Annotated in this window: 111 protein-coding genes, 4 tRNA genes and 1 pseudogene; 53 read left to right on the plus strand and 63 right to left on the minus strand. The window is 40.0% G+C overall.

Features of this window, described 5'->3' with window-relative positions:
* Positions 1 to 140 precede the first annotated feature (140 nt).
* From MMP72_RS05080 to MMP72_RS05095, 4 genes are all read right to left on the minus strand, one after another.
* A tRNA-Trp gene (locus tag MMP72_RS05080) sits at positions 141 to 214 on the minus strand.
* 68 nt (positions 215 to 282) lie between these two features.
* Positions 283 to 367 (minus strand) — tRNA-Leu (locus tag MMP72_RS05085).
* A 94-nt stretch (positions 368 to 461) separates the two neighbouring features.
* Positions 462 to 1,292 (minus strand): protein kinase, encoded by an 831-nt coding sequence (locus MMP72_RS05090; protein ID WP_241315170.1) that lies wholly within the window; start codon positions 1,290 to 1,292, stop codon positions 462 to 464.
* Positions 1,267 to 2,775, minus strand: a complete 1,509-nt coding sequence (locus MMP72_RS05095) for a DUF3336 domain-containing protein (protein WP_241315172.1) — start codon at positions 2,773 to 2,775, stop codon at positions 1,267 to 1,269. The genes MMP72_RS05090 and MMP72_RS05095 overlap by 26 nt, the downstream gene beginning before the upstream one ends.
* 178 nt (positions 2,776 to 2,953) lie before the next feature.
* Here MMP72_RS05095 and MMP72_RS05100 point away from each other — a divergent pair, with 178 nt between their 5' ends.
* Both MMP72_RS05100 and MMP72_RS05105 read left to right on the plus strand, forming a co-directional pair.
* Entirely contained in the window at positions 2,954 to 3,844 is an 891-nt protein-coding gene (locus MMP72_RS05100; protein WP_241315174.1) for an ATP-binding protein, read from the plus strand.
* A gap of 99 nt (positions 3,845 to 3,943) precedes the next feature.
* Positions 3,944 to 5,044: a DUF6670 family protein gene (locus tag MMP72_RS05105; protein ID WP_241315176.1), complete on the plus strand. Its 1,101-nt coding sequence runs from the start codon at positions 3,944 to 3,946 to the stop codon at positions 5,042 to 5,044.
* Positions 5,045 to 5,180: 136 nt separating this feature from the next.
* Here the strand turns inward: MMP72_RS05105 and MMP72_RS05110 are convergent.
* Positions 5,181 to 5,285 (minus strand): annotated as a pseudogene (locus MMP72_RS05110) (TetR/AcrR family transcriptional regulator); the annotation flags it as partial.
* 97 nt (positions 5,286 to 5,382) lie between these two features.
* Here MMP72_RS05110 and MMP72_RS05115 point away from each other — a divergent pair.
* Positions 5,383 to 5,961, plus strand: coding sequence for a TetR/AcrR family transcriptional regulator (locus MMP72_RS05115; protein WP_241315178.1), 579 nt, complete (start codon positions 5,383 to 5,385; stop codon positions 5,959 to 5,961).
* Positions 5,958 to 6,872, plus strand: a complete 915-nt coding sequence (locus MMP72_RS05120) for an EamA family transporter (protein WP_241315179.1) — start codon at positions 5,958 to 5,960, stop codon at positions 6,870 to 6,872. Before MMP72_RS05115 ends, MMP72_RS05120 begins: the two co-directional genes overlap by 4 nt.
* A gap of 150 nt (positions 6,873 to 7,022) precedes the next feature.
* On the opposite strand, the gene MMP72_RS05125 is transcribed toward MMP72_RS05120, so the two are convergent.
* Complete coding sequence (locus MMP72_RS05125) at positions 7,023 to 7,526, minus strand: hypothetical protein (protein ID WP_241315181.1); 504 nt, start codon at positions 7,524 to 7,526, stop codon at positions 7,023 to 7,025.
* A 272-nt stretch (positions 7,527 to 7,798) separates the two neighbouring features.
* Complete coding sequence (gene tsaD, locus MMP72_RS05130; RefSeq protein ID WP_241315183.1) at positions 7,799 to 8,806, minus strand: tRNA (adenosine(37)-N6)-threonylcarbamoyltransferase complex transferase subunit TsaD; 1,008 nt, start codon at positions 8,804 to 8,806, stop codon at positions 7,799 to 7,801.
* Positions 8,807 to 8,951: 145 nt separating this feature from the next.
* On the opposite strand from tsaD, the gene rpsU reads away from it, so the two are divergent.
* A complete protein-coding gene (gene rpsU / locus MMP72_RS05135) occupies positions 8,952 to 9,167 on the plus strand; it encodes a 30S ribosomal protein S21 (RefSeq protein ID WP_004652785.1) in 216 nt (71 codons plus the stop codon).
* Positions 9,168 to 9,196: 29 nt separating this feature from the next.
* Positions 9,197 to 9,643: a GatB/YqeY domain-containing protein gene (locus MMP72_RS05140; RefSeq protein WP_004671955.1), complete on the plus strand. Its 447-nt coding sequence runs from the start codon at positions 9,197 to 9,199 to the stop codon at positions 9,641 to 9,643.
* A gap of 80 nt (positions 9,644 to 9,723) precedes the next feature.
* Here MMP72_RS05140 and MMP72_RS05145 read toward each other — a convergent pair whose 3' ends face one another.
* From MMP72_RS05145 to MMP72_RS05175, 7 genes are all read right to left on the minus strand, one after another.
* Positions 9,724 to 10,083 (minus strand): hypothetical protein, encoded by a 360-nt coding sequence (locus MMP72_RS05145; protein ID WP_241315185.1) that lies wholly within the window; start codon positions 10,081 to 10,083, stop codon positions 9,724 to 9,726.
* Positions 10,084 to 10,119: 36 nt separating this feature from the next.
* Positions 10,120 to 10,485, minus strand: a complete 366-nt coding sequence (locus MMP72_RS05150) for a GFA family protein (RefSeq protein WP_241315187.1) — start codon at positions 10,483 to 10,485, stop codon at positions 10,120 to 10,122.
* Positions 10,486 to 10,560: 75 nt separating this feature from the next.
* Positions 10,561 to 11,046, minus strand: coding sequence for a GNAT family N-acetyltransferase (locus MMP72_RS05155; protein ID WP_241315189.1), 486 nt, complete (start codon positions 11,044 to 11,046; stop codon positions 10,561 to 10,563).
* Positions 11,047 to 11,107: 61 nt separating this feature from the next.
* Entirely contained in the window at positions 11,108 to 12,505 is a 1,398-nt protein-coding gene (locus MMP72_RS05160) for a M48 family metalloprotease (protein WP_241315624.1), read from the minus strand.
* A gap of 170 nt (positions 12,506 to 12,675) precedes the next feature.
* Complete coding sequence (locus MMP72_RS05165; protein ID WP_241315191.1) at positions 12,676 to 13,263, minus strand: 1-acyl-sn-glycerol-3-phosphate acyltransferase; 588 nt, start codon at positions 13,261 to 13,263, stop codon at positions 12,676 to 12,678.
* A gap of 114 nt (positions 13,264 to 13,377) precedes the next feature.
* Positions 13,378 to 14,343, minus strand: coding sequence for a D-glycerate dehydrogenase (locus MMP72_RS05170; protein WP_241315193.1), 966 nt, complete (start codon positions 14,341 to 14,343; stop codon positions 13,378 to 13,380).
* Positions 14,344 to 14,359: 16 nt separating this feature from the next.
* The gene (locus MMP72_RS05175) at positions 14,360 to 15,007 is read right to left on the minus strand and encodes a hypothetical protein (RefSeq protein WP_241315195.1); all 648 of its coding nucleotides are present in this window, start codon (positions 15,005 to 15,007) and stop codon (positions 14,360 to 14,362) included.
* Positions 15,008 to 15,289: 282 nt separating this feature from the next.
* Between MMP72_RS05175 and MMP72_RS05180 the strand changes: the two genes are divergently transcribed.
* A complete protein-coding gene (locus tag MMP72_RS05180) occupies positions 15,290 to 16,390 on the plus strand; it encodes an MBL fold metallo-hydrolase (protein ID WP_241315197.1) in 1,101 nt (366 codons plus the stop codon).
* Positions 16,391 to 16,468: 78 nt separating this feature from the next.
* On the opposite strand, the gene MMP72_RS05185 is transcribed toward MMP72_RS05180, so the two are convergent.
* Positions 16,469 to 17,410: a LysR family transcriptional regulator gene (locus tag MMP72_RS05185; protein ID WP_241315199.1), complete on the minus strand. Its 942-nt coding sequence runs from the start codon at positions 17,408 to 17,410 to the stop codon at positions 16,469 to 16,471.
* A 111-nt stretch (positions 17,411 to 17,521) separates the two neighbouring features.
* Here MMP72_RS05185 and MMP72_RS05190 point away from each other — a divergent pair, with 111 nt between their 5' ends.
* From MMP72_RS05190 to MMP72_RS05255, 14 genes are all read left to right on the plus strand, one after another.
* Positions 17,522 to 18,637, plus strand: coding sequence for a muconate/chloromuconate family cycloisomerase (locus MMP72_RS05190; protein WP_241315201.1), 1,116 nt, complete (start codon positions 17,522 to 17,524; stop codon positions 18,635 to 18,637).
* Positions 18,638 to 18,648: 11 nt separating this feature from the next.
* Positions 18,649 to 18,939 (plus strand): muconolactone Delta-isomerase, encoded by a 291-nt coding sequence (gene catC, locus MMP72_RS05195; protein WP_241315626.1) that lies wholly within the window; start codon positions 18,649 to 18,651, stop codon positions 18,937 to 18,939.
* Positions 18,940 to 19,090: 151 nt separating this feature from the next.
* Entirely contained in the window at positions 19,091 to 20,011 is a 921-nt protein-coding gene (gene catA / locus MMP72_RS05200; protein WP_241315203.1) for a catechol 1,2-dioxygenase, read from the plus strand.
* An 82-nt stretch (positions 20,012 to 20,093) separates the two neighbouring features.
* Positions 20,094 to 21,470, plus strand: a complete 1,377-nt coding sequence (benA, locus tag MMP72_RS05205) for a benzoate 1,2-dioxygenase large subunit (RefSeq protein ID WP_241315205.1) — start codon at positions 20,094 to 20,096, stop codon at positions 21,468 to 21,470.
* Between the two features lie 11 nt (positions 21,471 to 21,481).
* The gene (benB, locus tag MMP72_RS05210) at positions 21,482 to 21,985 is read left to right on the plus strand and encodes a benzoate 1,2-dioxygenase small subunit (protein ID WP_241315207.1); all 504 of its coding nucleotides are present in this window, start codon (positions 21,482 to 21,484) and stop codon (positions 21,983 to 21,985) included.
* Positions 21,986 to 22,054: 69 nt separating this feature from the next.
* Positions 22,055 to 23,071, plus strand: a complete 1,017-nt coding sequence (benC, locus tag MMP72_RS05215; RefSeq protein WP_241315209.1) for a benzoate 1,2-dioxygenase electron transfer component BenC — start codon at positions 22,055 to 22,057, stop codon at positions 23,069 to 23,071.
* Between the two features lie 17 nt (positions 23,072 to 23,088).
* The gene (locus MMP72_RS05220; protein ID WP_241315211.1) at positions 23,089 to 23,874 is read left to right on the plus strand and encodes a 1,6-dihydroxycyclohexa-2,4-diene-1-carboxylate dehydrogenase; all 786 of its coding nucleotides are present in this window, start codon (positions 23,089 to 23,091) and stop codon (positions 23,872 to 23,874) included.
* Between the two features lie 40 nt (positions 23,875 to 23,914).
* Positions 23,915 to 25,108: a benzoate/H(+) symporter BenE gene (gene benE / locus MMP72_RS05225; RefSeq protein WP_241315213.1), complete on the plus strand. Its 1,194-nt coding sequence runs from the start codon at positions 23,915 to 23,917 to the stop codon at positions 25,106 to 25,108.
* 12 nt (positions 25,109 to 25,120) lie between these two features.
* On the plus strand, positions 25,121 to 25,807 hold the full coding sequence (locus MMP72_RS05230; protein ID WP_241315215.1) for a 3-oxoacid CoA-transferase subunit A: 687 nt from the start codon (positions 25,121 to 25,123) through the stop codon (positions 25,805 to 25,807).
* A 10-nt stretch (positions 25,808 to 25,817) separates the two neighbouring features.
* Entirely contained in the window at positions 25,818 to 26,471 is a 654-nt protein-coding gene (locus MMP72_RS05235; protein WP_241315217.1) for a 3-oxoacid CoA-transferase subunit B, read from the plus strand.
* A gap of 95 nt (positions 26,472 to 26,566) precedes the next feature.
* Positions 26,567 to 27,781, plus strand: a complete 1,215-nt coding sequence (gene pcaF / locus MMP72_RS05240; RefSeq protein WP_241315219.1) for a 3-oxoadipyl-CoA thiolase — start codon at positions 26,567 to 26,569, stop codon at positions 27,779 to 27,781.
* 10 nt (positions 27,782 to 27,791) lie between these two features.
* The gene (pcaD, locus tag MMP72_RS05245) at positions 27,792 to 28,565 is read left to right on the plus strand and encodes a 3-oxoadipate enol-lactonase (RefSeq protein ID WP_241315221.1); all 774 of its coding nucleotides are present in this window, start codon (positions 27,792 to 27,794) and stop codon (positions 28,563 to 28,565) included.
* 190 nt (positions 28,566 to 28,755) lie between these two features.
* A complete protein-coding gene (locus MMP72_RS05250; protein WP_241315223.1) occupies positions 28,756 to 30,114 on the plus strand; it encodes an aromatic acid/H+ symport family MFS transporter in 1,359 nt (452 codons plus the stop codon).
* A gap of 103 nt (positions 30,115 to 30,217) precedes the next feature.
* Positions 30,218 to 31,423: an OprD family outer membrane porin gene (locus MMP72_RS05255; RefSeq protein ID WP_241315629.1), complete on the plus strand. Its 1,206-nt coding sequence runs from the start codon at positions 30,218 to 30,220 to the stop codon at positions 31,421 to 31,423.
* An 83-nt stretch (positions 31,424 to 31,506) separates the two neighbouring features.
* On the opposite strand, the gene MMP72_RS05260 is transcribed toward MMP72_RS05255, so the two are convergent.
* Positions 31,507 to 32,805 carry a Y-family DNA polymerase gene (locus tag MMP72_RS05260; protein WP_241315225.1) on the minus strand — a complete coding sequence of 433 codons (1,299 nt, stop codon included), beginning with the start codon at positions 32,803 to 32,805 and terminating at the stop codon, positions 31,507 to 31,509.
* 3 nt (positions 32,806 to 32,808) lie between these two features.
* Positions 32,809 to 33,420, minus strand: coding sequence for a translesion error-prone DNA polymerase V autoproteolytic subunit (gene umuD / locus MMP72_RS05265; RefSeq protein WP_241315227.1), 612 nt, complete (start codon positions 33,418 to 33,420; stop codon positions 32,809 to 32,811).
* Positions 33,421 to 33,714: 294 nt separating this feature from the next.
* Here umuD and MMP72_RS05270 point away from each other — a divergent pair, with 294 nt between their 5' ends.
* Positions 33,715 to 33,945 (plus strand): hypothetical protein, encoded by a 231-nt coding sequence (locus MMP72_RS05270; protein ID WP_241315229.1) that lies wholly within the window; start codon positions 33,715 to 33,717, stop codon positions 33,943 to 33,945.
* Between the two features lie 242 nt (positions 33,946 to 34,187).
* Here the strand turns inward: MMP72_RS05270 and MMP72_RS05275 are convergent, their stop codons facing one another.
* Entirely contained in the window at positions 34,188 to 34,415 is a 228-nt protein-coding gene (locus MMP72_RS05275) for a hypothetical protein (RefSeq protein ID WP_241315231.1), read from the minus strand.
* 867 nt (positions 34,416 to 35,282) lie between these two features.
* Between MMP72_RS05275 and mutS the strand changes: the two genes are divergently transcribed.
* The 4 genes from mutS (at position 35,283) to MMP72_RS05295 (ending at position 40,120) form a co-directional block, all read left to right on the plus strand.
* Positions 35,283 to 37,940, plus strand: a complete 2,658-nt coding sequence (mutS, locus tag MMP72_RS05280; protein WP_241315233.1) for a DNA mismatch repair protein MutS — start codon at positions 35,283 to 35,285, stop codon at positions 37,938 to 37,940.
* 230 nt (positions 37,941 to 38,170) lie between these two features.
* Positions 38,171 to 38,500 (plus strand): ferredoxin FdxA, encoded by a 330-nt coding sequence (fdxA, locus tag MMP72_RS05285; protein WP_241315235.1) that lies wholly within the window; start codon positions 38,171 to 38,173, stop codon positions 38,498 to 38,500.
* 124 nt (positions 38,501 to 38,624) lie between these two features.
* Complete coding sequence (locus MMP72_RS05290; RefSeq protein WP_241315236.1) at positions 38,625 to 39,332, plus strand: D-Ala-D-Ala carboxypeptidase family metallohydrolase; 708 nt, start codon at positions 38,625 to 38,627, stop codon at positions 39,330 to 39,332.
* 119 nt (positions 39,333 to 39,451) lie between these two features.
* Positions 39,452 to 40,120 (plus strand): O-methyltransferase, encoded by a 669-nt coding sequence (locus MMP72_RS05295; RefSeq protein ID WP_241315239.1) that lies wholly within the window; start codon positions 39,452 to 39,454, stop codon positions 40,118 to 40,120.
* A gap of 119 nt (positions 40,121 to 40,239) precedes the next feature.
* On the opposite strand, the gene MMP72_RS05300 is transcribed toward MMP72_RS05295, so the two are convergent.
* From MMP72_RS05300 to MMP72_RS05350, 11 genes are all read right to left on the minus strand, one after another.
* Positions 40,240 to 41,082 carry a universal stress protein gene (locus tag MMP72_RS05300; protein ID WP_241315241.1) on the minus strand — a complete coding sequence of 281 codons (843 nt, stop codon included), beginning with the start codon at positions 41,080 to 41,082 and terminating at the stop codon, positions 40,240 to 40,242.
* Positions 41,083 to 41,189: 107 nt separating this feature from the next.
* The gene (locus MMP72_RS05305; protein ID WP_241315242.1) at positions 41,190 to 41,807 is read right to left on the minus strand and encodes an acyltransferase; all 618 of its coding nucleotides are present in this window, start codon (positions 41,805 to 41,807) and stop codon (positions 41,190 to 41,192) included.
* 85 nt (positions 41,808 to 41,892) lie between these two features.
* Positions 41,893 to 42,480 carry a YigZ family protein gene (locus MMP72_RS05310; RefSeq protein ID WP_241315243.1) on the minus strand — a complete coding sequence of 196 codons (588 nt, stop codon included), beginning with the start codon at positions 42,478 to 42,480 and terminating at the stop codon, positions 41,893 to 41,895.
* Positions 42,481 to 42,625: 145 nt separating this feature from the next.
* Positions 42,626 to 43,816, minus strand: coding sequence for an HlyD family efflux transporter periplasmic adaptor subunit (locus MMP72_RS05315; protein WP_241315246.1), 1,191 nt, complete (start codon positions 43,814 to 43,816; stop codon positions 42,626 to 42,628).
* A gap of 19 nt (positions 43,817 to 43,835) precedes the next feature.
* Positions 43,836 to 45,959: a type I secretion system permease/ATPase gene (locus tag MMP72_RS05320; RefSeq protein WP_241315248.1), complete on the minus strand. Its 2,124-nt coding sequence runs from the start codon at positions 45,957 to 45,959 to the stop codon at positions 43,836 to 43,838.
* Positions 45,956 to 47,494, minus strand: coding sequence for a TolC family protein (locus tag MMP72_RS05325; RefSeq protein WP_241315250.1), 1,539 nt, complete (start codon positions 47,492 to 47,494; stop codon positions 45,956 to 45,958). The genes MMP72_RS05320 and MMP72_RS05325 overlap by 4 nt, the downstream gene beginning before the upstream one ends.
* Positions 47,495 to 47,800: 306 nt before the next feature.
* A complete protein-coding gene (gene lptB, locus MMP72_RS05330; RefSeq protein WP_241315253.1) occupies positions 47,801 to 48,547 on the minus strand; it encodes an LPS export ABC transporter ATP-binding protein in 747 nt (248 codons plus the stop codon).
* A complete protein-coding gene (lptA, locus tag MMP72_RS05335) occupies positions 48,547 to 49,095 on the minus strand; it encodes a lipopolysaccharide transport periplasmic protein LptA (RefSeq protein ID WP_241315255.1) in 549 nt (182 codons plus the stop codon). Before lptA ends, lptB begins: the two co-directional genes overlap by 1 nt.
* The gene (gene lptC / locus MMP72_RS05340) at positions 49,079 to 49,627 is read right to left on the minus strand and encodes an LPS export ABC transporter periplasmic protein LptC (protein ID WP_241315257.1); all 549 of its coding nucleotides are present in this window, start codon (positions 49,625 to 49,627) and stop codon (positions 49,079 to 49,081) included. Before lptC ends, lptA begins: the two co-directional genes overlap by 17 nt.
* 45 nt (positions 49,628 to 49,672) lie before the next feature.
* The gene (locus MMP72_RS05345; protein ID WP_241315258.1) at positions 49,673 to 50,212 is read right to left on the minus strand and encodes an HAD-IIIA family hydrolase; all 540 of its coding nucleotides are present in this window, start codon (positions 50,210 to 50,212) and stop codon (positions 49,673 to 49,675) included.
* A 3-nt stretch (positions 50,213 to 50,215) separates the two neighbouring features.
* On the minus strand, positions 50,216 to 51,193 hold the full coding sequence (locus MMP72_RS05350) for a KpsF/GutQ family sugar-phosphate isomerase (protein WP_241315261.1): 978 nt from the start codon (positions 51,191 to 51,193) through the stop codon (positions 50,216 to 50,218).
* A 264-nt stretch (positions 51,194 to 51,457) separates the two neighbouring features.
* On the opposite strand from MMP72_RS05350, the gene cysS reads away from it, so the two are divergent.
* The 3 genes from cysS (at position 51,458) to MMP72_RS05365 (ending at position 53,719) form a co-directional block, all read left to right on the plus strand.
* Positions 51,458 to 52,879, plus strand: coding sequence for a cysteine--tRNA ligase (gene cysS / locus MMP72_RS05355; RefSeq protein WP_241315263.1), 1,422 nt, complete (start codon positions 51,458 to 51,460; stop codon positions 52,877 to 52,879).
* Positions 52,880 to 52,954: 75 nt separating this feature from the next.
* A tRNA-Gly gene (locus MMP72_RS05360) sits at positions 52,955 to 53,030 on the plus strand.
* A 185-nt stretch (positions 53,031 to 53,215) separates the two neighbouring features.
* On the plus strand, positions 53,216 to 53,719 hold the full coding sequence (locus MMP72_RS05365; RefSeq protein ID WP_241315265.1) for a copper resistance protein NlpE: 504 nt from the start codon (positions 53,216 to 53,218) through the stop codon (positions 53,717 to 53,719).
* Between the two features lie 75 nt (positions 53,720 to 53,794).
* On the opposite strand, the gene MMP72_RS05370 is transcribed toward MMP72_RS05365, so the two are convergent.
* A complete protein-coding gene (locus MMP72_RS05370) occupies positions 53,795 to 55,396 on the minus strand; it encodes an isocitrate lyase (RefSeq protein WP_241315268.1) in 1,602 nt (533 codons plus the stop codon).
* 525 nt (positions 55,397 to 55,921) lie between these two features.
* Between MMP72_RS05370 and MMP72_RS05375 the strand changes: the two genes are divergently transcribed.
* The gene (locus MMP72_RS05375) at positions 55,922 to 56,911 is read left to right on the plus strand and encodes a LysR family transcriptional regulator (protein ID WP_004668785.1); all 990 of its coding nucleotides are present in this window, start codon (positions 55,922 to 55,924) and stop codon (positions 56,909 to 56,911) included.
* 115 nt (positions 56,912 to 57,026) lie between these two features.
* Positions 57,027 to 58,355 carry a hemolysin family protein gene (locus MMP72_RS05380; RefSeq protein ID WP_241315270.1) on the plus strand — a complete coding sequence of 443 codons (1,329 nt, stop codon included), beginning with the start codon at positions 57,027 to 57,029 and terminating at the stop codon, positions 58,353 to 58,355.
* 40 nt (positions 58,356 to 58,395) lie between these two features.
* Here MMP72_RS05380 and MMP72_RS05385 read toward each other — a convergent pair whose 3' ends face one another.
* The 5 genes from MMP72_RS05385 to MMP72_RS05405 all read right to left on the minus strand — a co-directional run bounded on the left by MMP72_RS05385 (position 58,396) and on the right by MMP72_RS05405 (position 63,841).
* Positions 58,396 to 58,659, minus strand: coding sequence for a ribosomal protein L7/L12 (locus MMP72_RS05385; protein ID WP_241315272.1), 264 nt, complete (start codon positions 58,657 to 58,659; stop codon positions 58,396 to 58,398).
* Between the two features lie 64 nt (positions 58,660 to 58,723).
* Positions 58,724 to 59,239, minus strand: coding sequence for a hypothetical protein (locus MMP72_RS05390; RefSeq protein WP_241315274.1), 516 nt, complete (start codon positions 59,237 to 59,239; stop codon positions 58,724 to 58,726).
* A gap of 185 nt (positions 59,240 to 59,424) precedes the next feature.
* Entirely contained in the window at positions 59,425 to 61,038 is a 1,614-nt protein-coding gene (gene cysN, locus MMP72_RS05395) for a sulfate adenylyltransferase subunit CysN (protein WP_241315276.1), read from the minus strand.
* A 127-nt stretch (positions 61,039 to 61,165) separates the two neighbouring features.
* Positions 61,166 to 62,074 carry a sulfate adenylyltransferase subunit CysD gene (gene cysD / locus MMP72_RS05400; RefSeq protein ID WP_241315278.1) on the minus strand — a complete coding sequence of 303 codons (909 nt, stop codon included), beginning with the start codon at positions 62,072 to 62,074 and terminating at the stop codon, positions 61,166 to 61,168.
* 321 nt (positions 62,075 to 62,395) lie between these two features.
* A complete protein-coding gene (locus MMP72_RS05405) occupies positions 62,396 to 63,841 on the minus strand; it encodes a capsule assembly Wzi family protein (RefSeq protein WP_241315280.1) in 1,446 nt (481 codons plus the stop codon).
* Between the two features lie 165 nt (positions 63,842 to 64,006).
* Here MMP72_RS05405 and MMP72_RS05410 point away from each other — a divergent pair, with 165 nt between their 5' ends.
* The gene (locus MMP72_RS05410) at positions 64,007 to 64,507 is read left to right on the plus strand and encodes a DUF2059 domain-containing protein (protein WP_241315282.1); all 501 of its coding nucleotides are present in this window, start codon (positions 64,007 to 64,009) and stop codon (positions 64,505 to 64,507) included.
* Between the two features lie 64 nt (positions 64,508 to 64,571).
* Here MMP72_RS05410 and lysS read toward each other — a convergent pair whose 3' ends face one another.
* Together lysS and MMP72_RS05420 are read right to left on the minus strand one after the other, a co-directional pair.
* Positions 64,572 to 66,098, minus strand: coding sequence for a lysine--tRNA ligase (gene lysS / locus MMP72_RS05415; RefSeq protein WP_241315285.1), 1,527 nt, complete (start codon positions 66,096 to 66,098; stop codon positions 64,572 to 64,574).
* 162 nt (positions 66,099 to 66,260) lie between these two features.
* Positions 66,261 to 66,698 carry an SRPBCC domain-containing protein gene (locus MMP72_RS05420; protein ID WP_241315287.1) on the minus strand — a complete coding sequence of 146 codons (438 nt, stop codon included), beginning with the start codon at positions 66,696 to 66,698 and terminating at the stop codon, positions 66,261 to 66,263.
* A gap of 347 nt (positions 66,699 to 67,045) precedes the next feature.
* Between MMP72_RS05420 and rubA the strand changes: the two genes are divergently transcribed.
* From rubA to oxyR, 4 genes are all read left to right on the plus strand, one after another.
* Positions 67,046 to 67,210, plus strand: a complete 165-nt coding sequence (gene rubA / locus MMP72_RS05425) for a rubredoxin RubA (protein ID WP_000760495.1) — start codon at positions 67,046 to 67,048, stop codon at positions 67,208 to 67,210.
* Between the two features lie 76 nt (positions 67,211 to 67,286).
* Positions 67,287 to 68,468, plus strand: coding sequence for a rubredoxin reductase RubB (rubB, locus tag MMP72_RS05430; protein WP_241315289.1), 1,182 nt, complete (start codon positions 67,287 to 67,289; stop codon positions 68,466 to 68,468).
* An 82-nt stretch (positions 68,469 to 68,550) separates the two neighbouring features.
* Entirely contained in the window at positions 68,551 to 69,495 is a 945-nt protein-coding gene (locus tag MMP72_RS05435) for an alpha/beta hydrolase (RefSeq protein WP_241315290.1), read from the plus strand.
* A gap of 6 nt (positions 69,496 to 69,501) precedes the next feature.
* Positions 69,502 to 70,407, plus strand: a complete 906-nt coding sequence (oxyR, locus tag MMP72_RS05440; protein WP_241315291.1) for a LysR family transcriptional regulator OxyR — start codon at positions 69,502 to 69,504, stop codon at positions 70,405 to 70,407.
* Positions 70,408 to 70,469: 62 nt separating this feature from the next.
* Here oxyR and dusB read toward each other — a convergent pair whose 3' ends face one another.
* Positions 70,470 to 71,495, minus strand: a complete 1,026-nt coding sequence (dusB, locus tag MMP72_RS05445) for a tRNA dihydrouridine synthase DusB (protein WP_241315292.1) — start codon at positions 71,493 to 71,495, stop codon at positions 70,470 to 70,472.
* Positions 71,496 to 71,577: 82 nt separating this feature from the next.
* Here dusB and MMP72_RS05450 point away from each other — a divergent pair, with 82 nt between their 5' ends.
* Positions 71,578 to 72,786, plus strand: a complete 1,209-nt coding sequence (locus MMP72_RS05450; RefSeq protein ID WP_241315293.1) for a DUF1615 family protein — start codon at positions 71,578 to 71,580, stop codon at positions 72,784 to 72,786.
* Positions 72,753 to 73,433 (plus strand): HAD-IB family hydrolase, encoded by a 681-nt coding sequence (locus MMP72_RS05455; protein ID WP_241315294.1) that lies wholly within the window; start codon positions 72,753 to 72,755, stop codon positions 73,431 to 73,433. The genes MMP72_RS05450 and MMP72_RS05455 overlap by 34 nt, the downstream gene beginning before the upstream one ends.
* 43 nt (positions 73,434 to 73,476) lie before the next feature.
* Here MMP72_RS05455 and MMP72_RS05460 read toward each other — a convergent pair whose 3' ends face one another.
* On the minus strand, positions 73,477 to 75,801 hold the full coding sequence (locus MMP72_RS05460) for a TonB-dependent siderophore receptor (RefSeq protein ID WP_241315295.1): 2,325 nt from the start codon (positions 75,799 to 75,801) through the stop codon (positions 73,477 to 73,479).
* Between the two features lie 208 nt (positions 75,802 to 76,009).
* On the opposite strand from MMP72_RS05460, the gene MMP72_RS05465 reads away from it, so the two are divergent.
* The 5 genes from MMP72_RS05465 to MMP72_RS05485 all read left to right on the plus strand — a co-directional run bounded on the left by MMP72_RS05465 (position 76,010) and on the right by MMP72_RS05485 (position 81,855).
* The gene (locus MMP72_RS05465) at positions 76,010 to 76,690 is read left to right on the plus strand and encodes a Fe2+-dependent dioxygenase (RefSeq protein ID WP_241315296.1); all 681 of its coding nucleotides are present in this window, start codon (positions 76,010 to 76,012) and stop codon (positions 76,688 to 76,690) included.
* Positions 76,687 to 77,796, plus strand: a complete 1,110-nt coding sequence (locus MMP72_RS05470) for an alpha-hydroxy acid oxidase (protein ID WP_241315298.1) — start codon at positions 76,687 to 76,689, stop codon at positions 77,794 to 77,796. Before MMP72_RS05465 ends, MMP72_RS05470 begins: the two co-directional genes overlap by 4 nt.
* Positions 77,797 to 77,964: 168 nt before the next feature.
* Complete coding sequence (locus MMP72_RS05475; RefSeq protein WP_241315299.1) at positions 77,965 to 79,086, plus strand: ABC transporter ATP-binding protein; 1,122 nt, start codon at positions 77,965 to 77,967, stop codon at positions 79,084 to 79,086.
* A 25-nt stretch (positions 79,087 to 79,111) separates the two neighbouring features.
* On the plus strand, positions 79,112 to 80,128 hold the full coding sequence (locus MMP72_RS05480; RefSeq protein WP_241315301.1) for an extracellular solute-binding protein: 1,017 nt from the start codon (positions 79,112 to 79,114) through the stop codon (positions 80,126 to 80,128).
* 89 nt (positions 80,129 to 80,217) lie between these two features.
* Entirely contained in the window at positions 80,218 to 81,855 is a 1,638-nt protein-coding gene (locus MMP72_RS05485; RefSeq protein ID WP_241315303.1) for an iron ABC transporter permease, read from the plus strand.
* An 80-nt stretch (positions 81,856 to 81,935) separates the two neighbouring features.
* Here the strand turns inward: MMP72_RS05485 and proB are convergent, their stop codons facing one another.
* The 8 genes from proB to uvrB all read right to left on the minus strand — a co-directional run bounded on the left by proB (position 81,936) and on the right by uvrB (position 91,553).
* Positions 81,936 to 83,069: a glutamate 5-kinase gene (proB, locus tag MMP72_RS05490; protein ID WP_241315305.1), complete on the minus strand. Its 1,134-nt coding sequence runs from the start codon at positions 83,067 to 83,069 to the stop codon at positions 81,936 to 81,938.
* A gap of 79 nt (positions 83,070 to 83,148) precedes the next feature.
* Entirely contained in the window at positions 83,149 to 84,366 is a 1,218-nt protein-coding gene (gene cgtA, locus MMP72_RS05495; RefSeq protein WP_241315307.1) for an Obg family GTPase CgtA, read from the minus strand.
* 115 nt (positions 84,367 to 84,481) lie between these two features.
* Positions 84,482 to 85,162, minus strand: coding sequence for a hypothetical protein (locus tag MMP72_RS05500; protein ID WP_241315309.1), 681 nt, complete (start codon positions 85,160 to 85,162; stop codon positions 84,482 to 84,484).
* On the minus strand, positions 85,162 to 85,905 hold the full coding sequence (locus tag MMP72_RS05505) for an MFS transporter (RefSeq protein ID WP_241315311.1): 744 nt from the start codon (positions 85,903 to 85,905) through the stop codon (positions 85,162 to 85,164). Before MMP72_RS05505 ends, MMP72_RS05500 begins: the two co-directional genes overlap by 1 nt.
* A 133-nt stretch (positions 85,906 to 86,038) precedes the next feature.
* Positions 86,039 to 87,496, minus strand: a complete 1,458-nt coding sequence (locus MMP72_RS05510) for a glyceraldehyde-3-phosphate dehydrogenase (protein WP_241315313.1) — start codon at positions 87,494 to 87,496, stop codon at positions 86,039 to 86,041.
* A gap of 278 nt (positions 87,497 to 87,774) precedes the next feature.
* Positions 87,775 to 88,710, minus strand: a complete 936-nt coding sequence (gene rarD / locus MMP72_RS05515) for an EamA family transporter RarD (RefSeq protein ID WP_241315315.1) — start codon at positions 88,708 to 88,710, stop codon at positions 87,775 to 87,777.
* 112 nt (positions 88,711 to 88,822) lie between these two features.
* Positions 88,823 to 89,407, minus strand: coding sequence for a lipocalin family protein (locus MMP72_RS05520; RefSeq protein ID WP_241315317.1), 585 nt, complete (start codon positions 89,405 to 89,407; stop codon positions 88,823 to 88,825).
* A gap of 121 nt (positions 89,408 to 89,528) precedes the next feature.
* Positions 89,529 to 91,553, minus strand: a complete 2,025-nt coding sequence (gene uvrB / locus MMP72_RS05525) for an excinuclease ABC subunit UvrB (RefSeq protein ID WP_241315319.1) — start codon at positions 91,551 to 91,553, stop codon at positions 89,529 to 89,531.
* A 176-nt stretch (positions 91,554 to 91,729) separates the two neighbouring features.
* Between uvrB and MMP72_RS05530 the strand changes: the two genes are divergently transcribed.
* Positions 91,730 to 92,527, plus strand: a complete 798-nt coding sequence (locus tag MMP72_RS05530; RefSeq protein ID WP_241315321.1) for a hypothetical protein — start codon at positions 91,730 to 91,732, stop codon at positions 92,525 to 92,527.
* A gap of 106 nt (positions 92,528 to 92,633) precedes the next feature.
* Here MMP72_RS05530 and MMP72_RS05535 read toward each other — a convergent pair whose 3' ends face one another.
* The gene (locus MMP72_RS05535) at positions 92,634 to 92,813 is read right to left on the minus strand and encodes a hypothetical protein (protein WP_130161147.1); all 180 of its coding nucleotides are present in this window, start codon (positions 92,811 to 92,813) and stop codon (positions 92,634 to 92,636) included.
* Positions 92,814 to 93,026: 213 nt separating this feature from the next.
* Between MMP72_RS05535 and MMP72_RS05540 the strand changes: the two genes are divergently transcribed.
* Positions 93,027 to 94,262 (plus strand): pyridoxal phosphate-dependent aminotransferase, encoded by a 1,236-nt coding sequence (locus MMP72_RS05540; protein WP_241315323.1) that lies wholly within the window; start codon positions 93,027 to 93,029, stop codon positions 94,260 to 94,262.
* Between the two features lie 111 nt (positions 94,263 to 94,373).
* On the opposite strand, the gene MMP72_RS05545 is transcribed toward MMP72_RS05540, so the two are convergent.
* Positions 94,374 to 94,805 (minus strand): hypothetical protein, encoded by a 432-nt coding sequence (locus MMP72_RS05545; protein WP_241315631.1) that lies wholly within the window; start codon positions 94,803 to 94,805, stop codon positions 94,374 to 94,376.
* 236 nt (positions 94,806 to 95,041) lie between these two features.
* Between MMP72_RS05545 and MMP72_RS05550 the strand changes: the two genes are divergently transcribed.
* Positions 95,042 to 95,117 (plus strand) — tRNA-Asn (locus MMP72_RS05550).
* Between the two features lie 105 nt (positions 95,118 to 95,222).
* On the opposite strand, the gene MMP72_RS05555 is transcribed toward MMP72_RS05550, so the two are convergent.
* From MMP72_RS05555 to MMP72_RS05605, 11 genes are all read right to left on the minus strand, one after another.
* Positions 95,223 to 95,879 carry a tRNA-(ms[2]io[6]A)-hydroxylase gene (locus MMP72_RS05555; RefSeq protein ID WP_241315324.1) on the minus strand — a complete coding sequence of 219 codons (657 nt, stop codon included), beginning with the start codon at positions 95,877 to 95,879 and terminating at the stop codon, positions 95,223 to 95,225.
* Positions 95,880 to 95,883: 4 nt separating this feature from the next.
* Positions 95,884 to 96,612, minus strand: a complete 729-nt coding sequence (gene pdxJ / locus MMP72_RS05560; RefSeq protein WP_241315326.1) for a pyridoxine 5'-phosphate synthase — start codon at positions 96,610 to 96,612, stop codon at positions 95,884 to 95,886.
* A 56-nt stretch (positions 96,613 to 96,668) separates the two neighbouring features.
* Positions 96,669 to 97,382: a DNA repair protein RecO gene (gene recO / locus MMP72_RS05565; RefSeq protein WP_241315328.1), complete on the minus strand. Its 714-nt coding sequence runs from the start codon at positions 97,380 to 97,382 to the stop codon at positions 96,669 to 96,671.
* A gap of 15 nt (positions 97,383 to 97,397) precedes the next feature.
* A complete protein-coding gene (locus MMP72_RS05570) occupies positions 97,398 to 97,592 on the minus strand; it encodes an NF038104 family lipoprotein (protein WP_241315330.1) in 195 nt (64 codons plus the stop codon).
* A 29-nt stretch (positions 97,593 to 97,621) separates the two neighbouring features.
* Positions 97,622 to 98,647: a GTPase Era gene (gene era, locus MMP72_RS05575; RefSeq protein WP_241315332.1), complete on the minus strand. Its 1,026-nt coding sequence runs from the start codon at positions 98,645 to 98,647 to the stop codon at positions 97,622 to 97,624.
* Positions 98,648 to 98,651: 4 nt separating this feature from the next.
* The gene (gene rnc, locus MMP72_RS05580) at positions 98,652 to 99,347 is read right to left on the minus strand and encodes a ribonuclease III (RefSeq protein WP_130161137.1); all 696 of its coding nucleotides are present in this window, start codon (positions 99,345 to 99,347) and stop codon (positions 98,652 to 98,654) included.
* Complete coding sequence (locus MMP72_RS05585; protein WP_241315334.1) at positions 99,316 to 99,693, minus strand: DUF4845 domain-containing protein; 378 nt, start codon at positions 99,691 to 99,693, stop codon at positions 99,316 to 99,318. Before MMP72_RS05585 ends, rnc begins: the two co-directional genes overlap by 32 nt.
* A 28-nt stretch (positions 99,694 to 99,721) precedes the next feature.
* Positions 99,722 to 100,585: a signal peptidase I gene (lepB, locus tag MMP72_RS05590; protein ID WP_241315336.1), complete on the minus strand. Its 864-nt coding sequence runs from the start codon at positions 100,583 to 100,585 to the stop codon at positions 99,722 to 99,724.
* Positions 100,586 to 100,661: 76 nt separating this feature from the next.
* Positions 100,662 to 102,479, minus strand: coding sequence for a translation elongation factor 4 (gene lepA, locus MMP72_RS05595; protein ID WP_241315340.1), 1,818 nt, complete (start codon positions 102,477 to 102,479; stop codon positions 100,662 to 100,664).
* A 155-nt stretch (positions 102,480 to 102,634) separates the two neighbouring features.
* Positions 102,635 to 103,099, minus strand: a complete 465-nt coding sequence (locus tag MMP72_RS05600; RefSeq protein ID WP_241315342.1) for a thioesterase family protein — start codon at positions 103,097 to 103,099, stop codon at positions 102,635 to 102,637.
* Between the two features lie 119 nt (positions 103,100 to 103,218).
* Positions 103,219 to 104,595, minus strand: coding sequence for a Do family serine endopeptidase (locus MMP72_RS05605; protein ID WP_241315344.1), 1,377 nt, complete (start codon positions 104,593 to 104,595; stop codon positions 103,219 to 103,221).
* 348 nt (positions 104,596 to 104,943) lie between these two features.
* Between MMP72_RS05605 and nadB the strand changes: the two genes are divergently transcribed.
* Positions 104,944 to 106,581: an L-aspartate oxidase gene (nadB, locus tag MMP72_RS05610; RefSeq protein WP_241315633.1), complete on the plus strand. Its 1,638-nt coding sequence runs from the start codon at positions 104,944 to 104,946 to the stop codon at positions 106,579 to 106,581.
* A 259-nt stretch (positions 106,582 to 106,840) separates the two neighbouring features.
* On the opposite strand, the gene tmk is transcribed toward nadB, so the two are convergent.
* From tmk to pabC, 3 genes are read right to left on the minus strand one after another with little or no spacing between them, the layout of a single operon-like run.
* Positions 106,841 to 107,449, minus strand: coding sequence for a dTMP kinase (gene tmk, locus MMP72_RS05615; RefSeq protein ID WP_241315346.1), 609 nt, complete (start codon positions 107,447 to 107,449; stop codon positions 106,841 to 106,843).
* Positions 107,450 to 108,526, minus strand: coding sequence for an endolytic transglycosylase MltG (gene mltG / locus MMP72_RS05620; RefSeq protein WP_241315347.1), 1,077 nt, complete (start codon positions 108,524 to 108,526; stop codon positions 107,450 to 107,452).
* 2 nt (positions 108,527 to 108,528) lie between these two features.
* Positions 108,529 to 109,341, minus strand: coding sequence for an aminodeoxychorismate lyase (pabC, locus tag MMP72_RS05625; RefSeq protein WP_241315349.1), 813 nt, complete (start codon positions 109,339 to 109,341; stop codon positions 108,529 to 108,531).
* Between the two features lie 345 nt (positions 109,342 to 109,686).
* Between pabC and MMP72_RS05630 the strand changes: the two genes are divergently transcribed.
* From MMP72_RS05630 to MMP72_RS05655, 6 genes are all read left to right on the plus strand, one after another.
* A complete protein-coding gene (locus tag MMP72_RS05630; protein ID WP_241315351.1) occupies positions 109,687 to 110,691 on the plus strand; it encodes a sulfate ABC transporter substrate-binding protein in 1,005 nt (334 codons plus the stop codon).
* Between the two features lie 36 nt (positions 110,692 to 110,727).
* Entirely contained in the window at positions 110,728 to 111,330 is a 603-nt protein-coding gene (locus tag MMP72_RS05635; RefSeq protein WP_241315353.1) for an alpha/beta hydrolase, read from the plus strand.
* Positions 111,331 to 111,418: 88 nt separating this feature from the next.
* Entirely contained in the window at positions 111,419 to 112,252 is an 834-nt protein-coding gene (gene cysT, locus MMP72_RS05640; protein ID WP_241315355.1) for a sulfate ABC transporter permease subunit CysT, read from the plus strand.
* Positions 112,249 to 113,133 (plus strand): sulfate ABC transporter permease subunit CysW, encoded by an 885-nt coding sequence (cysW, locus tag MMP72_RS05645; RefSeq protein WP_241315357.1) that lies wholly within the window; start codon positions 112,249 to 112,251, stop codon positions 113,131 to 113,133. The genes cysT and cysW overlap by 4 nt, the downstream gene beginning before the upstream one ends.
* 11 nt (positions 113,134 to 113,144) lie before the next feature.
* On the plus strand, positions 113,145 to 114,215 hold the full coding sequence (locus MMP72_RS05650; RefSeq protein ID WP_241315359.1) for a TOBE-like domain-containing protein: 1,071 nt from the start codon (positions 113,145 to 113,147) through the stop codon (positions 114,213 to 114,215).
* Between the two features lie 157 nt (positions 114,216 to 114,372).
* Positions 114,373 to 115,296 (plus strand): CysB family HTH-type transcriptional regulator, encoded by a 924-nt coding sequence (locus MMP72_RS05655; protein WP_241315361.1) that lies wholly within the window; start codon positions 114,373 to 114,375, stop codon positions 115,294 to 115,296.
* Positions 115,297 to 115,343: the final 47 nt, after the last annotated feature.

Raw genomic sequence — 115,343 nt, forward strand, 5'->3', positions numbered from 1 at the left:
GCTATAATCTCGTTGAGTGCGCTTAACTCGTTGTTCTCTTTCGTGTTCCATAAAATAAGTCTCTTAATGTGTAAACTTATTTCAGGACAGGACAACCACAGAAATAAAAAAAGGACTTTAAATAAGTCCTTTTTCAAATTTGGCAGAGGATCAAGGACTCGAACCTTGACGAACGGTTTTGGAGACCGTCATGCTACCATTACACCAATCCTCTATAACAGCTTGATTAAATCATATCAGACCTAACCATAAAAAAAGCAAGACATGCTTGCTTTTTTAATTTGGTGGGGGCGAAGAGACTCGAACTCTTACACCTTGCGGCGCTGGAACCTAAATCCAGTGCGTCTACCAATTTCGCCACGCCCCCGATGGCTATGCATATTAGTGAGAAACACGAATTCTGACAAGTCTTTCTGATAAAAAAACCAGTCAAATGAACATATAATATTCAAATCAAGGATTTATGTTCGCAATAAGCCAATCGTGTTTAGACAATCTTTTGCATCAGCAACCGACTTAAACCGTAGTTCAATATGCTTTTGCATTAAACCATTTAAGAATGGAAACAAGCATGTAAAGTCTTGAGGTAACTGAATTTGTAATTGTTGACAATGAAGTACAGCCCAATCATGGTAAGTTTTGGCTTGTAATTTTGTTTGGGTCAGCCATTCATACACAATCATACCCAATGCATATAAATCACTTTGAATACTTTTGGCTTCACCGTGAAAAAGCTCAGGCGCCATATAATGAGGGGTCGCATTCATTATCGGAATCGAGCAGTGTGATTGAAAACTTTGTTCAAAATCGATCAACCGACAAGACCCTTCATATAAACGAAAATGCTCAACCTTTAGATCACCATGAATCCAACCTATTTGATGCATGTGATCAAGTGCATCTAAAGCATGCCCTATTTTTTGTTGAATGCTCGCAATATTTTTGCTGAGTAAAACATCCGTGAAGAAATTCTCTGCATCTAACAGGATTAAGCCACTCCCCTTAGTCTCAAGATTAAGACACTGCGGTGTCTGTTCCATTTGAATGATGTGATACGGCAATAAAAAATGCTGAGACTTTTTTGATGCAAGCTGATAAAAATCCAATTCACATTGAAAAGCACACTCTATCACTGGATCTGTATCGGCAACATGAAATTTGAGCCAATACTTTTTCTTTTCAACCTGAAAAGTATATAAGCGCCGTCCAAAATCATAACTTCGCTTTTTCGTATCTAAAGTCAAATTGTTCCAGTGAACATTTGGATCAGAGATCCACGTAGTAAAACTCATTCTGCTGCTTTTCTTCCTGCTTCCGCAATAATGCTAAACAATGTTCAATGGTTTTACCAATACGGGCATGTGTTTCAATCGAGGCGATTTTAGACCACGTTGCGCGTTCACCTTCTTGCTGTAAGCTTTTAAATAATTTTGGCTGGGGATTTTGAAGCATATAGCTGTAATGCCTTAAACCATATTTAGCAATGATATTTACATCACCATAATAACGTTGCCCTAAAATCCCATAACCATGATCTAACGCACGTCGAATCGGGAAAAAACTGCCCATTGAATTACGGATTAAATCCATGACATCCATTGCAATCGCTTTACCTTGATGACGTATAACTCGTTCAGGCCAACTCAATACATCGCGACGGAATCGCTCATTATCACTTTGCATAAATGGCACGATATGCGGATTCACCTGACTGGCAATGGTGTAATTAATATTATACAGCCTTGCCATTTTTTCCTGAGGAAAATCACTCCGCATACTGCCATCAACCCATTTTGTATTCGCCAGATACGGCGTATGCTGACCATCATAACGTTTACTGGTTAAATGTACGGGCGGAAATAACACGGGGACAGCACAAGAAGCCAGCACTGCGCTCCAAACCAAAACATTTGGCGCAGTTAAAGCATTTAAAACTCGAGGATTCTGTGCCGTATTATAGGGTGCAACTGCGATATTAATATGCAACCCCGAACGTTGATATGCTTCTGCAAAAGTGACATCCCCCATATTACGGATCAAGAATTTTTTGAGATACATCACATCAGCAATACCACCATTCCCCTTGATCAATTCTATGATACGTCTAAAACGGAATGCTTCATGAAAAAAGTGTTCTCCTGAGAGCAATGCAGGAATCTGATCAGCAGACGAAACACCTAGCATTCCTGTCATGATTGCACCAGCACTCGAACCAGAGATTACCTTGGGTAATAGATCATGTTCCAACAATGCCTTACAAACCCCAGTATGAAACAAACCCAATGTTGCACCACCCGACAACATTAAAGCAGGCTGTCCATAAGCTTTTTGGCATTCTTCAAAAAATTTTATTTTATCTTCCAACTGAAAGGTAATACATTCACTGGATGCCAAATAACCAAAACATTCACTGACCTCTTCAACATAATTCTCTATAATTTTTTTGGTACCGCAATAAGTCTCGGCAAATAGCATGGGATGGCCAATATTGGCAAAATCATAAGACAAACCTTCTCTTAATACATAGATCAAATCAAGAGTTCGATGTTGTGTACGATATTTTTTTAATAGATTATGTCGTTTAGATAAAATTTCAGCATCAAAATAAGGCGAATTATTGTCATATTTCCATGCTTCGGTACCCGCTTCTTGGTCTAGTTTTAGTGCAATGGACTTCCATTCCACATACGAATTTGCATGGCGTAAGCGCTCTTGTAACACACCAACCCTATATGTCTGATATGTATTCTTTTTCTCATGAAGTCTATTTGACATTCGTGTTTCCAGTTTTGATGGTATTTTTCTCATTCTGCACCTATACAATGCAAAAAGTGCCTGCAACAATCAAGGATAAAATCCACTTATTACAATCTTTTTTAATGAGATATTTTTTATTTCAACAACAGCAATGATAATATCCCTATTCATTGATCACTGTGTTTGGTTTGTATTTATGGCTCTCCTTGATTTACCTGAATCTATTCTCCAATCTTTATCCAGTGTTTTGACACAATTACAGCAAGTTCTTCCTGCACTCAAACAACCCACCGATTTTTCAGCCATCGCTTTTCGATGGGAAAATCAACAACTGGTCGCCATACAACAACCTAAAAAAATGCATTTGGAAGACCTGAAAGGTATTGAACGTCAAAAAAACAAAATTATTCAAAATACCTTACAGTTCTTAAATGGCTTACCTGCCAATGATGTTTTGCTTACTGGCTCACGTGGTACAGGAAAATCATCCATTGTCCGTGCCCTGCTTAGTGAATACTCAGCACAAGGTTTACGTCTCATCGAAATCGAACGTGATGATTTATCTGATCTACCCAAAATTCAAAAGATAATTGAAAACCGTCCTGAGAAATTTATTGTTTATTGTGATGATTTGGCCTTTAACGCTGAAGATGAAAATTATCGTAGTTTAAAAAGTGTTTTAGATGGCTCGCTGCAATCAGGTTCAAGTAATTTCATTATTTATGCCACCAGTAACCGTCGTCATTTATTACCTGAATTTATGCATGAAAATATCCCTGTGCGTAAAGTCGATGTTCCGCAATATACCGAGCTACATCCCCAAGAAGCCATTGAAGAAAAAATTTCATTGTCTGATCGTTTTGGTCTATGGCTCTCGTTCTACCCAATGGATCAGCAGCTTTATTTAGAGATTGTTGAGCATTATATTCAAAAAGCAGATATTGAATTTAATGATGAGGTTCGCGCTGAAAGTTTAAGATGGTGTCAAGCGCGTGGTCAACGTTCTGGTCGCGCAGCCTATCAATTCTCAAAACACTGGATTGGTTCGCAAAACCTAGAAAAATTGTCGGACGGCGGAAAAGGATAAATGTCCTCAAAAGCCGTGGCTTTGTCCTTATTTCCGCTTAGCATGAGCAGTTGTTTTTCTTAATCTAAGGTCCAGCATAGACTGAGTTTAGGAAAAGAGATGAAAAAACAACTGCCACCGACTTCCCTGACAAGCAAAATTTTGGGTAAAAGCTTATTGCTTGCTCAAGGCACATTAGATCAAGCCGTAAAATATTCAACCATTCCATTTTCTGAACCAGAGATCATTCGCCCAAGAACAACAGAAAAGTTTTATACGTGGACACATTATGGAATCTTCTTTCCATTGCTACCTGAACCACATCGTTATTTAAACATTATGATTTTATTAGGTACACCTGGTGCGCTTGCATTTGATCATGATGACATTACGCTAGGCGACCCAAGAAATACCGCAACGTTTTTCTCTAGCACAGCCGCTGTAGACGAACACTTATTAAAAGCCTACATCATTCCAGAAGATACCAATATTCAGGAAAATGGAACACAAATCGAATTAGGTGAAGAAGTTGCAATTACAGGTACTTTGCCCAATATTCATCTAAAAGGCGCTTATCATGGCTTAAATTTCGAGTTTGATTTAAATGTGACTGATCAAATCTCATGGTTTATCAAAACCCCGATCTATGATCATTTCAGTCTCTTGGCAACGTTCAAAGGCCAGCTCGAATATCAAGGCAATACAACACAAGCTGAAGGTTTGTGTACCTATGAATATGCACGTGCAACAGGTGCGCATGGTGTGGTTAAAAAACTCCTGCCCGAACCTTATAAATTACCGCTTGATTTCTTCACCTATCAAATTATTAACCTCACTGAAACAACCCAACTTTTGTTAACCAAAGCCGATATTTTAGGTCAATCCGCTGCTTATTCTTTGCATGTGCGTCATACAGATAAACCTGCTGAGATCTATACCAATGTTGAGTTCAAGGTCATTGCACATCAAGTTGACGATTATGTTTCACCAAGCGGCAAGAAAATGCGTTTACCGCAGTTATTTTCTTGGACAGTAAAAGATGGTACTGATCATAAAATCTTAGAAATCTTTGCTAAAATTGATAGTCCATTCCGCTATGGTCATGGTATTGGTTATGCCAGTGCTTATACCTTTACAGGTGAGTATTTGAAGAATGAAGTCCAAGGACGCGGTTATATTGAATATATCGATGTAGAAAGTCAGAAAGCTTTTGAAGATTAAACCCTATTCACTTCACCACTGAGATCAAAGCATTTTTTATTTATTCTGATCAAGCCGAAGCCGTTGAAATATTTTCAACGGCTTAATTCTTTGGAACCTATCGTCATCTCCCTTAAACATTTAATAAAGCTTATAACTAGATTTCAACCATACGATTTATCGATTTTTTGATCTCATCTGCAACATTTGCATCATACCCTTCTACCAAAAAGCGGCTAATTAATCCTTCAATCAAGGTATAAAACTTAAGATCAATGAATAAAACTACTTTCCCTATTGCATATTTTCTAACCCCACCCTAAAATTAGGTAGATCAGTATACCTATTTTAAAATCATTATGAGCACTAAATCAGCAAAACAAAGAATTTTAGCAACAGCTTCAACGCTGTTCTATCAAGACGGAATTAATAGCACAGGGATCAACAGCATCATTGATCAAGCCAATGTGGCAAAAATGTCTTTATACAATAACTTTCGGACTAAATCAGAGTTAGTCTCCTGTTATATCGAAGCGCGTCATCAAGAATGGTTAGATTTATACGAGAAAAGAAAAGCTCAAATCCAAACACCTACCGAGGGGGTTTTGGCTGTTTTCGATGCCTATCAAGATCATGCTGAGTTTGCCTACGAAAATGGTTTTCGCGGTTGCGGACTGCTCAATGCAGCGGCAGAATTTCCAGCGCATAGTCCAGAACGTTTAGCGGTAAAAAAACATAAAGATGAAGTTGAAAATATTTTAGCGGGTCACTTAAAGCAACTGATTGATGAACCTGAGAAAGTTGCACAACTCGCCTTGCTACTCTCTTTTATTTTGGAAGGTTCTATCGTTCGAGCTGGTTTAGAAAGTTCGAGTGCCAAAGTTTTTGCAGCCAGAAAAATGGCTCAGTCCTTATTAGAACAAGAGATTAGAAATTGAATAATGCGATCAAACTCAGCCCGCACTATGGGTTTATTGCGGTTTTAGTTGCTTCTGTTCTTTGGGGTACGACGGGTACTGCGGCCTCTTATGCACCCAATTTAAGTCCATTAGCCATAGGTGCAATTGCGATGGGTGGCGGTGGACTTTTACAAGCGTTACTCGCTCATAAAAACATCCTCAGTCATTTACCGCAGATTCGCTCATATTTCCCACTACTGTTGGTTGGAATGATTTCTGTAGCGATTTATCCGCTTGCCTTCTACTCATCTATGCGAATGGCAGGTATCACCATAGGTACTGTGGTTTCGATTGGTTCTGCGCCACTATTTACCGCACTACTTGAAAAGTTTTTTGATCAAAAAGCATTATCACTAAAATGGTTGATTAGTTTTATTTTTGGTGTTGCTGGGGTCTTACTTTTATCAATCGGTGAATCGCATTCTCAAGGTTCATCATCAGCAATCAGTGCTGATCAAAAAAGCATAGGGATTATTCTTGGACTTATTGCAGCCTTAACCTATTCGTTATATTCATGGGCTGCCAAGAAAATGATTGATCAAGGTGTAAACTCTAGAGCCTCAATGGGTTTGATTTTTGGATTCGGCGCTTTAATTTTATTACCGACTTTATTTTTTACAGGCTCAAACTTATTTGATGAGCCCGTAAACCTATATGTTGTTGGCTATATGATGCTGATTCCAATGTTTCTTGGTTATCTGTTGTTTGGTTATGCCCTGAAAACTATTTCAGCGAGCACAGCAACGACCTTAACTTTATTTGAACCACTGGTTGCTGCACTTTTTGCTGTATTACTGGTTGGTGAACGACTAGCACCGATAGGTTGGATAGGTATGGTTTTGATTTTTATGTGCTTGGCGGTACTGTCCAAAGCGGATAAACCAACTTAAGTTTTGAAGCTAAAATGGATTTGAATATGCTACATCACGAGCGAAAATGATCATCAACACATTGCTTATCCTAAAAAATAAAAAAATTGGAATCGATGCAGAAAACAAAGTCTCTCTGCATCGCTTTCTCTCTTCTATAGCGCTTTAATATCAATACTCTCTTGCTAATTTTTCCAATGTCGATAGCATTTTTTTCACCACACTTCTTTTATGATTTAACATATTCTTAATGTTGGTTGGATTAAAACCCGTCAGTTTAGCAATACCTCGACTGGTCATATATTCACCAGTCTTTTCAAAATGCTTTTGACTCAACAGTGTTTTAGCATCAGAGAATCTAATGGCTAACTTATAGTCACTAAACTCAGACCATGCACCAGTCTTATATTCATCCAAATCAAATTTATTTTGATGAGGCGGTTTATCTCGAAGAATGTTATTCAAGCGATTAATGACGATTTTTTCCTCACTCTTTTCTATCAATTGATAAAGTTCAGTTTCCTCAAAAGACCGCCCTAAAGAGATATCCTTTCTGAATTGTTCAATTATTTTTTTATCTTCTGATGTGTCATGCTCTTCACCCTGCTGGGTGAGATTTAGAATCTTAAATAAAGACTCTAATCTGCCACATGTAAAAACATAAGAAATTTTCAACGTCTGTACTCCGCTATGAGTTTTAGCTCATCACAATAAATAATTTATCCGACACTTTAACACGATAGCGTTGACTCCAACCCCTCATCATGCATATAAATGAATCGTTTGATTTTTAAATAAAATAAGAGACCACTTTCATCATTATTTAGCCTCTTTGTATTTCTCCCATCGGGAGAATGAGGAACGATTGAAGTTCCGCAAGGGGATTTATGAAAGAAGTCTTCGATTTAACTGAAGCTTAGCATCCCATAAAAATGATTAGTTTCATTTTAGGTCGGTTTCAGCTCTGTCATTGGCCATCTTGGTGTTGTGGTCACTGCCAAACCATCTTGCTGCCCAGCTTTTAAACGCTGATAACCTGCAAATGCAATCATGGCACCATTATCGGTACATAAAGCAGGTTCGGCATAATAGACTTGCGCATTAATCTTTTTGAGTGATGCCTCTAATTGCTCACGTAAGCGAAGATTGGCACTAACGCCACCAGCAATAACCAAGCGCTTTAAACCTGTTTGTTTTAAGGCTTTCACTGATTTTTTAGCTAAGGTATCGACCACTGCTTCTTGGAAAGATGCTGCAACATCGGCATCACGATTTTCTTCACCCAATTTTTTCAACTGAACAGAAACCGCTGTTTTCAAACCACTAAATGAAAAATCTAAGCCCTGATGCAAGATTGGACGTGGAAATGCAAAGGCTTGAGCGTCACCTTGTAACGCCAATTTTGCGATATTCGGCCCACCAGGATAAGGTAATTTCATCATTTTTGCGACTTTATCAAACGCCTCCCCCGCCGCATCATCAATTGACTCACCCAGTAACTCATATTGACCAATACCATAGGCGGCCATCAGTTGCGTATGTCCACCTGATACCAATAAAGCGACAAACGGAAATTCAGGTGGAGTCTCCGAAAGTAATGGTGCAAGCATATGACCTTCCATATGATGCACACCAATCGCAGGTTTATTGAATGCAAATGCCAAGGTGCGACCAAATAATGCACCCGTCATCAATGCACCCATCAAGCCCGGACCGCGTGTATAAGCAACCGCATCAATTTCGTGTTTTTTAACGCCACTTTGTTCAAGCAATTGATTAATCAAAGGAATCATTTTTCGAACATGATCACGTGAAGCCAGTTCAGGTACAACACCACCATATTCTGCATGTAGTTTGATCTGGCTATATAAAACCTGTCCACGTAAGCCGAGCTCGCTATCATAGAGTGCTAACCCAGTTTCATCACACGAAGTTTCTAAGCCCAAAACAATCATTAAACTGCCTTTACAACGATCAAAAATAGTATCAGCGCTATTATAGACTTGTGATCTGAGTTGTAAATGAGTAAAATACTGACCTTCACTTGCGATCTAGTGCAATCGTGCGTTAGATCATATCCATCATCTTAGAGGATTTTACATGCCACAAGTTAAGTTGAAAGAAGGCGAACCAGTAGACGTAGCTATCCGCCGTTTCAAACGTTCATGCGAAAAAGCTGGTGTTTTAGCTGACGTTCGTAAACGCGAATTCTATGAGAAACCAACTCAAGAACGTAAGCGTAAAAAAGCTGCAGCAGTTAAGCGTTATCAAAAGAAATTGACTCGCGAATCTGTACGTACTACTCGCCTTTACTAATTAATTTGTGATTGACTGCTGAAAAGACTATGACGACTTTAAAAAACCAAATTACTGACGTGTTAAAAAATTCTATGCGTGCCAAAGAAATGGCAACAGTAACGGTTATTCGCGGTCTACAGGCAGCAATTAAGCAAATCGAAATTGATGAACGCATTGAGCTTGACGATGCTCAGGTTCTTGCGGTCATTGAAAAGCAAATTAAACAACGTAAAGAATCGATCAAGGCCTTTTCAGGTGCTGGTCGAGAAGATTTAGCTAGTAAAGAACAAGCCGAAGTTGAGGTTATTTCTCAATTTCTACCAGCCGCTATGACTGAGGAAGAACTTGATTCTCTCATTGAGCAAACGATTTCTGCTCAAGGAGCTACTAGCATGAAAGATATGGGTAAGGTGATGAATTCTCTACGTCCGATCATAGCCGGGCGTGCCGATCCTGCACAAGTTTCTTCTAAAATTAAAGCAAAATTAAGCTAATTAGCCCAGTTCGACTTTATATCTCTCTTTTATATTTGATAGATTGGATTCATTTCAACAAATGAACCCACGCACCCTATTTATTTAAAATCACACTGAATATTATATTTAGTTAGCATTTGCATTTCTTTTGACGCAGTCACTTGATGAATTACATCTTGCTTGGTCATCGTGGCATATTGCCCTGTTAAATGTGATCTATTCTTTTCAATAGCGCCATAAGAGTCCTGCACATATTGATTCACAATAGCGCAATATTTTGCCTGCTGCTCAGGTGTGAAATGTGAAAGTTGTGGATCTAAACTACGTAAAAAATTCCGCATGTCTTGCGCATAAGTCGCTGTTATTTTTTCTACAGAACGCACATATTGCTCAACCGACGCTGCCGAACTCGCCCCTACAAAACCAATCGCAAAAATAAAACCAATAATTTTCTTCATCAATTTTTAACTTCGTTACTACTCAAGCCAGCCATCTTATCTTAATTCAATAAATTTTGGTTTATGCTCGGTAAAAAATTCTTCTTTGGGTGCAGGAATCTGTCCTTCAATCACTGTACCCAAACGCAAGCGAATGATATTTGGCAAATCAGTACGATAAGAATAAATGGGACTTGCACAGTTTTGACAAAATACCCGCGCTTTATTCGGGGTATGAAAATATTCGTTCAGTCGATCTTGCCCTGAGATAAATTCAAACTTTGTTTGATCGAGTGGACTATTCCAACCCGCGATTGCACCTTGTGCCTGCTGACAGTGTTGGCAATAACATAAGATACTACTCTCGATTTTACCGTGATATTGGTATTGCACTGCCCCGCACAAACATTGCCCCTTGATCATAATCCCCCCTTTTAATTAATTTTTTATTTATACTACAACAATTATACTCACTCTTTTTATGATTGATTACTCAAATCAATTTTTTAATTCAAGTATTTCACCTGCCAATCCATCATAGTCTTTAAATGCTTTATGCCTAAAACCCTGACGCGTTAGAATCTTGCGTGAGGCAAGATTTTTAGGATCAATAATCGCAAATATTTGATCAATTGAATTCTCTTTTTTTGAAATATCAAGTAAATGTTGACTGACTCTACTCGCAATACCTCTACCCCAATAATTTGGCAAGAGCATATAACCTAATTCAAGCGCGTCAGCATCTATTTCTTTGATTTCTAGCTTCGCCAAACCAATAAATTCATTCGTATCAGCATCCAGAATTTTAAAATTACCAAAATTTTCATGTAATTGATTATTTATTACAAGTTGCTGAAAATCATGTTCCGCTTTGTCTCGAGGAACAGCGCTTTCTGTAATCATAGCCATTACTTCTATATTACTAACCAATTGAAAATAGTAGTGAAAGTCTTGTATGTTAAATTTTTCTAATTTAATTTCCATATAATCCTCCTCATTATTATCCTCAAATTTCAGCAAGCCCATTTTCCTATCAAATTAAGAATTAGATTTTTCTACGGCGATCATCTTGCATTTGTTTTAAACGAGCATCAATTTTCGCCGACATTGCCATATTCCCTTTCGCAAGTCGCTGAGCATGTAACATCGATTTAATCGCATTTTCCTCATAGCCCGACCAATACTCAACTTCTGCACGATAACATAAGACATTCACCGCTTGTAATGGCAAGCTTTTGTCTGCGTTTGCTGCTTGTTGCAAGAGTTGCCATCCCCGAATATCTCGTTGATTTTTATGAATGAATCGCTGTACCAATGTTTGAGCTTGTGTGACTTGCCCTCGTCGAATCAATACTTCTGCGAATTTATAAGATAAGGCACGATTCTCAGGCATCGTTCTTTGAATTGGCGCAATGGTATTCTCTGCCTGCTCAAGTTTATTTTGTCCCAAATAAATATCTGTTTGAATGAGCGGAACCAATATATGAGATTTTAATCGTACTTTCACCAAATCAAGATTTGATTGTGCTTGAGCATAATCCCCTTGTTCTAAATAAAACTTACTGAGTGCCAGTTGTGCCGCAACATTTTTCTGTGCAGCAAGGGATTGTATTTGAATTTCTGTCGCTTGATTTGAAGTGACGTAGGTATACCATTTCAATATGTCAAAATTGAGATCATAAATCTCTGACTTTACTTTAGGCAGTTGATTGGCACGTAACCGTGCTTCACTCATACGTTCAGTCGTTAAGGGATGAGTGAGCCAAAAATCTGGCAAGAAACTAATTCGACTGGTCGCTCGATGCATGGTTTCAAAATAGTCCGCCATACTTTGCGGATTGTATCCTGCCGCATACATAAATTGCATGCCGATACGATCCGCTTCACGCTCTTGATTACGACTATAACTGAGCTGTTTATCCATTAAAGCGGCTTGTGTCCCCAGCATTACGGCTGAGCCAACATCACCATCTGCCTGTGAAGCAATCGCAGCACCGACTAGAATCCCAGCCAAGGCCAGTAATCCTTGTCCCTTAAATGCTTCTTGTGATCGGCTATAATGTCGTTGCGTTACATGGGCAATTTCATGTGCCATGACGCCAGCGATTTCATCCAAATTTTTAGCAGAAGTAATCAAACCAGTATTGATTGCAAACAAACCACCAGGTACGGCAAAGGCATTAATTTGTGGATCTTTGATCACCACCAAACCAATCGGTTGCCCAAGTTGGGTTTGGCTTAGAATGCCTGAGAAAACCTGTAAAAATTGATCTTGTAGCCAAGCATCTTGCACCGTAGGCATTTGTCGATGAACTTGACGATATACCTTTTCACCGATGAATTTTTCTTTTTGTTGGTCGAGCAAACCTATACCACTGCCAATTTCAGGGACTTCAGTTGCTCCCATCACCTGTGTAGGCAAAAGGACTTGAGTATGACTCAGTTGGGTCGTGGCAAATAAGCCACATGCAAGCAGCAGCGGTCTCAAGGGGTTTCTCTATGATTCTAATGGAGAAATTTAATATAGCACTGAAAATGAGAGGAATTTGCAACAAAGTGTTATAGAAGACAGCTTTTACTGTCTTCTTTTATATTTTTTAAACTCAACAAACACTATTTTTCAGTGATATAGCGCTGATCTACGCTAAATTTTTCAGGAAATTTTGCGTGAATATTTTCATAAAAAGCCATGATTTCCGTCATGTCTTTTTCATAATCACCTGTAGGATAAATGATTTTTCCAACACCGGTTTTTTTCTTGGCATAGTCCATATAAGCTAACGCAATTGGAACACCCGCTGCTATAGCGATATGATAAAAGCCCGTTTTCCATTGTTCTTGTTTCGCTCGTGTACCTTCTGGTGTCACCAACATCACCAATTTTGGATGCGTTTTAAAAAGATCACTCATCAGTTGAACCATACTTGGTCTTTCCTGACCCTCTTGTTTGGCTCTACGATCGATACCGATACCGCCCATTGCCCGCACAAAAGGACCAAAAGGAAGTTTCATATAGCTATCTTTAATGGTAAGACGAACATGTACCCCCAACGCCTTCAAAGCCAAACGGGCATATAATGCATCCCAATTACTGGTATGTGGTGCGGCGATCATCACACATTGGTCAATATCTAAATCCCAATGATTATCGATTTCCCACCCCATTAAGCCCAAACTTTGCTCAGCTAATTTCTCGAACACAAATACCCCAGATGAAATATCAAAGGGCGCAAGTGTAGCAATATTAATCAACGTAAAAAGATGGACTAGCGCAATTATTCAGCAATCAAGTTGTAAGCAATTATTCAGTCGCAATTAATCAAATGTTGGATTAACTAAATAACGAGGAATTCGCTCTTCTAGCGCATCAATCAAATTTTGATAAGCGAGATTGGCCATTTTATTGCGTGTTTCAGTGGTTGCCGAACCAATATGAGGGGCAGTCACGACATTAGGTAGTTCGAATAAAGGAGAACTTTGCAAAGGTTCTTTGGCATACACATCCAAACCTGCCGCAAAGATTTTATTTTGTTGTAATGCTGCAATGAGTGCATTTTCATCGACCACAGAACCACGTGCAATATTGATAAAGACCGCATGTTTCTGCATCAATGCAAATTGAGCTTCGCCAATGAGTGCTTTTGACTGACTATTTAAATCAACTGCAACCACAATAAAGTCGGATTGCTGCAATAACTGATCTAGATCACGATATTGTGCATTAAATGCTTGAGCCACTTCTATTTTTTCACGGCGATTATGGTACAAGATATTCATATTGAAGCCATAAAAACCTCGACGAGCGATTGCTGCGCCAATATGACCTAGACCAATAATACCTAATGTTTTACCAAACACATCTACGCCAAACTGCTCACTCGAAACTGTTCGTTTCCACTGACCTTGTTTAGTCCAAGCATCCAATTGTGGGATTTTTCGTGCTGCACTCAGCAATAAACTAAAAGCTAAATCAGCGGTGGTTTCTGTTAATACATGCGGTGTGTTCGCGAGCCAAATTTTTCTTTGATTGAGATAATCGACATCATAGTTATCATAACCAACTGACACCGTAGAAATGATTTTAAGTTTTTGTGCCGGCGCTAAATTGCTTTCATTGAGTAACCGCCCAGCACCAATCATGGCGTCAGCATCGACTACTTCAGTTCGGATTTGTTGATTAATGTCACCCAACTTTGGGTTGAGTACCACCACCTGATAATCTTGCTGTAACCGTGCTAAAACATCTTGATTAATTTGACTAAATACAACAACTTTCTTCATGATGAAATTTCCACTCTTATTGCATCAATTGCCATAACCGTCTTTTTAATAACGGTTGAGCAATCATTTCTTCTAAACTGGCTAAATGCAATATATTAGAATGCTGGATAAAATCTAGATGACCTAGGCATAAAATCTTTTTATTTGTGGCTGTCGCATCCAAGAAACCTTGAATATATGAAGATAATCCGCGCCCTTCCTGAAACCCAGCCAATGGGAACGGCCATTTCAACTCAGCATATTGCCCTAGTCTTGCTTTCTGAATATTCTGCCACAATTTTCTTTGATCATCGCTAAGCTGGCTACCTTCCAGCAAAATTGCACAACGATCCAAAACGTACATTTGCAACTCAAAAGTTTGCACTTGTGTTGTTATAACGATTTGCTCTTTTTCAACAACGACTTCTTTAACAACTGGCTTTGCGACAATTTCAGTTTGTTGAGGAGTTTCAATGTCTATGATCTGTGGGATTTGTACGGGTTCGGCTTGGATATCTTGAGAAATCGGAGTTGTCTCAAATGTAAGCGCAGGAGATTGTTCGATATCTTCTACAACTTGATCTCGCCATAAACTAGGTGCAGTATTTTTTTGACATAGAACTTCTCTAGGAACCCAAACATCTATTCCTAAAGTTGCTAATATGTTTCTCTGCTGCCCAATCATTTTAGATACTCGTTCCGTTATCTCACAGCCATTTTCAATACTGTAATTTCAGATATTCTAACATAAACCAACCTCCCCTAAATGGCTTCCTTTTGCTCAATCACATCAATACAAATTTAACTGAATCCTAAGAAATCAACTTCTCGGTAATGTAGGCAAAAACTCAATAAGAGTAGGTAATTGTTCATTCATCGACTTTTAGGCAATTTTTCATCATTTTGTCGCTTTAACTTTTTATTAATGTTGACTATCGAATGCTCAAATAAAAAGGGAATGCGATTTATGCTTATTGTTTCTGCTCTCGCTCTCATCCTACTTCTCTCCATCTGCTTTTTATATCTTCACCACCCTCTTTTTGGCAAAAGTCCCTCAGGGGAACGGCTGCAACGTATCAAAAGCTCTCCCAACTATCAACAAGGTCAATTTCGCAATCTAACTGAACGATTGGGCATGACAGATTGCTCCCATACTTTCCTTGAACTTTATAGAACATTTATCAAAACCATTCCTCATCGTAGACCTAAAGATATTATCCCTTCGATTAAAACCCATCTAAAAACACTTGATCCACAGCAGGATGTGATGATCTGGTTCGGACATTCTTCCGTATTTATGCAACTACATGGCAAAAAAATCTTAATTGATCCCGTGATGAGTGGCAAAGCATCCCCCTTACCTTGGGGAACTCGTGCTTATCGAGGAACGGATATTTATACGGTAGAAGAACTTCCAGATATTGATTATTTACTGATTTCACACGACCACTATGATCATTTGGACTATGAGACCATTCTTAAGTTAAAAGACAAAGTAAAATATGTGATCACAGGTTTAGGTGTTGGCGAACATTTTGAATATTGGGGCTATCCCAAAGACATGTTGATTGAAAAAGATTGGGGTGACTGTATTGAGTTTGATGATGGTATAACCATTATTACCGAGACCACTCACCATGATTCACGGCGTGCTTTCGATGGCGGTAAAAACCTGTGGATTTCATTCATTATTCAATCACCAAACAAAAAGATTTTTTATACAGGTGATGGTGGTTATAACAAGCATTTTATTGAGATTGGCCAAAAATACGGACCATTTGATTGGGCACTGATGGAAAATGGTCAATATGACACTGCTTGGCATGCAGTACATTGTCATCCTAATGAAGTTGCACAAGCCACTGAAGAATTGAATGCACGTAATATGCTTCCTGTACATCATTCCAAATTTAGTTTAGCCAAACATGCTTGGTATGAACCCATTACTCGGATTGTAGAATATTCAAAAACGAGAAAATACCGTCTTGTAACACCCATGATCGGTGAACTGGTTGAACTAGATAATGATCGTCAAAGCTTTAAAGCTTGGTGGGAAAATATTCAATAAACACAGTAAATCTGAAGGAACTGAACGCCCAATAAAAACTAAAAACCGGACAATCACTCTATGCTTGTCCGATTATTCCTAATCATACTCTGTATCATTATCGAGTATAAAAACAGTTCGTTGATAAGGGATGCCCTCTAAATCATAAACATGATAAATACAATCAAACAACGACTGTAGATCTCCACTTTTATCCATAGCCCTTGCAGTAATAAAAATAGGGCTAACCGCATCACTATCTAAAATAGGAATATAAACTAAGTGTGGAAAACGTATGGTATCCGCACTTGCTGGAATAATGCATAAGCCTTCGCCAGCAGCAACCAGACCTAAAGCAAGTTGTATTTCCCGTAATTCACGAACATGCTTAGGCACTAAACTATGCTCTGCAAAAATATTTAAAAGCTGACTGGAAAAATTAGGTTTAGGCGTATTCGGGTACAAAAAAAGTTTTTCTTCCACCAAATCTGCTAAATAGACTCCCTCTATTCTCTGCGCAATGGGATGGCTAGAATGTGCGGCAACCACGAGGCGCTCTTTTCGCAATAAAACACGCTTCACTGCTGGATCACTAATTCTTAAACGTCCAAAACCCACATCAATTTTCCCCTCTTTCAAAGCTTGAATCTGCTCAGTTGTACTTAATTCAACTAATTGAATATTGAGATTGGGATGTTGTTGTCGATACAGATAAATAATTCGGGGTAATAAACCAAAAAGCAATGAACCCACAAATCCAATCGTTAAGGTTCTTTCGATCAAACCAATCCGCTTGGTCATGCTTTTTACTTCTTCAGCATTAGACAAAAGTTTTAATGCATGTTGATACAAAAACTGCCCTGCTGTTGTCGTTTGTAAAGGTCGGCTCCCTCTTTCAAAAAGTTGCACACCGAGTTCATTTTCAAGGTTTTGAATCTGTCGGCTTAAGGGGGGCTGGGCAATAAAAAGCCTTTCCGCGGCTTTGGTAAAACTTTGTTCTTCCACCACTGCGACAAAATAACGTAGATATCTGAGTTCCATTCTTTATCTCCATACCTAATAGGTATAAAAAAATACATATTCAGTCTTAGACACAGTTTAATCATTCTTTTAAGGTATAGGAAGGATATAAAGAACCAGTGATGGTGTGAAATGTATAAATCTGTCGAAACCATATTAGTTGATATTCCAACCATTCGTCCACACAAGCTTTCTGTGACCACCATGCAAACACAAACCTTGGTATTGGTTAAAGTAACAGCAGCAAATGGCGTGATTGGTTGGGGGGAAGCGACCACCATTGGTGGACTTAATTATGGTGAAGAAAGCCCTGAAAGTGTCAAAGCAAATATCGAAACCTATTTCGCACCTTTGCTACTTTCGATCAAACAACCGTTGAATGTTGCGCAAACGTTGAAACTCATCAATAAAAGTATTAACGGAAATCGGTTCGCCAAGTGTGCCATTCAAACCGCTTTGTTAGATATTCAGGCGAAACAACTCGACCTTCCTTTAAGTGAAGTGCTTGGCGGACGTTTACGTGATCGTTTCCCTGTACTTTGGACACTTGCTTCTGGGGATACCGATAAAGATATTGCTGAAGCAAAAAAGATGATCGCGTTAAAACGACACAATATCTTTAAGCTAAAAATTGGTTCAAATCCTGTACAACATGATGTCGATCATGTGATTGCCATTAAAAAAGCACTTGGGCCTGAAATCAGTATTCGTGTGGATGTCAATCGTGCTTGGTCTGAATTGGAATGCGTCAGTGGTATCCAGCAATTGCAAGATGGTGGCATCGATTTAATCGAACAACCTTGTGCAATTGAACAAACGCAAGTACTTGCTCGTTTAACGGATCGCTTTGATGTTGCAATCATGGCAGATGAAGCGCTTACAGGTCCTGCTAGTGCATATCGTTTAGCAAAACAACATGCAGCGGATGTATTTGCAGTCAAGGTTGAGCAATCAGGCGGTTTAATTGAAGCCTGTGAGGTCGCAAAAATTGCCAAACTGGCAGGGATTGACCTTTATGGTGGAACAATGCTGGAAGGTCCAGTTGGAACAATTGCTTCTGCTCATGCATTTAGTACCTTCGATAGCCTTGCCTTTGGTACCGAACTGTTTGGCCCATTGCTCCTGACTGAAGAAATCTTAAAAACACCTTTGCAATATGAAAATTTTGAATTGGTTGTACCTCAAGCAGTTGGCTTAGGTATTGAGATTGATGAAGACAAAATCGAGCAATTGCGACGCAAAGCATAGGGAGAAAAATGATGTTATTTCAAGTTCGCATGGACGTGCACCTTCCACTAGATATGCCTGTTGAGCAAGCCAATCAAATCAAGGCTGTCGAAAAAGCATATTCGCAAGACTTACAGCGCCAAGGTAAATGGCGTCATATCTGGCGTATCACTGGACAGTATTCAAATATCAGTATTTTTGATGTGGACAGCAACGAAGAACTCCACAACATTTTGCAAGGTCTACCGTTGTATCCATATATGGATATTGAAGTGATGGCCTTGAATCGTCATCCCTCTTCTATTCGTGATGATGATCGTTAACTCACACAACAACCAATACCTGACTCTGACGAGTGACAAGATTCTCAGGGTCTTCTGAAAACAAGGAATGTGGCAAGGCATAAAACTAGCAAAACATAGATCGCTGGTGAACCCGCCACAAAAGCGCTAAGCATACTTAAGGAGAAATAGTATGAACCGTCAGGAAATCGATGCTCTAGTTAAACAAATGAATGTTGACACTGCTACTGGCTCTGTTGATCAACGTGTTCAATCCATCGTTGTTCGTCTTTTAGGTGATTTATTTCAAGCCATTGAAGATTTGGATATTCAACCATCAGAAGTTTGGAAAGGTCTCGAATATTTTACTGATGCAGGTCAAGCCAATGAACTAGGGCTACTGGCTGCGGGCTTGGGTCTGGAACATTATTTAGATTTACGTGCTGATGAAGCAGATGCCAAGGCAGGTGTTACTGGCGGTACTCCACGTACCATCGAAGGGCCACTCTATGTTGCTGGTGCACCCGAATCTGTCGGTTTTGCGCGTATGGATGATGGATCAGAATCGGACAAGATTGATACTTTAATTATCGAAGGTACTGTAACCGATACTGAAGGCAATATCATCGAAGGGGCCAAAGTTGAAGTTTGGCATGCAAATAGTTTGGGAAATTATTCTTTCTTTGATAAATCGCAATCAGATTTTAATTTACGTCGCACCATTCTTTCAGATGCAAATGGCAAATATGTTGCTTTAACCACCATGCCTGTTGGTTATGGCTGCCCACCTGAAGGTACAACACAATTTGTACTCAACAAACTAGGTCGTCATGGTAATCGCCCTTCTCATGTGCATTATTTCGTCTCTGCGCCTGATTTCCGCAAACTCACGACTCAATTCAATATTGAGGGTGATGAGTATTTATGGGATGACTTTGCTTTTGCAACACGTGATGGCTTAGTCGCAACCACTGTAGAGATTACAGATGAAGCTGAAATTCAGCGTCGTGGTTTGGATAAACCGTTCCAACACATCACCTTCAATATTGAATTGGTGAAAGACGCTGCTTCCGCACCTTCTACTGAGGTTGATCGTCGTCGCGCAAGCGCTTAACTAAAAACATATTTAGAAACTGAGCGATCAAGCAAATCTTGCTAGCTCAGGACTTCCTCCTTTGGAGAGTCGGAGAACGGACATGCCACGAATTCCTGTAATCAATACCAGCCACCTTGACCGAATTGATGAATTACTCGTCGACAATGAAGAAACAGGTGAATACAAACTTCATCGCTCAGTCTTTACTGACCAAGCGTTGTTTGACCTTGAAATGAAATATATTTTTGAAGGTAATTGGGTTTACTTAGCACATGAAAGTCAGATTCCAAAGAACAACGATTACTACACCACCCACATTGGTCGTCAGCCCATCATCATTGCCCGTAATCGCGCTGGTGAATTGAATGCCATGATCAATGCATGTTCACATCGAGGTGCACAACTTTGCCGTCATAAACGCGGTAATAAAGCCACCTATACCTGCCCTTTCCATGGTTGGACATTCAACAACTCAGGTAAATTACTCAAAGTTAAAGATCCAGCAGATGCAGGATATTCGGATTGTTTTAACCAAGATGGCTCACATGATCTAAAAAAAGTTGCAAAGTTTGAAAACTATAAAGGTTTTTTATTTGGTAGCTTAAATCCTGACGTACCGTCCTTAGAAGACTTCCTCGGTGAAACCACCAAAATCATCGATATGATCGTGGGTCAATCTGAGCAAGGTCTAGAAGTTTTACGTGGTTCTTCAAGCTATACCTATGAAGGCAACTGGAAACTCACTGCTGAAAATGGTGCCGATGGCTATCACGTATCTGCGGTTCACTGGAACTATGCCGCAACCACCCAACACCGTAAAGAAACTGAAGCGGGTGACAATATCCGTGCCATGAGTGCTGGTTCTTGGGGCAAACAAGGCGGTGGTTCATATGGTTTCGAACATGGTCATATGTTGTTATGGACGCAATGGGCGAACCCAGAAGATCGACCGAACTATCCAAAAGCAGATGAATATATCGAGAAATATGGCGCTGCCATGTCGAAGTGGATGATTGAGCGCTCACGCAATCTTTGTCTCTATCCAAACGTTTATTTGATGGATCAGTTTGGTTCACAAATTCGGGTACTACGACCACTCGGTGTTAATAGAACAGAAGTAACGATTTACTGTATTGCACCTGTCGGTGAAGAACCAGAAGCTCGCGCTCGTCGTATCCGTCAATATGAAGATTTCTTTAATGCTTCTGGTATGGCAACCCCTGATGATTTAGAAGAATTTCGTGCATGTCAGGCAGGTTATGCAGGTCTTGAATTGGAATGGAACGATATGTGCCGCGGCTCTAAACACTGGATTCATGGCCCAGATGATGCAGCCAATGAAATTGGTTTAAAACCGAAATTGAGTGGCATTAAAACCGAAGATGAAGGGCTATATCTCGCTCAACATCAATATTGGTTGGCCTCTATGAAAAATGCGATTGCTACCGAAAAACAATTGGCAGCGACTCAAGTGTAGGAAGAAACCGTATGAATACCGCAACTGAAAAAGCAACTTTAGAGAATATTGCTCAATTCCTTTATCGTGAAGCCCGCTTTCTTGACGATGAGCAATGGGATGACTGGTTAAATTGTTATGCAGCAGAAGCATCTTTCTGGATGCCTGCTTGGGATGATGACGACAAATTAACTGAAGATCCTCAATCAGAAATTTCCCTGATTTATTACCCAAATCGTCAGGGTTTGGAAGATCGTGTGTTCCGAATCAAAACTGAACGTTCATCAGCAACCATGCCAGATACACGTACCAGCCACAACATTACCAATATTGAAGTAGTAGAACGTGATAGTGACAAAGTGAGCATTCGTTTTAACTGGAATACGCTCAGTTTCCGCTATAAGACCAACTATAGCTACTTTGGTATGTCTCGTTATGTCATTGATTTTTCTGGCGAGCAACCAAAAATCCTCAGTAAATATGTGGTGTTGAAGAACGATTATATCAATCAAGTTATTGATATTTATCATCTCTAACCAGCCACCCAGCCAAATGGATTTTTGGCTGGGTTAGCCAGATCAAAATTTTTAAATAGGATGATTGCCATGTCTAACCATAATGTAGCACTTCAATTTGAAGATGGCGTGACACGCTTTATTACTGTCGCACAAGGTGAAACCTTATCTGATGCGGCCTATCGTCAGAAGATCAATATTCCTTTGGATTGCCGAGATGGTGCATGCGGTACATGTCGAGCATTCTGTGAATCTGGTAGCTATAACATGCCAGAAGAAACGTATATCGAAGATGCCTTAACACCAGAAGAAGCAGAACAAGGCTATATTCTTGCTTGCCAATGCCGTCCGACTTCGGATGCTGTATTCCAGATTCAAGCATCTTCTGATGTCTGCAAAACCGAAATTCATAGTTTTCAAGGCACATTATCACGCGTTGAAAACCTTTCTGATTCAACTATTACTTTTGATATTCAACTTGATGAAGGCCAACCCGATATTCATTTTCTTGCTGGACAATATGTCAATGTCGGTATCCCTAGTACAGCGGAAACCCGTTCTTATTCATTCAGTTCAAAACCAGGAAATCGCTTAACAGGCTTTGTGGTTCGTAACGTACCCAATGGACAAATGAGTGAATTTTTAAGTAAAAATGCCAAAGCTGGCGACAAAATGAGTTTTACAGGTCCATTTGGTAGTTTCTATCTCCGCAATGTAACTCGCCCTGTCTTAATGCTTGCTGGTGGTACTGGTATTGCACCCTTTATGTCGATGTTACAAGTCCTTGAAGAAAAAGGTTCTGAACAACCTGTGCGACTGGTGTTTGGTGTAACAAACGACTTTGATTTAGTGGCAATTGAAAAACTAGATGAATTGCAAAGTCAATATCCGTGGTTTGAATATCGAACAGTGGTTGCCAACCCTGATAGTCAACATGAGCGTAAAGGTTATGTTACTGGTCATATCAAAAATGATTGGTTAAATCATGGAGATGTCGATATTTATCTATGTGGACCTGTACCAATGGTTGAAGCGGTTCGTAGCTGGTTAGATCAGGAAAGTATTAAACCTGCAAATTTCCTGTTTGAAAAATTTTCAGCAAATTAATCAAATCGGAGTTCACCATGATATTTACAGATAGGTTCAAAGATAAAATTGTCATCGTTACTGGTGCGGCACAAGGAATCGGGCGTGGTGTTGCACTTCGCATTGCCGCTGAAAATGGACAAGTTATTTTGGCAGATCGTTCCGAACTGGTGGATGAGGTTGCAACAGAAATCATCCATGCAGGTGGAACAGCGATCACGGTACAAGCGGACCTCGAAAGTTATGCAGGCGCCCAAGCGGTTGTAAGCAAAGCGATTGAACATTTTGGCCACGTTGATGTCCTGATCAATAACGTTGGTGGCGCAATTTGGATGAAACCTTATGATCAATTCAGTGAAGATGAGATTATCAAAGAAATCAACCGTTCGCTTTTCCCAACCTTGTGGTGTTGCCGCGCTGTCTTGCCTGAAATGTTGAAACATCAGCGTGGCGTTATCGTCAATGTATCTTCTATTGCCACCCGCGGTATTAACCGTATCCCCTATTCAACGGCCAAAGGCGGTGTCAATGCGCTGACCGCATCCCTTGCCTTTGAACATGCCAAAGATGGAATCCGAGTTAATGCAATTGCGACAGGTGGAACAGAAGCACCACCAAGAAAAGTACCTCGTAACAGTAACCCTTTAACAGAAAATGAGAAGGTCTGGATGCAACAGGTTGTCGATCAAACCAAAGAGCGTAGTTTGATGGGACGTTACGGTACGATTGATGAACAAGTCAATGCCATCGTTTTTTTAGCATCGGATGAATCATCTTATATGACAGGTAGTGTGATTGCTGTAGGTGGTGGTGATCAGGGTTAACCCTGAATCCCCCTTACAGGAAATTAGGCAAGGAGCCAATATGATGACGCTATTCAAAACATTGAAAGATGACTGGTCAATATCAGCCACAGTTGCAGGTTTCTTGGCCGTTTTAATTTCCTACGCAGGACCGTTAATCATCTTTTTTCAGGCAGCACAAAAAGCGAATGTGTCGCCAACAATGATGATTTCATGGATTTGGGGTGTCTCAATTGGCGCTGCAATTTCAGGGATCTATCTTTCAATTCGTTATAAAACACCTGTCATTACAGCATGGTCAGCACCAGGTACGGCACTGCTCGTTTCCTTGTTCCCCAATATTACACTGAACGAGGTTGTAGCAGCTTACATCACCTCTGCCGTTGTGATTTTTATCGTGGGTATTACAGGTTATTTCGACAAATTACTGAAATGGATTCCACAAAGTATTGCTGCTGGAATGATGGCAGGAATTTTATTTCAGTTTGGATTGGGACTGTTTATCGCAACAGATCATATGCCTCTGATCGTGTTTAGTATGCTGCTCTGTTATTTACTCGCAAAGCGCTATTCACCTCGCTATACCATGGTTTGGGTTTTATTCTGTGGTGTGGTGCTCAGTTTATTCTTAGGAAAAATGAATCCTGTCGAAATACAATTTAGCTTGGCAATTCCACAATTTATTCTGCCTGAATGGACGTGGCATTCGACTTTCAATCTTGCCTTGCCACTGATTTTAGTCAGTTTAACTGGGCAATTCCTACCCGGAATGGCAATTATGAGACTGAGCGGATATGACACCCCTGCCAAACCCATTATTACAGCCTCCAGTATTGCCTCATTGGCAGTTGCCTGTGTCGGTGGCATCACCATCGTACTTGCTGCAATCACAGCCGCTTTATGTATGGGCAAAGATGCACATGAACTTAAAGAGAAACGTTATATCGCAGGTGTTGCGAATGGTATTTTCTATATCTTAGGTGGATTATTTGCAGGCAGTATTGTCATGTTATTTAGCCTACTTCCTAAAGAATTAGTTGCAGCCTTGGCTGGTCTCGCCTTATTAGGTGCAATCGGCACAAATGTCATGATTGCCATGAAAGATGATCATCAACGCGATGCGGCTCTCATTACGTTTCTTGCAACTGTCTCTGGCATGCACTTTCTGGGACTTAGCTCGGTTTTTTGGGGGATTTGTATTGGTGTGATTGCCCAGATTCTTCTCAATCCTCGTCCCTGCTCAAACACTGTCTAGGATAAAATTATTATGATCGATAAATCAAAAGCTTCCCTCGCCGAAGCACTGTCCCAAATCTGTGATGGATCCACCATCATGATTGGTGGTTTTGGTACCGCAGGTCAACCCGCTGAACTGATCGATGGATTAATTGAACTTGGTGTTAAAGACCTCGTCATCGTCAATAACAATGCAGGCAATGGTGATTATGGCTTGGCTAAACTGTTAAAGACAGGTGCCGTCCGTAAAATCATCTGTTCATTCCCACGCCAGTCTGATTCATGGGTGTTTGATGAACTCTATCATGCAGGCAAGATTGAACTGGAACTGGTGCCACAAGGCAATCTCGCTTGTCGTATTCAAGCTGCGGGTATGGGCTTAGGTGCGGTGTTTACCCCAACAGGCTTTGGCACATTACTGGCTGAGGGTAAAGAAACTCGTCATATTGATGGTAAAGACTATGTGCTTGAATCTCCGATCAAAGCCGACTTTGCCCTAATCAAAGCCTATAAAGGCGATCGTTGGGGCAATCTAATTTATCGCAAATCTGCACGTAACTTCGGTCCAATCATGGCGATGGCAGCGGATGTCACCATTGCTCAGGTCTCGGAAGTGGTCGAATTGGGTCAACTTGATCCTGAACATATCATTACACAAGGGATTTTTGTACAGCACGTGGTTGAAGTTGAACCGACCTCACCGATTGCTGCGCAGTAAGGAGAACAACATGAGCTATCAAAAACTCAGCCGTGACCAAATTGCAGCACGTGTGGCACAAGATATTCCTGATGGTGCTTATGTCAATTTAGGTATTGGTTTACCGACTAAGATTTCAAACTATCTGCCTGCTGATAAAGATGTATTCCTGCATTCTGAAAATGGTTTATTGGCCTTTGGTCCTGCACCAGCCAAAGGTGAAGAAGATCCTGAACTGATCAACGCAGGTAAGGAATACGTCACCATGCTCACAGGTGGTAGCTTTTTCCATCATGGTGATTCCTTTGCCATGATGCGTGGTGGTCATTTAGATATTGCAGTATTGGGTGCATTTCAAGTGGCGGCCAATGGTGATCTGGCGAATTGGCACACAGGTGCAGCCGATGCGCTTCCTGCGGTGGGCGGTGCCATGGATTTAGCTGTGGGTGCCAAGAAAGTGTTTATCACCACTGATCATGTGACCAAACAGGGTGAACCCAAGATTGTTGAAGAACTGACCTATCCCGTGACAGGCAAGCATTGTGTCGATCGTATCTACACTGACCTGTGTGTGATTGATGTGACACCAGAGGGTTTAAAAGTGATTGAAAAGGTAGATGGTCTCAGCTTTGAAGAATTGCAAAGTTTGACGGGTGCTCAATTGATTGATGCGACTCATCCATAAAACCAGCACTGCCGCAAATGATGACATCCATGTCGCTGCCGCGAAATACTTAGAGTGAAATTGAGCCAGACATGGATTGAAGGAAAATATTTAAAATGAAAAATGCTTATATTGTAGATGCCATCCGTACCCCATTTGGTCGTTATGCCGGTGGTCTGGCGCCAGTACGTGCTGATGATCTTGGAGCTGTTCCACTTCAGGCATTGATGCAACGTAATCCAACAGTGGATTGGCAACAAGTCGATGATGTGATCTATGGCTGTGCTAACCAAGCGGGTGAAGATAATCGTAATGTCGGTCGTATGTCTGCATTACTGGCAGGTTTACCGTATCAAGTACCTGCAACCACAGTGAATCGTTTATGTGGTTCTTCGCTTGATGCCATTGCCATGGCAGCACGTACCATCAAAGCTGGTGAAGCAAATTTAGTGATTGCAGGCGGTGTGGAAAGCATGAGCCGTGCACCCTATGTGATGGGTAAATCGGACAGTGCCTTTGGTCGTAGCCAAAAGATTGAAGATACCACGATGGGTTGGCGCTTTATCAATCCAAAACTGAAAGAATTATATGGTGTAGACACCATGCCACAAACAGCAGAGAACGTGGCAGAACAGTTCAATATTAACCGTAGCGATCAAGACCAGTTCGCCTTGGTGAGCCAACAACGCACCGCAGCAGCGCAAGCCAAAGGCTTTTTTAAACAAGAGATTGTGCCAGTCAGCATCCCACAGCGTAAAGGTGATGCCGTTGTGATTGATACCGATGAACATCCACGTGCATCGACGACTTTGGAAGCATTGACCAAGCTCAAAGGAGTGGTGAAAGCCGATGGCACAGTCACGGCAGGCAATGCCTCAGGGATTAATGACGGTGCAGCAGCTTTGCTGATCGCTTCAGATCAAGCGGTTGCACAATATCAACTGAAACCACGTGCCAAGATTATTGCAGCAACCACAGTGGGTGTTGAACCACGGATTATGGGATTTGCGCCAGCACCTGCGATTAAGAAATTACTCAAACAAGCTAACATGACTTTAGATCAGATGGATGTGATTGAGTTAAATGAAGCCTTTGCGGCTCAGGCTTTAGCTGTGACGCGTGATTTAGATTTAGCCGATGATGATGCACGTATCAATCCGAATGGTGGTGCGATTGCTTTAGGTCATCCACTCGGTGCATCGGGAGCAAGACTGGTCACCACAGCCTTAAATCAGCTTGAACAGATTCAAGGGCAATATGCTTTATGTTCAATGTGTATCGGTGTTGGTCAGGGCATTGCGCTGATTATTGAACGTGTAGATCAGAACTGAGGAATATAAAATGCCAATTTTTCAATCTACAGATGCACAGATTAATTATCAGACCTTTGGTGATCCAGCATCCCCTGCACTGGTGTTTTCCAACTCATTGGGCACCAATTATGGGATGTGGCAGCAGCAATTTAATTATTTTAAAGAGCGCTTCTTTGTGATCTGTTATGACAGCCGTGGACATGGTTCATCCTCTACCCCACAAGGGTCTTACACTTTACAGCAACTCGGTGAAGATGTGATTCATTTACTGGACCATCTTAATATCTCCAAAGCTGTGTTCTGTGGTATTTCCATGGGTGGACTCATAGGACAATGGTTGGCCATTCATTATCCAGCGCGTTTTAGTCATGTGATTGTTGCCAATACCGCCGCTAAAATTGGGCAGGAACAGGCTTGGCTAGATCGTGCTAAGTTGGTTCGCGAACAAGGATTAAAACCTATCGCGACCACAGCAGCATCACGCTGGTTTACAGATCCCTTTATCCAAAGTCATCCGATAGTTGTAAATAATCTATGTAACGACTTAAGTGCTGGCAGCGCAATAGGTTATGCCCATTGTTGTGAGGCTTTGGCTAAAGCGGATCTTCGTGCAGCGCTTAAAGACATCCAGATTCCTATTTTGATTATTGCTGGAAAACAAGATCCTGTGACTACGGTTGCAGATGCTCAGTTTATGCAACAGCATATTCCAAATGCGAAATTGGTTGAAATAAATGCTTCGCATATTTCTAATGTTGAAGCGGCTGATGCATTTAATCAGTTTATAAATCAATTTATTTAATATACCAATCATTATAAAAAAGCAGAGTATTTAAATACTCTGCTTTTTGTCGCCTATATCTTATATAAACCACAATAAACTCAATACCTTAAAGACATAAATATATATCAATTAAGTTTTTGACTAAAACCCCATAACAAAATAGTTTAAACACTAAATAAGACAACGCTTCACAAATTGGAGGTGAAGAATGTATATGGAAAAAATAAATCTCAATGAAGTTATAGACGAAGCAAAATTTAATCCATTTCATTGGAAAGTTTTACTTTGGTGTTTATTAATTATTATTTTTGATGGATATGATCTGGTTATTTATGGTGTCGCGCTACCATTATTAATGCAGCAATGGTCTTTAACTGCGGTACAAGCTGGTTTACTTGCCAGTGCTGCATTATTTGGAATGATGTTCGGCGCTATGATTTTCGGCACGTTATCGGATCGTTTAGGTCGTAAAAAAACTATTATGATCTGTGTAACCTTATTCAGCGGATTTACCTTCTTAGGTGCATTTGCCAGCAATCCCGTTGAATTTGCAATTTTACGTTTTATTGCAGGGTTGGGTATCGGTGGTGTGATGCCAAATGTTGTTGCCTTAATGACCGAATATGCCCCTAAAAAAATTAGAAGCACTTTAGTTGCGATCATGTTTAGCGGATATGCAATCGGAGGGATGGCATCTGCTTTACTCGGTGCGTGGCTCGTTCAAGATATGGGATGGCAAATCATGTTCTTGATTGCAGGCACCCCACTCTTGTTACTCCCTATTATCTGGAAGTTCTTACCAGAATCATTAGCTTTTCTTATCAAATCTAAACACGATGATCAAGCAAAAGAGATTGTCAAAAAACTAGCACCAAATGCCAAAATAAATACCAGTACTAAACTGATATTCAATGAAAATATTCATACGGATGCACCTGTACGGGCATTATTCCAAGATGGTCGAATCTTCAGCACATTTATGTTCTGGATCGCATTCTTCATGTGTTTACTCATGGTCTATGCATTAGGCAGTTGGTTACCAAAACTGATGTTACAAGCTGGCTATTCGTTAGGTGCAAGTATGCTGTTCTTATTTGCATTGAATATCGGTGGCATGGTGGGTGCAATTGGTGGTGGAGTGTTAGCGGATAAATTCCATTTAAAACCTGTTATTACCTCAATGTTTTTGATCGGCTCTGCTGCCCTAATTCTCCTTGGTTTTAATAGCCCTCAAATTGTTCTATACGGCCTAATCGCACTTGCTGGCGCGGCAACAATCGGATCACAAATCTTGCTTTACACTTTTGTCGCACAATTTTATCCAACCACTGTTCGTTCAACAGGTATGGGTTGGGCGTCAGGTATTGGTCGTATTGGTGCCATCATCGGACCTGTACTTACAGGTGCATTACTCACCTTTGAATTACCTCACCAAATGAATTTTCTCGCAATAGCAATCCCTGGTGTTATTGCAGCATTAGCAATCTTCTTAGTCAACCTCAAAGCAGCAGTTGTACCTACAACGTCAAAATCTGCACTCCAATCACAAGCATCAGTGAATCAATAGTCATTCAAATTGCGCCTAGGAAAGGCGCAATCAAATTTTGAAATGGAAATGAAAAATGCATCCTTTTAAATTAAATAAAATTCTTTTATCAACACTTTCATTCATGACGGTTTTTTCAATGACATCTCTTTGGGCTGATGCATCAAAGGGGAAAGATGAATGGAAATTTACCTTAAAAAATGCCTATATTAATCGTAACTTTGAGAATGAAACGCTAAAAGATACAGGAAGTTGGTCACAGGCAGCCTCGCTCTTTTATAACTCCCGAATGATGGAAACACCACTCACACTCGCTGAAAAACCGTTGATGATTGGTGTTGATGCATCTGTTCAATATGCTGTTCGTTTAAGCTCAGATAAGCATGTGGCTGACACCATATTGCCCTTTGATCAGACAACCCACTCTCAGGCATCCGATTATTTAAAACATGGTGCAACACTTAAACTGGGCTATGACAAGACGCTATTGAGTATCGGTGAACTTTGGTTGGACTTGCCTGTCACTGCAGTAGATACGAGTCGTCAACTTTTGACCTCGTATTGGGGAGCTAAGCTCAAATCACAACTCAGCGATAAGCTTTATGCAGAAATTGGTCGCGTAGAAAAGGTTTCTCCTCGTAATGAGGAAGATTTTCGAAAATTTTCCTTTACTTCAAATGGCAAGACTGAATATTCAGATGGTTTAAATTATGTCGATTTGCGCTATCAAATTACACCAGATTTAAAGAGTGAATATTATTATGGCAATATGGAGGATTTATATAATAAGCATTATATAGGTCTAGAACATCATTTAAATTCACCCAATTACACACTAAACTCAAAATTTAAATACTTCAATGCAAAAGAAGATAGCAGTCATTTTAATATTGATGCACAAAATATTGGGTTATTAGAAACGTTAAAGATAAAAAATCATACATTTGGTTTAGGCTACCAACAAATTATTGGTGAATCTGCCTACCCACTCCCAGATGGTTTTTTACCAGAAACCTATTTTATCAATTGGAATGCTACAGGTTTCTTTAAGAAAGATGAAAAATCATATCATTTTATCTATGGATATAACTTTAAAGATTATATTCCTGGATTTAATGCAGCCGTTAAATATGTTTATGGCGATAATTTTAAAACGACTGATGGCAAAGAGAATCATGAAAGTGAATCTAATATTATTCTCAACTATGCTTTCCAGCAACCCACTCTTAAAGGTCTAGCACTACAATATATTCGTATTGATTATAATGTGAAGCATGGTAACGATTTTGGTGAAGATCGTTTATTTGTGAACTACAGTAAGAAATTTTAATGTTTTTTTAGAAGGTGGCAGCCAATTGGCTGTCACCTTCTTTATAGAATAAATGATCATTCAGCCTATCTCGTCCCATAGTCTTACCCAACTCTCAAAAGATCATCCCACTTCGTCAGATAACTTGGTGATTTATGATTTTGAGTCATCCGCCAAGTTTGTCCTTGCGGAGTGACCAATCGCCCAAACTTCATCATATCTCGACCGAACCGTTTATTAATCTCATCAAACGCAGCGGATAGATTCTGTCGTGCTAGCATTTGCTCAGTATCATGGAATAGATCAACCGCATGGCTATGTTGAGGGATGATATCGAGTAAAATGACCTCTGCTTTTTTATAACGATGTCCTGCTAGATAAATTCGATCCAAACCCTGCTGTACCGCTTTCATAATCATTAAACGATCATCGCTATAGTCAGCTAAGTACACCATGGTGAATGGACGGTAATATTGTTCTTTATTAAATCGATTGGTTCGAATACTGACACCAACAGCCTTACACAATAACTTTTGTTTACGGAGACGCTCTACTGCTCTCAGGGTGAACTCTGTTAAAGCCCCGCTTAGACTATTTTTATCGTCAATCGGTTGCCCAAAGGAACGACTACTTAATACTTGCTGGCGGTCTGAAATAACATCACCAATTTCTAAACATGCTATTCCTTGTAATTCTTTAACCGTATTTTCCATCACAACAGAAAAATACTTTCCGATCATTTTAGGATCTGCTTGGACTAAATCCATCACTGAACAGATATCCATTTTTTCTAAACGCTGTCGAATCTTTCGTCCGACGCCCCAAACCTCTGCTACTGGTATATGAAGAAGTAAGTCTTCAATGATACTGGGATCTCCATCAACCATATTACAAACACCGTTAAAACTCGCATGGGTCTTTGCTAAGTTATTGGCAAGTTTCGCTTGGGTTTTAGAATAGCCGATACCGATACAACATGGCAGGCCCAACCAGTTTTTGACTGTCGCTAAAATCTGACGTGCATATTCACTCAAATCATAACTTTGTTGATAAGCAGTCAACTCTAAAAAACACTCATCAATCGAATAAATTTCTTGCTCACAAGGAGCAACAAAACTTCCGAGTATATTCATGAAACGTCGAGACATTTCCGCATACAAAGCATAATTACTTGAAAATACGACCACCTGATGCTGCCGAATAATCTCTTCAATTTGAAAATAAGGGACAGCCATTTTGATACCTAGTTGTTTGGCCTCAGAAGAACGAGAAACCACACAGCCATCATTGTTTGAAAGCACAACCACAGGACGATTTTCTAGCTTTGGATTAAATACTCGCTCACAACTGACATAACAGTCATTCACATCAATCAAAGCAAAAATACGTTGTGGCACACTCATTTACTACCTCATCGGTTTCAAGTTATAAGTCACCACGCCCCAAATCACCAACTCTTGTCCCTCATGTATATAAATATTCTGATAATCAGGATTTTCGGCCTTTAGCCATACTTTTGGCGGATTAAAATGATGATCAATCATCAAGCGTTTCACGGTAAAATCATTGTCAATCAATGCAATCACAATATCGCCCGACTTTGCTGGGATACTTCGATCAACAACTAAGGGATCATCAATATCAATTCCGACATCTAACATCGACAGTGAATTGGCTTTCACAATAAAAGTGGAATTTTCATTTCGAATTAAAAACTGATTTAAATCCAATGCTTGCTCAACATGATCTTGTGCAGGTGATGGAAATCCCGCAGCAACACGTTCCGTTGCCAATGGAATGTGGTAAATTCGATCATTGTTCGCTTGAACATTTTGAATTTTCATTGAGGAGGTCAAATCTGTATGCGTACCAGTTTTGACATTATTCAGTAACCAATTTTTGATGAAATCTACTTGAGATTCAGGAACACGAATCACTTTGGTCGGTTCACTGAATTGTGCCTTACGCCCAGCATTTGCTCTCGCACCGCCATGCTCAAAGTCATTTTTTTTGGACATCCTTCCCTCCACCCCAAGTGATTAACAACAGTCATTCAATTTAACTTGAAAAAGTTACAAATTCAAGTTGACGTGCAATTAATTTTGCATAACAATAAATTTCATAGATCAGATCCTCACTTGTTCAACTTAGACAAGGATGTAAAACAAAGTGAGATTAATGTTTAAAATGAATCACTTACGATGCTTTTCAATTTATTAATAGCATTTAAGTTATTGATCTAATTCACTAATAATTCTGATCTATCAGCCGTTAGGTTTTATTCAAATATTTTTGATGTGGAGACATGAAAAATGGACAGTCGACGTGATGCAATTCTTGGCTATGCTGATGAACAACATGCTTACTTTATTCGTCTTATTGAAAACAACACTGTACTAGGCAATAGCTATGGATTGTTTTGTGAAAGCGAGAATAGTGAAGCAGCAGAAAGTATCATGACCACCCTCTTCTTAAAGAAATCTTTTTGGTTAAATGGTTCTGAATTTAATGATATTGTTAAAGGGCTCAACCCAATTACATGATCACTATACGCATAGAATATAATTTCATTACAAAGAGCTTGCTTACAAGCACTCAGCAAGTTCTTTTCTTGATTTTTAAAATATAAACGAAATAGACTAATATCCATACTATATTTTGATTACTTTCCCACACCCTAAATTTTTATTCTATGCTTAATTTTTTTATCTTTATTAAATAAAAACCACCTATTCAATTCAAATAGGTGGATTATTTTTATACAAAAACAAAGCAACTGAATAATTTAGATAAGTCTTTTATCATTAACAAGAGAAATTATTTTATAAGTTTTTCCATCTAATTCATCTTCAAAAATGAAATCCATATTCGGAAAAATATCCCGACCCTCAATTTCAATATGCTCCACTCTTTTAAAGATCGGAACTTCGTGATCCTCTATGTCATTCAGCTGTGCAACAACTATAGATTCATTTTCTTCCTGATCTTTAATCATCACAGTGATCTTGTTCATAATTATTCTCTCTATTCCCAATTTTATCTGTATACGACTATGTAAAAATTTCTGATTCTTGTCGACTCAATCCTTGTAACAAGAGTTATAAGTATTATCCTTTTATTGCACTAAAACACAAGTGATTGAATTATATTATTTTTTAACATTAATAATATTTATCCTTATTTAACCATCGGGTTACAAAGAAATGCTTTGTTGCACCTCAATATCTCTTCTAGAGATATCAGACATAAAAAATCTCATCTTTGCTGTAGATAAGATTGTATAGATTCTAAGGTGTGTTGACATATCAGACTGATTAAAACCATTTAATTCAAAATCATCTATAAGGCGTAATTTTGCCGCACACATTTTTTCTAAAAATCTGATCCTAAACACGATTACAGACCACTGATTCCTCTAAATTCTTAAAATATTTCTGTTCAAAAGTTTCGGGACTTAACCAAGCATTTGTAGAAGGCCTGTGATTCGATTGTAGTAAACGTCTATATCTATATACCAAAATTTTAAGCCCTGATTTTTCCACAAGCCAGTATATGCCCCAATATCAATTTCATCTGCATCACCAACCATCATCTTACCTATAGCACGAGTCAATAAAACAAGCTTCTTGTTGCAATCTAGTTTTATTTCCCAGCTAATATTACGATTCCTTTTTCTCAATCAGCTCAAATTTGTTAAGATGGCAAACTTGAGAAAAGTGTAATGCTTTCTCAGACATTATTATTTCAATTTTGGCACAAATAAAAGGCACACCAAAAGGTATGCTTTTGTATAGATTCACCTAGCTTTGCCTAGTAATTGGTTAGACAGCCAAGTTTTAAAAGCATGAGATTTAGTATTTATTTTTAAGGATTTTTATACATGAATAGCAAAGAAATCATGGCTGATCTCTCCTCTCATACCCCAATGATGCAACAATACCTAAAAGTAAAAATGGAGCATCAACATGCCCTGCTATTTTATCGCATGGGGGATTTTTATGAATTGTTTTTTGAAGATGCCCGTCTTGCTGCCAAACTTTTAGGAATTACACTAACCCATCGTGGTAAGGCCAATGGTGAACCAATCCCAATGGCTGGCGTACCTTATCATGCGGCAGAAGGCTATCTTGCACGTTTGGTTAAATCAGGTCGAACGGTTGCGATCTGTGAGCAGGTCGGTGAAGTTACAGGAAAAGGTCCTGTGGATCGACAAGTCGTTCGCATCCTAACGCCTGGGACTTTAACTGATGATGCTTTACTGTCTAGTTATCAATCATCAAACTTAGTTGCGCTATGTATCCAACAAAATCAAGTTGGCTTTGCTTTACTAGATCTCAGTGCAGGCATTTTTAAAGTTCAACAACAAGACTATAAACCCGAACAACTTCCCATTGAGCTTGCTCGTTTAATGCCAAGTGAAATTTTGATCGATGAAGATTTAGTTGATCAAGATATTATTGAGCAGATTAAAAAGAACATAGATTGCCCAATCACCAAGCGCCCAAATGTTGATTTTAATTTAAATAATTCACAAAAAACCTTATGTGATCAGTTCTCCGTCTCGACCTTATCAGGCTTTGGATTAGATCCAATTCCGCTGGCGAAAGCTGCCGCGGCAGCACTGATTCACTACGCCAAAGAAACACAAAAAACGGCACTGCCACATATTCGTTCGATTCAAATTGAACAAAGTACAGATTTTATAGCACTCGATCCAATTACACGTCGTAATCTAGAAATTATTGAGCCTTTGTTTGATCATGGTACATCCCTGTTTCAACTCGTGAATGACTGTCAAACAGCCATGGGTGGACGTTTACTCAGCCGAACGCTCATGCAGCCCATTCGTGATACAGCAGTTTTAGATGCCCGTCTTGACGCCACAGAACAACTTTTAAAGGGATACCATGAAGCACCTCTACGTTTGGTGCTAAAAGAGATTGGAGATATAGAACGAGTTCTAAGCCGCGTTGCTTTAGGCAGTGCTCGCCCACGTGATTTGGTTCAACTACGCCATGCCTGTGCGCAAATTCCTTTTTTACGTCATGCATTAACACCCGTTCTACAAGCCAAACAATCTAAATTATTAACACAATTAGATCATGAGCTCGGTGACTTTAAAAACTTACATCAGCAGTTGATGGCCGCAATTGTAGAAAATCCACCGGTACTTTTGCGTGATGGCAATGTAATTGCAGAAGGCTATGATGAAGAGTTGGATGAACTCCGAAAAATCCGTGATCATGCAGGACAATTCTTAATTGACCTAGAAATAAGAGAACGGCAACGTACTGGAATCAACACCCTTAAAATCGGCTATAACCGTGTCAGTGGCTATTATATTGAACTCACTCGTGCTCAAGCAGAACAAGCACCTGCGGACTATATCCGTCGTCAAACACTCAAAAATGCTGAACGTTATATCACGCCAGAACTTAAAGGCTTTGAAGACAAAGTGCTTTCTAGTGAGTCTCGTGCATTAGCCCGTGAAAAACACTTATTTGAATTATTATTGGATGAGCTACGCCAAAATATTGCACATTTACAAATGATGAGTACTGCAATTGCGTATATTGATGTACTTGCTAATTTTGCCCACCAAGCACGATTAAACAATTGGGCACGACCAGAGTTTAGTCCCGAAACAGGCATTAAAATTCAAGCAGGCCGTCATCCTGTGGTTGAAGCTTTAAATAAAATACCATTTACCCCAAACGATACATTTCTAGATACACAACATCGTATGGCGATTATTACTGGTCCAAACATGGGCGGTAAATCGACTTTTATGCGTCAAACGGCTCTGATTAGTCTTCTCGCCTATTGTGGAAGTTTTGTTCCGGCAAAATCTGCAAAACTTGGCCCGATTGATCGTATTTTTACCCGTATTGGTTCAGCCGATGACTTATCTACAGGAAAATCAACCTTTATGGTTGAGATGACCGAAACCTCTCAAATTTTACATCATGCCACGAATCAGTCATTGGTATTAATGGATGAAGTTGGTCGAGGAACCAGTACTTATGATGGTCTTTCTTTGGCTTGGGCATGTGTACTTGATTTGACTAAACGTGTGAAATGCTTATGTCTATTTGCCACACATTATTTTGAACTTACTGAACTCAGCAGTGAAACTGGCATAGACAACTATCACGTTACTGCACAAGAATTAAATGGTAATTTAATTTTATTACACAAAGTTCAGCACGGGCCCGCAAGCCAAAGTCATGGTTTACAGGTTGCAAAACTAGCAGGTATCCCAGCAAGTGTGATTAAAGAAGCACAAAAACGGTTAAAAATTCTTGAAAAGCAACAACATCATATTCTGCAAAAGACAGTACAAACGGATTTATTCAGTTCAATTGATGCCCAAATTGAAACACAGGTTGTTGAAAAAATTATTGAAGTGGAAGTCCAGTCCCCTGCTTTAGATTTGTTACAACACATTGATGTAGATGACCTCACTCCACGCCAAGCACTTGAACAGCTTTATCAACTAAAAGCCTTATACAATAAGGCTCAAACAGTTGAGGGTTAGGCAAAATACATAAGCCCTATTATTTTTGATAGGGCTTATGTTCCCCACTTTTGATAAAAACTGCTTATTTTAGTGATGTTTTTGAGATTTATTATCAACAAAAGTCATATAAATAAGCCCTTTTCATTGATACGAATAATAAATATCAATAAAAGGAATTGTTTCTGTCAGTGGTTTTTGCCTAAAATACACTATGCAAAATGAAACCATTTTTTTAGGTAGCTGTCGCCATGACCTTTGTTGTCACTGAAAATTGTATTAAATGTAAATATCAAGATTGTGTTGAAGTTTGTCCTGTCGATTGTTTTTATGAGGGTCCAAACTTCCTTGTCATCAATCCAGATGAATGTATTGACTGTGCGCTTTGTGAACCAGAATGCCCAGCAAATGCAATTTTCTCTGAAGATGAATTACCAGAAGGTCAAGAAATCTTTATCGAACTCAATACTGAATTATCTGAAAAATGGGCGGGTAACAATATCACTCAAATTGGTGAACAACCTGCAGATCGTGAAGAATGGAACGGAAAACCAGATAAACTGCAATATTTAGAAAAGTAATTGAAAAGACCAGTTTTACTGGTCTTTTTTAATACTTGAATCACACATATCTTTGCAATTGTTCCATTATGCGTACGTTATTTTGCATTAAAATAACTTGTCTTTAAATTGTGAACTGACTTTTATGTTGCGAAATAAATTACAGGGTCTTTTATCTTTTTTTATCATCCCTGTGATGATGGTCGGCTGTGTCAGTTCAAAGACAGAAGTAAACAAAGGCAAAAGAATCCATATTCCTCAGGAAACAGTAACCTTTACTCGACCAACGCCAGATAAAGTAGAACCAGCATCATATCGCCGATGGTTGGCCCAAGGTGAAAACTATGCCCGTGTTCGTGAATATGAACAGTTTTTAACACGTAATCAAGTCGCTCACATTATCCCAAGTTTTGAATTATTACGAACTGCAAGAGATTGGCAAAAATGTGGTCGTAGTGAGTATGCCGTACCAAACCGTGAGTTGTGGAACAACTCTCTTTCTACTTTGCGTGTCTTTAAATACCTAATCTCTGCCAAAATCTTAACCGATTTTGAAGTGACTTCTGTCTACCGTGATTTACCCTTAAATGAATGTGCAGGCGGTGCAAGTTCGTCTAAACATTTATTTAACTCTGCCATCGATTTCCGTATTGGTCCTGAATATCCTCAGCCACAGGATTATGCATTTATCGAACAGTCCAAATTTAAATTATGTCAGTTTTGGGTACAACATGGTCAAAGCTTAAATCTAGGTATCGGGCTATATCGCTCAGGTCAGATTCATATTGATACTCAAGGTTATCGCACTTGGGGTCCAGACCTGACACGCAACAGCTCAATGTGTAATTTTTAGAATAGAAAATCATTTCCAGTAAAGAGATCAAAATGATCTCTTTTTTATACAGCAATCAAATTGCACTCTGTGCATAAATGTTTAAAATGCTGCAAACAGATTCAAAGGTAAGCTTGATTATGCAACAGATGTGGACCGACATTGATGACTATATCAATTCACATTTAATTCCCTCTGACCCTAAACTTCAACATGCATTGGACAATACCGATACCCAAGGTCTTTCGAATCATTTAGCTGTTGCACCGAATCAAGGTATGTTCCTACAAATGTTGATTCAAATGAATCAATGTAAACGTGTATTGGAACTGGGAACTTTTGCTGCCTATAGCACGATTTGGCTGGCACAAGCCTTACCCGCTGATGGTTACTTGCTCACGGTTGAAGGACGAGATAGTCATGCCATCATTGCCCAAGAAAATATTGATTATGCCAATATGCCAACCCATATAGAACTCAAAAAAGGGCGCGGTGCAGATGTCATGAATCAACTCATTGCAGAAGCCAGTGAAGCATTTGATTTAATTTTTATTGATGCCGACAAACAAAGTTACCCTGAATACTTAGAACTTAGCTTGAAGCTATCTCATTCAGGAACGATTATTGTATTGGATAATGTGATTCGTTCAGGCGCTATTTTGGATGAAAACAATAAAAAACCTAGTATCGAAGGCATTCGGGAAACGTTCACAGCACTGAAAAATCACCCTCAGCTTTTATCGTGTACAGCACTACAAACAGTAGGTTCAAAAGGACATGATGGCTTTGCAATTGCGATCGTAAAATAAAGATCAAAAAACGAACTGATTTTTTTAGTTATTAAATTTCATATAGATACAAATTTACATAGTGCTTTTCCATATAGTTATCCACAGTATTTGCGGATAACTATATGGAGTAAAATGAATTACTTAGCGACTAATAACGGTACATTTGCATTTCTGAAAATCGTTGTCGTAATGCTACCTAAGAAAAATTGATGAATTTTACTATGGCTAAAAGCACCTAAAACGATTAACTGCACATTATGTTCTCTTTGATATTCCAAAATATTTTGTGCTACATCGCCATAACGATAAACAGGCATAACTTCTAAACCTGCATCCGTTAAATACTTTGCTGGCTCAGTAAGCATTTCAGGATGATCGCCGACATAAAGCAGATGGCATTGCAATTTTTTCAACAAATCACTCTGAGCAATACGTTGCAACATCTTCTGACAGGTTGGCGAATATTCGTATGCAAAAATAAAACGTTTAGGTGGTTCAAAATGCTCCCCAACCGTAATCACGGTACAGTTTGCTCCACGGATAAAGTTCTCAACATTACTGCCAATCGGTTTGTTTTTCTCTGCCGCACGCTCGCCAACACGACCAATAATCACCACGTCATTTTCATTGAGCAGATTAAAACTTTGTTCAAGAAAATCGCCTTTTTCTTGAATTTTTTTACTGGTTAAACCGTATTGTTTCTCGATTAACTCTGAAATATGATTGAGGAGATTATTACTATAATCGAGCGCTAATTCACTTTGCTTCTGCTCCAACTCAGCAAGCTCTTTGAGCAACATGGCATTACTCTCAAAGCCAATCACACCGCTGATTTCACCTAAATGATAGCTTGCAGGATAATAATCCAAGATTTGCAGCAATACCAATTCTCTTTGGGTTTGTTTGGCAACCCAAACCGCAGCTTCAGCCACAGCATCAATACAGGGTGAAGAATCAATACATGCAATGACACGATTCATGTTGGCCTCTCTTTAGGTCTAACACCTTAGGTCTTCTACTTATTTTTAACTTAACACAGATAAAAGCAGGATAGGTTAAATTTATGTATAGAATCTCATACGCTTTTTTATTCAGTTCTATAACGAATTAATTCTGCTGGATTCCCCGCAACAACGGCATAATCTTCAATATTCTTGGTCACCATACTATTCATCCCAACGACTGCATGACTCCCGATTTTAACCCCATCTTTGACCCCAACATGCGCCCCTAACCAAACATCTTGACCAATCTCAATACCCTTTGATGTTACAGGTTGCTGATAGATTGGACGGTCTAATGCCATCCCATGATCAAAAGCATATAAATGGCTATAAGCTGCTATTCTGACTTGATCGTGTAGCTGAATCCCTGCACGTCCACCATCTAGGATACAGTGATGATTAATCGCAACTTCATTACCAATGTCTAAAGGACCATGCAAGGTACAATCAGCGGCGATGAAGGTATTATCACCTATCATAATTTTTCGTCCAGGCTCAGCAAAAATATGTGCCAATGGTGAAATAAAACAGTTCTGACCAATCTCAACAGTTTCCATCTCCATCAAATACGCTTGATATTCAGCTTGCCATGCTTCGGCCCATTCACGTTGTTTAGGCTTGAGCGACCAATACAACCACGGCATATAATTGAGACGGTGTTTATGCTGCTCTCTGTATTTTAATAAAGGATCATTCATCATCTTCTTGCTCCTCTACTTTCAACTGTTCACGTCCTGAGAGTGAGGAACACCGTTCCGCAAGCTCGCAAGAGAGGATGTGTAAACCCTAATCGTCAAGTACATTTAATTGCTCACGTCCTCTAGTAACATCTTGAAGTTTTTGTCTTAAAGGTTCAATTTGATAAATTTGCAAACGTGCCTCAATGAAAACACCATTTTCGGTATAACTTTCTTGGTATTCAATCTGTTGCTGCATCAGCTCATATTGAATAATTGCCCATTCATTAAACAAACAACTCAACTGAATGTGTTTTTTCTCAATCAATTCAATTTTTTCAGCCAATAGCAAACATTGACCAGCGCAACCACCATAGGCACGAACTAGCCCACCTGTACCAAGTTTAACGCCGCCATACCAACGATTGACCAATACAATCACATTGGTGAGATCATTACCTTCAATGGTTGCTAAAATTGGACGACCTGCTGTACCAGAAGGTTCACCATCATCATTAAATCGAACATGATGCCCAATCTTCCATGCCCAACATTGATGGGTCGTTGATGGATCTTTCATCTCTTCTAAGAAGCTTTTAACTTGCTGTTCATTTTCAACAATCGCAGCAATCGCTTGGAAACGACTTTTTTTAATGTCTTCTTCAAAAGTTACCGAACTGGCAATGGTGAATGGCATAAAACATAAATACAAACTTTAAAAAATGATTATAACAATTTTATGGGGTGATGTAGGGGAGGATGATCAGCATTCCATTATAAAAAATGGGTGCGATGATCAATCACCATCACACCCGACTATAAAGGTTTCAAATCAGCAGGAACTATCGTTCGCGTAATGCTTCTTTGGCTTTATTAAATGGTTTAAGTAAATAATCCATAATGGTTTTTTGTCCCGTACGGATATCTACAGTTGCAACCATACCCGGAGTAATATCGAATGCCGTACCCGCTTTGTTATAAAGTCGATCGGAATCAGTTCGAATATAAACACGATAGTAAAATTGATCTTGTTTTACTTCATCACGAATGGTATCAGGTGAAATCGTGGTGACTTTACCTTCCAAGCCACCATATACCGCATAATCATAAGCTGTGATTTTAACCAAAGCCTCTTGATTGGGATGAATAAATGCAATGTCACGTGGAGAAATACGTGCCTCAATTAAGAGTTTATCTTCCAAAGGCACAATCGTCATCAACTTGCCATTTTGAGGAATAACTCCCCCTTCAGTCGTCACATCAATTTCTTTCACCACACCTCTAACAGGCGCTCTAAATACCGCACGTTGTAAGCTATCGCTTCTTCCTTTGACCACTTGTAGTTGAGTTTGGATATCGGTATTGGCTTTTGATAATTCCTCACGCGCTTTTACATAGTACTGATTACGAATATCATTGATTCTATTTTGTAAATCATTCGCTTCGCGTTTTAAACGCAAGACTTCGACTTCACTGGCTGCACCTTTTGCAACCAACGGTGCTGTCATGGCCAATTCTTGTTGTACCAATTTAAGTGCTTGTTGATTACCTGAAACAGCCTCCTCTAAATTCATACGTCGTGAATAATAAAGTGCTGTTTCTTCTTTTACCAGTTTAGGTTCTTTCAAAACCTCTTCTGGAAAAACCAAAGCTGTATTACTGACTTCGGCACGTAAACGCGCTGCCGTTGCCTGTGCAGAACTCAGTAAAGATTGTGATTCACCCACATTTGAAGCGAGACGTGTCGGATCAAGCTGAGCTAAAATCTGTCCTTTTTCAACAATATCACCTTCCCTAACCTCGAGTTTAGTTAGAATCCCCCCTTCTAGTGATTGAATCGTCTGTTCTTTTGAAGATGGAACCACTTTACCTGTACCAGTAGAAACTTCCTCTAAACTAAACATCCATGCCCAAATGAGCAGTATCACTAAACCAATACCGATCAACCAAACAACAAGCGACGAACCTGGCAACTTCGGTTCCTTATAACTCACATTCATGGGACGACTGCTGCTTTGTTCTTGCTCACTCATGAACTATCCTCTTATTTTATTAAACTATTTTTTGTTTTGCCGCTGATTGTTGCAAGACGGTATCAGCAGGTCCATCCATGACGATTTTGCCATCATTCATCACAATAATACGATCAACCAATTCCAGCACTGCTCGGCGATGAGTGGCGACGATTAAAGTACGATAGCCCAGCCACCCCTTTAAATGATCTATCAATTGTTTTTCTGCGACATCATCAATAGCAGCGGTTGGTTCATCAAGCAGTAAAATATTCGGCTCACGAATCAATAACCGTGCGAGTAACAAGGCCTGTCGTTGCCCCCCAGAGAAACCTACTCCCCCCTCTAAAACCAAATGGTCCAATCCCTCTTTCTTTTCATGGATGAAACCCAATGCACCCGTCACTTTTAAAGCTTTTAGAATATCTTCATCACGTGCCAAGGGCGCACCTAGAGTCAAATTCTCACGAATAGTTCCGTAGAAAAGATAGGCATTTTGGTTTAATAATCCCATGTCACGACGGACATCAGCAGGATCAATCAAACTAATATCTAAATCATCCAAATGTACCGAACCTGAATTTGGAGTCTGCATTGCAGAGAGAATTTGCAATAATGTTGATTTACCAGCCCCATTTCGCCCCAGAATGGCAATTCGCTCGCCTGCCCGAATCTTTAATTTTTGAATCGCCAAGCTTGGTCGAGGATCATCTTCACCATACTGAAATACCACATTTTTTAGCTCATAATCGCCATGTAATACTTCTTTATGTACCAGATGTGCATGGTCAGCTTGATCAACTGGACGCTGCATCAATTCATCTAAACTTTTCTTCGCCACTTTTGCTTGCTGGAAACGACCAAGTATGCCTGTAATTTGTGATATTGGCGCCAACATACGTGATGATAAAATTGAACAAGCAACCAGCGCACCCGTGGTCATTTCACCTTCCATCACAGCAAAACATCCCACCAACACCACAATAGCGTAGGTGAGTCCTTGTAACTTCTGCGTCCAAGCTGTCAGTACACCCACAATTTTACGTTGTTGCATACTAATATCAGCAGAAATCTCATTCATATGATTCCATTGATTTTGGAAACGAGATTCTGCGCGGAGTAACTTAATATCTTCAATCCCTTGTACTGCTTCAACCAAAATCGCATTACGAATGGAGGATTCACGCATACCCTCTTGTGCGAGTTGAGCCAGTTTTTTCTGTACCAATATTGCTGGCAAAATCATTAAAGGGACGATCAACAGCATAACCCAAAATAAGTTTCCGCCAATAATTGCGAAAATAAACAGGAATAAAAAGAAGAATGGTAGATCGGCAATTGCACCCATCGTGGTCGAAGTAACAAGTTCTCGCACCCCTTCTAACTCACGAATTTGAGATATAAATGTTCCCGTCGATTTCGAACGCTCACTATTTTTTATTCTTAATGCATGACCAAACACGCGATCAGAAATACGTAGATCTGCACGCTTTCCAATAATGTCAGAAATATAAACACGTGAAATACGTAAAACAAACTCAAAGATTGCCGCAATCAGTACACCACCAGCCAGTACCCAAAGTGTTGGTATGGACTGTGAGGGAACAACGCGGTCATAGACTTGCATTGAGAAAACGATGGTTGCCAATGCCAGAACATTTGCAATCAAAGATGCAAACATAATATCGATATAGCGCTTCCAATCAGTTAAAACTATTGACCAAAACCAGCTTGGTTTATAGGGTTTAATATATTCATCAATACGTGCATCAGGAACTGATTGCTCTGGACGTAAGATATACACATTTTTGACAATGTGTTTTAACGCGCCTACTGCGAACTTTTGTGATAAACCCTGATCGCCACTGAGTTGAATACTGACATGTCCAGCCCCATCCGCTTTATCAATGACCCCGACTTGGCCATCTGCCAGTTCAACCAATATAGGTAAGCGCCAAGGATTAATGACATCATTGCTGAATTTTACTCTGCGTAAAGTGAGACCAATTTGCCGACTGATCAACGTCAAAACCTCATCAAGATTCTGATTTTGATTCCAATCTAACTGTAAGCGAACTCGCTCTTCCGAAGGCTCAATCCGATAATGCTTTGCAATCGTTAATATTGCCTGTAACCAAGGTTGGTAATCTATTTTTGTCATCATGGTTGCACCTCAAACCCTTGAATTTTTATATTATTCAGGTCATAGGCTTGGCGAGAACGGCCTGTGGCTGCAATATATTGAGCAATACTACTGTAAATATCATAACGTGCCATTTCTACTTCTGAATTTGCACTATGAATGGCTTGTTCAGCATTGAGTAAATCGACCAGTGTACGTGTTCCCAATTTATATTGTTCCTGATAAAGCTCGCGTGTCCGTACAGTGGTTGCTTGTTGTCCTGCTAACACTTGCATTTGACGTTGCTTATTTTCAATTTGTTCTCGACTGGTTCTGATCTGATCCAGCACTTTTAAATAAACGGTATTTACCTGTGCTTTTGCAGCCTCTTCTGCAAAACTCGCGGCTCTAATTCTCGAAGACGTTGCGCCTCCTTGATATAATTGACTGCTTGCTTCCAACATAATCGCACTATCAAACCCGCCATTTTTATCATTATTTGGATTACGCCCATGTAATGCTTGGCTTAATTCGCCTTTAACAGACAAGGTCGGATAATTACTGACTTTGGTCTGTATTTTTTGACTCCGTGCAACCTCAATTCCAGCCTGCGCTGCAATCATTTGAGGAATCGTATTAAACTGTGGCTCTACATATAAATCAGATTGTTTAATAAAATCATCAGTAATCGCCCATTGAACATTACGAGCATCAAAACCCAATAAGGTGTAAAGATGTTGCTGAAACTGACTGAGTAATGATTGTTGTGCGATCATCGCTGATTGGGCCGATTGCAAATATGATTGCGCCTGTACAGGATCTGCTTGGCTACTGATCCCTGCATTTGCTCTTAAATTCGCTATTTCCTGAATACGTTTCACCCCAGCAATCTGCTGATTGGCAATTCTTATGAGCTTTTGATAACGCTGAATATTAATAATCGTTTGTGTAACATCTAAAGAGATATCATCAATTTTGACTAAAACATTCGCTTGTTCTATCACTAATTTTGCTTGTTCAGTGCTAACGCCAGACCTCACTTTGCCAAAGTCATACAGCATTTGAGAGGCATTTAAAGCTAATATTTGTCGCCCTCTCTCTCCTTTTCTAGTCAAATCGCCTGTATTCACTCCCCCTGAAAGTTGCGGATAAAACCCCGATTTTGCTACATCGATATTGGCATTCTGTGCCGCCAGAGTTGCGAGCGTTTGTGAAATTTCAGGATTGCGCTGAACTGCAATTTGTATAGCATCTTTTAAGGTTTTGTTTTGGTTCTCCCATACCGCAGCAGGAACAACATCCATGGGGCGACCAGATCCAACGACAGGTAATTCAGTAGGCGATGAGTGAGTAGAAAAATTACTCAACTTCTGCATACTTGCGATTTTAAATTCATCATTACTTTTAGGTGTAAATAGCTGAGACAAATTATTCTTGAGGGAATGATACTGTTCACTTGGCGTTGAGGCATGTGTAACTGGTACAGATAAAGTTGCTATACAAAATAGCCACTTTAGATCCATACATGTCTTACGTGATCCCTCATCTATATCTACTATATATTTATTAATGCTCATATTCTTGTCATGTAATTATCGTTCAAAGCGTCTTCATTCTACTCTTATTTTTGTAGAAAACACCACGTTTCAAATGCCAATTTATCGACTGATAAGTGTTTGTTTTTTGTAAATTAGTTCACACTTTTTTTATTATAACCCTGAGATAGAATACCCACCACCGGACCTAAAACCGTTTATTTATCAGTATAATAAAAGAAAATAATGCCTTATTAGATTCAAATTCAAATTTCTCGTAGTATTGCTATTGCTGCTTCCATAAAAAAGAACCCTAAAGGTCCTTTTTCAAAGCTCAAATGATCTTAGCTACACCACAAAATCATCGCCTAAATAAACTTTACGCACTTGCTCATTATCAAGGATTTCTTGCGGCGTGCCTTCAGCAATCACAGCACCCTCACTAACAATGTACGCCTTTTCACAAATGGCCAAGGTTTCTCGTACATTATGATCTGTAATCAAAACACCAATTCCTCGATCTTTTAGTGTCTGAATAATGTCCTTAATATCCCCGACAGAAATAGGATCGACACCCGCAAAAGGTTCATCCAATAACATAAACTTCGGATCTGCGGCTAGAGCACGTGCAATTTCAGCTCGACGACGCTCACCACCAGAAACACTCATACCCAATGAATCTTTAATATGATTAATTTTAAAATCATTTAATAATTCATTCAAACGTTGCTGGCGTTGTTGCTTGTTTAAATCTTTACGCGTTTCCAAAATAGCCATAATGTTGTCGGCAATGGTCAGCTTTCTAAAGATTGAGGCTTCCTGCGGTAAATAGCCGATGCCTTTACGAGCACGCTCATGCATCGCAAGATCAGATAAATCTAGGTCATCTAAATGAATTTCGCCTTTATCCATCTGAACTAAGCCAACCACCATGTAAAAACTGGTGGTTTTCCCAGCACCATTGGGTCCGAGTAACCCAACGATTTGCCCACTTTGCATAGTAAAAGACACATCTTTTACGACCCAACGTTTGCTATAGTTTTTCGCCAAATGCTTAATGCATAAAGTTTGCGGTTGCTGCACCGATTGTTCCATTAATCACGCGCCCCTGGAAAACTTTTTGAACTTGATGGTGGAATAATAATCTGCACGCGATTAGTTGAAGAACCTTGAGCCTCAACATCCCCTTTATTCATACTATATTTCAAGCTATCACCACGGATACTGGAGCCATTCTGATAAAGATAAGCCTTTCCAGATAAAGTAAGGATACCCGTATCCGCATTATAGACAATCTGTTGCGCTTCACCGCGCGCTAAACCTTTATTCGTATCAATTTGCTGCTGAAATTTCGCCAGTTGACCTTTCGCAGTAATGGTCTGAATCTCTTTTTTACTATTTAAGGTCGCAATAATTGAATCAGCCTGAAGCTTCATCGTTCCCTGTTCAATCACAACATTTCCCGTATAAGTTGTGATACCCGTTCTATCATTATAGGTAGCACGATCAGCAACTAAAGAAAGTTGTTGATTACGATCAGATGGTAAAGCAAAGCTTGAACCAGAAACGAAAGCGGCCACAGCAATACAGGTAAACTGTTTTAAGAAAGTAAAATGATATTTAGAATTAAGAGCTTGGCGCATACTTTCCTCGAACTTTATAAAATTCATATTGACCATCATTCAAATTTGCTTTTAGCCCCTGACTCATAAACTCAGTTGTTGGGGATTGAACTGTGACTGGATGTTGGGTTTCTAGTTCTCTTGTTTTTGGATAACCCGTGATTTCATCTGTATGAAACTCCATGTTACCCTGATCAGATAAGTTTGTGACGACAACGTTTCCAGACAATACAATCTTACGATTTTCATCATAACCATTTGCATGTTGGGCTGAAAAAGTCGCATCAGCTTTTCCCTGTCTGTACATAACAGCATTCAACTGATCAAGCTGTGAGGTTTTTTGTTGCATGTCTTGCTGTAGTTGTTTTACTTCAGCCCGAATGTACAAATTACCCTGTTCATCTGTTTGTGTTAAATGAACACCGTGCGCTGAATACGTCATATTCTTCGCTGAGTCCACATCCAACTTTTTTGCCTTGCCGCTATAATAGTAATAACCACCACTGACTGAGGCGACCACAATAGCAACAATATATAAAACTTTGGTATCCATAAACAGGGTTACCTAACCTTTGAGCAAATCAACTCTATATGTATATTAATGTGGCACAGCAAGATATTTTTCAAGCAGCTCTTGGTAAACACCTTTTGCCATCAACAACATGTCACAGACCTCTCTTACAGCACCACGACCACCCATTGCTTGAGTAACCAAGTCGGCACGTCGACGTACTTCTTCATGCCCATTAGGAACTGTAATACTCATCCCTGCAATTGCAAATGCAGATAAATCAGGCCAATCATCACCCATATATAAACAGTCTTCAGGTAAGATGTTGAACTGTGCACAGGCTTCACGCAAGGCCGCCCCTTTATCTTCACGCCCTTGAAAAACCAAATCCACACCTAAATCTGACATACGTTTTTCAACAATATGACTTTTACGACCCGTGATAATAATCACTTTCATGCCAGCTTTTTGAACCAATTTCATCCCTAAACCATCGCGAATATCAAATGATTTAATTTCATCACCTGAATTGGTTAAGGTTACAAAGCCATCGCTTAAAATCCCATCCACATCAAGCACGAGTGCTTGTAAATGACGTGCTTGTTCTTGTAAAGCATAAGATGCCATGGCTTAATTTACTCCAGCTTCAATAAGATCGTGCATACTAATAACACCAATTACTTTTTTAGCATCATCAACAACAACGAATTGATTAATTTTTTTCTCATGCATTTTTTCCAATGCTTCCACTGCTCGAGCTTCTTGAGAAATCGTCATCGGATTTTCCGTCATCACGGCTGATACTGCGGCATTCACATCAAAACCCTGTTGTCGATCGATCATGCGACGTAAGTCACCGTCGGTAAAAATCCCTAATAAAGTATCTTGATCATCCACAACAGTGGTCAAACCTAAGCGTTTATCAGAAATTTCATATAGCACCTTATTCATTAGTGTATCAGGATGAACTTTGGGTAATTCTGCACCTGTATGCATCAAATGCCTCACATGCAAAAGTAAACGTTTGCCTAACGCCCCTGCTGGATGCGAACGCGCAAAATCATCTGCAGTAAATCCACGCGCTTCCAATAAGGCAACCGCTAAAGTATCACCTAACACAAGTGTTGCAGTGGTACTGGATGTCGGTGCTAAACCCAAAGGACATGCTTCATCCGCCAAACCTAGCGTTAGCGGAATATCTGCATTTTGTGGCATTGGACCTTTATCATCACGACTAATCGTAATCAAAGGTACTTCCAAATGCTTGATCAAAGGCATCAACATCATAATTTCATCACTCTTTCCAGAGTTTGAAATCGCAATCAGGACATCTCCACGCACCAACATACCTAAGTCGCCATGCCCTGCTTCACCAGGATGCATAAAGAATGATGGCGTTCCTGTTGAAGCAAAAGTCGCCGCCATTTTACGACCAATATGACCCGATTTGCCCATACCCGTGATCACGACACGACCTTTGCACTGCAATAAGATTTCACATGCACGATCAAAGCGTTCATCAATTTGTGTGGCAAGCACTTCTATGGCTTGTTGTTCAATACGCAAGGTTTCTAATGCGCTTTTTTGGAAATTTATGACTTGTGACATGTGAGTTTGACTCAAAATAATGCTCAATCTACTTGATAGTAGATGATTTTAATCAAAAGAATACGGCAGATTCTAGCATAACTATGAATTATACACGTTTCTAAATGTATAAGTTTTCAAGGATGATGAAGAGAGATAGAACAACCCAAAATCAACCATAATAAAAATATTTCCCCCCTCATCTTTTTTCTCCTGATAACTTTATGAAATAAAGCGCATACGTTATGATGTAACGCTAATTTTGTAGAGTGTTTGAAAACCCTTATGCAACCTTTTGTTCTATATAACTCTGAGCAACGTAAAAAAGTTGAATTTGTCCCACGTCAAGAAGGTCAAATCGATATCTATGTCTGTGGTATGACCGTATACGATTACTGTCATATTGGACATGCTCGCGTTATGGTTGCATTCGACTACATTATTCGCTTCTTACGTAGCCAAGGTTGGAAAGTTCGCTACATTCGCAACATTACCGATATTGATGACAAGATCATTGCACGTGCCAATGAAAACGGTGAAAGTATTCAAGCTCTCACCGCTCGATTTATTGATGCAATGAATCAAGATGCCGCAAATCTAGGTTGTATCGCGCCTGATGAAGCACCAAAAGCAACTGAATATATTGATCAAATGCAAAATATGATCAGTACTTTAGTGGACAATGGCGCAGCTTATCCTGCTGCGAATGGCGATGTTTATTTCGAAGTGACCAAATTTAATAAATATGGTCGCTTATCAGGTCGCAAACTGGATGATATGCAAGCAGGTGCTTCCGAACGTGTTGATGTCGAAGTTGATAAGAAACATCCTTTTGATTTTGTCCTTTGGAAACATGCCAAAGCAAATGAACCTGCATGGGCTTCACCTTGGGGCAATGGCCGTCCAGGTTGGCATATTGAATGTTCTGCTATGTCTACCTGCTGCTTAGGCAATCACTTTGATATTCACGGTGGCGGTTCAGATTTAATGTTCCCTCACCATGAAAATGAAATCGCGCAAAGTGAAGCATCAACAGGTGAACAGTATGTGAATTACTGGATGCATGTCGGTTTCATCAATGTTGATGGTGAAAAAATGTCTAAGTCTTTAGGCAACTTCTTTACTATTCGTGATGTGATGGAAAAATTCCACCCCGAAGTCATTCGCTACTTCATCGTGTCATCACATTATCGCAGTCCAGTCAACTTTTCCGATGTTGCATTAAAAGAAGCAAAAACAGCACTTAGCCGTTTTTATCATTCTTTTAAAGCCTATCAACAAGTCTATGGACAAAAAACAGTTGAAACATTAGAGCCAAATTTTGTTGAACGCTTTAACAGCGCAATGCGAGATGACTTTAATACTGCTGAAGCAATGGCGGTCTTATTTGAGCTGAATAAAGAGTTAAATCGTGCTGTCAAAGAACAACACGCTGAACAAGCGACCGTTCTATACTCAACACTACGAAACTTAACCAATATTTTGGCTTTAGTTCAACACGATGTAGATGAATTTTTAAAATCTGATATTGGTCAAGAAGCCCTTTCTTTATCTGATACCGACATTGAAGATTTCATTCAACAACGTGTGGATGCAAAAAAAGCCAAAGACTTCGTCAAAGCAGATGCAATTCGTCAGTCTTTACTCGATCAAGGTGTGGTACTTGAAGATAGCCGCCAAGGAACCATTTGGCGACGTGCCGACTAACTTAGTCAAAAAACAACCAATCAGTAACATAGAGAGTTGACAGTTTTATTAAACGCTCTATAATGCGTCCATATTGCGGGAATAGCTCAGTTGGTAGAGCATAACCTTGCCAAGGTTGGGGTCGGGAGTTCGAGTCTCCTTTCCCGCTCCAGATTCAAAAAATAGGCACTTATCTTTCGATAAGTGCCTATTTTATTATATATTTAATATCTTTCGATTTTTATCTCAGTCGTCTTGCTTTACCAAAGATTAAATAATACTTACACTCCCCTACTATCATTTCTCCTTAAGATTTCATAACTTGGATACCAATATTTTCACAAAGTTGTATCTAAGATGAAAAAATCACTGATTGTCATTTCTTTAACATCTATTTTTTTAGTGGCATGTAACAAAGCTGAAACCCCAAAAACAGAACAGCAAATACCTCCAGCAACCACAGCAGAAGTAACCTCCGAGTCAGCCATTGATAGTGAACATACAGCAGAAAACTCTTTAGATTGGAATGGTAGCTATAAAGGGATATTACCTTGCGCTGATTGTGAAGGTATTGAAACAAAACTAGAGCTGAATTCAGATAAAACTTTTGAGTTAGAAGAAACCTATCTCGGTAAAGGTGATGGTAAATCTTTTGAGAGTAAAGGTGATGGTAAATCTTTTGAGAGTAAAGGTACTTTCCAGTTTGATAACCACAACACCTCCATCATTCAATTAGACCAAGCTGGTGATAATCGCAAATACTTTGTCGCTGAAGGCTATTTAAAAGCACTTGATTTGGAAGGCAATGAAATCACAGGTGTATTAGCTGATCAATATCAACTGAAGAAAGAAGCTGAATAATTTTATCTACCACTGATACTCACAATATAAAAACCCTGCTTTATCAGCAGGGTTTTTTTTGAATCAAATCAGGGCTTAGCCACCGAATTGGTTCATTGTGTTTTTAGAATCATCACCAGCTTTCAAAGCATTGTCGCCAGCGAAGATTTCTTTATGGTCATCACCGATGTCAGAACCAGCCATTGCTTGGTGTTTAACACATGCGATACCACCACGGATTTCTTTACGTTGTACGCCAGCAACATAAGCCAACATACCTTCAGAACCGAAGTAACCTTGTGCAAGCTCATGAGTAGAAAGCGCAGCAGTGTGGTAAGTCGGAAGTGTAATCAAGTGATGGAACACGCCCGCTTCACGAGAAGCATCTGCTTGGAAAGTACGGATTTTTGCATCAGCATCAGCAGCTAATTCAGTTGCATCGTACTCAGCGCTCATTAATTTAGCACGGTCGTAAGCAGAAACGTCTTTACCTTCAGCAACCCAACGATCGTAAGCTTGTTGACGGAAGTTTAAAGTCCAGTTGAATGATGGGCTGTTGTTATAAACAAGCTTCGCATTTGGAACAGTTTCACGTACACGGTTAACCATGTGAGCGATTTCGTCAACGTTTGGAGTCGCAGTTTCGATCCAAAGAAGGTCAGCACCATTTTGAAGGCTAGATACACAGTCAAGTACAACACGGTCAATTTGAGTGTCAGCACGGAACTGATATAAACCAGAAGCTAAACGCTTAGGACGGTGTAATTTACCATTACGTTTGATCAAGATTTCATCTTCTTGAGCATCAGCAATATCAATTTCAGACGTTTCTAAGTAGCTAATGTACTGAGAAGCGATGTCACCTGGCTCTTTAACCACTGGGATTTTTTGAGTTAAGTCAGCGCCTTCAGAGTCAGTACGAGCAACGATGATACCGTCATCAAGACCCATTTCTAAGAATGCATAACGTAATGCATGGATCTTAGCAATGAAGTCTTCATGTGGAACTGTTACTTTACCAGCTTGGTGACCACATTGTTTCGCATCAGAAACTTGGTTTTCGATTTGAAGTGCACAAGCACCCGCTTCGATCATTTTCTTAGCAAGCAAGTAAGTTGCTTCTTCGTTACCGAAACCAGCATCGATGTCCGCAATAATTGGCACAACGTGAGTTTGGAAACCATCGATTTGAGCAGTGATTTCAGCAGCTTTAGCCGTATCACCAGCTTCGTTTGCTTTTTTAAGCGCACGGAACAAATCGTTTAATTCTTTCGCATCAGCTTGACGTAAGAATGTGTAGATTTCTCCAATCAACGCAGCAACTGAAGTTTTTTCGTGCATAGATTGGTCAGGAAGTGGACCAAATTCTGAACGAAGTGCAGCAACCATCCAACCAGAAAGGTAGATATAACGACGTTCAGTTGTACCGAAGTATTTTTTGTTCGCAATCATTTTTTGTTGCGCGATAAAACCGTGCCAGCAACCTAAAGATTGAGTATATTTGCTAGAGTCAGCATCATATTCAGCCATATCACGACGCATAATAGCAGCCGTATATTTAGCAATATCTAAACCTGTTTTGAATTGGTTTTGCAATTGCATACGTGCAGCATCTTCTGGGCTAATATCGCGCCAAGTGTCACCGAATTTTGCTTTTAGTTCGCGGATTGCATCAATCGCTGTTTGATATGTAGTCATGATATATTCCTTTGAGGATTGGCATCGAATGATGGCTAAAAATCATGCTTTTTTGCAGTCTAGATTTCAAGCACTTCATCAACATGTTTGACAGCTTAGTCTTTGCAAACAAATTTATCCAATATTCTAGGTTAATCTTCAGTATTTTTTTAAAAAATACATGAGTATGGACCTATTCAAAATAACATATATCAAGTTTAACATATTGTTTTAAATATGGATTTTCAAACCAAAACTCTATCTATGATATATCTATGGTATAGCAAAACAAAATATTTCCCCTATTAAGATCATCAAAAGTCTCCTCCAAAGATGATTTGAGTGGTGTTGCTGTTGGTCTTTTTTTATTATTTTCACTCAAATACGCAGTGAATTGAATGTTTATACAATAGAGAATTATGCTTACAGTAAGCTAAATCATTCTATGCTGCGCAATTGTTTTTATATCGTATTAAGTTACGCAAACTGCTTTAAATATGTCATAATCAAGCACAATTTAAAGATTTTATTTTCGGTATTTTTTTTATGAATCTGGAACGGGTCGATCTCAATTTATTAATATATCTTGATGTACTTCTTCGTGAAAAAAATGTCACACGTGCTGCGGAACAACTCGGTGTTACCCAACCAGCGATGAGTAATATTTTACGTCGTTTACGTAATTTATTTAATGATCCTCTGCTGATTCGCTCATCAGAAGGTATGACCCCTACTGAACGTGCTTTAGAATTACAACCTCGTATTCGTGATGCATTATCAGACCTTTCGATGATTCTTGAACCACGTACTGAGTTCCGACCGTATACCAGTACTCGCGTGTTTCGCATTATGACATCGGATTATGCTGAGGCAACTTTAGTTCCTCGCTTAGTGAAAGCATTGCGTTCAGAAGCACCAAATGTTGTACTCGATTTTTTAACCCCAAGTGATGTGTCATATCGAGACATGGAACAAGGTAAAGTCGATTTAGCCATTAACCGTTTCAATGAAATTCCTCAAAGCTTTCACCAAGTATTAGTCTGGCGTGATAGTTTTAGCTGTATTTTAAATGACAAACATCCTGCCGTTACTCACCTTAATCTCAAAAGTTATTTAGATGCTCAACATATTTGGGTATCCAAGACTGGGATGGGGGTTGGTTTTGGTGTAAACCCAGACAAACAAGCAGGTTTAGGTTGGATTGATCAAGCATTAGAACGTATCGGTCAACGTCGTAAGATTTCCGTCTTTACCCGACATTATCAAATGCCTGCACTTTTGGCACAAAATGTCGATTTGATCGCAACACTCCCAACACGGATGGCGCAACTACAAACACAAAATCAAAGACTGGTCATAAAAGATCCTCCTTTTTATATTCCAGAATTTGAACTTAAAATGGCATGGTGTCCTTTACTGCATCATCATCCAGCGCACCGTTGGTTAAGACAACTGATTTTATTTGTCGCACGCCAAATGATCGAAGAAGAAAACCGTGAATTTTTATTAAACAACTCACAGTTTTCACAATACTAAAATACGCTTGTCACTTTAAAATGATGAGCAGTGTTGAGTTAATCTAAGGATTAACTCAGCGTCTTTTTTATGTTAAAACATTATGATAATAATGATTCCAAAATCCAGGTGACGTGTGAGTCTCGTACAAAATATCATTATCATTGCTATGCTGATTGTTGCGGCAGGTTTTCTATCACTCACTGAAATCGCGCTTGCAGGTGCTCGTAAAGTTAAACTTAAGATTCTCGCTGAAGCTGGAGAACACCGCGCTCAAAAGGTGCTAGACCTACAGGAACAGTCTGCTGATTTCTTTGCTGCCTCACAAATAGGGCTAAATGCTGTTGCTATTTTAGGTGGTATTCTAGGTGAAGCCGCGTTTCGCCCCCATTTCATCGACCTGATTAGTCGGTTTTATACAGGGCCATGGTTAGAAAACATTGGTTTCGTATTGTCCTTTACCTTCGTTACATCCCTCTTTATTTTATTTGCTGATTTGATGCCAAAACGTTTGGCAATGATCGCGCCAGAAAAAATTGCCATTAGCGTCATTGAACCAATTCAGGTTTTCATTAAAGTTTGCAAACCCTTGGCTTGGGGTATCAATGCCATCGCAAACTTGTTATTCCGCCTCTTTAAAGTAAATACCGTTCGAGATGATAATATTACCTTTGATGATATTTCCGCGGTGATGGATGCTGGCGCCCAAGCGGGTGTTTTACAAAAACAAGAGCATCATTTCATTGAGAATGTATTCGAACTAGAAGAACGTACTGTTCCATCGAGTATGACGACTCGTGAAAATGTGGTTTATTTTACGCTGAAAGAAAATGAAAGTAGTATTCGCCAGAAATTAGCAGAATATCCTTATTCAAAGTTTTTGGTCTGCAATGAACATATTGATCAAGTCATTGGCTATGTCGATACCAAAGACATTTTAGTCCGTATTTTAAATAATCAATCCTTGCTACAACTGAATGAATCCACGATTCGTACGGTTCTCATGCTTCCAGATACCCTAACCCTATCCGAGGTACTGGATCGATTTCGCTCAACCAAAGAAAAATTTGCAGTTGTCATCAATGAATATGCATTTGTAGTCGGTGTCATTACATTGAGCGATATTATGATTACGGTGATGGGAGATTGGGTTACACCACTGGAAGAAGACCTACAAATTATTAAGCGTGATAATCATTCATGGTTAATTGATGGTAGTACCCCGATTGAAGATGTAAAGCACGTCTTAGAAATTGAAGAATTCCCTGAAAATGAAAACTACGAAACGATTGCAGGCTTTATCATGTATCGCTTACGCAAGATTCCTCGCCCAGCCGATGCTGTAGAATATGCTGGTTTCAAATTTGAGGTCGTCGACATTGATCACTATAAAATTGATCAGTTACTGGTGACTCAAATTCTATCGAGCCAAGAAAGCGAGTCCTTTTCAATTCAAGAAGACTAATATTGCATTGAATTACAAAGCCCATTGACTGGGCTTTGTTCTATTTCATAACCAACCAAATGAAGACGAGCAAAATAAAGAAGATCAAAACAAAAATTTTGATGCCACTTCGACTACGCTGGGCCAATTGCTCTTGGATACGCGCCTGTTCTTGTGGATGATCTTGCAAATATTGGTCCACTAAATCTTTCGATTCTTTTAAGCCTAAACCCGTTTTCTCACGGGTAATCTTAATCGCATCAATCAATTTACCTTCTCGTAATACCTGTAAAGCCTCTGGCGGAATCTTCGTAGCTAAGCGCATAAAATAAACAATCCTTGTTACTTTCAATGAGAGGATTCAAGCACGACAAGGCGTTTACTATATTTTAATTACCACCATATAGTGAAATTAACGCATCAAGTGTTGCTTGATAATGAATCGAGATATCTTCAGCTAAAATTTTGTAGGCATTGTCAAACTGAACCATCGGCCAACCTTCCTTCCAAAATGGAAAAATATTGTGTAGACCTTCAGTGACAATCGCATCTTCACGACTAATTGCTTGGGCAACTTGAGATAGAACCTGTGCCGTTTCTGCGCCATCAATCGCAAGATAATCAATACCACGTACTTTTAAAATACGGATACGATCCTTTTTATAACGGATTTTTTTTGCCTGACCAGCATTTAAACCCAACGCTAATGTCACCGCTTCAACAAATTTTTCTTCAAAACTTGTGTTCAACGCCACTAAAGCTTGTTTATGTGCTTCTTGACGGCCCGCTTTACCACCATGAACGATCATCTCTTTGGCTTCAACATCAAGCTCATCTTTTTTCATAGACTGTAAAATGTCTAAAATTTCGATATCGCTTAAAGATTCAGGAGAGCGTTCAATCATGGGAGTCCTTGGACAAAAATATAAAGGACTATTGTCGCATAAAAGCGATATCAAAGTAGGATAAAAATTAAAATTGCATAAGGACTGTTGTTATTATATTTGGGTATTTATTCTTTACTATTTTAGATGGCCGCCATACAAAAGAAACCCGCTTTCGCGGGTCTTCTTAAAACCAATCTCATCAATTACAGACGAACCAATTCCACCACTTGTTCAGCAGCTTCGTCCACAGTCTCGGCCGTAATATCAGTGTCTGTACCTTCAACTGTTGTGGTCACAACAACCACACCCGTTTCACGTAACAAATTGATTTGCTCAACGGTTAAATTGGCTTTGGCAATTGCAACTACACCTTGTTGAATCAATACGCTCTCTAAAGCATGCGCTTTTTCGATCAACTGTGCAGAAACACCAATCACCGCAGGTTTTTGACCCAAACGCGCAGCACGATCTTCCGCAGTGACAGGGTTGCTATGTGCAGTCCATTCCACTGCCGCCTCAACCATCCCTGCACCAACCGTTACATTACTTAAACGGTCAATAAAGATGAATGAACCTGTGTAACGACTGTCTTGATATTGATCAAATACTACTGGCGCATCAAATTCAACCACAACATCCGCAATCGCATTTAACTCAAGCTCTTCCACCTGAGTATGCTCAAGTGTGTTCACATTAACGCGATAATTAATTGCAGTTACTTTTGCAGGAACAGTTTGAGTGCCCACTTTCAGATTATACAACTTGCCTTTTACCAAAGGATGCTCAGTCATCCATACCACAGATGCACGTACACTACGTGAAATCAGGGGTTGTTCGCCTGCACGTACTAAAACATTACCACGAGAAATATCAATTTCATCATTTAAAGTCAAAGTTACGGCTTGACCAGCAAAAGCATGCTCAAGATTACCATCAAAAGTCACGATCTCTTTAACCGTTGATTTTTTACCTGATGGCAAAGCTAAAATTTCATCACCAACGTTAATTCCGCCTAGTGCAATCGTACCTGCAAAGCCGCGGAAATCCAGATTAGGACGATTGACATATTGAACAGGGAAACGGAACTCTTGCTTATTCGATTCGCGTTTAATTTCCACTGATTCAAGAATATTCATCAAGGTTTGACCCTTGTACCACGGCGTGCTTACAGATGGATTAACAACGTTATCACCATTCAGCGCAGAAATTGGTACAAACTGAATATTCTCAGGACGACGATTACCAAGCTGGCTGACAAAGGCATCATATTCCACTTGGATTTCATTGAAACGTACCGCAGAAAATTCGACCAAGTCCATTTTATTAATGGCAACTACGATATTTTTAATACCGAGTAAACTTGCAATAAAGGTATGACGACGTGTTTGTGTTTGCACACCATAACGCGCGTCAATCAGAATAATTGCAAGATCCGCAGTAGACGCACCTGTCGCCATATTACGGGTATATTGCTCATGTCCCGGTGTATCTGCAATGATGAACTTACGCTTTTCAGTTGAGAAATAACGGTAAGCGACATCAATGGTAATGCCCTGTTCACGCTCTGCTTGTAAACCATCAACAAGTAATGCAAGGTCAGGTGCATCACCGGTAGTACCGACTTTCTTACTGTCGCGTGTAACTGCTTGCAATTGATCTTCATAAATCAATTTTGAATCATAAAGCAAACGACCAATTAAAGTACTTTTACCATCATCGACATTACCGCATGTTAAGAAGCGTAATAAGTCTTTTTGTTCATGCTGTTTTAAATATCCCAAGATGTCTTGGCTAATAAGATCTGATTGATGAGACATTGCTCAAAACTCCACATTTTTTGAAATCGGTTTAAAATCACCTAGTCTCTTTTAATAAAGGGGGAACGTTCTCCCCTCTTTATTCAAGATGAGTGAGGAACGATTAAAGCTCCTCAAGGGCAATTTATTAGAAATAACCTTCCTGCTTTTTCTTTTCCATCGAGCCAGCTTCATCATGGTCAATCATACGACCCTGACGCTCTGAGCTTGTGGCTAAAAGCATTTCTTGGATAATTTCAGGCAAGTTATCCGCTTCAGACTCCACTGCACCCGTTAATGGATAACAGCCTAGCGTACGGAAACGTACCGATTTCATTTGTGGAACTTCACCCTCTTTTAAGCGCATACGCTCATCATCCACCATGATCAGCGTACCACTACGCTCAACCACAGGACGAACCGCCGAGAAATAAAGAGGAACCAATTGAATATTTTCCAAATAGATATATTGCCAAATATCTAATTCAGTCCAGTTCGACAATGGGAAGACACGAATACTTTCGCCCTTGTTAACTTTACCGTTGTAAAGATTCCAAAGCTCTGGACGTTGGTTTTTAGGATCCCAACGATGCTTAGTATCACGGAAAGAATACACGCGCTCTTTGGCTCGTGATTTTTCTTCATCTCGACGCGCACCACCAAATGCAGCATCGAACTGGTATTTATCCAAGGCTTGTTTTAAACCCTGCGTTTTCATGATGTCAGTATATTTCGAGCTACCATGATCAAATGGGTTAATCCCTGCATCACGACCTTCGGCATTTTGATGTACGATTAAATCAAAGCCATGTGTTTTTGCCATGTTGTCACGAAACGCGATCATGTCCTGAAACTTCCAACCTGTATCTACGTGGAGTAGAGGAAATGGAAGTTTTGCAGGATAGAATGCTTTTAATGCAAGATGCAACATCACCGCTGAGTCTTTACCTATTGAGTAAAGCATGACAGGGTTTTCAAATTCAGCAGCCACTTCACGAATGATATGAATACTTTCAGCCTCAAGTTGCTTGAGATGCGTTAATCTATTTTCAGTCATGTACATATCCCTCCTTATCCATGTTACCCATAAAATCTATAAGTGGTATTAAACCACCACTTGGAAGACTGTGTGGAGGAACGAGTGCCATAACAACTCCAATTTTTTGTGATATCAATATGCTTACTAGTGGCTTATTCACCAGCTAGTAAAGGTTATCCATTATAATAATTTAGATTGACTTCTTTAGCTTGTTTTTTCATATCAATATGTGAAATTGTGATATATAAGAATAACAAAACAAGCTAAATATTTTCAGATTCACATGATTTTATTCATAAAAAAAAGAAGCCCAAATAGGCTTCTTCTAGAGGATTGGATTTAGAAACGGAACATATTACGTTCTAATGGAATTTCAACACCCACTGAGATGCCACCATCATTCCCATTCACATCAGAATCACTAACCCACCCATTAATTTTTAATGGAATCGTTGGTTTTACATAATGTGTCCACGTCAAATCTAAGCCTTTAATTGTATCATCTTGTGGAAAAGCTGAATTAATTGCTAAATTGGACTGATTTACTTTGGCGTAAAGCACTCGTCCACTTAGTCGATTCATGGTGTCAAAACGAATATCACCACCGACTGAATACATTTGCCCATCACCACCCATCGCATGACCTAACGGAAAACCATGTTGATAGTAACCATCTCTATAAATATGATGATTATAAGAAATTCGTTTTACTTCACCATTGGTCCGAGTATCTGCCCATTCTGCATAGAGCTGATATGGCATATTTTTATAGCTCGATGAAAAATCAGCACCGCCGAGATACAAATATTTAGCGGGTAAACTGCCCGCTTCATCCTCTCCAACAAATTGAGTATATAAACTAATCGGTACATTCCATAATGGTTGTAAGAACAGTCGAGCATCGAATCCTGCGATTTGGTTGGATGGATCTGCTTTACCCGTTCCACCATTATCTTTGGTTCCCGTCCACGCATCCCATAATGAACTCAGACTTTCAGGACGTCCATCCCCACCCCATTGAATGGCACGAGATGCACCAATTTCCAGTGCTGGAAATGGGCGAGCTGTGAGACGTAGACCAATTAACTTAGCATCTGGAATTGCTTCATAGTCATCGAGCTGTCCAGCAAAAGCTTGGTATTGCCAAGGTCCAATCCAAGACAACCATTTCGTTTCAAACGCATTTTGCACGGCACGTTGCACAGTTACACCATACACAGGACGACTGGCATCACCACGAATTAAACTACCGTCATGTCCAGGCCCCCAATAGGTTGGAATTTGCCCCGCAATCACCCATTGATTCCAAAGCTTACCTGCAATATACGAGCCTTCAACATTAACATCATGCCCATCATCAATCAGCGGATCTTTCTCACCATTGACTCGGATTTTTGCATCCCAATTTTCACCGCCAGCATTAAATTCTAAAGCAGCTTGGTATTGCGACTTTTGATGATCACCAAAAGCTTGCGGCACAGTTTTTAAGTCGGTTCCAGCATGTAAGCCAACTTTAGCCGTTGCATTGTCAGCAGCTAATGCATGAACGACTGAGTCCACAACTTTCTGTTGTGCTTTATTATTCACTTGGGCCTGTGATAATGCACGTTGAATTTCATCACCACTCATTGGCCATGTTGAAGTACTGATTTGAATAACACCTTGTTGATTCAACCAATTCAAGTCAGTGCGTAAATTTTCATCATTTAACACAATGCCTTGCGCAAATGATGCAGAAGAAAGAGAAGCAAATAATGCGACATAAAGCGATTTTTTTAAAAACATATCTAAGCTGTTCTCAAATTTATTTATGAGCACATCATCGGTTTTTTATAGATTCTTTTCAATCACCAAACCAAACAATTACATTTCTTAACATGCAATAAAAAATTGACAGTCAAGCAGATCACTCAGTACCATTTATTTTTTTAATGCGATTGAACTTAAATAATGAGAAAACTTATTGCACCGCTTATTATTGCTGCAACGATTTCGATGCCTGCTTTTGCGCAACAAGCATCAAAAGAATCTGTAAAAGAGTTATTAAAAATCACGAAATCTGAACAACTCATCGATCAATCTAACGAATACATCTATAAATTTACAGCGTCAAGCATTGAACAAGCAACGCAAGGACAAGCAATCAGTGCTAAACAAAAGAAAGCCATTGAAAATTATAGTCAGAATATTGCAAACATTGTAAAACGGGATTTTACTTGGGAAAAGTTAGAACCTGAAATGATTAAAATTTATGTTGAAGAATTTACCCAAGCAGAAATCAACGGCATGCTAGAATTTTATAAAACACCTGTAGGACAATCCACTATTGATAAAATGCCGATTGTCATGCAAAAAAGCATGCAACTGGGCTATACGCAAATGAATGAATTAACACCTAAAATCATGCAAGAAACTGAAAAACTGGCTAAAGAGTTAAAGGCCAAAGAATAAGTAAAAAAGTACACATAAAAAAATAGCCACAAATCAGATGTGGCTATTTTTGTTTGATTTAAAGTTAATCTTTACGGCGCATATGTGGGAACAATAAAACGTCACGAATACTCGCTGCATTCGCAAAGAGCATCACCAAACGATCGATTCCAATCCCTTGACCTGCTGTTGGCGGCAAGCCATATTCCAATGCTTCAATAAAGTCGGCATCGTAATGCATTGCTTCATCATCACCTGCATCTTTTTCAGCAACTTGTGCTTGGAAACGTTCAGCTTGGTCGATTGGGTCATTTAACTCGGAAAAACCATTGGCCAACTCACGACCACCAATAAAGAACTCAAAACGATCGGTGATATGTGGATTATCATCATTACGACGTGCAAGCGGTGACGTTTCAGCTGGATATTCAGTAATGAATGTTGGCTGACGTAGTTTGGTTTCTACTGTTTCTTCAAATACGATGGTTTGTAATTTACCTAAACCAAAACCAGGTTTCACCTGCTCTTTTAAAACATCTTTGGTAAATTTCGCCAAGAACTCACGATCATTGACATTTTCAGGTGTGAATTCTAGGTTATGCTCAAGAATTGCGTCAAACATTGAAATTTTCTTGAATGGACCTTTGAAGCTATATACTTCTTCACCATAAGGCACATCAGTAGAACCCAAAATATCAACAGCCAGCTTTTCAAGCATGTTTTCAGTCAAACTCATCAAGTCTTTATAATCTGCATAGGCTTGATAGAATTCAATCATCGTAAATTCTGGATTATGACGAGTCGAAACACCTTCATTACGGAAGTTACGGTTAATTTCAAACACACGCTCAAAACCACCCACGACCAGACGCTTTAAATATAACTCTGGCGCAACACGCAAATAAAGCTCCATATCTAAAGCATTATGATGAGTCACAAATGGCTTAGCAGATGCACCACCTGGAATCACATGCATCATTGGCGTTTCAACTTCCATAAAACGCTCATTGATTAAATAGTTACGCATACCAGCGATCACTTGAGCGCGAATTTCAAAAGTTCTGCGTGTTTCTTCATTCACGATCAAATCTAAGTAGCGCTTACGATATTTCGCTTCAGTATCCGTTAAACCGTGGAATTTATCTGGAAGTGGGCGTAATGATTTAGTAAGTAGCTCAAATCCTTCAAGGTGGACATATAAGTCACCTTTACCCGAACGACCAATATAGCCTTCAGCCGCAATAATGTCGCCCAAGTCTAAACTTTTAATCGTTTCTAAAACGTCTGTAGCTAAACCTTTACGGTCCACATACAACTGAATACGACCTGTCATATCCTGAATCACAATAAATGATCCACGATTGAGCATGACACGACCCGCGAGTTTTACATAAACTTTTTCAGCACCTTCGATTTGTGCTTTATCTTGATCTTTAAATTGTTGTTGCAAGTCAGCCGTATAATGCTCACGTTTAAAGGTATTTGGCCAAGGGCTTTTGCCTGTCTGTTTTGCAGTCTCTTGGATTTGCTTTAATTTGGCATGACGCTGTGCGATTAAATCGTTTTCGGAAAGTATTTGTTCAGAAGTCGATTGAGCGTTTTGTTGCGTCATCTCTGCCTCGATTTAAGTAAAAAATAAAGGCAGATAGAATAGCAGATCACAACCCATTTTCGTATCATTTCAGCTTTATAATCACGAAAAAAGCAAATCTTTAGCTATTTTCAATACTTCAGATAGGACGATCCCGATATAAGCCAGTACATAAAACCCAACTTATTTTTCGGCTAAGTGTTTAACTAGCGCCAATCCTTGATCAAAGCCTTTATCCATCATTTCAACATGTTCAGGTTGAATATCGACTTCGACATGAAGCTGAGTCTCACCATCAAAATCAAATAATAGATATTTTTCCAAAGCGCCTGCCCACGACTTCACCTCCTCACTTTCAAGGTCTTCTTTGCCATCCTGAATCATTCCAAGATGTTTAAACACAATCTCTTTAGGCTCATCAATACTTTCAATGGTGGATACCATGCCATTGCCTGCACCATCATAAAAATAAGTTTTGCCACCCACTTTCCAATCCGTTTTCATGGTTGAGTCACAAGAAAAGAATTTTGTCCATGCTTGATAACTTTCAGGCGACCATAGAACTTCCCAGACTTTCTCTCTCGACGCATAAATTTTTATATTATAAGACAAAGTTTCCATGCGTTATTCTCCGTTATCATTGTTGTAATCTATAATATCGCCATTTCGAATGTTTGTTTTTTATACATACTATATTTATACGTTTACTCATTTTTTAATTACATAGACATTTATATTGCCAAGAGAATTAGAGCAATTGCTCAAATAACAACACTTTCAGCTAGAATAGCCATACCACTTTCTGTATAAATGATTAAACTCTTGCATTTACTTTACTTAAATGTCGTTCTGCGTAAAAATCTAACTCCCAATCAACACATGGTTGTTGTATTGCAGCGATCGTAGCGACATTATGGAATAGTTTACTGAAAGGCAATTTGAGCATACCTATCAGTTTGGAGAGTCACATGAAAAAATATCAATGTATCGTTTGTGGGTGGATTTACGACGAAGCAGAAGGTTGGCCACAAGACGGCATTGCAGCAGGGACTAAATGGGAAGACATTCCTGATGATTGGACTTGCCCAGATTGCGGCGTTTCAAAAGCTGATTTTGAAATGATTGAAATCTAAGATTGCCAAAAAGACCATGCCTACATGGTCTTTTTTTCTATAATTTATTTTAAATGAAAAAATGTTGGAGAATATAATGCATCCTATCATCATCATCGGATCAGGTATGGCTGGTTATACCGTTGCTCGTGAGTTTCGTAAACTGAGCCCTGAACAAGAACTCGTTATGATCTGCGCAGATGATGCGGTGAATTATGCAAAACCAACATTATCCAATGCATTTGCAGGCAAAAAAGCACCAGAACAAATCGCTTTAGGTGATGCCACAAAAATGGCAACCCAACTGAACATGCGAATTGAAGCGGAAACTTTGGTGAAAGAAATCAATGCCGAAAATCATGAAATCATTTTAGAAAAAAACGGTGAAACCATTACTCAGCCCTATTCCAAGCTTGTGCTTGCAGTGGGCGCGAATCCCATCCGTTTAGCCATTTCTGGTGACGGAAGTGAAGATATTCATGTTGTAAACTCACTGATCGACTATCGCATATTTCGTGAAAACTTAGCCAAACGTAAAGACAAACGTGTGGTTATTCTTGGTGCTGGACTAATTGGTTGTGAGTTTGCGAACGACTTACTACACAGTGACTATGACATCACTGTGATTGATCTTGCCCCACAACCGCTTGGTCGTTTGTTGCCAAATCATGTAGCAGATGCCTTTAAAACGAACTTAGAACAAGCTGGCATCAAATTCGCTCTATCGACCACTGTCGAAAAAGTGACTAAAATTAATAACGGTGAAGACTACGAAGTCACGCTTGCCAATGGCAAAACCTTAGTGGCTGATATTGTCCTTTCTGCGATTGGCCTACAACCCAATACAGCTTTAGCCAAATCAGCAGGTATTCAAACCAGCCGCGGTATCATTACCAATACATTATTGGAAACAAATCAAGCTGATATCTATGCTGTTGGTGACTGTGCGGAAGTCAATGGAACCTTGCTTCCATTTGTGATGCCAATCATGCAACAAGCGCGCGCTTTGGCAAAAACACTGAGCGGTCAAAGTACTGCTGTGCATTATCCTGCGATGCCTGTTGCAGTCAAAACACCTGCTGCACCACTGACCGTTTTACCTGCGCCTATAGACATTGAAGTAAATTGGGAAACAGAAGAATTTGATGATGGTATGCTTGCAAAAGCAAATGATACTCAAGGGACATTAAGAGGTTTTGTCCTACTTGGTGCGACAGCAAGTAAACAACGCTTAACCTTAACCAAACTTGTTCCAGACTTAATTCCTGCACAAGTTTAAACGTCAGAGATACGAGTTTGTTTCGAAATAAAGGACAACAAACTCGCTATTTATAAAAAGAATGCAACTCGGAACGAATACCATGAACAGTGCCTTTCAATTCAATGCGTCGCCTTATACTTCATTTATGCAAGAAACCAAAGTAACTTTGGGCAATGGAATTGAGTTGCATATTGAAGTTGGGGGCAATCCTGAACACCCAACCATCTTGCTGATCATGGGATTGGGCGCTCAAATGCTGTTTTGGCCCGATTACTTCTGTAAATCACTGATTGATCAAGGTTTTCGTGTTATTCGTTTTGATAATCGTGATATTGGCTTATCTTCAAAAATTCGCAATAAAAAACAACGCCTTAACACGATGAAACTCATGGGTCGATTTATTGTTGGTCTAGGCAATGAAGGTGCGCCTTATACCTTGTATGACATGGCTGATGATGTTGCGATGTTGATTGACCAATTAGGTTTAGGTAAAACCTATATTTTAGGTGCATCGATGGGCGGTATGATTTCCCAAATCGTTGCAGCAAAATATCCAGAAAAAGTTGAAAAAATTGGCTTATTATTTACCAGCAATAACCAGCCTTTTCTTAGATTCCCACATCCAAAGCAACTCTTTAGTTTACTCGGTAGACCTGAGGCGCATGATGAAGAGTCGATTGTTAGTCACAGTTTAAAAGTATTTCAAACTATTGGCTCGCCTGGTTATGTGAACCAACTCGAAACAATTCAAACCATTCGTAAATTATATCGCCGTAGTTTTTATCCAGCGGGTGTACTTCAACAATTTTTAGCAATATTATGTACAGGTTCTTTGTTACCATTAAACAAGAATATTACTCAACCAACCTTGGTTGTACATGGTTCAAAAGATCGTTTGTTACCACCAAGTCATGGGAAAGCAGTTGCAAAAGCAATTTCTGGTGCTAAGTTTGAATTAATTCAAGGAATGGGGCATGATATTCCTGCACACTTCATTCCACAACTTAGCGGTTTGTTTGTTCATCACTTTAGATCATCACACTAGGACACTATGGCTGCATTACCCTCATTAAGACAGCTATCATATTTAGTTACGTTGTCAGAAACATTACATTTTACTGAAGCAGCTCGCCGTTCATTTGTTACCCAATCCACATTGTCTGGTGGCATCATGGAATTAGAGCGTCTGTTAGGTGGCGTCTTAGTTGAACGTGATCGTCAGAACGTTCGCTTAACCCCTTTAGGCGAACAAGTTGTAGCACGCGCACGTGTGTTATTGGCTGATGCGCAGGATCTCATGCGCTTAAGTCGAGAAATGAGTGAACCATTAACCGGTGATTTGCATCTGGGTATTATTCCAACCATTGCTCCGTTTATTTTGACTCAACTTCTTGATGAAGTTCATCAACAATTACCCAAAATCCAACTGCATCTCCATGAAGCACAAAGTGAAAAAATTGTAGAAAAGCTCGAACATGGCAATCTCGACATGATTGTGCTGGCACTACCTTTTGATACACGTGGTCTAAAAGTTGAGGAAATTGCGGAAGAACATTTGTCACTGGTTTACAACAAAAACGACAGCAATGCGATTCATGCAAACAGTTTGGATGATCTTGATCTGACGCGTCTAATGTTACTTGAAGAAGGTCATTGTTTACGTGATCATGCTTTAAGTGCTTGCCCAGTGGGTGAGCGTAAAAATGATCACCGTTTAAAAGCCAGTTCCTTACCGACTTTGGTTGAAATGGTTTCTTCTGACCTCGGCTTTACGCTACTGCCTGAAATTGCAGTCAAAAACAGCATGTTGAGTGGCAATGATGCGATTGCAGTTAAATCAATTCAGGATGCGCCAAGTCGTACACTGGCATTAATTACACGTAAAAGTACCCCACTGCAAAGTGAGTTCGATGTGATCTTAGAAATCCTTAAGAAAATCACATCACATTTAGAATAACTAAAAAGCCTGTAGTCGAACGATTCAACTACAGGCTGCTTTCAATTAAAATAGACTTATGCTCATTTCGTTTCTAATAGGTTGACCTGTTCAACCTGCACATCACTCATCCGCTGACCTTGATCAAGCAATTGATCAAAGTAAGATTCGACTACTTTTGCCTGATCTACGGTATTTTCTACTCTATACATATTTTGTCTAAACTCATTACTCGAACGTAACCCTTTTGTATACCAAGCAATGTGTTTACGTGCGATACGACACCCTGAATATTCACCATAGAATTGATAAAGTTCAGACAAATGCCCCAATAAAACCATTTTTACTTCAGCTATATCTGGTGCAGCAAGATGCTTGCCTGTTGCGAGATAATGAGCAATTTCTCTAAATATCCAAGGTCTACCCTGCGCAGCACGACCAATCATAATCGCATCTGCACCTGTATAATCAAGTACATATTTGGCTTTCTCTGGACTATCAATATCACCATTTGCGATTAAAGGAATATTGATGCTTTCTTTAACCTGTTTGATCAATTCATAACGCGCATGATTTAAATACATATCTTCACGCGTACGACCATGCAAGGCTAAAGCTGCGATCCCCGCTTCTTCTGCACGTTTGGCAACACGCAAAATATTTTCTTCGCCATTTAAAAAGCCGAGTCGGGTTTTCAAAGTTACAGGAACATCAACTGCTGCCACCACAGCATCTAAAATACGAGCAACTAAATCTTCATCTTGTAATAATGCTGAGCCTGCGAGTTTATTACAGACTTTTTTTGCTGGGCATCCCATATTGATATCAACAATTTGTGCACCATTGGCCACTTGATAACGTGCAGCTTCAGCAAGTTGCTCTGGATCAGAACCTGCGATTTGAGCAGAAATAGGCGCAAGTTCACCATCGAAATTTGCCCGATATAAGCTTTTCTTACTCATACGTAAGGTTTTATCGGCAGTCATCATTTCACTCACGGCGTGTCCTGCACCAAAGTATTTGCACAACGTTCTGAACGGTCGGTCAGTTACGCCTGCCATCGGAGCAACGATCAGATTATTTGACAGTTGATAGGAACCAATATACATATATTTTCTTACAATTTTTGACCAGCATAGTATACTTCATTCAACTATTCGGCTCATCTTTTTATGCGGTATTGTCCTGATCATGACCAAATCGTTTCCGACTCGTCCTTTATTGAAAACGCTTAGCCTCTTTGTAGCCTGCACAAGTTTAACGGCTTGTGGAGATTTTGCATGGTGGTCTAAGGAGAAAGAGCCTAAACTTGAAGCCGACCAAATTAAGCAAGTCATTCCATCACGTGTGAATAATCGTCAATCGTGGGCACAAGATATTCATGACATTATGCAGGAACTAAGTATTCCTCAAACCAAACAAAATGTGTGCAGTATTGTCGCTGTTGTGGATCAAGAATCAAATTTTATTGCAGATCCCCAAGTGGCTGGCTTAGGTGAAAAAGCGGTACAAGAAATTAATAGCCGTTTAAGTGAAAAATTTGAAGCCAAATTAGGTGAAAATATAGGTGGCACGATTGCAGGTTACTTTGAAGAAGTTTTAAAGAACCAGCCTTCACCTGAAGATAATTATATGCGTCAGATGCGTCAGGTTAAAACTGAACGTGAGCTTGATTTACTCTACCGTGAGATTTTTGCCTATATGGCAAAGCATTACCATATCAGCGCTTTAACAGGTGCGGCTAAATTGGTGGGTCAAGACATTAGTGAAAAGATGAATCCCATTACCACACTCGGTTCGATGCAAGTCCATATCAATTATGCCAAAGAACATAAGCGTATCGGAATGAGTACTGCCGAGTTGCGCAATGACTTATATACTCAATACGGTGGCTTATATTATGGTATTCACCGTTTAATGGTCTATCCAGCCAATTACGATAAAGCAATTTATCGTTTCGCTGATTATAACTCAGGCATGTATTCTAGCCGCAATGCAGCATTCCAAAGTATGTTGGATGCATTAACAGACATTGAAATCGGTTTAGATGGTGATCTGCTTATTTATAATAAAGAAGGCAATATCCGCGCCACTCAAAGTCAAACCGAAAAAGCATTGATTTCAGTTTTTGCTGCAAATAATGTTTTGGTTACGCCACGACAAGTGCGTAGTGATCTCAAAAAAGAAAAATCAAAGAAATTAGAAAATACTCAAACTTATCTTGCGCTACAAAACTTATATCAAAGCAAAACAGGTAAAGACGCAAAATATGCGATCATGCCCCAAGTTGTGATTTCAGGCCCTAAGCTGAGTCGTGATTATAATACCAATTGGTTTGCAAGCCGTGTAAATGGACGATATGAGACATGCATGCAAAGAGCAAAACAAATAAAGCTTTAAACCTTGCGTTATTTGATTTTGATGGAACACTTTATCCAAAAGATAGTTTTACTGGGTTTATTTTCTTCACCCTGCCAAAGCAGCATATTGTCACCCGAGGCTTGAAAATCTTGCCTTGGGTTCTGGCGTATTATTTAGGTTTATACCCTGCTCATGCCATGCGACCTCGCTTATTTCAAAGCATGTTTAAAGGAGTTGCAGCAGACTTACCACAACGGTTGGCACAGACCTATGCACAAAAAATAATTAAAGAGTTAGACCAAGACTTGCTTCAACAACTCTATTTACACCAGCAACGTGGTGATCATGTTGTTCTTGTCTCTGCTTCAGTTGACTTATATTTAGCACCGATTTGCGAATTTCTAAATATTGAATTGATTTGCACTCAAACAGAAATTAAAAACGGCGTTTTATCAGGTAACTACAACTCTAAAGATTGTAGCTGCGAACAAAAGAAATTAAGAGTAATGCAAGAATATAATCTGGATCATTACCAACAAATCTATGCCTATGGTAATAGCCATGAAGACCTTGAAATGTTCAGTCTTACAGATCAGTACTATATGGTTGGAAAAACACAGCAATTACCTGATATCCAGAACCATACTTCACCCACGCATATCTATCAACAAAAAGAGAAGGCATGATGGCTCATCCCTTCTCTACGTTAACCTAAAAAATCAATTGAGTTTAGAATTTAAAATCTAGACTTAACATATAGGTACGAGGTGCGCCCAATACAACACGTGAACCAGCCCAGTTTGCAGATACAGCATGCAATTTATCTGTCACGTTATTGACGTTAAAACGTAATGTTGTATCTTTATCAACTGCATAAGATGTCATTACATCATAAACAGTATAAGACGGAAGTTTACCGGCTTTACCATTTGGAATCATACGCTCTGCATCATCTGGACGACCGATATAAGAATCATCAACATAACGCACACCACCACCCACAGTTAAACCATAAGGCAAACGATAAGTCGTCCATAGGTTTCCTGTTAATTTGGGTGTAAATGCCAGTTCATCACCATTGGTTCTAGTGTAAGTCGCATAGTCACCTGGATTTGCGACACGACGTGCCACATCTAATGCCTCACTATGTTTACGCTCACTATCCATATAAGCAACACCTGCAAAAACCTCCCATGCATCGGTAATTTTACCCGCAGCGCTTAATTCAATCCCTTTTACAATTTGTTTGCCATAACCTTTCCTTACCACTGGGTTATAGTTTGGATTAGAAGGGTTATTATTGGTTGTTGGTACAGGTCTAGTTGGATCATCTGCTCCACTGATCGCAACATTACGACGTTCGGTATAGAACAAAGCTGCCGCCGTACTCAAACGGTTATCGAAAAGATCCCATTTGGTTCCAAGCTCATAGTTAATCGCTTGTTGTACTTTAGAATCCTTACTGTTCATCCCAGTAGCAGCCCCGGGGAAGCCATTGGCATCTGTACGAGAAATATCTGGATTGGATAAAAATGCACCTGGTGGCAATGCTGCGATCCCCACAGAACCATAAAGACTACCATTCTCAGCAGGTTTGACTACAGCCCCAACCTTACCACTTACCGTAGTCTTACTATACTTATGATTTGGCTCAGTTGTTCGAACACTTCCATCAGCATTCTTACTACTGACTTTCAGCTTATAATGCTCGACACGAGCACCACCATTCAACTGTAGCCAATTGTTTACGTCTATATTGTCATATAAGTAACCCGCAATCGTATCAATGGTTAGATCACTGATTTGTCCTGCAGTAAAGTCATTACTTGCTGGATAGTTATAATTAGGTTCATTCAATTGACTTGCTGGTAAATTCACTGTACCGAAACGTTTACCTTCTGACTCTTCACGTGAAAACTCTACACCTGTATTCACGATGTGCTTGATATCGCCTGTATTAAAACGAATCTGAGCATTGGTTTGGTTATTCAGGTTATCATTTTTACGATCATAAGCCTGACGCTGTAAAGTGACTTCTTCATTTGTTGCAGCAAAACCTGTTGGTACGGTAAAAATTGCCTTACGTTTCGTTTGAGACCATTGCGTTTGGTTACTTAAATGAATATTTGGTGTGAGTTCATGTTCAAGACGAAAGGTTGCTTTACTGGCATCGACATCATCGAAATCGGCAGCTAAACCATAGAATGTTTCACGCTTAAATTTGCTCTTTGGATCGTATTGCAACATTCCTTTAATTGCCGCAGCAGGAATACCGACTAGATCTGGACGATTACGTTGTTCAAAATGTTCAAGTTGCAATGTTGCCGTGGTTTCCGTCCCCAATCCAAATGCAATCGATGGTGCAACACCCCAAGATTGTTGTTCGGCATGTTCACGTCCAGATACACCACCATGTACGCCAAATACATTTAAACGTACCGCAGTCGATTCTGCTACGCGCTGGTTTATATCTAAAGCCACGCGCTTTTGTAATTCAGTATCATATTCATCGGCTGTTAGCTGGGTGCTACCTGCGACAAAATTTTCTAACTTTGGTGATTTTGTGACCATATTAATATAACCACTTGCACCACCACGACCATTCTCTCCCGATGGCCCTTTAATCACTTCGACCTGTTCTGTATTAAAGATATCTCGACTATAGTTACCAGAGTCACGAACACCATCAATAAAAATACTGCCACTGGTATCAAAGCCACGTAAGCTAAAATTATTGGTGTCTGTTGAGAAACCATTTTCACCAGCATTAAAGCTAATTCCTGGTGTGTTTTTTAAAACATCGGTTAAGTTCTGTGCACCTTGTTCATGGAACACATCCTGCTTAATGACAGAAACTGTCTGCGGCGTGTCTAATAATGGTTTTGGTTGTTTTTTAGAACTCAGTTTTTCCTGATTTGCTGTCGCCACGACCTCAATCGTAGGTAGCAAAGTTGCATCTTGTTGTTGCTGAGCAAAGGTTGCTGTACTGCACCCCATGGTAACAATTGCGAGTTGAAGAGGTGTTAAGCGAAATTTATTATTAATACGTTGCATGTGTGTCCCCCCTGAACAATAACGAATGCATTTACACTTTTACATAAAAAATAAAAACAATCATTATCATTTAGATCTTTTTTCACACAGCCAAGGTCAATTCTCAACCAAAGCAGACATTTTTCGTATATTTTTTACCTACATTCAAATAGATTTATGTTTTTTTATGATTAAAATAACAACAATATCTAACCATGACAGATCATATATGATTCTTTCAATCGATCAGGTTTTAACAACTGAGCAACGACAGCTCTTTCAAAAATTATTACAAGAAGCCGAATGGGAAGACGGTAAAAAGACAGCAGGACATTTGGCAGCAAAAATCAAAAATAATCAACAACTCGCAGACCACCACCCATTATCGCAACAGTTAGGTGAAGCACTGCTAGGGCTTCTAAGCAAAAATCCAAATTTTTTAGCAGCAACGCTGCCCGCAAAAATTTTTCCTCCTCGCTTTAACCGTTATGAAAATACTGGGCACTATGGCAATCATATCGATAGCGCAATATTATCTGTTGCCAATACACCACATCGTGTTCGTTCAGATATTTCGGCAACGTTATTTTTAAGTGATCCCGATGACTATGAAGGCGGTGAGTTAATTATTGAGGATTTTGAACATCCTAAAACCGTTAAACTTGCTGCTGGCAGTCTCATTCTTTATCCAAGCACCAGTTTGCACCGTGTCACACCAGTGACCAAAGGCACCCGATTTGCTGCTTTTTTCTGGATTCAAAGCCTCATCCGTCAGGATAGTCAACGTCGTCTTTTATATACCCTAGATCAAACCATTCAGAATTTAGCGACTGAACAAACCAAACAACATCACCTCGATCAACTTACAGGGGTATATCACAACTTACTTAGACAATGGTCCAATACATGATTTATCCACGCCCAGCTCTCCAGCGTATTCCTACACATATTGCAGCCTTGGCGGATTATCAACATCTTGCGCGAGAGTTTATGTCTGAACAAACATGGGCATATCTTTCTGGTGGAACAGCGGACGAACTGACACTACAAGAAAATCTTCTGGCCTACTCTCGCATCAAATTACAAAATCGAGTTCTACGAGATTTATCAGGTGGACATACTCGGCTGGAGTTATTTGGCCAAGATTTTGAATATCCTATTTTCCTTGCACCTGTTGCCTACCAAAAACTAGCACATCCAGATGGAGAATTGGCCACTGTACTTGCGGCATCCGCAGTCAAAGCGGGTATGCTGGTCAGTACTCAAGCCAGTATTTCATTAGAGCAATTGGCTCAGCATGCACATGCTCCATTATGGTTCCAACTCTATATTCAACATGATAGAGACTTTACTGAACAATTGGTCAAACGTGCAGAACAAGCAGGTTATAAAGCTTTGGTGCTGACCGTCGATGCACCGATCAATGGTTCACGCAATCGGGAACAACGCGCAGGTTTTCAACTTCCACCTGAAATACAAGCAGTCAATTTACAAGGTATGCCACTTCCCCAGTCACACCATGCGAGTGTTGGGCAAAGTGCTATTTTTGATAGTCATTTATTGACACAAGCTGCAACATGGCAAGATGTGATCTGGCTAAGAAAGATCACTAAATTACCGATCTTGCTCAAGGGGATTAATACGCCTCAAGATGCTCTATATGCTTTAGAACATGGTGTTGATGGCATTATTGTTTCAAATCATGGAGGACGCATGTTAGATAGCCAGCCTGCGACCATTGATACACTGCCTAAAATTACGCAAGCAATCGGTGGGCAAATTCCCGTTTTATTAGACGGCGGCATTCGACGTGGTACTGACATTATCAAAGCACTGGCACTCGGTGCAAATGCGGTATTGATTGGGCGACCTTATATCTATGGACTGGCTGTAGCTGGTGCACTGGGTGTTGCACACGTCATGCACATTCTTCGAGCAGAACTTGAAGCAGCGATGGTATTAACGGGTTGTAAAACACTGGCCGATATCAATCAGGAGATTTTATGGAAACCTTGATGACTCAACATATTCAAGTCGGATGCCATCTTTAACCTGTAAAAACGATTAAGTTGATTTTAGCTGACAAGGATCTCCATGTAATATCGATTTTTCCCGAAATAAGACTCTACATGAGAAGAATTATTAGTTATTATTTGTTCAAATAAATCATATTGTGAATTGACCATGAATGCTCATATTGCACCTCAGGCCAATGTCTTAAGTATTCAGCAATTGAGCAAACAATATGGCTCGCGTTTTGCTGTTAATCAAGCGACATGGTCAGCCACCCGCGGGCAAATCATCTGTTTGCTTGGACATTCTGGTTGTGGAAAAACCACAATGTTGCGCCTTATCGCAGGCTTAGAAACGCCCAGTAGTGGCTCGATTCAACTCGAACACAATATTTTATGGAATGCTCAACAGCAAATCCCAGCAGAAGACCGCAATATTGGTTTAGTTTTTCAGGACTATGCACTTTTTCCGCACCTGAGTGTGTTGGAAAATGTCATGTTTGGATTAAAAAAGCTCCCTAAACAACAACGACAAAGCATCGCAGAACAAGCCCTAAAACATGTTTCGATGCATCACCATCTACACAGTTACCCTTATACCTTATCAGGTGGTGAGCAACAACGTGTGGCTTTGGCACGTGCCCTCGCCCCTAAACCTTATGTCCTCTTGATGGATGAACCATTTTCCAACCTTGATCACCGTTTACGTGATCAAATCAGACAAAGTACAATTGACGTTTTAAAAAAAACAGCAACTACAACGATTATTGTGACCCATGATCCTGAAGAAGCCTTGCAAATTGCAGATCAAATTATTCTCATGCACCAAGGCAAGATCATTCAGATCGGCACCCCGAAACAACTTTATTTACAACCGAAAACCTTATTTGCCGCACGTTATTTTTCGGCTTTAAATGAAATCCCAACGCAGCGATTGGGTCATCAACTCACCACCCTCTTTGGAACTGTGCCTGTCTCACAACATTTAAGTGATACTCAACAGCCTATTCAGTGCTGTTTCCGCCCACATCAGTTTGATGTTTTCAGTGAACCAACCAAAGAAGGTTTAGTTGCAAAAGTGATCTCATCTAGCTTCATGGGACATACGCAACTCTTGCGTTTACAGCTTGACACTATCGATACGCCATTACTGGCTCAGGTCGACCATCAACAAAATTTTGCTGAACAAGAACAAGTTTATGTATCAGTAGATTTAAGTACATGTTTCTTCTATACATCAGATGAACATATCAACACAGATAACGTACTCACTGAACAAACACTCCAAGTTTAAACCTTATCATCAGGAATTAGAAAAAATGAAAGCACTGTCTAAGCGTCATATTATTTTAACAGGACTCGTTGCCCTCAGTAGTAGCTGGGTACAAGCAGCTCAAGTCAATCTGTATACCACGCGCGAACCTGTTTTGATTCAACCGCTCTTACAAGAATTTAGCGAAAAAACGGGCGTTAAGGTGAATACTGTTTTCATCAAAGACGGCTTGCTTGAACGTGTCAAAGCTGAGGGTCGTCGCTCACCTGCTGATGTCATGCTCACAGTTGATTTTGGAAATTTAGTCGATATCGTTGAAAGTGGTTTAACTCAACGCGTTAATTCAAAAGTCTTAGATAGCTCCATTCCGGGGAATTTACGCGCGGCAAATGGGCACTGGTATGCCCTATCTATGCGTGCACGTGCCGTATATGCCTCAAAAGATCGCACCCCACTCAGCGCAATCAACTATGAAGATCTGGCTGATCCCAAATGGAAAGGTAAAATTTGTATTCGCTCAGGCAACCATCCATATAACACCAGTTTAATTGCTGCCTACATCACTCACCACGGCGAAAAAGCCACTGAACAATGGTTACGTGGGGTCAAAGCCAATTTGGCACGTCCAGCAAGCGGTGGTGACCGTGATGTTGCACGAGACATTCTCGGTAAGATCTGTGATATCGGTGTTGCCAACACGTATTATGTCGGCACAATGCGTACTGGCGATGCCGAGCAACAACGTTGGGGCAATGCCATTAATGTGGTATTACCGCGTTTTAAAAATGGCGGAACGCATGTCAACGTTTCAGGTGCAGTCGTAGCAAAACATGCTCCAAACCGTAAAGAAGCGGTTCAACTACTTGAGTTTCTAGCATCTGATCATGCCCAAGCGATTTATGCACAAAGTGGTTTTGAATACCCAGTTAAACCTGGCGTTAAAATTGATCCGATTATTGCCAGCTTTGGTAAACTCGATGTGGATAAAATTCGACTCAGTGATATTGCACGTCACCGTAAAACAGCCAATCTTTTAGTCGATAAAGTTCAATTTAATCACTAAATCTTGTCCGACTGACAGGTGACAAATGACTTGTTGCCTGTTTAGAAAAACAGTTGAACTTTCCTCCCTTTCAGCATACTCATACCTCAATGATGAAAAAGAAATATACCTTTAATTTATTATTTTCACTCAGTGGGTTATTGACGCTGCTGGCCTGTTTACCTGTATTGGCATTAATCGTAACGGCGTTACAAGGTAATAGTGATATTTGGGAACACCTGATTCGTTATGTGCTTCCACCGACACTGATCGATACCACGTTATTGCTCTTTGGGGTCGGTATACTCACCATTATCATTGGAACAGGCAGCGCATGGTTAGTGACTGCTTACCAATTTCGGGGTCGAGCCTTTTTAGACTGGGCGCTATTACTCCCCCTCGCAGTACCGACCTATATTATTGCGTATAGCTATATTGATATCTTACATCCGATTGGACCATTACAAAGTGTATTCGCAAGTTGGTTTGGCTGGGAAGCACAGCCATCGTGGTTTCCCAACATTCGCTCCGTCTGGGGATGTATTTTTTTATTAAGTTTTGTGCTGTATCCCTATGTCTATTTAAGTACTCGCGCCATGTTCTTGATGCAATCCGCTAGCCTGATTGAAGTGGCGCGTAGTTTGGGATTAAAACCAAATCAAGTGTTTTTACGTGTCGCCATTCCACTGGCACGACCTGCGATTGCTGTCGGTGCAAGTTTAGCCTTAATGGAAACCATTAATGATATTGGCGCAACTGAGTTCCTAGGCGTTAAAACACTAACATTATCCATCTACTCAACATGGACCAACCAATCTGATTTGGCGAGTGCCGCTCAAATTGCGATCTTTATGTTAATGATCATTACCCTATTGGTGATCATCGAAAGACTGGGACGACGTAAACAACGTTATATGAACTCAGCCCAGCGCAGCCGACTGATGCCAGCACAAGCAGTCACAGGAGGTAAAGCGCTGTTATTTCTCGGACTTGGATTGATTCCGATCTGTATTGGCTTTCTAATTCCAATCAGTCATTTATTGGTTGAATCTTATAAACGCTTTCAGTACGCGGGTTTCTCAGATTATTTACTGCAAGCCTCAATAAACACACTGAGTTTGGCAAGCCTAGCGACCTTGATCACGATTTTTATTGGTTTCTTGATCGTCAGTGCTGCTCGCTTTAGTCAGAACACGTGGTTTAGTCGCATATCCAGCTTGGGTTATGCGATTCCAGGTACAGTGCTTGCCATTGGGTTGATGCTGTCTTTAGGAAAGATCGACCATGCTGTCGCTGACTTTCTTGAATTTAAACTTGGGATTAACACAGGATTATTGTTTTTAGGCACGACTTTTACCCTCATCTATGCCTACTGTGTCCGTTTCCTCGCGATCGCAATTGGCGGAATCGAATCTGGTTATAATCGTATTCACGGGGTCTTTGATGACGCAGCGCAGAACTTAGGCCAGAATAGGTTTGGCATGCTATGGCGGGTTCACTTGCCTCTGTTACGACCTGCGATCATTTCAGCAGCATTATTGATCTTTGTGGACTGTATGAAAGAATTACCTGCCACCCTATTGCTTAGACCACTCAATATGGAAACCCTTGCCACCCAACTCTATGCTGAAGCCTCTAGAGGCACTTATGAGGATGGTGCGATTGCTGCCTTACTGATTGTGTTGGTGGGACTGATTCCAGTGATTTTACTGGCACGTATGGGCAAAAACATTCAACAACATAAATAAAAAGACTGCGCCATTCAACAAAAAAAGACTTCTGATTGAGAAGTCTTTTTTAATGCTAGCAAAACAAAACAATATCTAGATTAGTAAATCGCCATATGATTACGATGGATCATTTCCAGTGAACGTGCCTCACCCAAGAGCTGATGCACTTTATCAGAACTCAGCCCTTTAACCATATCCGCTGAACGGGAGCTAAAATTAACCCGCCCAACAGCGATGCGCTGCCCTTTTTGATCGACACATTCGACCACGTCACCACGATCAAAATGCCCCTCAATCGCTTTGACGCCGACAGGTAATAAACTACGATGTTTGAGTTTGATTGCTTCCACAGCACCATCATCAATCACCAAACGCCCTGCGGTTTGCAAATGTGCAGCCAACCATTTTTTGTTTGCAGTGACACGATCATTATCAGTGGTGAACAAAGTACCTAGCATTTCGCCAGCCATCAAACGCGCAAGTACACCCTCACTTTCACCACTGGCAATCAATGTTGGACAACCTGAACGTGCAGCTAATCGTGCCGCACGAACCTTGGTCAGCATACCACCACGACCAAAAACACCACCACCACCTGCCATTTCAAACAAACTGTCATCCAATGCACGTACAGCAGAAAACAGCTTCGCATTTGGATTACTGCGCGGATCAGAGTCGAACATCCCTTGCTGATCGGTCAAAATAATCAATAACTCAGCCTGTACCTGACCAGCAACCATTGCCGCCAAAGTATCATTATCACCAAAACGAATTTCGTCTGTTGATACTGTGTCATTTTCATTAATCACGGGAATTACGCGCCAATCAATCAAATTTTGCAACGCATCACAAGAATTGAGATAACGGCGACGATCCGCGAGATCATCATGGGTGAGTAAAACTTGTGCTGTTTTTATTCCATGCTGGTCCAATACGCTTGACCATGTATGAATCAAGCCCATTTGACCAATGGCAGCACAGGCTTGCAAACTGGGAAGATCAGTGGGTCGACTCGCAAATTTCATGCGTACCATCCCTTCTGCAACTGCACCAGACGACACGAGTATAATTTCATGTCCAGCATTGTGTAGATCTGCAATTTGTTTCGCCCAATGCGAAATTGCATTTAAATCTAAACCTTGCCCATTTGCAGTGAGTAAAGATGATCCGATTTTAACAACGATTCGTTTACACGTATTAAGCTGACGTTGCACATCGACCACTTCTATCATTTTTTCCTCAATTTTACTTTCCCCTGAGATGCGACTAACGCATCTCAATCAGAGGGAATCAAAGGGGGTTCATCAAAACTTAGTCACGAATATAGACGCTTTCTACATCGCCATCGTCTTCATCATCAAAGTCGTCTTCATCATCGTTCAGATCAGCTTCACGCTGAGCCTTACGCATTGCACGATAAGCCTCTTTCGCGGCGATGGTTTGTTCACGTGTCTCAGCTTCAAGCTGCTCACGGAATGCCTTGATCTCTGCTGCATACTCTGGATCTTCAACTTCGCGTTCACGTTGTTGTTCGATTTGATCCATGAGGTAATAAACGACTTCTTTAGTACCTTCAGCAAGTAAGCCAGAAGTTTTGAACACTGGTCCTGTCCACTGCAATTCATCAAGGATATGCTGACACCACTCTTCTCTTGAATCTTCAGCAATTTGATCAAGCTTGTTCAGTACAAGAACAACTGGAAGTTTAGCTAGGGTTGGAGAGAATTTCTCTAACTCAGCCGCAATGACTTTGGCATTATGCGCTGGATCAGAACCATCAATCGGCTCCACATCCACGATATGTAGCAGAATACGAGTACGCGCCAAATGTTTAAGGAAACGAATCCCTAGACCAGCACCTTCTGCTGCACCTTCGATCAATCCTGGAATATCAGCCATGACAAATGAACGATGACGATCTGCATCCACCACACCGAGGTTCGGCACCATCGTGGTAAATGGATAATCGGCAACCTTTGGCTTTGCTGCACTGACAGCACGAATGAGCGTTGATTTACCCGCATTCGGCATACCCAACAAGCCCACATCCGCGAGTACTTTTAATTCTAAACGTACTTCACGATATTCACCTTTAATCCCTGTGGTACTTTTACGTGGTGCGCGGTTGGTTGATGATTTAAAGTGGGTATTACCGAGACCACCATCACCACCTTGAGCAACTTTGACGCGCTGACCATCGGCCACTAAGTCACCAATAATGTCACCAGATTCGATATCAACAATCGTGGTACCGACTGGAACTTTTAAAATAACGTCATCGCCGCCACGTCCTGAACAGTTCGCGCCAGAACCATTTTTACCACGTTCTGCACGATAGCGACGCGTATAACGGAAGTCTACAAGTGTACTGGTATCGTCGTCGGCTTGGATATAAATACTTCCACCACGTCCCCCATCTCCCCCATCTGGGCCACCAAAAGGGACAAATTTTTCACGGCGAAAACTAGCTACGCCATTGCCACCGTCGCCAGCCTCTACGGTTATGACTGCTTCATCAACAAAGCGCATGTGCCAATCCTCTAAATTCTGTAAAACGGGATATTTTGCCACATTTTCATAAATTTCTCGAATGTTAAAATCAGCAAATGTGCTTTAGGCAGCAAAAAAGTGTGATTTCATTCTTTTAAGGTCTCACATTCTTCAATGGCAGGTCCATTTGCATCTCTAAATTTGCTTTTGTCTCTTGCACCGAGTTAAACATGGTGGCATTGAACGATGAAATCTCATTCATATTGATTGTATCGTTGATATAAAAACTCGGATTAAATTGATGTTTAATCGGTAAATTGATTGATTCATCAAAAGCAAAATGAACAGGTCCATCAAATACAATTTTTACCGGTACGGTATACGCACGCTTCAACTGAAATGGAATGTCCAACTTTACCGGAATATTTAATTTTAAAGGAAATTGAGGCAAAAGCTTTTTCTGATAAATGAGATCTGTTGTGGTCTCGATTGGCATCATCTGATCGACTTTAAGTGTGGTCTCATAATCAATATTTACCGTAATCGGTGTTTCTACTTCAAAACTTAGATCTGCTAAGTATTTACCCTGCAAAGGTAACTGCAAAGTACGATCCATCATCAACGTGCTCTTCAACTCACCCTCAGATTTGACCTGTAGATGATCCCCAACCTGAATCTTGGTCGAGAGTGACTCAGGCAAGCGAATGTCTGCTTGCTGTGCAGACACCATCACTGAGGCTTGAATATTAAGATAGAACCAAAACAAGATCGCAACCAAAGTGGTTAAAATGACAAAACTGATCAGCACACTTTTAAATGATTTAAGCATCAGCATCACTCACCCACTTTCTCATCTTTTTTATTTAGATTTGCATCGACAGACTGAGATTGCACACGATCCAAATACATACTCGACAGTGGAATTTTTAGTTCACCCTGTGCAATTTTGACAGGCAGAGTATTCTTGACATCAACAGAGGCATTTAATTCTGAGGTAATCGGTACATTCAATTTACCTTGAATTGGAATATTGGCATTGAGTTGTGTTTGCAATGGAATATTTAAATTCTCTTTTAAAACTGTTTTGACAGGTGCATCAAATTTTAAATGTACTTTCTGCTGTAGGGGCACTTGGATATCAATCGGCACATCCAGTTGCAAAGGAATAGAGCCTTTTAAAGGCAATGTGACGTCTTTGCCTAAGATTTTGACCTGTACCGTTGTATCTATCGGTAAATTTTGATTGACCTTAATGACCTCTTGAACTGGAATCATGGTACTAATCGGAACCAAGCTATCAAAATAAACGCGAGGTGTGAGCGTCTGAGTTAAAGCAACATTTAATTGTTCATTAATCGGAATTTGCGCATCGACACGACCATTGACCTCTACATCCAAAGCATCTTTTACTTTTACCCGAACCTGTAAAGGCTCTTGCAAATCAATCGCAACTTGCTGATCTTTCAATGGAATATTGATATTAAAGTGTTTAAACACCCACATCGCGATATAGACGCCACACAAGTTGGCAATAACAATCAAAGCAAAAACTGCAAATATACGTTTAAACTGCAACAATGAAGTATTCCTAACGAATCGATTCCCTTTCTCATTATTCTCAACGATTTTTGTGTTTTAATCTGCTTGTATTCTGTACAGTCAATAAAAAACCCAGTCGAAACTGGGTTTTTATCTTTATCTAAAAGATAAATTATGCATTTGTTTCAGCAGGAATTTTTGTATAGTTTACGCCACACATTTGCTCTGCGATACGTAATACTTGGCAGCTATAACCCACTTCGTTATCGTACCAAACATAAGCCGTTAAACGAGTACCTGAAGTGATTGTTGCTTGAGCATCAAACACACCCGCAGTACGTGAACCGATAAAGTCGCTTGATACCACTTCACTTGAGTTGGTATAACCAATTTGACCTTGTAAGCTAGAGTTAATCGAGATTTGACGAATGTATTCGTTCACTTCTTCACGATCAATTTCTTTCTCTAAATTCAAGTTCAAGATTGCAAGCGATACGTTTGGTGTAGGTACACGAACAGAGTTACCTGTTAACTTACCTTTAAGACCTGGTAATGCTTTCGCAACTGCTTTCGCAGCACCAGTCTCAGTGATCACCATGTTCAACGTTGCAGCACGACCACGACGATCAGCTTTGTGATAGTTATCAATCAAGTTCTGGTCATTTGTGAATGAGTGAACTGTTTCAACATGACCATTTAATACTTTGTATTTGTCATCTAAAACTTTTAATACTGGTGTAATTGCGTTGGTCGTACAGCTTGCAGCCGAGATGATTTTGTCTTCATCTAGAATATCAGTATTGTTTACACCAAATACGACGTTTTTCATTTCGCCTTTACTCGGCGCAGTCAATACAACACGTGCAACGCCTGGGCATTTCAAATGTTGGCTAAGACCTTCAGCATCACGCCATTTACCAGTATTGTCGATTAAAAGTGCATTGTTGATGCCATAAGCAGTGTAGTCAACTTCGCTTGGGCTTGATGCATAAATCACTTTGATGAAGTTACCATTGGCAATGATTGCTTCATTTTCTTCATCAACAGAGATCGTCCCTGCAAAAGTACCGTGAATAGAGTCACGGCGTAATAATGAAGCACGTTTTGCGAGGTCACCATCAGATGATTTACGCACAACGATTGCTTTAAGGCTTAAACCACGGCCTAAACCTGATTGGCTGATAATTAAACGCGCTAGGATACGACCAATACGACCAAAACCATAAAGCACGACATCTTTCGGTTGTTCAGAAGTCGCTTTACCTTCGATTGATGCCACAGCTTTTGCAACAAAAGCGTCTACATCACCACCTTCATTTTTATATTCAACCGCAAGTTTACCGATATCGACTTCAGCAGAACCAATGTTTTCAACTTTCATTAACGCTTCCAAGATTGGGAAGGTATTTACCACTGAAAGCTCAACATCAAGCATACGTGTACGACGATGTGATTTTAAAATCTGGATTACTGAACGGTTGATTAAAGAACGACCGTAAACAGAAACAACAATATTCTTCTCACGATATAATTGACCAATCAATGCAATCATATGTTCCGCGATTTCTTCACGGTTTTTCCAACGGCCTTGATGTTCTGCGTGTAGGGCAACAATAGTGTCTTTGCTCACAGTTACGTCCTCTAATTTAATATCTATACTGGGCGTGAATTTTAAAAACGCCTAATTGTAATAGAATTATCATCAAGATTGAATCAAAAGCTGCTTAACTTGTTGAGATTTTGTCGCAATTAACCATAAATTCATAAAATACCTATAATTATTTTTGTGATTTTAGGTAAAAATCTTTTTCAATCATCACAATAGAAACGATTTGTTTTCTTAACTGCAATATTGCCAATAGGTTGCTTGCCTAAAGACTATGGTTGTATTCCCATATTTCTATCCAGTTAGTCATCACCCAAACGTTTTGGGTACTGCTTTAAATTCAGCTCCAAATGTTGCTTTCGTCGCCTCTGCTGAAACACATGTATAGTCCCTTCAATCACTAAAACCAGTACAGCCAACCAAATTGGAATATAGGTGAACCATTCTTCTGCGCCTATTTTCTCTCCCAATGCCAGCGCAACAAGTGCTAAAAGTACAGGTTCTAAATAGCCCAATAAACCAAAAATAATCAGTGGCAGATAACGGCTTGCTAAAATATAGCTTCCCAAACCAATTGCGCTTAAGAAACCCAGCCCGATGACGACGGCAATAAGACTTGGATACTCGAAGAACTTCAAATATGGAGTATCCCCAGTTTGAATAAAGAAAATCGCAACAGGAAGGATCAACAATAAATCCCACCAAAAACCGCCTAAATTATCCGTTTGAATTTTTTTACGAATCACAAAATACGCTGTATAGCCAATAGCGACTAAAGCGGTTTCCCAAGCAATGCTGCCTAAGCGCCAAAACTCATGTCCCACACCAAACATCGCCAAAGCCACTGCGACATATTGCAGCTTTGATAGCTTTTCACCGTACAACACACTTCCTGCCAAAACTAAAATCAGCGGCAATAGGAAATAACCCAATGAAACTTGCAAACCGCGACCATGCATTGGTCCCCATAAGAACAACCACAATTGCACAGAGGTAAGCACAGACGTCGTCATTAAGAGCAATAATAAACTTGGCTTGGCTAGAATTCGTTTGAAAATTGTTTTGATATGCGTCAAATCACCACTTGACCACATAAATAAGGTTAAAAATGGCAAAGTCGCGATGATACGCCAACCAAAAGTTTGTTCGCTATCAAATGCACCTAACAGTTGAGTATAAAAATATAGAACACCAAAAGTTACGGAGGCCAAAACTGAATAAACAATACCTTTAAACATTTTGACCTCATATCTATGCCAGAAAAACAATCTCTAGCCAATGCGTGATTTATCCACTATATAGACATAAAAAAACCATGCAAGCATGGTTTTCATTGCGTATATCTCTTATTTAACGATATTCAGGAAAAATCACATCACTAATATCATAGCCAACCGTTTTGGCATAATTTAGATATTCATGGATCGTTTCTTGATTGAGTGTTGGTGTCCGCGACAGTATCCATAAATGCTTACGGCGTGGCTCACCCACCAACACCGTTTGATATTCACTATCCAATTTTAAAATCCAGTAATCCCCACGACCAACGGGGATCCAACGCACACCTTCTGGTAAAAAGCTGACACGCAATTTGCTGTTAAATGGCGCATTTGCAATAAAGGCTTCGCCTAAACTTTGCTGTAAATTTCCATCGATATCGTAGCATTTATTATCCACCACGATATTGCCATTTTCATTCACCGTATATGTGGCTGAAATGTTATAAGCACACTTACGCTCAAAGAATATGGGTTTACGTGCCACCTCATACCAAATACCCAAATACTTATCCAATTCTACTTTTTCAACAGTAGGCAAAGGCTTTGACTGAGCATAAGCAAATGTTCCGATCGCCAAACCTGTGAGGACCACGCCACCAACTGCAATCTTTGCTAAACGCCAACTCGATTTTGGGAAAGTTTTAATCAATGGCATGATAAATCCTCAAAAACAGAAATTTGTTATAAATAGTCATATAGTTAGCTTATTAAGCTAGCCTATTTTATAAACAAAAACTGTTGAGAAATGTATCACTCCTGAGAATTTTTCTCCTCAATTATGATTGCAACATATATGCTTTTAAACGCACAATTTCATCACGCAGCCTAGCTGCCTGCTCAAACTGTAACTCTTTAGAGGCTTTCAACATTTCCTTTTCAAGTTTACCAATATGCTTCGCAAACAATTTTGGATCAGACAAAAGATGTTGTTCATCAGCACTCATGGCTTGAGCTTGATCGAGCACTTTGTCATCGATCTGATCATCGCTTAACACCTCACCTGAATCAATTTCTTTAATTGTTTGGCGAACGGTACTGCGTGGCGTAATACCATGCAATTGGTTAAATTCAACTTGTTTGGCGCGACGTCGATCCGTTTCATCAATGGCTTTTCGCATCGAATCAGTAATACGATCCGCATATAAAATGGCCTTCCCTTTCACATTACGTGCCGCACGCCCAATGGTTTGAATCAATGATCGTTCTGAACGCAAGAAACCTTCTTTATCGGCATCTAAAATCGCCACCAAAGAAACTTCTGGCATGTCTAAACCTTCACGGAGCAAGTTAATCCCGATCAGAACATCGTGCACCCCTGTTCTTAGATCATGGATAATTTTAACGCGTTCAACCGTATCAATGTCCGAGTGTAAATACGCAACTTTCACGCCATATTCTTTTAAATAGGAGGTTAAGTCTTCGGCCATACGTTTGGTCAAAGTCGTCACAAGCACACGCTCATTCAAGTGCTTACGAATATTAATCTCTGATAGAACATCATCAACTTGGGTCAATACTGGACGCACTTCAATTTCAGGATCAATCAAACCCGTTGGACGTACCACCTGCTCTACGATCTGTTCAGATTTTTCCATTTCATATCGTGCAGGGGTTGCACTGACATAAACGGTTGTCGGTACAATTCGTTCCCATTCTTCAAATTTCATTGGACGATTATCCAATGCACTTGGTAATCGGAAACCATAATTCACCAAGTTTTCTTTACGTGAACGATCGCCTTTGTACATTGCGCCAATTTGTGGAACTGTGACATGTGATTCATCAATAATCAGCAAAGCATCTTCTGGAATATAATCAAATAATGTCGGGGGGGCTTCACCTGATGGGCGTCCTGACAAATGACGTGAATAGTTTTCAATGCCATTGGTATAGCCTAATTGCTGCATCATTTCCAAGTCATAACGAGTACGTTGCTCGATCCGTTGCGCTTCAAGCAATTTGTCATGCTCACGGAAAAACTTAAGCTGATCCTGCAACTCATCTTTGATGGTGTCAATCGCACGGGTTAAATGGTCTTTTGGTGTGACATAATGGCTTTTTGGGTAAATGGTAACTCGTGGGACTTTACGTACCAGTTTTCCAGTCAAAGGATCAAACCAACGAATCGAATCGACTTCATCATCAAACAATTCAACGCGAATCGCATCCTGATCTGATTCCGCAGGGAAAATATCAATGATTTCGCCACGAATACGATAAGTACCACGTAAAAACTCCAGTTCATTACGGGTATATTGCATTTCAACTAAACGACGAATGATGTCATCACGACCGATCCGATCGCCTTGTACGATATGTAACAACATCTGCATATACGCATTTGGATCACCCAAACCATAAATAGCAGAAACAGATGCCACGATAATCGCATCTCGACGTTCTAATAATGCGCGTGTTGCCGAGAGACGCATTTGGTCGATATGATCATTAATTGCCGAATCTTTTTCAATAAAAGTATCTGATGACGGCACATACGCTTCGGGTTGATAGTAATCGTAATAACTCACGAAATACTCGACCGCATTGTTCGGGAAAAATGATTTGAACTCACCATACAGTTGAGCTGCAAGTGTTTTGTTATGTGCCATGACGATGGTTGGACGTTGGGTTTGGGCAATGACATTTGCCATCGTATAGGTCTTACCTGAACCCGTCACACCAAGTAGCAACTGATTACGAAAACCTTGTTCAATTCCACTGACCAATTTTTCAATCGCCTGTGGTTGATCGCCCGCAGGTTGATAACTCGTCACTAACTCGAAAGGTTGGTTTTCGTTCACAAACTCATTCCCACACTAAAACTTGATTCCTATTTATGGGGCAAAACCCAATCAATTTAAAGTCTTTCATAGATGATTTATGAAATCTTTTGTGTGATTGAATTTCGTATATTTCACTTGACCATCTATACAATCAGTTGCAACATGAACCCATACACAATTTTAATGATAAAAATATGCCATACCAATACCACGATGAAAGCATTGTTACCGAACTGCCTGAAGATACCGTTTTTGTATTTGGTAGCAACCTTGCAGGTCAACATGACAGCGGCGCAGCGCGTGTTGCAGCACAACACTTTGCGGCGGTGAAAGGTGTTGGACGTGGCTGGGCTGGTCAGAGTTTTGCTATTCCCACATTGAATGAACACATTCAGCAGATGCCACTTTCACAAATTGAACATTATGTTGATGATTTTAAAATCTACGCAGAAAATCATCCCAAAATGAAATATTTTTTAACCGCATTGGGATGTGGAATTGCAGGTTATAAAGTGTCGGAAATTGCACCTTTATTTAAGGGCATTCACTCAAACGTCATTTTTCCTGAATCATTCCGTCCATATATTGAAGAAGATGCTGTTTCACAATTTCCAGACTTAACAGCAGATACAGTACATGCCTTTATCACCGATGATGTCATTTTCTATTTCAATCACGGCTATGAATCCTTTACAGAAGCCTTAGATAAAACCCAATTATCACCTGCTGAAAAAGCCATTGCATTAATCGTACTAAATGAAGAACTCTATCCACGCGATCGTTATGGACGCGGACGTGAACATGAAATTAATGATATTTTGGGCAAGCTAAATGGAAAAATTTTCCATTTTCAAGATAACACCGAAGGCGCGATGATCTTTGTCAGTGTGATTATTGCCCTGATGGAACTTTATGACATCGATGAACAAGACTTTATCAAACTTTGGCGTGACGAGATTACCATTCAACATCCAATCAATCGTCACAAATAAACCAACTTCAACGACATGCGGATCAAGCCCAAACCGTTACTGTATAAAACCTTAAATCAGCAACAAAAAAGGATACCTTTATTGAAGGTATCCTTTTAGGGTTTCTCTAGCGCTTACCCATCGAACGACGAGTACCACGCGGTGGCATCCAAGTTCGATCTGCATATTGTTCAGGCTTTGGACGGACCTGATTATGCACAGCATCATCAGAGTCATCTTGTGCCGAAGGCATCGGGAAAGGTAATTTGACCAAAGCTTTTTTGGCTTTTGGTTGTTGATCACTCATTGAAATTCTCTCGAAATCTAAATTTCTGCCCACTATTGTAATAGATTTTTGTGAGGATGATAAAAATAAAATATGAAAAAAATGAGAACCAAACCAATACTTACAATTTGGTAACTTTTTATACGATTAAGGCAGGTTTCAACCACAATCATTTCTATTTAAGCTAAGATAACATGCTTTTTTATTTTTAATCCCATAAGAAGGAATAATGCCGTGGACGTACGTCTCTCTGATCGTGTCAATGCCATCAAACCATCTCCTACACTTGCAGTGACCAACAAAGCTGCGGAACTTAAAGCTGCTGGTAAAAACGTGATTGGTTTAGGTGCAGGCGAACCAGACTTTGATACCCCCCAACATATCAAAGATGCTGCAATTGAAGCGATTAATAAAGGCTTTACCAAATATACAGCCGTAGACGGTACTCCAAGCTTAAAAAAAGCAATTATTGCAAAATTAAAACGGGACAATAATTTAGACTATCAAGCCAACCAAATTTTAGTATCTTGTGGCGGTAAGCAAAGCTTCTTTAACTTAGCACTTGCTTTGCTCAACAAAGGCGATGAAGTCATCATCCCTGCTCCATTTTGGGTAAGCTATCCAGATATGGTGATTATTGCTGAAGGTATACCTGTTATTGTCAAATGTGGTGAAGAGCAATGCTTTAAAATCACCCCAGAACAATTAGAAGCTGCGATTACACCAAACACTCGTTTAGTCGTATTAAATAGTCCGTCTAACCCAACTGGCATGATCTACACCAAAGCTGAATTAGAAGCTTTGGCTGAAGTACTTCGTCGTCATCCACAAGTCTATGTTGCTTCTGACGATATGTATGAACCGATTCGTTGGGAAGATGAATTTTACAACATTGCGACAGTTGCGCCTGATCTATATGACCGCACCATCGTCTTAAATGGTGTATCAAAAGCCTATGCTATGACAGGCTGGCGTATTGGTTATGCAGCGGGTCCTGCGAAAATTATTGGGGCTATGAAGAAGATCCAATCGCAATCAACCTCTAACCCAACCTCTATTTCACAAATTGCAGCCGAAGCAGCATTGAATGGTTCACAAGATGTCCTTAAACCAATGATTGAAGCATTCAAACGCCGTCACGATTTAGTGGTCAATGGCTTGAATGAAATCAATGGTATTTCTTGCTTAACAGCAGATGGTGCATTCTACGCTTATGCCAATATCCGTCCTTTAATTCGTGCCAAAGGTCTAAAATCTTGCACAGAATTTTCTGAATGGTTACTGGAAGAAACTGGCGTTGCCGTTGTTCCTGGTGATGCATTTGGTTTAGGTGGTTTTATGCGTATTTCTTATGCAACGGCTGACGAAGTATTAGTTGATGCGCTCGCGCGTATCAAAAAAGCAGCCGATTCGATTGATGGTGTAGATGCTGCAATTGCGTCTATCGAAGCAGAAAAAACTGCGAAATAATCAACGCTCTGGCTTTAAATGAAAGGAAACTTCTCAATGGAGTTTCCTTTTTTATTGTTTGATTAAACGTCCACTCAAACGCTTAATTCTGATTCAAAGATAAACAAGCATTTAAGCAATGGCCTGCTTTTCTTTAAAATCTTTCGGTCGAGTGCATAAATGACTGAACACGGCATATTGCCAAATACTTTTTACTTGTACTGTAACAACCTTCTGTTCTGCTACAGACCAAGCCAATGCGGTATTTGTACCCAGAATCAACTCGCCACCAAGTTGGAATAAATACAAAGGGCTTTGTTGATTTACGCTGAGTGGATTTTTTTGACTCAATAAATTACTTGAGTCTATGATTTTCCATTTATTACCAAACCACAATTGCAACAAATCCCCCAAGAACAAAGCTTGTTGTTTAAATGGGAAGGTATTGAGAAATGAGCTTTCAACGGGTGTGTAATAACGCTCAGGATCTTGAAGGATATCCAGATAGTTTTCTTGATAAAAAGATAGATTTGAAAAAATAGATTGAATACGAAGAATAGTCATTTTGACCTCCGGTTTAGCCATTTTAGTGCTGGCAAGTAGGGTTAAATCCACACTGTCTAGATCAATATCTAAACGCTCTTTCTGATTTAAATCTAGCAATCACACCATCAAGTTTCAAGTATTTTTTTCTATTTATGGTTAATTGTGCAAATAAGAAGCATACAACACAAAAATGAAGAGAACATGACACTTTTGACTTGACCGATTTTAAAAGCCGCATATAATGGCTGTCAGATTCTCCCATAGCTCAGTCGGTAGAGCGACGGACTGTTAATCCGCAGGTCCCTGGTTCGAGCCCAGGTGGGAGAGCCAAGATTCTAAAAAGCCCATATCAATGATATGGGCTTTTTATTGCCCAATAAAAATAGAAATAAAAAAACCTCTGACAATCAGAGGTTTCACGACTTTCTTTCGAAATCAAGCGGTGATCTTTGCTGGCACACCACTATGGAAACGGAAGGTATCATCTGGCGTTAAAATCAGATTCTTTTCAACGTCGCGAATATACTCAATTCGCTGTTGAATCGTTTCTTCAGGATCTTTTAATTTAGCGGTTGTTGCGACATCTAAAGCCAGCGCCAAATAGTCCTCAAAATGACGTGATTCTGATTTAAGCAAGTAACGATAATACCGACCAAGCTCATCATCAACAATTGGTGCAAGCGCATGGAAACGCTCACAAGAACGTGCCTCGACAAATGCCCCGATGATCATCACATCAATCAAAGCTTCAGGTTCATAAGTCCTGATTTCTTTACGCAAACCACCTGCATAACGCCCTGCACTCAGCCCCGTCCACTCTTGACCACGTTTATTCATGAACTCAAGAACCTGCTCATAATGCAGCATTTCTTCACGGACCAGTTGCGCCAACTTCACCTGTAAATCAGTAAAAAAGCTATAACGGAACATAAGATTCATGGCCGTACTCGCCGCTTTTTTTTCACAATTGGCATGGTCCTGCATCAATATTTCAAGATTATTGATTGCTTCATCTAACCATGCTTGAGGTGTGGTACAACCTAAAAAATGAATAACAGGTTGCATCAACTCATCGTAATTAATACTACTCATCTACTTATCTCGTAGCAGCCTGAATCGCTGCTTTCATCTCTTTTACCGCTTGGGCCAAACCGACAAATACACTATCTGCAATGATTGAATGGCCTATATTTAATTCATGAATTTGTGGGATCGCAGCAATAGGTGCGACATTTTCAAGGTTTAAACCATGTCCTGCATTGACCACCAAACCTTTTGCAGCAGCATATTCCGCGCCTTTGATAATACGTGCCAGCTCTGCTTGCTGATGTTCATCTGTTTCAGCATCTGCATAAGCACCTGTATGGATTTCAATGGTTGGCGCACCACAAGCAACCGCAGCATCAATCTGTGCTAAATCAGCATCAATGAATAGTGACACATCACAACCAATCTCGGTCAATGCTGCTGTCGCAGCTTTGACTTTATCAAAATGGCCAACCACATCCAGCCCACCTTCAGTCGTGACTTCTTGGCGACGTTCAGGCACAAAACACACATGTTGAGGTTGAATTTCTTTGGCAAACTCAACCATTTCATCGGTGACAGCCAATTCAAGATTCATACGTGTTTTCAATAATGGACGCATACGACGAACATCATCGTCCTGTATATGACGACGATCTTCACGTAAATGTAAGGTTATGCCTTCTGCACCCGCTTGTTCACAGACCAAAGCAGCCTGTACAGGATCAGGGTAAGTTGTACCACGTGCTTGTCGTAATGTCGCAACATGATCAATGTTTACACCTAATATTGCAGCCATAAAAATATCCTATTGTTTTTCACCCTAAAGCGCTGACAAATATAGCTTATAGGGGATTAAGTTTGAGTATTTTGAATCCAGAGTTGACGGCTTTTCAGTGGCCGATCACCTAACAATGAGCTAATCATTTGACGGTATAGTTTACCCAATAATTGCAATTGTTCGTGAGAAAAATTCTGCCCCTGTTCATAACTATGCATGGACGCAATTAAAGCACCGTCAAGCGTGGAACGGGATGCTTTTGCAACAGGCATAAAACCATCATTAAGCTGAAATTGATAATGCTGAGAAGGTTGAGGTTGGACTTGTTGCTGACTGGCATCAACTGAGAAATCAATTGCATAGCCTAGCTCTTGCAATAAAACATGCTCAAATTGACGCAAAATTTGACGCAGAAACAACGATGCTTGCTCATGCGCCGCGAGTAGCTGTAATTGCAATAATATCTTTTGATATTGTTGAAATGTTTGCGGCATAGCCTCTTCTAGAGAACACAAACGCAAAATGACTTCATTTAGATAAAAACCAGCAAAGAAAGCATCACCATGAAAAAAAACCGGTTGATTTAAAATTTCTAATTTGGTGAAATTTTTAAGTTCAGACTTGCCTGTCGCTTGCACACGAATCGGTTGATATTGCGGTGGTGGAATCTGTCTCAGTATTCCATCCACCCGACCATATTCCTGCGTAAACAAATGCACAATATGGCTTTTTTCTCGATATTTACGATGATGAATTAAATATCCATGCAAGACCTCATTGCGCATCATCGCATGCGACTCGCTCTAGTCCTTGGCATCCTTTTTTTCATCATCGTCACCATCAGGAATCACAGCACCCACCACAGCCGCAGTCCCTTTTACAACACCTTTAGTGGTTTTATAAGCAACTTTAACAGGTACAGTCACAACTTTATGAATACACCCTTGCAGCATGAATATACATGTCACGATCGCCATTACTCGTATTGTGGTTTTCATACCTGTTTCCATTGTCTTAATAGATCGTTTTAAATATCGCTATAACCCAAACTTTTTAGTGCGCGCTCGTCATCAGACCAACCACCTTTCACTTTAACCCAAAGTGTCAGCATAATCTTTTGTTCAAACATTCTTTCCATGTCTGCTCGCGCATCCATACCAATACTTTTCAGTTTCGCACCTTTATCACCAATCACAATGGCTTTTTGCCCTTGGCGTTCTACGAAAATGGTGGCATCAATATAAGTACAAGCCGATTTCAATTTACCTGTCTTTTCGTTAATCACCGCATCTTCAGTTTTAAATGATTCAATCTGTACAGTTAAATCATACGGTAGCTCTTCACCCAACTGACGCATAATTTTTTCACGGATAATCTCACTCGCAAGGAAACGTTCTGAACGATCCGTGATCTGATCCAATGAATAGAGTGGCGCTTGATATGGCAAGTACTTTTCAATGGTGTCGCGCAAATGATCAAGATTCGCACCACGCAAAGCTGAAACAGGTACAATTTCAGCAAAATTCATTAATTTAGCACGTTCACGAATCAGTGGAAGCGCTTCATTTTTATTCTCAAAAGTATCCAATTTATTGATCACCAAAATCACAGGCATTTCTGCGTTTTTGAGTTTCTCTAAAACAAGCTCATCGTTTTGCGTCCACTTTTGTGCATCAACCACAAATAAAACCAGATTCACATCACGTAATGCAGAATGTGCAGCACGGTTCATCATTTTATTGATCGCACGCACTTCTTTTTTGTGCATTCCTGGGGTATCAACAAATACAGCTTGTGATTTTTCACGTGAATCAATGCCCACAATTTTATGACGAGTGGTTTGTGGCTTACGTGAAGTAATTGAAAGTTTTTGCCCCAATAAATGGTTCATCAAGGTTGATTTACCCACATTTGGACGACCAACGATGGCAACAAAACCACTTTTAAAATCTGAAGGTATAGTTACTTCTTTAGAACTAAAAAATTGATCTACAACATTATGGTCATCTTGCTGCTCAGTTGTTTCTGATTGATTGTCATTTGAATGAGACATCAGGTTATTGCTCCAATAATTTTAAAATTTCAGCCGCTGCTGTTTGTTCAGCGAATCGACGACTTGAGCCCTCACCGTGGATTTTAGGCAAACCATCAATCAAACATTCCACCGTAAAATGTTGATTTGGCGCATCGCCCTGAATATCTACAACCTCGTAAACTGGGAGAGGTTTTTTACGTGCTTGTAAATACTCTTGTAAGCGTGATTTCGGGTCTTTGAGTTGATCCGTTGGTTCAATATAATCAAGGTATGGTTCATACCATTTTAACACAATGCTTTGTAGCTGGTTCAGATCATTACAGTCTAAATAAATCGCACCGATAATCGCCTCAACCGTATCGGCAAGAATCGATTCGCGGTGATGACCACCAGATTTTAACTCACCCGTACTTAAAATGAGTGACCGACTGAGCTGTAAATCATTTGCGATTTTTCCGAGCGCTTCTTGTCTCACAAGCGTTGCTCGCATACGCGTCAAACGACCTTCATTTTCTAAAGGGTAGACTTGATATAAGTAGTTGGCAATGATCATCCCCAATAACGAATCGCCTAGAAATTCTAGGCGTTCATAATTGTGTTTATGGCTAACAGAGCGATGGGTTAAAGCCAGTTTCAACAAATCAACTTGTTTAAACTGGTGACCGATGCGCCCTTGTAAGCGACTATCACTGAGCTTGTTTGGCAGATTTTTGGTCAAAAGTCTTCTCAAAAGTCATAACTAAACTAATGTTGAGCATGAAAGGCTTTCGCACCTCATACTTTTTGTTTACGATCAAATCATCTTTATATGTGGCTTGTGCGACATCCTTAAAACGAAGATCTCGTATTCCATTCATATCCAAACGCTGATCCATCTGAGATGCAAATTTACTCGGTGTCGTATTTTGAGGGCTATCTTTTAATAGCCCCTCAATTTGACTATCGATAATTTTGTCATCCCAGTATGCTGGCCAAATCGCAATTGCTGCTTTCACAGCAACTGCAAATAAAACCACCCCAAATAAAATTGCAATATACGAAGTCCCCAATTGAGATTTACGCATCTTTATATTTCCTATCTGTTTTTATTTATTAATCAATTTTAGCATTTCGGTTAAAACTTGGAAGTTTAAAACCAGGTTCTTTATGCATCCATACATAAAAAGCACGACCTGTTAAGTTTTCTTCAGGTACAAAGCCCCAAAAACGACTATCGGCACTTTGATCACGGTTGTCACCCATCGCAAAATACTGCCCCTCTGGCACAGTGACTTCCCAATCTCGCCCTTGACTCTGAATAAACACATCATTGGCTTTGGCAACAAATGGAATCAATGCATCTGCACCTTTCGCTTGTGCAAATTGATAGGTTTCAACCAAAGAATTACGTCCATCTATATAGCGGACTGAATACTGATGATCACCTAAAGTTTCTTTAAAATAAGAGACTGTTGGTGTTTCCAAGAGATCTTTTTCACGCTGAATTTCAGTTGAAACTTTGGCAACCTGTTCACCATTAATCACCAACTGACCATCTTTATATTGAATATGATCACCTGGTAAACCAACAACACGCTTAATATAACTAATCGTAGGTTGTGGTGGATAACGGAAAACAATTACTTCACCGCGTTTTGGCTCACCAACATTGATCACTTTGGTATTTACGATCGGCAAGCGCACACCGTAATCAAACTTATTGACCAAAATAAAATCACCAATTTCTAAGGTTGGGACCATAGACTCAGAGGGAATATTAAATGGTTCGTATAAGAAAGAGCGCAAAACGAGTACGATTGCGAGCACTGGCCAAAAATCATATGCCCATGTAATGATAAAATTTTCCTGATCTCGCCCTTTGTTCGCACGATGTTTCAGTACAAACTTATCAAGCAACCACACCAAGAAAAATATAAGTGTGGCAGGTACCAGAATCAAATTAAAATCAAAATCCACACACCCTCACTTGCAGCTAACAAGCTGCTTGTCTTGGGCTGGTCAAAACAATACTTTGTTTTCCCAGCCACATTCTTTATCTATCAACTTTCAACACAGCTAAGAACGCTTCTTGTGGAATTTCAACACTTCCCACTTGTTTCATACGTTTCTTACCTTCTTTTTGTTTTGAAAGTAACTTTTTCTTACGCGACACATCGCCACCATAACATTTTGCTAATACGTTTTTACGCATCGCTTTTACAGTAGAACGTGCAATGATTTGCGCACCAATAGCTGCTTGAATTGCCACATCGTACATTTGACGTGGAATCAAGTCTTTCATCTTCTCAACCAATGCGATACCACGGTGACGTGCATCATTACGATGACAAATCATCGCCAAGGCATCAACCTTTTCGCTATTAATTAACACATCAACCTTAACTAAGGCTGAACTTTCAAAACGTACAAAGTTATAGTCAAGTGAGGCAAAACCACGTGAACACGATTTCAACTTATCGAAGAAATCCATTACTACTTCAGCCATCGGGATTTCAAAAGTGATTGAAACCTGATTGCCCAAGAACTTCATGTCCTTTTGTACACCACGACGCTCAATACACAAGGTCATGACATTACCTAAGTATTCCTGCGGCACAAGAATATGACACTCAGCAATTGGCTCACGCAAATCTTCAACCGTTGAACCATCAGGCATCTTCGATGGGCTATCGATATAGATGATATCGCCCTTCTTGGTCAATGCTTCATAGATTACCGTTGGTGCAGAGCTAATCAAATCAAGATCATACTCACGCTCTAAACGCTCTTGTACGATCTCCATGTGCAGCATTCCCAAGAAGCCACAACGGAAACCAAAACCTAAAGCATCTGAACTTTCTGGTTCAAAGAATAAAGCAGAGTCATTAATCTGTAATTTTTGTAGTGCTTCACGGAACGGTTCAAAATCACTGGCATCAATCGGGAATAAGCCCGCATAGACCTGCGGTTTAACCTTTTTAAAGCCCGGTAAAATCGCAACATCAGGGGTACTTGATAAGGTAATGGTATCACCCACCGGCGCACCAAAAATATCCTTAATCCCTGCAATAACAAAGCCAACTTCACCTGCTTCGAGTATATCGGTTTCACTATGTTTTGGATTAAATACACCCACAGAAGTGACTGGATGCGTCTGACCTGTCGATCTCACTAACATTTTGTCGCCCTTACGGATACGACCTTGTTTAATACGAACTAGCGAGACAACACCTAAGTAATTATCAAACCATGAGTCAATAATTAACGCTTGTAATGGCGCATCACGATCACCTTCAGGTGCAGGAATGACATCCACCAAACGCTCTAAAACACCCTCAACACCTAGACCTGTTTTTGCTGAACATGTCGGTGCGTCTGTTGCTTCAATACCAATGATTTCTTCAATTTCATGAATCACGCGTTCAGGTTCAGCTTGAGGCAAATCAATCTTGTTTAAGATTGGTAATACTTCCAGACCTTGCTCAATCGCGGTGTAGCAGTTCGCCACTGACTGTGCTTCTACACCCTGTGCAGCATCCACTACCAACAACGCACCTTCACAAGCAGCCAAAGAACGTGAAACCTCATAAGAGAAGTCAACGTGTCCAGGTGTATCAATAAAGTTCAGTTGATATTCTTGACCGTTTGGATGTGTATAGTACAGCGTAACTGACGCAGCTTTAATGGTAATCCCACGTTCACGCTCAAGCTCCATAGAGTCCAGTACTTGAGCCTGCATCTCACGATCTTGTAAGCCACCACACATTTGAATAAAGCGGTCAGCCAAAGTTGACTTACCATGGTCAATATGAGCAATAATCGAGAAATTGCGTATATTTTTGATATCTACGGATTTTTTAGCTTTCGCCATGGGTTACCTTGAGAAAATAGAACGCTCTATCCTTTAAAAAAGTGATGAGCCAAAGCGGTTTAACAAAATTGTTAGGGATTATAACAGAACGACCTTTCAAAGTATTCAAAATAATGACGCCTATTTGAGAGCAAATCAAAGCATCCTATTCAGATTTAAACTGAGGAAATTTGCGCATAAGAAACCGAAAAATCCATCGGATTCAAATCAGTTGCGATGGGCTGATAAGCTTGAGTAAAACTCGGTGACATACGCTTCGGGCGACCTGTCGCGATCTCAATACAAGCCCACTTCGTATTACCAACAAACAAAATACTCTGATCTTTTGGTCGATAAAATGCATATTGGCGGAAAGAATACAGCGCATTAATATCATCTAACCACGTTCGTAAAATGACATCCTCACCTTCCAGCGCCGCTTTTCTATAGTGTACGTGATGCTCTACTGCAACCATGGCATGTTTAAGCTCTAAATACTGTGCCAAACCTAGGCCTAATGTTTCAATATGTGCAGCCGCCACATCTTGCATCCACTGCACATAGATCACATTATTGACATGTCCAAGCACATCAATATGTTCAGGTTGAACCTGTATTTTTAAATCAAAAATCGTACTCATAATTCAGCAATAACTTTATCAATTCATGCGCTGGTGCACACAGTAATCTAAACCAATCGATATTACAAAATAAAAACCACTCTAGCGTTGAGTGGTTTTTATAACATCATTCAACATTATTATTGGAGGCGCAGACCCAATATCGCACGTTGCCCTTGGCGAATAATTGCAACACGCGCAACACTTCCTTTTGGCAATCCAGTAATCGTTTTAGCAAAAGCCTCACTGTCCTTAATGGCAACACCATTAACCTGTAGGATCACATCACCTGCCACAATATTTGACAATGAAGCCAAACCACCGCGTTTGACTTCTTGTACCAAGATACCACCAGCTATATCTAAGCGAGATTGCTCGGCTGGAGTAAGATTTCGGATGCTCATTCCCAAGCCATTGGTTGGATTATTTTTATCTTCTGCTGCTGGTGTGTCATCTGGCGCTGTACTTAATGTTGCTGAAATGGTACGAATTTTTTCATCCCGTAAAACTTCTAATCGAATGGTTTGATTCGGTGCAGTACGGTTCAGCGTATAGAGTAAATCACTGGTACGAGAAATTGGCGCACCATTAATTTTTAAGATCACATCACCTGATTTTAAACCTGCTTTTTCCGCTGGTGATTTTGGTGACACTTGTGTAATCAATGAACCTTCAGGTTTTGGTAATTTATATGCTTCAGCCAAGTTACGATCAATATCTTGGAGCATGATCCCCAAATAAGAACGGGTCACTTTACCATTCGCTTTCAGTTGCTGAACCACATCCATTGCGACATCAATTGGAATCGAAAATGACAAGCCCATATAACCGCCTGTACCACTAAAGATCCGAGAGTTCACCCCCACCACTTCACCACGCTGGTTAAACAATGGACCACCGGAGTTACCAGGGTTCAAAGCTGCATCCGTTTGAATAAATGGAACTGAAGTCTCACCACTCATATTACGTGACTTTGCACTGACGATCCCTGCCGATGCGGAATAATCAAAACCAAAAGGCGAACCAATCGCTAGCACAGGTTCACCAACTCTGAGCTGATTTACATCGCCCACTTTTAACTCAGGGAAATTCGCCCCTTCAACCTTAAGTACAGCGACATCAGTACGTTCATCACTTCCGACCAACGTTGCATCATATTCACGGCGATCATTTAAGGTGATACTGATACGTGAAGCATTTGAGATCACATGATGGTTTGTCACCAAGTAGCCATCTTTACTAATAAAAAATGCACTACCAAAAGCTGTTTTTTCCTGCGGCCCTTGTCGTTGAGGAATAATCACTTGATTCCCAAAAAACCGACGTAGAATTTCTGGTACTTGTTGCTGTAACAACTCGTCCTGAGTCATTTTTTTCACAACATTGACACTCACCACGGCAGGGCTAACCTGCTCAACGAGATTTGAAAAATCTACTGGCGATGCAGCGTTGACTTGAGCAGCTGCAACTGTAAATACCGCAGCATACATTCCTTGTTGTAAATAGCGACTTTTCATGAAGCAAGAACCTACAGACTGATGATCAAAAAAAATTTAAGACTATGTTTTTAGCATAAGCCCAGCAATATTTTCGTAAAAATATGTTTATGTTTTCAAGATATAGGGACATGTTGCAAGTGAAAATGTGAATACATAATGAAGATACCCCACATTATTCATCATTTTATTTGGGGCGCATGAGAATCATCTATTCACAGCTCCACCCTTCTGCACAAAGATAAAATAGCAACTAGATGGGTTAAATACCCGCACATTCGCCAAAAAATCACTCAATTCTAGGCAGATTGGCCCTTGCCTTTTTGATAAAAAAGCGTTGTCATTAGCGAACGTTTAAAACTGAAGCAGATCGACATGCCTGATTTAAAAACAATTCACCATTTTGATGTGATTATTGTGGGCAGTGGTGGTGCAGGTTTAAGTCTTGCACTCTCTTTACCAAGTCATTACAACATTGCCATTTTAGCAAAGGCGGCATTAACAGAAGCCAGCACGTTTTATGCTCAAGGCGGTGTTGCTGCGGTATTAGACGAGACTGATTCTATTCAACAACACATTAATGACACGATGATTGCAGGTGGCCATCTTTGTGAATTAGATGCTGTAAAACATACAGTCGAGGGCGGTAAACCTTCCGTTGATTTTCTTTTAAAGCAAGGTGTGCAATTCACTTTAGATGATGATGAACAATTACATCTGACTCGTGAAGGTGGACATTCACAGCGCCGAATCATCCATTCTGCCGATGCAACAGGTAAAGCCATTTCAACCACATTGGTTGAACGCGCACAAGAACGCGAAAATATTACGATCTTTGAAGACTATATTGCGATTGATCTTATTACACTTCACAAACTTGGTCATCAAGATCAAAGCAATCGTGCCATTGGCCTATATGCCTTAAATGAAAATACTGAACAAGTTCATACCTTCTTAGCACCTTTCACTGCGTTGGCTTGTGGCGGTGCAATGAAAGCTTATCTGTATACATCAAACCCAGATATTGCAACTGGCGATGGTATTGCCATGGCATACCGTGCAGGTTGCCGCGTTGCCAATATGGAGTTTAACCAATTTCATCCAACCTGCTTATACCACCCGAAAGCACGTTCTTTCTTAATCACCGAAGCGATGCGTGGTGAAGGTGCATATTTACGTTTGCCTGATGGTGAGCGTTTTATGTTACGTCTGGATGAGCGTGCCGAACTTGCACCTCGTGATATTGTCGCTCGTGCCATCGACTATGAAATCAAACGTTTGGGTATTCGTCATGTTTGGTTAGATATCACGCATAAATCACCAGAATTTATTACCGAACACTTCCCTACACTATATGCACGCTTATTAGAACTCGGTATTGATATCACCAAAGATATGATTCCTGTCGTTCCCGCGGCACACTATACCTGTGGTGGTGTAGTCGTTGATGAACACAGCCAAACCGATTTGGATGGCCTATATGCCATTGGCGAAACGTCATATACTGGCTTACACGGCGCAAATCGTATGGCGAGTAACTCTCTGCTTGAATGTTTCGTTTATGGTATGAGTGCAGCAGAAGATATTCAAAGCAAGTACAATGTTGGTTTTGAATTTCCAAATGTTCCAACTTGGGATGAGTCGCAAGTCACCGATGCGGATGAAGATGTTGTCATTCTACAAAACTGGGATGAACTTCGTTCTACCATGTGGAACTATGTTGGGATTGTTCGTACCACCAAACGTTTGCAACGCGCTTTACACCGTATCGAAATGTTGAAACGTGAAATTAATGAATACTACCGAGATTACCGCGTCAGTAAGAACTTGATCGAGTTGCGTAACCTCGTTTTGGTTTCTGAAATGATTGTACGTTGTGCAATGGAGCGTAAAGAATCACGTGGTTTGCATTACACACTGGATTACCCTGAACTCTCGAATGAAATTCGCAAAACAGTTTTAACACCACCAAACTTTAAAGTGGAACAGCCGTTGGTGAATGAGTAAAGCCCAACATCAAACCCTTACAATAGGATACGGGGAAACGTCATCCACAACCTGCGTGGTATTAATAATATATTGTTTCTGCGATCTAGTTATTCTACTAGGTAAGCAGTGAACAGGTTTTGTGGATGACAATGGTTTTGCCTACTTTTGACAAAACAAAAGTAGGTCGAACCGAAGGTTTATCCTGATATTGCATAGAACTCGATACGATTCCGCCGAAAATAATGTATTATTTTAATGATCAATATAAAAATAATCGCTAAGCAAACTGTTTTACATAATTTAAAGCCTCTTCAAACACAACCTCAGCATCCTGTGTTGCATCCAACCGCTTGATCCGCTCAGGCTCTGCTTGCCACAACGTCTCATAACCCGCACGAACCTTGGTAAAGAAACTCAATTTCTCTTGTTCAAAACGATCTAATGCTCCACGCTCTCTGGCACGGGTCATACCCAACTCAATTGGCGCATCCAACCAAAATGTAATATTTGGCATTTTCGCAACAAAAGTTTGATTCAGCAATTGTAACTTTTCCTGACTCAAACCACGCCCAGAACATTGATAAGCAAAACTCGCATCAGTAAAACGATCACTTAAAACAATTTTTCCAGCATCTAATGCAGGTAAAATCACTTGCTGTAAATGCTGTGCACGCGCTGCATAAATCAATAACAGCTCTGTATCGTGACTCATTTGCTCATCATGATTTACGGCCAAAAGTAATGAACGGATTTGTTCAGCCAACGGCGTGCCACCCGGCTCACGAGTCAGTACCACTTCTTTACCTTGCTGTTCAAAATACTGATGAATTTTGCGAATCAGCGTGGTTTTGCCGACACCTTCGGTACCTTCAAAGCTAATAAACATTTACTGTTGCTCCTGCCTCTTGGCACGTAAAACCACCAAATACTCTTGTACAGCTCGGTTATGATCTTGCAAATTGGTTGTGAATTTATGTCCACCCGTTCCAGTTGCAACAAAATATAGATTTTCCGCATTATCTGGATGCATTGCTGCTTCAATGGCTTTTTTACTCGGCAATGCAATCGGCGTTGGCGGTAATCCATTAATCGTATAAGTGTTATAAGCTGTTGGGGTCCGTAGGTCATTGCGCGTAATTTTCCCTACGTAGCGATCGCCCATGCCATAAATCACAGTTGGATCAGTTTGCAAGCGCATACCAATTTTTAAACGACGAACAAATACACCCGAAACTTGTTGCAACTCACTATCGACACTGGTTTCTTTTTCAATAATCGAAGCCATAATCAACGCTTCGTACTTATTTTTATACGGAAGATCGGCTGCTTTATTTGCCCACGCCTCATCCAATGCTTTCATTTGACGACGATATAAATCCGTCAAAATTTTCTTATCTGTTTCACCTTTCGCAAAAAAATAAGTATCAGGTGCAAATAGACCTTCAGGGTGAGCATAAGAAATATCTAATGCTTTTAACAATTGATCTTGCGGTAAATCTAAAATCGTTTTGGTGACATTTGGATCATTTTTTAGCTTCTGCACCAATTGCTTAAAATTGGTGCCTTCAATGACCAAAATCCGATTCATTTGCGCGTTATCCGCATTGGCCAGCATCTCTAAAACCTGACGAACACTCATACCCCGTTTCAGCTCATACACCCCAGCTTTCATACTGTCATGTATCATAAATTTCTGATAAAGCTTTAAAATGATCGGAAAACTGACCTTTTGATCTTGGGCTAAGCGATCAATAAATTTTGAATAGGTGTCACCAGATGAAATCACCAACAATTGTTTTTTACTATCTATTGGGTAAGGCTTAAATAAATTTGCCCATATCACGCCAAAGACCACCAAAGTAAAAACACAGATGAACAATACAAATGTTTTAAACGTAAATCTGGATTTCGGTTTGGCTTTTGGTTTTTTCTTACTTTTGCTTGGGTTCGGTGGCTTTGGCATATTTAATCAATCTGGCTAAGTTTTAAAGTTTCAAATAAATCAAGATAAGGTTGTTGCTCAAAAGCTCGATCATTAAATCGAACAACCGCTTTCATCGGATGCAACGCATTACAGAAAAATAAGCTTTGAATATCCTTAATCTCATCGATACCGACACAACGCTGCTCACATTCAATCTCATATTGCTGCATTCGAGATAAGATCTTTGCTCGCATGACACCGTGGACGCCATTATAACGAAGTTCTGGGGTAATCCATCGATCATTTATACGAATAAAACAATTACTGCTCACCCCTTCAACAACATAGCCTTGTACATCACTCACCAATGCTTCAAGCCAACCGCGTTGATCTGCCTCTTGTTTCAGTAAAACCTGCTCTAAACGATTCAGCGTTTTTAATCCAACCAAATGCGGCATATTTAAACCCAAAGTATGCTGTAACACCCCACTTTCAATCCACTCAGGTTGAAAAACTTGTGTTGCTCTCGGGTAATACCACACATAAAGATCGGCCACATGTAAAGGCAGACTGTAGCCACGATCACCTTCACCACGACTAATTACAATTTTTAAAGTGCCATTTAAATTTGCATATTGTTGTTTTAATGCTTTGAGCGAAGCCTCTATCTGAGACAAATCAGCATCCAAACTTAAGCTTTGGCAAGCCAATCTTAAACGTGCCAAGTGTTGTTGTTTGAGTTCAAAATGATTTTGGAAAATACGTGCTGTGGTAAAACAACCATCACCATAGTGAAATGCCCGATCGAGTAAAGGAATCGAATCAATCAATTGTCCATTTTTATAGCATTGCATGGTAGATAGTTCAGCCTAAAATTACGCTTTAAATCATACCCCGAGAGAATGCTATCCACAACTTGAACAAGCTAAAGCGATTAAAGCTGTAATGAAGTGCAAAATAAACAAGGTGCGTAATTTAACGATTCAGGAGGAATAAACCATGAAAATAAACTCCCTTTAACTCATGAAGTTAAGCAATATAACGCCCTTACTTATCAAGAATTAAGCATAACTTATCTATTTTATCTATTTCTATATTTTTCATATCAAATGCGTTTTTAATTATTTTTTTTGCAAAAAAACTCTCGCTATGCTGCCTATATATTCCACACAGTGATTTATTTTTAAGGGGTTTTTTTCATGCGTTTATCTAAACTTAAAGTCGGTATCTTTGCCGCACTCATTTCAGTCTCGTCTTTGGCAACAGCACAAGACTTTCTAAATGTCTCTTACGATCCAACTCGCGAGTTTTATACTGATTTTAACAAACAATTTGGTAACTTCTGGAAGCAGCGCACAGGACAAGACATTAACTTTAAACAATCTCATGGCGGCTCTGGCAAACAAGCTCGTTCAGTCATTGATGGTTTAAGTGCGGATGTCGTTACACTTGCATTGGCAGCAGATATTGATGAAATTGCCAAAAATGCAAAACTTCTTCCAGCAGACTGGCAGAAGAAATTACCGAACAACTCAACCCCCTACACCTCTACCATCGTATTTTTGGTTCGTAAAGACAATCCTAAGCAAATTAACGATTGGGGCGATCTAGTCAAGCCAGGTGTAGAAATTATCACACCAAACCCGAAAACATCAGGTGGCGCTCGCTGGAATTATTTAGCAGCATGGGCATGGGCAAAGCATCAACCAAGTGGTAACGATACCAAAGCACAAGCCTTTGTTGCTCAAGTGATTAAACAAACCAAAGTGCTAGATTCAGGTGCACGTGGTTCTTTAACAACTTTTGCTGAACGTGGCATTGGTGATGTGTTACTGGCTTGGGAAAATGAAGCCCACCTTGCGCTACGTGAACAACCAGGTAAGTTTGAAATCGTGATTCCATCACTGTCTATTTTGGCTGAACCACCTGTAGCAGTGGTCGACAAAAATGCAGCGAGAAATGGTACCACTCAAATCGCTCGTGGCTATCTAAACTATCTATATTCACCTGCTGGACAAGAACTTGCAGCCAAGCATTTTTACCGCCCTCGTAATGCTGATGTGTTAAAGAAATATAACCATATCTTTAAACCATTGAAGCTTGTAACTATTGATAAAGAGTTTGGTGGCTGGACCAAAGTTCAAAAACAACACTTTGACAATGGCGGTATCTTTGATCAGATCGTCAGAACAAATAGTCGATAAGCATTTCTTTTAAAAGAAATTGTAAGGAGAGCAGACATGATACATACCGTAATTGTTCCTGGTGTTGGTGGTAGCGAAGCGCAGCATTGGCAGTCTTGGTTACAACAACAACTCGTGTCTAGCTCTCGTGTTCAACAAAAATATTGGGATCGACCAGTATTAAGTGAATGGGTTGCCCAATTTGTAAAGACTGTTGCAGCCGTTCAAGGCTCAGTACAAATCATTGCGCATAGTTTTGGTTGCTTAACCAGTGTTGCAGCACTGGCCGAACATCCAGAGTTAAAAGCAAAGGTGAAGAACTTGGTCTTAGTTGCACCAGCAAACCCTGCACGCTTCGGTGAAGCTGGCTTTGCTCGTCATAGTTTGACGGACTACAAGCAATATTTTTACCAGCTCAGCATTGATGTACCCACCACTTTATTGATTAGCGAGAACGATCCTTGGTTAGGTTATGTAGACGCGCTACAACTTGCACAAGCGTGGAAACTGACACCGATCAATTTAGGTCAAGTGGGTCATATCAATGTAGCAGCAGGGTTTGGCCCTTTTCCTGAAATCCTCAATTACATGTTGCCTGAAAAGAAGATGCAGCCTGTAACTCGAATGCAACAGACAAATTTTAATTTGAAATTTGCCTAGCGCGTTAATCGCTATCACGCTCAATATTTTTGGTTTTCGCATTATTTATTTGCTTGCTTTAGCAAACATTTCTCTTTGAGGAAATATCATGTCGCAGCGTTCCCGAGTGCTGCCTGGGTTTGGTCTCTCATTAGGCTTTACCCTCGCTTACCTGTCTCTCATTGTACTTATTCCATTATCTGCTGTCTTTATCAAATCTTTTGGGATTGGATGGGAAGGATTATGGGAAATTTTAACTTCAGAACGAATTTTAAGATCTTTACAACTCAGCTTTAGTACAGCGCTGATCGCTGCGTTAGTGAATGTCATCTTTGGTTTATTGCTAGCATGGTGCTTGGTTCGTTACAGCTTTCCCGGTAAAAGAATTGTCGATGCTTTAGTTGATCTCCCTTTTGCATTACCAACGGCAGTAGCAGGTATCGCCCTGACTTCACTGTATTCAAAAAATGGTTGGATTGGACAATATCTTGAACCTTTAGGCATTCATGTCGCTTATACCCCAATTGGTATTACCCTTGCCCTGATTTTTATTGGCTTACCTTTCGTGGTTCGTACTGTTCAACCTGTACTGAGCGACATCGAAACAGAGCTTGAGGAAGCAGCTTCTGCACTTGGTGCAAACCGTTGGCAGACCATCACCAAAGTAATTTTACCGATTTTATTCCCAGCACTCCTAACAGGATTCGCCTTAGCGTTTGCCCGTGGTGTTGGTGAATATGGTTCAGTCATTTTTATTGCAGGCAATATGCCCTATAAAACTGAAATTGCACCCTTGATGATCATCTCACGTCTAGAAGAATATGATTATGCAGGTGCAACGACGATTGCTGTGGTAATGCTCCTTCTCTCATTTGTTATCTTATTTTTAATTAACTTATTACAAGCATGGGCGAGCCGTCGTACAGGGAGAGTTGCACAATGAGCTTAAATAATAATAGCAATGCTTTAGCACTCAAGTTACAAACTCGAGATGCGACCCGTGAACCGACTTGGGTACGCAATACCCTGATCATCGTTGCAATGATTTTTTTCTTGAGCTGCTTAATCCTGCCACTGATTTTAGTTTTCGTGGAAGCATTTAAACAAGGCCTGACTGTTTACATCAATGCTTTAACAGACTCAGATACCTTATCAGCAGTGAAACTTACTCTGCTTACTGCTGCGATTGCCGTACCCATTAACGTTATATTTGGTGTCTCTGCAGCATGGGCTGTTGCTAAATTTCAGTTCCGTGGTAAGGCGATCTTAACCACCATTATTGATATGCCCTTCTCTGTCTCACCTGTAATTGCAGGTTTAATGCTGGTTCTGATTTTTGGAACGCAAGGCTGGATGGGGAGTTGGTTAATTGGTAATGATATCAAAATCTTATATGCCGTCCCCGCAATTGTATTAGCAACAATTTTTATTACTGTACCCTTTGTTGCCCGTGAATTAATTCCATTGATGGAAGCGCAAGGTACAGAAGAGGAAGAAGCAGCGATTGTACTTGGTGCTTCAGGCTGGCAAACCTTTTGGCGAGTGACATTACCCAACATTAAATGGGGCCTCATCTACGGTGTGATTCTCTGTAATGCCCGAGCAATGGGTGAGTTTGGTGCAGTATCGGTTGTTTCTGGACATATTCGTGGTCAGACCAACACCTTGCCCTTACACGTCGAAATTCTCTACAACGAATATACCTTTAGTGCTGCATTTGCTGTGTCTTCGTTACTGGCATTTTTAGCGATCATTACGTTGATTTTAAAAACTTGGTTAGAAATCCGCCAAGAACAAGCCAATGAACATCAACCAAATCATTAAGGAATGAACACATGAGTATTCAAGTTAAAAATATTGAAAAACACTTTGGTGCATTCCATGCGCTCAAAAATATCTCTTTAGATTTTCCTGAGGGTGAGTTGGTTGCGTTACTTGGTCCTTCTGGCTGCGGTAAAACGACACTATTACGTATCATTGCAGGACTCGAATCTGCCAATGGTGGTCAAGTTTTACTTGAGGGTGAAGATGCCACCAATATCCATGTACGTGAGCGTCAAGTCGGTTTTGTATTTCAGCATTATGCCTTGTTTCGCCATATGACCGTATTTGACAATATTGCCTTTGGTTTAAGAGTTCGCCCACGCGCAACACGCCCATCAGAAGCAGAAATTAAAAAACGTGTGACACGCTTATTGGATTTGGTCCAACTCGGTTTCTTGGCAGACCGTTACCCTGCTCAGCTCTCTGGTGGTCAACGTCAACGTATCGCACTGGCACGTGCTTTAGCAGTTGAACCTCGCGTATTGTTACTGGATGAACCATTTGGTGCCTTGGATGCCAAAGTTCGTAAAGAATTGCGTCGTTGGTTGCGTACATTGCATGATGAATTACACATCACCTCAATTTTTGTCACCCATGACCAAGAAGAAGCTTTGGAAGTTGCTGATCAGATTATTGTCATGAACAAAGGTGATGTTGAACAAATTGGCTCTCCTCGTGAAGTCTATGAAAAGCCAGCGACACCTTTTGTTTTTGATTTCCTTGGTCAAGCAAATCGCTTTGAGGGTGAAAATACGGGCGGTATTATCCGTATCGGTGATGATCGTATCCAGTTGCCATCTATTCTTGAAGCCCCTCAAGGAAAAGTGATCGCATTCGCACGACCAAATGAATTACATATTCATGCACAACCTCAAGCCAACGCAATTGAGGCAACATTCTTACGTGAAGTGTGGATTGCTGGTAAAGTTGTGGCTGAATTACAAGATCGTAGTGGAAATACCATCGAAATTTTATTAAGTGTAGAAGAGGCGAATTTACACCAATTCAAACCAAATCAAACGGTTTGGATTAGTGTAACTCAACTTCATTTATTTGCAGATCAAACAACACAAGTTGCATAAGAACCCCTCTTGGCCTCTCTTCTAAAAGAAGGGAGGCATCGCACAGCGTTAATGACTTAACCGAATTTGTGTGAAGCCCCTTTTTTAAAGGAGGGCTTAAGGGGATTTAGAGATAAAATGCTAGAAATCACCATGCTTTTGCAAGGAAATAACCCTTATGAACTTTCAACAACTCAGAATTATTCGAGAAACTGTTCGCCAAAACTTTAATTTAACAGAAGCATCTGCGGCACTTTATACCTCCCAATCAGGTGTTAGTAAACACATTAAAGATTTAGAAGATGAATTAGGAGTACAACTTTTTGTACGTAAAGGTAAGCGTTTACTTGGTCTTACTGAACCAGGTCAATCGCTATTAAGCATTGTGGAACGCATGTTAGTTGATGCTGACAATATTAAACGTTTAGCTGATGATTTTAATAAGGTCGATGAAGGCACACTCACCATTGCAACAACGCATACCCAAGCGCGTTATGTACTTCCGCCAATTGTGAATCAATTTAAAAAACAATTTCCAAAAGTTCATTTAGTTTTACAACAAGCAAGCCCAGTTGAAATTGCAGAAATGTTACTTCATGGTGAAGCTGATATTGGTATTGCAACTGAGTCTTTAACCACCGAAGATAACTTGGCTAGCGTTCCTTATTATGAGTGGTACCACAGCATTATTACGCCTAAGGATCATCCTTTAACAAAGCTGGATAAAATCAATCTAGACGTTTTAGCTGAATATCCATTGATCACGTATCACGGCGGATTCACAGGCCGTTCAAAAATAGATAAAGCATTTGATGATGCTCATTTACATGCTGATATCGTGATGTCTGCGCTGGATGCCGATGTAATCAAAACCTATGTTGAAATGAATATGGGTGTGGGAATTGTCAATGATGTCGCTTATGACACTGAACGAGACTATCGCTTACAACAAATTAAAACCGATATCTTTGGTGTCAATACCACTTGGATCGCAGTGCGTAAGGGCCATTTACTGCGTGGTTATGGCTATGAGTTTATTTCACTATGCTCACCTAAAACAGACATCAAAGCATTAAAGAAAGTCGCCTACCCTGAAGAATAATCATAAAGACTCACACTGTTGAGTCTCTTCTTTTCAAAATAAGAATA

It is taken from the genome of Acinetobacter sp. NIPH 2699, assembly GCF_022549355.1.
Lineage (GTDB): Bacteria > Pseudomonadota > Gammaproteobacteria > Pseudomonadales > Moraxellaceae > Acinetobacter.

Coding starts and splice junctions, on each gene's coding strand:
- MMP72_RS05090 (WP_241315170.1), bottom strand. CDS start 1,292: ATGAGTTTTACTACGTGGATCTCTGATCCAAATGTTCACTGGAACAAT.
- MMP72_RS05095 (WP_241315172.1), bottom strand. CDS start 2,775: ATGTCAAATAGACTTCATGAGAAAAAGAATACATATCAGACATATAGG.
- MMP72_RS05100 (WP_241315174.1), top strand. CDS start 2,954: ATGGCTCTCCTTGATTTACCTGAATCTATTCTCCAATCTTTATCCAGT.
- MMP72_RS05105 (WP_241315176.1), top strand. CDS start 3,944: ATGAAAAAACAACTGCCACCGACTTCCCTGACAAGCAAAATTTTGGGT.
- MMP72_RS05115 (WP_241315178.1), top strand. CDS start 5,383: ATGAGCACTAAATCAGCAAAACAAAGAATTTTAGCAACAGCTTCAACG.
- tsaD (WP_241315183.1), bottom strand. CDS start 8,806: ATGATTGTTTTGGGCTTAGAAACTTCGTGTGATGAAACTGGGTTAGCA.
- rpsU (WP_004652785.1), top strand. CDS start 8,952: ATGCCACAAGTTAAGTTGAAAGAAGGCGAACCAGTAGACGTAGCTATC.
- MMP72_RS05140 (WP_004671955.1), top strand. CDS start 9,197: ATGACGACTTTAAAAAACCAAATTACTGACGTGTTAAAAAATTCTATG.
- MMP72_RS05145 (WP_241315185.1), bottom strand. CDS start 10,083: ATGAAGAAAATTATTGGTTTTATTTTTGCGATTGGTTTTGTAGGGGCG.
- MMP72_RS05150 (WP_241315187.1), bottom strand. CDS start 10,485: ATGATCAAGGGGCAATGTTTGTGCGGGGCAGTGCAATACCAATATCAC.
- MMP72_RS05155 (WP_241315189.1), bottom strand. CDS start 11,046: ATGGAAATTAAATTAGAAAAATTTAACATACAAGACTTTCACTACTAT.
- MMP72_RS05170 (WP_241315193.1), bottom strand. CDS start 14,343: ATGAAGAAAGTTGTTGTATTTAGTCAAATTAATCAAGATGTTTTAGCA.
- MMP72_RS05175 (WP_241315195.1), bottom strand. CDS start 15,007: ATGATTGGGCAGCAGAGAAACATATTAGCAACTTTAGGAATAGATGTT.
- MMP72_RS05180 (WP_241315197.1), top strand. CDS start 15,290: ATGCTTATTGTTTCTGCTCTCGCTCTCATCCTACTTCTCTCCATCTGC.
- MMP72_RS05185 (WP_241315199.1), bottom strand. CDS start 17,410: ATGGAACTCAGATATCTACGTTATTTTGTCGCAGTGGTGGAAGAACAA.
- MMP72_RS05190 (WP_241315201.1), top strand. CDS start 17,522: ATGTATAAATCTGTCGAAACCATATTAGTTGATATTCCAACCATTCGT.
- catC (WP_241315626.1), top strand. CDS start 18,649: ATGTTATTTCAAGTTCGCATGGACGTGCACCTTCCACTAGATATGCCT.
- catA (WP_241315203.1), top strand. CDS start 19,091: ATGAACCGTCAGGAAATCGATGCTCTAGTTAAACAAATGAATGTTGAC.
- benA (WP_241315205.1), top strand. CDS start 20,094: ATGCCACGAATTCCTGTAATCAATACCAGCCACCTTGACCGAATTGAT.
- benB (WP_241315207.1), top strand. CDS start 21,482: ATGAATACCGCAACTGAAAAAGCAACTTTAGAGAATATTGCTCAATTC.
- benC (WP_241315209.1), top strand. CDS start 22,055: ATGTCTAACCATAATGTAGCACTTCAATTTGAAGATGGCGTGACACGC.
- MMP72_RS05220 (WP_241315211.1), top strand. CDS start 23,089: ATGATATTTACAGATAGGTTCAAAGATAAAATTGTCATCGTTACTGGT.
- benE (WP_241315213.1), top strand. CDS start 23,915: ATGATGACGCTATTCAAAACATTGAAAGATGACTGGTCAATATCAGCC.
- MMP72_RS05230 (WP_241315215.1), top strand. CDS start 25,121: ATGATCGATAAATCAAAAGCTTCCCTCGCCGAAGCACTGTCCCAAATC.
- MMP72_RS05235 (WP_241315217.1), top strand. CDS start 25,818: ATGAGCTATCAAAAACTCAGCCGTGACCAAATTGCAGCACGTGTGGCA.
- pcaF (WP_241315219.1), top strand. CDS start 26,567: ATGAAAAATGCTTATATTGTAGATGCCATCCGTACCCCATTTGGTCGT.
- pcaD (WP_241315221.1), top strand. CDS start 27,792: ATGCCAATTTTTCAATCTACAGATGCACAGATTAATTATCAGACCTTT.
- MMP72_RS05250 (WP_241315223.1), top strand. CDS start 28,756: ATGTATATGGAAAAAATAAATCTCAATGAAGTTATAGACGAAGCAAAA.
- MMP72_RS05255 (WP_241315629.1), top strand. CDS start 30,218: ATGACGGTTTTTTCAATGACATCTCTTTGGGCTGATGCATCAAAGGGG.
- MMP72_RS05260 (WP_241315225.1), bottom strand. CDS start 32,805: ATGAGTGTGCCACAACGTATTTTTGCTTTGATTGATGTGAATGACTGT.
- umuD (WP_241315227.1), bottom strand. CDS start 33,420: ATGTCCAAAAAAAATGACTTTGAGCATGGCGGTGCGAGAGCAAATGCT.
- MMP72_RS05270 (WP_241315229.1), top strand. CDS start 33,715: ATGGACAGTCGACGTGATGCAATTCTTGGCTATGCTGATGAACAACAT.
- MMP72_RS05275 (WP_241315231.1), bottom strand. CDS start 34,415: ATGAACAAGATCACTGTGATGATTAAAGATCAGGAAGAAAATGAATCT.
- mutS (WP_241315233.1), top strand. CDS start 35,283: ATGAATAGCAAAGAAATCATGGCTGATCTCTCCTCTCATACCCCAATG.
- fdxA (WP_241315235.1), top strand. CDS start 38,171: ATGACCTTTGTTGTCACTGAAAATTGTATTAAATGTAAATATCAAGAT.
- MMP72_RS05290 (WP_241315236.1), top strand. CDS start 38,625: ATGTTGCGAAATAAATTACAGGGTCTTTTATCTTTTTTTATCATCCCT.
- MMP72_RS05295 (WP_241315239.1), top strand. CDS start 39,452: ATGCAACAGATGTGGACCGACATTGATGACTATATCAATTCACATTTA.
- MMP72_RS05300 (WP_241315241.1), bottom strand. CDS start 41,082: ATGAATCGTGTCATTGCATGTATTGATTCTTCACCCTGTATTGATGCT.
- MMP72_RS05305 (WP_241315242.1), bottom strand. CDS start 41,807: ATGATGAATGATCCTTTATTAAAATACAGAGAGCAGCATAAACACCGT.
- MMP72_RS05310 (WP_241315243.1), bottom strand. CDS start 42,480: ATGCCATTCACCATTGCCAGTTCGGTAACTTTTGAAGAAGACATTAAA.
- MMP72_RS05315 (WP_241315246.1), bottom strand. CDS start 43,816: ATGAGTGAGCAAGAACAAAGCAGCAGTCGTCCCATGAATGTGAGTTAT.
- MMP72_RS05320 (WP_241315248.1), bottom strand. CDS start 45,959: ATGATGACAAAAATAGATTACCAACCTTGGTTACAGGCAATATTAACG.
- MMP72_RS05325 (WP_241315250.1), bottom strand. CDS start 47,494: ATGAGCATTAATAAATATATAGTAGATATAGATGAGGGATCACGTAAG.
- lptB (WP_241315253.1), bottom strand. CDS start 48,547: ATGGAACAATCGGTGCAGCAACCGCAAACTTTATGCATTAAGCATTTG.
- lptA (WP_241315255.1), bottom strand. CDS start 49,095: ATGCGCCAAGCTCTTAATTCTAAATATCATTTTACTTTCTTAAAACAG.
- lptC (WP_241315257.1), bottom strand. CDS start 49,627: ATGGATACCAAAGTTTTATATATTGTTGCTATTGTGGTCGCCTCAGTC.
- MMP72_RS05345 (WP_241315258.1), bottom strand. CDS start 50,212: ATGGCATCTTATGCTTTACAAGAACAAGCACGTCATTTACAAGCACTC.
- MMP72_RS05350 (WP_241315261.1), bottom strand. CDS start 51,193: ATGTCACAAGTCATAAATTTCCAAAAAAGCGCATTAGAAACCTTGCGT.
- cysS (WP_241315263.1), top strand. CDS start 51,458: ATGCAACCTTTTGTTCTATATAACTCTGAGCAACGTAAAAAAGTTGAA.
- MMP72_RS05365 (WP_241315265.1), top strand. CDS start 53,216: ATGAAAAAATCACTGATTGTCATTTCTTTAACATCTATTTTTTTAGTG.
- MMP72_RS05370 (WP_241315268.1), bottom strand. CDS start 55,396: ATGACTACATATCAAACAGCGATTGATGCAATCCGCGAACTAAAAGCA.
- MMP72_RS05375 (WP_004668785.1), top strand. CDS start 55,922: ATGAATCTGGAACGGGTCGATCTCAATTTATTAATATATCTTGATGTA.
- MMP72_RS05385 (WP_241315272.1), bottom strand. CDS start 58,659: ATGCGCTTAGCTACGAAGATTCCGCCAGAGGCTTTACAGGTATTACGA.
- MMP72_RS05390 (WP_241315274.1), bottom strand. CDS start 59,239: ATGATTGAACGCTCTCCTGAATCTTTAAGCGATATCGAAATTTTAGAC.
- cysN (WP_241315276.1), bottom strand. CDS start 61,038: ATGTCTCATCAATCAGATCTTATTAGCCAAGACATCTTGGGATATTTA.
- cysD (WP_241315278.1), bottom strand. CDS start 62,074: ATGACTGAAAATAGATTAACGCATCTCAAGCAACTTGAGGCTGAAAGT.
- MMP72_RS05405 (WP_241315280.1), bottom strand. CDS start 63,841: ATGTTTTTAAAAAAATCGCTTTATGTCGCATTATTTGCTTCTCTTTCT.
- MMP72_RS05410 (WP_241315282.1), top strand. CDS start 64,007: ATGAGAAAACTTATTGCACCGCTTATTATTGCTGCAACGATTTCGATG.
- lysS (WP_241315285.1), bottom strand. CDS start 66,098: ATGACGCAACAAAACGCTCAATCGACTTCTGAACAAATACTTTCCGAA.
- MMP72_RS05420 (WP_241315287.1), bottom strand. CDS start 66,698: ATGGAAACTTTGTCTTATAATATAAAAATTTATGCGTCGAGAGAGAAA.
- rubA (WP_000760495.1), top strand. CDS start 67,046: ATGAAAAAATATCAATGTATCGTTTGTGGGTGGATTTACGACGAAGCA.
- rubB (WP_241315289.1), top strand. CDS start 67,287: ATGCATCCTATCATCATCATCGGATCAGGTATGGCTGGTTATACCGTT.
- MMP72_RS05435 (WP_241315290.1), top strand. CDS start 68,551: ATGAACAGTGCCTTTCAATTCAATGCGTCGCCTTATACTTCATTTATG.
- oxyR (WP_241315291.1), top strand. CDS start 69,502: ATGGCTGCATTACCCTCATTAAGACAGCTATCATATTTAGTTACGTTG.
- dusB (WP_241315292.1), bottom strand. CDS start 71,495: ATGTATATTGGTTCCTATCAACTGTCAAATAATCTGATCGTTGCTCCG.
- MMP72_RS05450 (WP_241315293.1), top strand. CDS start 71,578: ATGACCAAATCGTTTCCGACTCGTCCTTTATTGAAAACGCTTAGCCTC.
- MMP72_RS05455 (WP_241315294.1), top strand. CDS start 72,753: ATGCATGCAAAGAGCAAAACAAATAAAGCTTTAAACCTTGCGTTATTT.
- MMP72_RS05460 (WP_241315295.1), bottom strand. CDS start 75,801: ATGCAACGTATTAATAATAAATTTCGCTTAACACCTCTTCAACTCGCA.
- MMP72_RS05465 (WP_241315296.1), top strand. CDS start 76,010: ATGATTCTTTCAATCGATCAGGTTTTAACAACTGAGCAACGACAGCTC.
- MMP72_RS05470 (WP_241315298.1), top strand. CDS start 76,687: ATGATTTATCCACGCCCAGCTCTCCAGCGTATTCCTACACATATTGCA.
- MMP72_RS05475 (WP_241315299.1), top strand. CDS start 77,965: ATGAATGCTCATATTGCACCTCAGGCCAATGTCTTAAGTATTCAGCAA.
- MMP72_RS05480 (WP_241315301.1), top strand. CDS start 79,112: ATGAAAGCACTGTCTAAGCGTCATATTATTTTAACAGGACTCGTTGCC.
- MMP72_RS05485 (WP_241315303.1), top strand. CDS start 80,218: ATGATGAAAAAGAAATATACCTTTAATTTATTATTTTCACTCAGTGGG.
- proB (WP_241315305.1), bottom strand. CDS start 83,069: ATGATAGAAGTGGTCGATGTGCAACGTCAGCTTAATACGTGTAAACGA.
- cgtA (WP_241315307.1), bottom strand. CDS start 84,366: ATGCGCTTTGTTGATGAAGCAGTCATAACCGTAGAGGCTGGCGACGGT.
- MMP72_RS05500 (WP_241315309.1), bottom strand. CDS start 85,162: ATGCTGATGCTTAAATCATTTAAAAGTGTGCTGATCAGTTTTGTCATT.
- rarD (WP_241315315.1), bottom strand. CDS start 88,710: ATGTTTAAAGGTATTGTTTATTCAGTTTTGGCCTCCGTAACTTTTGGT.
- MMP72_RS05520 (WP_241315317.1), bottom strand. CDS start 89,407: ATGCCATTGATTAAAACTTTCCCAAAATCGAGTTGGCGTTTAGCAAAG.
- MMP72_RS05530 (WP_241315321.1), top strand. CDS start 91,730: ATGCCATACCAATACCACGATGAAAGCATTGTTACCGAACTGCCTGAA.
- MMP72_RS05535 (WP_130161147.1), bottom strand. CDS start 92,813: ATGAGTGATCAACAACCAAAAGCCAAAAAAGCTTTGGTCAAATTACCT.
- MMP72_RS05545 (WP_241315631.1), bottom strand. CDS start 94,805: ATGACTATTCTTCGTATTCAATCTATTTTTTCAAATCTATCTTTTTAT.
- MMP72_RS05555 (WP_241315324.1), bottom strand. CDS start 95,879: ATGAGTAGTATTAATTACGATGAGTTGATGCAACCTGTTATTCATTTT.
- pdxJ (WP_241315326.1), bottom strand. CDS start 96,612: ATGGCTGCAATATTAGGTGTAAACATTGATCATGTTGCGACATTACGA.
- recO (WP_241315328.1), bottom strand. CDS start 97,382: ATGATGCGCAATGAGGTCTTGCATGGATATTTAATTCATCATCGTAAA.
- MMP72_RS05570 (WP_241315330.1), bottom strand. CDS start 97,592: ATGAAAACCACAATACGAGTAATGGCGATCGTGACATGTATATTCATG.
- era (WP_241315332.1), bottom strand. CDS start 98,647: ATGTCTCATTCAAATGACAATCAATCAGAAACAACTGAGCAGCAAGAT.
- MMP72_RS05585 (WP_241315334.1), bottom strand. CDS start 99,693: ATGCGTAAATCTCAATTGGGGACTTCGTATATTGCAATTTTATTTGGG.
- lepA (WP_241315340.1), bottom strand. CDS start 102,479: ATGGCGAAAGCTAAAAAATCCGTAGATATCAAAAATATACGCAATTTC.
- MMP72_RS05600 (WP_241315342.1), bottom strand. CDS start 103,099: ATGAGTACGATTTTTGATTTAAAAATACAGGTTCAACCTGAACATATT.
- MMP72_RS05605 (WP_241315344.1), bottom strand. CDS start 104,595: ATGAAAAGTCGCTATTTACAACAAGGAATGTATGCTGCGGTATTTACA.
- tmk (WP_241315346.1), bottom strand. CDS start 107,449: ATGTTTATTAGCTTTGAAGGTACCGAAGGTGTCGGCAAAACCACGCTG.
- mltG (WP_241315347.1), bottom strand. CDS start 108,526: ATGCCAAAGCCACCGAACCCAAGCAAAAGTAAGAAAAAACCAAAAGCC.
- pabC (WP_241315349.1), bottom strand. CDS start 109,341: ATGCAATGCTATAAAAATGGACAATTGATTGATTCGATTCCTTTACTC.
- MMP72_RS05630 (WP_241315351.1), top strand. CDS start 109,687: ATGCGTTTATCTAAACTTAAAGTCGGTATCTTTGCCGCACTCATTTCA.
- MMP72_RS05635 (WP_241315353.1), top strand. CDS start 110,728: ATGATACATACCGTAATTGTTCCTGGTGTTGGTGGTAGCGAAGCGCAG.
- cysT (WP_241315355.1), top strand. CDS start 111,419: ATGTCGCAGCGTTCCCGAGTGCTGCCTGGGTTTGGTCTCTCATTAGGC.
- cysW (WP_241315357.1), top strand. CDS start 112,249: ATGAGCTTAAATAATAATAGCAATGCTTTAGCACTCAAGTTACAAACT.
- MMP72_RS05650 (WP_241315359.1), top strand. CDS start 113,145: ATGAGTATTCAAGTTAAAAATATTGAAAAACACTTTGGTGCATTCCAT.
- MMP72_RS05655 (WP_241315361.1), top strand. CDS start 114,373: ATGAACTTTCAACAACTCAGAATTATTCGAGAAACTGTTCGCCAAAAC.